This is a genomic window from Pseudomonadota bacterium, from assembly GCA_038533575.1.
Taxonomy (GTDB): domain Bacteria; phylum Pseudomonadota; class Alphaproteobacteria; order Rhodobacterales; family Rhodobacteraceae; genus Shimia_B.
The window spans coordinates 2,220,099-2,330,496 of the sequence record JBCAYL010000001.1 but is presented as its reverse complement, the minus strand read 5'-3'; the positions used below and the strand labels follow the sequence as shown (position 1 = coordinate 2,330,496).

General features: G+C 66.8%; 112 protein-coding genes. 56 read left to right on the top strand and 56 right to left on the bottom strand.

From position 1 onward, the window contains the following. Positions 1–46: 46 nt before the first annotated feature. The 3 genes from AAFM92_11830 to ubiA are packed head-to-tail and all read right to left on the bottom strand — an operon-like array spanning position 47 to position 3,254. The gene (locus AAFM92_11830) at positions 47–370 is read right to left on the bottom strand and encodes a hypothetical protein (protein MEL7301065.1); all 324 of its coding nucleotides are present in this window, start codon (positions 368–370) and stop codon (positions 47–49) included. Continuing rightward, positions 363–2,246 carry an OmpA family protein gene (locus AAFM92_11825; GenBank protein MEL7301064.1) on the bottom strand — a complete coding sequence of 628 codons (1,884 nt, stop codon included), beginning with the start codon at positions 2,244–2,246 and terminating at the stop codon, positions 363–365. Before AAFM92_11825 ends, AAFM92_11830 begins: the two co-directional genes overlap by 8 nt. Before the next feature lie 60 nt (positions 2,247–2,306). Next, the gene (ubiA, locus tag AAFM92_11820) at positions 2,307–3,254 is read right to left on the bottom strand and encodes a 4-hydroxybenzoate octaprenyltransferase (GenBank protein MEL7301063.1); all 948 of its coding nucleotides are present in this window, start codon (positions 3,252–3,254) and stop codon (positions 2,307–2,309) included. Positions 3,255–3,266: 12 nt separating this feature from the next. On the opposite strand from ubiA, the gene AAFM92_11815 reads away from it, so the two are divergent. Together AAFM92_11815 and AAFM92_11810 are read left to right on the top strand one after the other, a co-directional pair. Then, positions 3,267–3,974 carry a 16S rRNA (uracil(1498)-N(3))-methyltransferase gene (locus tag AAFM92_11815; GenBank protein ID MEL7301062.1) on the top strand — a complete coding sequence of 236 codons (708 nt, stop codon included), beginning with the start codon at positions 3,267–3,269 and terminating at the stop codon, positions 3,972–3,974. After that, positions 3,971–4,492: a hypothetical protein gene (locus AAFM92_11810; protein ID MEL7301061.1), complete on the top strand. Its 522-nt coding sequence runs from the start codon at positions 3,971–3,973 to the stop codon at positions 4,490–4,492. The genes AAFM92_11815 and AAFM92_11810 overlap by 4 nt, the downstream gene beginning before the upstream one ends. A gap of 3 nt (positions 4,493–4,495) precedes the next feature. Here the strand turns inward: AAFM92_11810 and AAFM92_11805 are convergent, their stop codons facing one another. Further along, positions 4,496–5,302: a M90 family metallopeptidase gene (locus AAFM92_11805; GenBank protein MEL7301060.1), complete on the bottom strand. Its 807-nt coding sequence runs from the start codon at positions 5,300–5,302 to the stop codon at positions 4,496–4,498. Between the two features lie 94 nt (positions 5,303–5,396). Here AAFM92_11805 and AAFM92_11800 point away from each other — a divergent pair, with 94 nt between their 5' ends. Beyond that, entirely contained in the window at positions 5,397–6,767 is a 1,371-nt protein-coding gene (locus tag AAFM92_11800; protein ID MEL7301059.1) for a glutamate--cysteine ligase, read from the top strand. An 18-nt stretch (positions 6,768–6,785) separates the two neighbouring features. Here the strand turns inward: AAFM92_11800 and plsY are convergent, their stop codons facing one another. The 4 genes from plsY to AAFM92_11780 are packed head-to-tail and all read right to left on the bottom strand — an operon-like array spanning position 6,786 to position 10,144. Then, positions 6,786–7,394, bottom strand: coding sequence for a glycerol-3-phosphate 1-O-acyltransferase PlsY (gene plsY / locus AAFM92_11795; GenBank protein ID MEL7301058.1), 609 nt, complete (start codon positions 7,392–7,394; stop codon positions 6,786–6,788). After that, positions 7,387–8,676, bottom strand: coding sequence for a dihydroorotase (gene pyrC, locus AAFM92_11790; GenBank protein MEL7301057.1), 1,290 nt, complete (start codon positions 8,674–8,676; stop codon positions 7,387–7,389). The genes plsY and pyrC overlap by 8 nt, the downstream gene beginning before the upstream one ends. Before the next feature lie 2 nt (positions 8,677–8,678). Beyond that, a complete protein-coding gene (locus AAFM92_11785) occupies positions 8,679–9,209 on the bottom strand; it encodes a hypothetical protein (protein MEL7301056.1) in 531 nt (176 codons plus the stop codon). Continuing rightward, on the bottom strand, positions 9,206–10,144 hold the full coding sequence (locus AAFM92_11780) for an aspartate carbamoyltransferase catalytic subunit (protein MEL7301055.1): 939 nt from the start codon (positions 10,142–10,144) through the stop codon (positions 9,206–9,208). The genes AAFM92_11785 and AAFM92_11780 overlap by 4 nt, the downstream gene beginning before the upstream one ends. A 97-nt stretch (positions 10,145–10,241) precedes the next feature. Here AAFM92_11780 and AAFM92_11775 point away from each other — a divergent pair, with 97 nt between their 5' ends. From AAFM92_11775 to AAFM92_11760, 4 genes are all read left to right on the top strand, one after another. Beyond that, on the top strand, positions 10,242–10,997 hold the full coding sequence (locus tag AAFM92_11775; GenBank protein MEL7301054.1) for a uracil-DNA glycosylase: 756 nt from the start codon (positions 10,242–10,244) through the stop codon (positions 10,995–10,997). Beyond that, entirely contained in the window at positions 10,994–11,536 is a 543-nt protein-coding gene (moaB, locus tag AAFM92_11770; protein MEL7301053.1) for a molybdenum cofactor biosynthesis protein B, read from the top strand. Before AAFM92_11775 ends, moaB begins: the two co-directional genes overlap by 4 nt. A gap of 99 nt (positions 11,537–11,635) precedes the next feature. Continuing rightward, entirely contained in the window at positions 11,636–13,099 is a 1,464-nt protein-coding gene (locus tag AAFM92_11765; GenBank protein ID MEL7301052.1) for an HlyD family efflux transporter periplasmic adaptor subunit, read from the top strand. Between the two features lie 3 nt (positions 13,100–13,102). Then, positions 13,103–16,477 (top strand): efflux RND transporter permease subunit, encoded by a 3,375-nt coding sequence (locus tag AAFM92_11760; GenBank protein ID MEL7301051.1) that lies wholly within the window; start codon positions 13,103–13,105, stop codon positions 16,475–16,477. On the opposite strand, the gene AAFM92_11755 is transcribed toward AAFM92_11760, so the two are convergent. Then, positions 16,474–17,289: a protein-disulfide reductase DsbD domain-containing protein gene (locus AAFM92_11755; protein MEL7301050.1), complete on the bottom strand. Its 816-nt coding sequence runs from the start codon at positions 17,287–17,289 to the stop codon at positions 16,474–16,476. The two genes, AAFM92_11760 and AAFM92_11755, sit on opposite strands and share 4 nt — an antisense overlap. A 98-nt stretch (positions 17,290–17,387) precedes the next feature. Between AAFM92_11755 and AAFM92_11750 the strand changes: the two genes are divergently transcribed. Continuing rightward, positions 17,388–17,987, top strand: a complete 600-nt coding sequence (locus tag AAFM92_11750) for a YqgE/AlgH family protein (GenBank protein ID MEL7301049.1) — start codon at positions 17,388–17,390, stop codon at positions 17,985–17,987. Here AAFM92_11750 and AAFM92_11745 read toward each other — a convergent pair. After that, positions 17,984–18,913 carry an L-threonylcarbamoyladenylate synthase gene (locus tag AAFM92_11745; GenBank protein ID MEL7301048.1) on the bottom strand — a complete coding sequence of 310 codons (930 nt, stop codon included), beginning with the start codon at positions 18,911–18,913 and terminating at the stop codon, positions 17,984–17,986. The two genes, AAFM92_11750 and AAFM92_11745, sit on opposite strands and share 4 nt — an antisense overlap. 86 nt (positions 18,914–18,999) lie before the next feature. Between AAFM92_11745 and AAFM92_11740 the strand changes: the two genes are divergently transcribed. Further along, complete coding sequence (locus AAFM92_11740) at positions 19,000–20,712, top strand: acyl-CoA dehydrogenase (GenBank protein ID MEL7301047.1); 1,713 nt, start codon at positions 19,000–19,002, stop codon at positions 20,710–20,712. A 40-nt stretch (positions 20,713–20,752) separates the two neighbouring features. Next, on the top strand, positions 20,753–21,799 hold the full coding sequence (locus AAFM92_11735) for an MBL fold metallo-hydrolase (GenBank protein MEL7301046.1): 1,047 nt from the start codon (positions 20,753–20,755) through the stop codon (positions 21,797–21,799). On the opposite strand, the gene AAFM92_11730 is transcribed toward AAFM92_11735, so the two are convergent. Further along, positions 21,784–22,194 (bottom strand): ACT domain-containing protein, encoded by a 411-nt coding sequence (locus tag AAFM92_11730; protein ID MEL7301045.1) that lies wholly within the window; start codon positions 22,192–22,194, stop codon positions 21,784–21,786. The genes AAFM92_11735 and AAFM92_11730 overlap by 16 nt on opposite strands. 115 nt (positions 22,195–22,309) lie before the next feature. Here AAFM92_11730 and AAFM92_11725 point away from each other — a divergent pair, with 115 nt between their 5' ends. Together AAFM92_11725 and AAFM92_11720 are read left to right on the top strand one after the other, a co-directional pair. Next, positions 22,310–22,459 carry an aa3-type cytochrome c oxidase subunit IV gene (locus tag AAFM92_11725; protein MEL7301044.1) on the top strand — a complete coding sequence of 50 codons (150 nt, stop codon included), beginning with the start codon at positions 22,310–22,312 and terminating at the stop codon, positions 22,457–22,459. Positions 22,460–22,465: 6 nt separating this feature from the next. After that, positions 22,466–23,068, top strand: a complete 603-nt coding sequence (locus tag AAFM92_11720) for a hypothetical protein (GenBank protein ID MEL7301043.1) — start codon at positions 22,466–22,468, stop codon at positions 23,066–23,068. On the opposite strand, the gene AAFM92_11715 is transcribed toward AAFM92_11720, so the two are convergent. Together AAFM92_11715 and AAFM92_11710 are read right to left on the bottom strand one after the other, a co-directional pair. Further along, positions 23,065–23,394 carry an AzlD domain-containing protein gene (locus AAFM92_11715; protein MEL7301042.1) on the bottom strand — a complete coding sequence of 110 codons (330 nt, stop codon included), beginning with the start codon at positions 23,392–23,394 and terminating at the stop codon, positions 23,065–23,067. The two genes, AAFM92_11720 and AAFM92_11715, sit on opposite strands and share 4 nt — an antisense overlap. Continuing rightward, complete coding sequence (locus AAFM92_11710; protein ID MEL7301041.1) at positions 23,391–24,098, bottom strand: AzlC family ABC transporter permease; 708 nt, start codon at positions 24,096–24,098, stop codon at positions 23,391–23,393. Before AAFM92_11710 ends, AAFM92_11715 begins: the two co-directional genes overlap by 4 nt. 57 nt (positions 24,099–24,155) lie before the next feature. Between AAFM92_11710 and AAFM92_11705 the strand changes: the two genes are divergently transcribed. Genes AAFM92_11705 through AAFM92_11685 form a run of 5 tightly spaced genes read left to right on the top strand, consistent with a single transcriptional unit; the run spans position 24,156 to position 28,699 of the window. Beyond that, complete coding sequence (locus tag AAFM92_11705; GenBank protein ID MEL7301040.1) at positions 24,156–24,980, top strand: formate dehydrogenase accessory sulfurtransferase FdhD; 825 nt, start codon at positions 24,156–24,158, stop codon at positions 24,978–24,980. Further along, a complete protein-coding gene (gene mobA / locus AAFM92_11700; protein MEL7301039.1) occupies positions 24,977–25,573 on the top strand; it encodes a molybdenum cofactor guanylyltransferase MobA in 597 nt (198 codons plus the stop codon). Before AAFM92_11705 ends, mobA begins: the two co-directional genes overlap by 4 nt. Beyond that, a complete protein-coding gene (gene mobB, locus AAFM92_11695; protein ID MEL7301038.1) occupies positions 25,570–26,061 on the top strand; it encodes a molybdopterin-guanine dinucleotide biosynthesis protein B in 492 nt (163 codons plus the stop codon). The genes mobA and mobB overlap by 4 nt, the downstream gene beginning before the upstream one ends. Before the next feature lie 17 nt (positions 26,062–26,078). Then, the gene (glp, locus tag AAFM92_11690) at positions 26,079–28,118 is read left to right on the top strand and encodes a gephyrin-like molybdotransferase Glp (protein ID MEL7301037.1); all 2,040 of its coding nucleotides are present in this window, start codon (positions 26,079–26,081) and stop codon (positions 28,116–28,118) included. Beyond that, positions 28,115–28,699 carry a GNAT family N-acetyltransferase gene (locus AAFM92_11685; protein ID MEL7301036.1) on the top strand — a complete coding sequence of 195 codons (585 nt, stop codon included), beginning with the start codon at positions 28,115–28,117 and terminating at the stop codon, positions 28,697–28,699. Before glp ends, AAFM92_11685 begins: the two co-directional genes overlap by 4 nt. On the opposite strand, the gene AAFM92_11680 is transcribed toward AAFM92_11685, so the two are convergent. Then, positions 28,692–29,711, bottom strand: a complete 1,020-nt coding sequence (locus AAFM92_11680) for a hypothetical protein (GenBank protein MEL7301035.1) — start codon at positions 29,709–29,711, stop codon at positions 28,692–28,694. The genes AAFM92_11685 and AAFM92_11680 overlap by 8 nt on opposite strands. A 10-nt stretch (positions 29,712–29,721) precedes the next feature. Continuing rightward, positions 29,722–30,192, bottom strand: coding sequence for a transcription elongation factor GreA (gene greA, locus AAFM92_11675; protein MEL7301034.1), 471 nt, complete (start codon positions 30,190–30,192; stop codon positions 29,722–29,724). Positions 30,193–30,512: 320 nt separating this feature from the next. On the opposite strand from greA, the gene AAFM92_11670 reads away from it, so the two are divergent. The 4 genes from AAFM92_11670 to AAFM92_11655 all read left to right on the top strand — a co-directional run bounded on the left by AAFM92_11670 (position 30,513) and on the right by AAFM92_11655 (position 35,454). After that, a complete protein-coding gene (locus AAFM92_11670; protein ID MEL7301033.1) occupies positions 30,513–31,037 on the top strand; it encodes an outer membrane beta-barrel protein in 525 nt (174 codons plus the stop codon). A gap of 195 nt (positions 31,038–31,232) precedes the next feature. Next, a complete protein-coding gene (locus AAFM92_11665) occupies positions 31,233–32,885 on the top strand; it encodes an electron transfer flavoprotein-ubiquinone oxidoreductase (protein MEL7301032.1) in 1,653 nt (550 codons plus the stop codon). A gap of 138 nt (positions 32,886–33,023) precedes the next feature. Next, the gene (locus tag AAFM92_11660) at positions 33,024–34,730 is read left to right on the top strand and encodes a tetratricopeptide repeat protein (protein MEL7301031.1); all 1,707 of its coding nucleotides are present in this window, start codon (positions 33,024–33,026) and stop codon (positions 34,728–34,730) included. After that, positions 34,705–35,454, top strand: a complete 750-nt coding sequence (locus AAFM92_11655) for a hypothetical protein (protein MEL7301030.1) — start codon at positions 34,705–34,707, stop codon at positions 35,452–35,454. Before AAFM92_11660 ends, AAFM92_11655 begins: the two co-directional genes overlap by 26 nt. Here the strand turns inward: AAFM92_11655 and AAFM92_11650 are convergent. Then, positions 35,447–36,448 (bottom strand): polyprenyl synthetase family protein, encoded by a 1,002-nt coding sequence (locus tag AAFM92_11650; protein ID MEL7301029.1) that lies wholly within the window; start codon positions 36,446–36,448, stop codon positions 35,447–35,449. The two genes, AAFM92_11655 and AAFM92_11650, sit on opposite strands and share 8 nt — an antisense overlap. 53 nt (positions 36,449–36,501) lie before the next feature. Between AAFM92_11650 and AAFM92_11645 the strand changes: the two genes are divergently transcribed. From AAFM92_11645 to AAFM92_11635, 3 genes are all read left to right on the top strand, one after another. Next, the gene (locus AAFM92_11645) at positions 36,502–36,717 is read left to right on the top strand and encodes a DUF2007 domain-containing protein (protein ID MEL7301028.1); all 216 of its coding nucleotides are present in this window, start codon (positions 36,502–36,504) and stop codon (positions 36,715–36,717) included. After that, a complete protein-coding gene (locus AAFM92_11640) occupies positions 36,714–37,439 on the top strand; it encodes a methyltransferase (GenBank protein MEL7301027.1) in 726 nt (241 codons plus the stop codon). The genes AAFM92_11645 and AAFM92_11640 overlap by 4 nt, the downstream gene beginning before the upstream one ends. A 115-nt stretch (positions 37,440–37,554) precedes the next feature. After that, positions 37,555–37,719 (top strand): DUF465 domain-containing protein, encoded by a 165-nt coding sequence (locus AAFM92_11635; GenBank protein MEL7301026.1) that lies wholly within the window; start codon positions 37,555–37,557, stop codon positions 37,717–37,719. Here AAFM92_11635 and AAFM92_11630 read toward each other — a convergent pair. From AAFM92_11630 to AAFM92_11610, 5 genes are all read right to left on the bottom strand, one after another. Further along, positions 37,709–38,566: a DMT family transporter gene (locus tag AAFM92_11630; protein MEL7301025.1), complete on the bottom strand. Its 858-nt coding sequence runs from the start codon at positions 38,564–38,566 to the stop codon at positions 37,709–37,711. The genes AAFM92_11635 and AAFM92_11630 overlap by 11 nt on opposite strands. Then, complete coding sequence (locus tag AAFM92_11625) at positions 38,563–39,498, bottom strand: transcriptional regulator GcvA (protein ID MEL7301024.1); 936 nt, start codon at positions 39,496–39,498, stop codon at positions 38,563–38,565. Before AAFM92_11625 ends, AAFM92_11630 begins: the two co-directional genes overlap by 4 nt. A gap of 314 nt (positions 39,499–39,812) precedes the next feature. Continuing rightward, positions 39,813–40,535, bottom strand: a complete 723-nt coding sequence (phbB, locus tag AAFM92_11620; GenBank protein MEL7301023.1) for an acetoacetyl-CoA reductase — start codon at positions 40,533–40,535, stop codon at positions 39,813–39,815. A gap of 81 nt (positions 40,536–40,616) precedes the next feature. After that, positions 40,617–41,792, bottom strand: a complete 1,176-nt coding sequence (locus AAFM92_11615) for an acetyl-CoA C-acetyltransferase (GenBank protein ID MEL7301022.1) — start codon at positions 41,790–41,792, stop codon at positions 40,617–40,619. 188 nt (positions 41,793–41,980) lie between these two features. Continuing rightward, entirely contained in the window at positions 41,981–42,817 is an 837-nt protein-coding gene (locus AAFM92_11610) for an EAL domain-containing protein (protein MEL7301021.1), read from the bottom strand. A gap of 71 nt (positions 42,818–42,888) precedes the next feature. Between AAFM92_11610 and AAFM92_11605 the strand changes: the two genes are divergently transcribed. Further along, positions 42,889–43,464, top strand: coding sequence for a DNA-3-methyladenine glycosylase I (locus AAFM92_11605; protein MEL7301020.1), 576 nt, complete (start codon positions 42,889–42,891; stop codon positions 43,462–43,464). Here AAFM92_11605 and AAFM92_11600 read toward each other — a convergent pair whose 3' ends face one another. Together AAFM92_11600 and AAFM92_11595 are read right to left on the bottom strand one after the other, a co-directional pair. Further along, positions 43,465–43,776, bottom strand: coding sequence for an H-NS histone family protein (locus AAFM92_11600; protein ID MEL7301019.1), 312 nt, complete (start codon positions 43,774–43,776; stop codon positions 43,465–43,467). It lies immediately after the preceding gene. A 122-nt stretch (positions 43,777–43,898) separates the two neighbouring features. Further along, positions 43,899–44,453, bottom strand: a complete 555-nt coding sequence (locus AAFM92_11595) for a TlpA disulfide reductase family protein (protein ID MEL7301018.1) — start codon at positions 44,451–44,453, stop codon at positions 43,899–43,901. 15 nt (positions 44,454–44,468) lie between these two features. Between AAFM92_11595 and argH the strand changes: the two genes are divergently transcribed. Further along, complete coding sequence (argH, locus tag AAFM92_11590; protein MEL7301017.1) at positions 44,469–45,866, top strand: argininosuccinate lyase; 1,398 nt, start codon at positions 44,469–44,471, stop codon at positions 45,864–45,866. A gap of 169 nt (positions 45,867–46,035) precedes the next feature. Further along, positions 46,036–46,341 (top strand): DUF2834 domain-containing protein, encoded by a 306-nt coding sequence (locus tag AAFM92_11585; protein MEL7301016.1) that lies wholly within the window; start codon positions 46,036–46,038, stop codon positions 46,339–46,341. Positions 46,342–46,365: 24 nt separating this feature from the next. Here AAFM92_11585 and AAFM92_11580 read toward each other — a convergent pair whose 3' ends face one another. Further along, entirely contained in the window at positions 46,366–47,202 is an 837-nt protein-coding gene (locus AAFM92_11580; protein MEL7301015.1) for an AraC family transcriptional regulator, read from the bottom strand. 116 nt (positions 47,203–47,318) lie between these two features. On the opposite strand from AAFM92_11580, the gene AAFM92_11575 reads away from it, so the two are divergent. Further along, positions 47,319–48,281, top strand: a complete 963-nt coding sequence (locus AAFM92_11575; protein ID MEL7301014.1) for an acetyl-CoA carboxylase carboxyltransferase subunit alpha — start codon at positions 47,319–47,321, stop codon at positions 48,279–48,281. On the opposite strand, the gene AAFM92_11570 is transcribed toward AAFM92_11575, so the two are convergent. Genes AAFM92_11570 through AAFM92_11555 form a run of 4 tightly spaced genes read right to left on the bottom strand, consistent with a single transcriptional unit; the run spans position 48,278 to position 51,196 of the window. Then, positions 48,278–48,895, bottom strand: a complete 618-nt coding sequence (locus tag AAFM92_11570; protein MEL7301013.1) for a pyridoxamine 5'-phosphate oxidase family protein — start codon at positions 48,893–48,895, stop codon at positions 48,278–48,280. The genes AAFM92_11575 and AAFM92_11570 overlap by 4 nt on opposite strands. Beyond that, positions 48,892–49,623 carry a lysophospholipid acyltransferase family protein gene (locus tag AAFM92_11565; GenBank protein ID MEL7301012.1) on the bottom strand — a complete coding sequence of 244 codons (732 nt, stop codon included), beginning with the start codon at positions 49,621–49,623 and terminating at the stop codon, positions 48,892–48,894. The genes AAFM92_11570 and AAFM92_11565 overlap by 4 nt, the downstream gene beginning before the upstream one ends. Next, positions 49,620–50,510, bottom strand: coding sequence for a cell division protein FtsX (locus AAFM92_11560; GenBank protein ID MEL7301011.1), 891 nt, complete (start codon positions 50,508–50,510; stop codon positions 49,620–49,622). The genes AAFM92_11565 and AAFM92_11560 overlap by 4 nt, the downstream gene beginning before the upstream one ends. A gap of 8 nt (positions 50,511–50,518) precedes the next feature. After that, a complete protein-coding gene (locus tag AAFM92_11555) occupies positions 50,519–51,196 on the bottom strand; it encodes an ATP-binding cassette domain-containing protein (protein MEL7301010.1) in 678 nt (225 codons plus the stop codon). A 178-nt stretch (positions 51,197–51,374) separates the two neighbouring features. Between AAFM92_11555 and AAFM92_11550 the strand changes: the two genes are divergently transcribed. Beyond that, a complete protein-coding gene (locus tag AAFM92_11550) occupies positions 51,375–52,187 on the top strand; it encodes a zinc-ribbon domain-containing protein (protein ID MEL7301009.1) in 813 nt (270 codons plus the stop codon). Between the two features lie 10 nt (positions 52,188–52,197). Here AAFM92_11550 and AAFM92_11545 read toward each other — a convergent pair whose 3' ends face one another. The 3 genes from AAFM92_11545 to AAFM92_11535 all read right to left on the bottom strand — a co-directional run bounded on the left by AAFM92_11545 (position 52,198) and on the right by AAFM92_11535 (position 57,287). Beyond that, entirely contained in the window at positions 52,198–54,897 is a 2,700-nt protein-coding gene (locus AAFM92_11545) for a DUF4175 domain-containing protein (protein ID MEL7301008.1), read from the bottom strand. A gap of 34 nt (positions 54,898–54,931) precedes the next feature. Next, complete coding sequence (gene lysA / locus AAFM92_11540; protein ID MEL7301007.1) at positions 54,932–56,203, bottom strand: diaminopimelate decarboxylase; 1,272 nt, start codon at positions 56,201–56,203, stop codon at positions 54,932–54,934. Positions 56,204–56,330: 127 nt separating this feature from the next. Next, entirely contained in the window at positions 56,331–57,287 is a 957-nt protein-coding gene (locus AAFM92_11535) for an L-malyl-CoA/beta-methylmalyl-CoA lyase (protein ID MEL7301006.1), read from the bottom strand. A 251-nt stretch (positions 57,288–57,538) separates the two neighbouring features. Here AAFM92_11535 and dgcN point away from each other — a divergent pair, with 251 nt between their 5' ends. The 5 genes from dgcN (at position 57,539) to AAFM92_11510 (ending at position 64,384) form a co-directional block, all read left to right on the top strand. Then, the gene (gene dgcN, locus AAFM92_11530; GenBank protein ID MEL7301005.1) at positions 57,539–58,540 is read left to right on the top strand and encodes an N-acetyltransferase DgcN; all 1,002 of its coding nucleotides are present in this window, start codon (positions 57,539–57,541) and stop codon (positions 58,538–58,540) included. Positions 58,541–58,583: 43 nt separating this feature from the next. Next, positions 58,584–59,546, top strand: a complete 963-nt coding sequence (gene dgcA / locus AAFM92_11525; protein ID MEL7301004.1) for an N-acetyl-D-Glu racemase DgcA — start codon at positions 58,584–58,586, stop codon at positions 59,544–59,546. Positions 59,547–59,716: 170 nt separating this feature from the next. Beyond that, on the top strand, positions 59,717–60,574 hold the full coding sequence (locus tag AAFM92_11520; GenBank protein MEL7301003.1) for a D-amino-acid transaminase: 858 nt from the start codon (positions 59,717–59,719) through the stop codon (positions 60,572–60,574). 243 nt (positions 60,575–60,817) lie between these two features. Beyond that, complete coding sequence (locus AAFM92_11515) at positions 60,818–63,853, top strand: hypothetical protein (GenBank protein MEL7301002.1); 3,036 nt, start codon at positions 60,818–60,820, stop codon at positions 63,851–63,853. A 12-nt stretch (positions 63,854–63,865) separates the two neighbouring features. Next, a complete protein-coding gene (locus tag AAFM92_11510) occupies positions 63,866–64,384 on the top strand; it encodes a hypothetical protein (protein ID MEL7301001.1) in 519 nt (172 codons plus the stop codon). A 33-nt stretch (positions 64,385–64,417) separates the two neighbouring features. Here the strand turns inward: AAFM92_11510 and AAFM92_11505 are convergent, their stop codons facing one another. The 4 genes from AAFM92_11505 to AAFM92_11490 form a co-directional block, all read right to left on the bottom strand. After that, the gene (locus AAFM92_11505) at positions 64,418–65,665 is read right to left on the bottom strand and encodes a hypothetical protein (GenBank protein ID MEL7301000.1); all 1,248 of its coding nucleotides are present in this window, start codon (positions 65,663–65,665) and stop codon (positions 64,418–64,420) included. Positions 65,666–65,935: 270 nt separating this feature from the next. Further along, on the bottom strand, positions 65,936–66,457 hold the full coding sequence (locus AAFM92_11500) for a hypothetical protein (protein MEL7300999.1): 522 nt from the start codon (positions 66,455–66,457) through the stop codon (positions 65,936–65,938). An 88-nt stretch (positions 66,458–66,545) separates the two neighbouring features. Beyond that, complete coding sequence (locus AAFM92_11495) at positions 66,546–66,845, bottom strand: DUF1244 domain-containing protein (protein ID MEL7300998.1); 300 nt, start codon at positions 66,843–66,845, stop codon at positions 66,546–66,548. A gap of 46 nt (positions 66,846–66,891) precedes the next feature. Next, complete coding sequence (locus tag AAFM92_11490; GenBank protein ID MEL7300997.1) at positions 66,892–67,641, bottom strand: N-formylglutamate amidohydrolase; 750 nt, start codon at positions 67,639–67,641, stop codon at positions 66,892–66,894. A gap of 137 nt (positions 67,642–67,778) precedes the next feature. Between AAFM92_11490 and pyk the strand changes: the two genes are divergently transcribed. The 4 genes from pyk (at position 67,779) to rplT (ending at position 71,343) form a co-directional block, all read left to right on the top strand. Beyond that, on the top strand, positions 67,779–69,224 hold the full coding sequence (gene pyk / locus AAFM92_11485; protein MEL7300996.1) for a pyruvate kinase: 1,446 nt from the start codon (positions 67,779–67,781) through the stop codon (positions 69,222–69,224). A 229-nt stretch (positions 69,225–69,453) separates the two neighbouring features. After that, positions 69,454–70,638, top strand: coding sequence for an MFS transporter (locus AAFM92_11480; protein MEL7300995.1), 1,185 nt, complete (start codon positions 69,454–69,456; stop codon positions 70,636–70,638). A 122-nt stretch (positions 70,639–70,760) separates the two neighbouring features. Next, positions 70,761–70,961 (top strand): 50S ribosomal protein L35, encoded by a 201-nt coding sequence (rpmI, locus tag AAFM92_11475; GenBank protein MEL7300994.1) that lies wholly within the window; start codon positions 70,761–70,763, stop codon positions 70,959–70,961. A gap of 16 nt (positions 70,962–70,977) precedes the next feature. Next, on the top strand, positions 70,978–71,343 hold the full coding sequence (gene rplT, locus AAFM92_11470) for a 50S ribosomal protein L20 (protein MEL7300993.1): 366 nt from the start codon (positions 70,978–70,980) through the stop codon (positions 71,341–71,343). A 58-nt stretch (positions 71,344–71,401) separates the two neighbouring features. Here the strand turns inward: rplT and AAFM92_11465 are convergent, their stop codons facing one another. Next, positions 71,402–72,061, bottom strand: a complete 660-nt coding sequence (locus AAFM92_11465) for an SGNH/GDSL hydrolase family protein (protein ID MEL7300992.1) — start codon at positions 72,059–72,061, stop codon at positions 71,402–71,404. Positions 72,062–72,213: 152 nt separating this feature from the next. On the opposite strand from AAFM92_11465, the gene pheS reads away from it, so the two are divergent. The 5 genes from pheS to AAFM92_11440 all read left to right on the top strand — a co-directional run bounded on the left by pheS (position 72,214) and on the right by AAFM92_11440 (position 77,511). Further along, positions 72,214–73,287, top strand: coding sequence for a phenylalanine--tRNA ligase subunit alpha (pheS, locus tag AAFM92_11460; GenBank protein ID MEL7300991.1), 1,074 nt, complete (start codon positions 72,214–72,216; stop codon positions 73,285–73,287). Next, positions 73,287–73,502, top strand: coding sequence for a phenylalanyl-tRNA synthetase subunit beta (locus AAFM92_11455; GenBank protein ID MEL7300990.1), 216 nt, complete (start codon positions 73,287–73,289; stop codon positions 73,500–73,502). The genes pheS and AAFM92_11455 overlap by 1 nt, the downstream gene beginning before the upstream one ends. A gap of 54 nt (positions 73,503–73,556) precedes the next feature. Beyond that, on the top strand, positions 73,557–74,363 hold the full coding sequence (locus tag AAFM92_11450) for a methyl-accepting chemotaxis protein (protein MEL7300989.1): 807 nt from the start codon (positions 73,557–73,559) through the stop codon (positions 74,361–74,363). 139 nt (positions 74,364–74,502) lie between these two features. Then, positions 74,503–76,923, top strand: coding sequence for a phenylalanine--tRNA ligase subunit beta (gene pheT / locus AAFM92_11445; GenBank protein MEL7300988.1), 2,421 nt, complete (start codon positions 74,503–74,505; stop codon positions 76,921–76,923). Positions 76,924–77,061: 138 nt separating this feature from the next. Then, positions 77,062–77,511 carry a YtoQ family protein gene (locus AAFM92_11440; GenBank protein ID MEL7300987.1) on the top strand — a complete coding sequence of 150 codons (450 nt, stop codon included), beginning with the start codon at positions 77,062–77,064 and terminating at the stop codon, positions 77,509–77,511. Positions 77,512–77,568: 57 nt separating this feature from the next. Here the strand turns inward: AAFM92_11440 and AAFM92_11435 are convergent, their stop codons facing one another. Then, positions 77,569–78,267 carry a glutathione S-transferase N-terminal domain-containing protein gene (locus tag AAFM92_11435; GenBank protein MEL7300986.1) on the bottom strand — a complete coding sequence of 233 codons (699 nt, stop codon included), beginning with the start codon at positions 78,265–78,267 and terminating at the stop codon, positions 77,569–77,571. A 148-nt stretch (positions 78,268–78,415) separates the two neighbouring features. Here AAFM92_11435 and mscL point away from each other — a divergent pair, with 148 nt between their 5' ends. Continuing rightward, a complete protein-coding gene (mscL, locus tag AAFM92_11430) occupies positions 78,416–78,847 on the top strand; it encodes a large conductance mechanosensitive channel protein MscL (GenBank protein MEL7300985.1) in 432 nt (143 codons plus the stop codon). 111 nt (positions 78,848–78,958) lie between these two features. On the opposite strand, the gene rpsU is transcribed toward mscL, so the two are convergent. After that, the gene (gene rpsU, locus AAFM92_11425) at positions 78,959–79,165 is read right to left on the bottom strand and encodes a 30S ribosomal protein S21 (GenBank protein MEL7300984.1); all 207 of its coding nucleotides are present in this window, start codon (positions 79,163–79,165) and stop codon (positions 78,959–78,961) included. A 102-nt stretch (positions 79,166–79,267) separates the two neighbouring features. On the opposite strand from rpsU, the gene AAFM92_11420 reads away from it, so the two are divergent. Then, positions 79,268–79,930 carry a COQ9 family protein gene (locus AAFM92_11420; GenBank protein MEL7300983.1) on the top strand — a complete coding sequence of 221 codons (663 nt, stop codon included), beginning with the start codon at positions 79,268–79,270 and terminating at the stop codon, positions 79,928–79,930. Here AAFM92_11420 and AAFM92_11415 read toward each other — a convergent pair. Beyond that, the gene (locus tag AAFM92_11415; GenBank protein ID MEL7300982.1) at positions 79,927–80,292 is read right to left on the bottom strand and encodes a hypothetical protein; all 366 of its coding nucleotides are present in this window, start codon (positions 80,290–80,292) and stop codon (positions 79,927–79,929) included. The genes AAFM92_11420 and AAFM92_11415 overlap by 4 nt on opposite strands. A 68-nt stretch (positions 80,293–80,360) precedes the next feature. On the opposite strand from AAFM92_11415, the gene AAFM92_11410 reads away from it, so the two are divergent. Further along, positions 80,361–81,344 carry an NAD(P)H-quinone oxidoreductase gene (locus tag AAFM92_11410; protein MEL7300981.1) on the top strand — a complete coding sequence of 328 codons (984 nt, stop codon included), beginning with the start codon at positions 80,361–80,363 and terminating at the stop codon, positions 81,342–81,344. Between the two features lie 68 nt (positions 81,345–81,412). Here the strand turns inward: AAFM92_11410 and AAFM92_11405 are convergent, their stop codons facing one another. Then, positions 81,413–82,039 (bottom strand): ribonuclease T2, encoded by a 627-nt coding sequence (locus tag AAFM92_11405; GenBank protein MEL7300980.1) that lies wholly within the window; start codon positions 82,037–82,039, stop codon positions 81,413–81,415. A 125-nt stretch (positions 82,040–82,164) separates the two neighbouring features. Between AAFM92_11405 and AAFM92_11400 the strand changes: the two genes are divergently transcribed. After that, entirely contained in the window at positions 82,165–82,923 is a 759-nt protein-coding gene (locus tag AAFM92_11400) for a DUF1013 domain-containing protein (GenBank protein MEL7300979.1), read from the top strand. On the opposite strand, the gene AAFM92_11395 is transcribed toward AAFM92_11400, so the two are convergent. The 5 genes from AAFM92_11395 to AAFM92_11375 all read right to left on the bottom strand — a co-directional run bounded on the left by AAFM92_11395 (position 82,920) and on the right by AAFM92_11375 (position 85,775). Then, positions 82,920–83,144 carry a DUF2798 domain-containing protein gene (locus AAFM92_11395; protein MEL7300978.1) on the bottom strand — a complete coding sequence of 75 codons (225 nt, stop codon included), beginning with the start codon at positions 83,142–83,144 and terminating at the stop codon, positions 82,920–82,922. The two genes, AAFM92_11400 and AAFM92_11395, sit on opposite strands and share 4 nt — an antisense overlap. 69 nt (positions 83,145–83,213) lie before the next feature. Beyond that, on the bottom strand, positions 83,214–83,774 hold the full coding sequence (locus tag AAFM92_11390; protein ID MEL7300977.1) for a class I SAM-dependent methyltransferase: 561 nt from the start codon (positions 83,772–83,774) through the stop codon (positions 83,214–83,216). Then, the gene (locus AAFM92_11385) at positions 83,758–84,507 is read right to left on the bottom strand and encodes a TIM barrel protein (protein MEL7300976.1); all 750 of its coding nucleotides are present in this window, start codon (positions 84,505–84,507) and stop codon (positions 83,758–83,760) included. Before AAFM92_11385 ends, AAFM92_11390 begins: the two co-directional genes overlap by 17 nt. Beyond that, a complete protein-coding gene (locus tag AAFM92_11380) occupies positions 84,508–85,155 on the bottom strand; it encodes an SDR family NAD(P)-dependent oxidoreductase (protein ID MEL7300975.1) in 648 nt (215 codons plus the stop codon). After that, positions 85,152–85,775, bottom strand: a complete 624-nt coding sequence (locus AAFM92_11375; protein MEL7300974.1) for a DUF1285 domain-containing protein — start codon at positions 85,773–85,775, stop codon at positions 85,152–85,154. The genes AAFM92_11380 and AAFM92_11375 overlap by 4 nt, the downstream gene beginning before the upstream one ends. Positions 85,776–85,838: 63 nt before the next feature. Between AAFM92_11375 and AAFM92_11370 the strand changes: the two genes are divergently transcribed. The 4 genes from AAFM92_11370 to AAFM92_11355 are packed head-to-tail and all read left to right on the top strand — an operon-like array spanning position 85,839 to position 92,504. Then, positions 85,839–86,846 carry a MoxR family ATPase gene (locus AAFM92_11370; GenBank protein ID MEL7300973.1) on the top strand — a complete coding sequence of 336 codons (1,008 nt, stop codon included), beginning with the start codon at positions 85,839–85,841 and terminating at the stop codon, positions 86,844–86,846. After that, positions 86,843–87,715: a DUF58 domain-containing protein gene (locus AAFM92_11365; protein ID MEL7300972.1), complete on the top strand. Its 873-nt coding sequence runs from the start codon at positions 86,843–86,845 to the stop codon at positions 87,713–87,715. Before AAFM92_11370 ends, AAFM92_11365 begins: the two co-directional genes overlap by 4 nt. Further along, a complete protein-coding gene (locus tag AAFM92_11360; GenBank protein MEL7300971.1) occupies positions 87,715–90,456 on the top strand; it encodes a DUF4159 domain-containing protein in 2,742 nt (913 codons plus the stop codon). Before AAFM92_11365 ends, AAFM92_11360 begins: the two co-directional genes overlap by 1 nt. Next, the gene (locus tag AAFM92_11355; GenBank protein MEL7300970.1) at positions 90,456–92,504 is read left to right on the top strand and encodes a hypothetical protein; all 2,049 of its coding nucleotides are present in this window, start codon (positions 90,456–90,458) and stop codon (positions 92,502–92,504) included. The genes AAFM92_11360 and AAFM92_11355 overlap by 1 nt, the downstream gene beginning before the upstream one ends. A gap of 72 nt (positions 92,505–92,576) precedes the next feature. On the opposite strand, the gene AAFM92_11350 is transcribed toward AAFM92_11355, so the two are convergent. After that, the gene (locus AAFM92_11350; protein ID MEL7300969.1) at positions 92,577–92,924 is read right to left on the bottom strand and encodes a hypothetical protein; all 348 of its coding nucleotides are present in this window, start codon (positions 92,922–92,924) and stop codon (positions 92,577–92,579) included. A gap of 98 nt (positions 92,925–93,022) precedes the next feature. On the opposite strand from AAFM92_11350, the gene AAFM92_11345 reads away from it, so the two are divergent. Together AAFM92_11345 and AAFM92_11340 are read left to right on the top strand one after the other, a co-directional pair. Beyond that, positions 93,023–93,859, top strand: a complete 837-nt coding sequence (locus tag AAFM92_11345) for a trypsin-like serine protease (GenBank protein MEL7300968.1) — start codon at positions 93,023–93,025, stop codon at positions 93,857–93,859. Positions 93,860–94,028: 169 nt separating this feature from the next. Continuing rightward, positions 94,029–94,484, top strand: coding sequence for an Hsp20 family protein (locus AAFM92_11340; GenBank protein ID MEL7300967.1), 456 nt, complete (start codon positions 94,029–94,031; stop codon positions 94,482–94,484). Between the two features lie 253 nt (positions 94,485–94,737). Here the strand turns inward: AAFM92_11340 and AAFM92_11335 are convergent, their stop codons facing one another. The 3 genes from AAFM92_11335 to rfbD form a co-directional block, all read right to left on the bottom strand. Further along, positions 94,738–96,213, bottom strand: coding sequence for an NAD-dependent succinate-semialdehyde dehydrogenase (locus AAFM92_11335; protein MEL7300966.1), 1,476 nt, complete (start codon positions 96,211–96,213; stop codon positions 94,738–94,740). Between the two features lie 118 nt (positions 96,214–96,331). Beyond that, positions 96,332–97,213 carry a glucose-1-phosphate thymidylyltransferase RfbA gene (gene rfbA, locus AAFM92_11330; protein MEL7300965.1) on the bottom strand — a complete coding sequence of 294 codons (882 nt, stop codon included), beginning with the start codon at positions 97,211–97,213 and terminating at the stop codon, positions 96,332–96,334. 244 nt (positions 97,214–97,457) lie between these two features. Then, positions 97,458–98,342 carry a dTDP-4-dehydrorhamnose reductase gene (gene rfbD, locus AAFM92_11325; protein MEL7300964.1) on the bottom strand — a complete coding sequence of 295 codons (885 nt, stop codon included), beginning with the start codon at positions 98,340–98,342 and terminating at the stop codon, positions 97,458–97,460. 185 nt (positions 98,343–98,527) lie between these two features. Here rfbD and AAFM92_11320 point away from each other — a divergent pair, with 185 nt between their 5' ends. Beyond that, a complete protein-coding gene (locus AAFM92_11320; GenBank protein ID MEL7300963.1) occupies positions 98,528–99,379 on the top strand; it encodes a DUF2793 domain-containing protein in 852 nt (283 codons plus the stop codon). Here the strand turns inward: AAFM92_11320 and rfbB are convergent. The 4 genes from rfbB to galE form a co-directional block, all read right to left on the bottom strand. Further along, positions 99,376–100,425, bottom strand: coding sequence for a dTDP-glucose 4,6-dehydratase (gene rfbB, locus AAFM92_11315; GenBank protein ID MEL7300962.1), 1,050 nt, complete (start codon positions 100,423–100,425; stop codon positions 99,376–99,378). The genes AAFM92_11320 and rfbB overlap by 4 nt on opposite strands. Continuing rightward, complete coding sequence (gene rfbC, locus AAFM92_11310; GenBank protein ID MEL7300961.1) at positions 100,422–100,982, bottom strand: dTDP-4-dehydrorhamnose 3,5-epimerase; 561 nt, start codon at positions 100,980–100,982, stop codon at positions 100,422–100,424. Before rfbC ends, rfbB begins: the two co-directional genes overlap by 4 nt. Positions 100,983–101,086: 104 nt before the next feature. Further along, positions 101,087–102,508, bottom strand: coding sequence for a mannose-1-phosphate guanylyltransferase/mannose-6-phosphate isomerase (locus AAFM92_11305; protein MEL7300960.1), 1,422 nt, complete (start codon positions 102,506–102,508; stop codon positions 101,087–101,089). Positions 102,509–102,641: 133 nt separating this feature from the next. Next, the gene (galE, locus tag AAFM92_11300) at positions 102,642–103,631 is read right to left on the bottom strand and encodes a UDP-glucose 4-epimerase GalE (GenBank protein ID MEL7300959.1); all 990 of its coding nucleotides are present in this window, start codon (positions 103,629–103,631) and stop codon (positions 102,642–102,644) included. A 211-nt stretch (positions 103,632–103,842) separates the two neighbouring features. Between galE and AAFM92_11295 the strand changes: the two genes are divergently transcribed. Both AAFM92_11295 and AAFM92_11290 read left to right on the top strand, forming a co-directional pair. Continuing rightward, positions 103,843–104,733, top strand: a complete 891-nt coding sequence (locus tag AAFM92_11295) for an NAD-dependent epimerase/dehydratase family protein (GenBank protein MEL7300958.1) — start codon at positions 103,843–103,845, stop codon at positions 104,731–104,733. A 195-nt stretch (positions 104,734–104,928) separates the two neighbouring features. After that, entirely contained in the window at positions 104,929–106,836 is a 1,908-nt protein-coding gene (locus AAFM92_11290) for a nucleoside-diphosphate sugar epimerase/dehydratase (GenBank protein MEL7300957.1), read from the top strand. A gap of 19 nt (positions 106,837–106,855) precedes the next feature. Here the strand turns inward: AAFM92_11290 and AAFM92_11285 are convergent, their stop codons facing one another. From AAFM92_11285 to AAFM92_11275, 3 genes are read right to left on the bottom strand one after another with little or no spacing between them, the layout of a single operon-like run. Beyond that, the gene (locus AAFM92_11285; GenBank protein ID MEL7300956.1) at positions 106,856–108,223 is read right to left on the bottom strand and encodes a phosphomannomutase; all 1,368 of its coding nucleotides are present in this window, start codon (positions 108,221–108,223) and stop codon (positions 106,856–106,858) included. A gap of 13 nt (positions 108,224–108,236) precedes the next feature. Next, positions 108,237–108,857: a sugar transferase gene (locus tag AAFM92_11280; protein ID MEL7300955.1), complete on the bottom strand. Its 621-nt coding sequence runs from the start codon at positions 108,855–108,857 to the stop codon at positions 108,237–108,239. 54 nt (positions 108,858–108,911) lie between these two features. Then, complete coding sequence (locus AAFM92_11275; GenBank protein ID MEL7300954.1) at positions 108,912–110,297, bottom strand: UDP-glucose/GDP-mannose dehydrogenase family protein; 1,386 nt, start codon at positions 110,295–110,297, stop codon at positions 108,912–108,914. Between the last annotated feature and the right edge of the window lie 101 nt (positions 110,298–110,398).

Genomic DNA, 110,398 nt, shown 5'->3' with positions numbered 1-110,398 from the left:
GCAGGGTGAGGGGGAGGCGGGCGGGCCCATCCTCAAGGCCCGCGCCTCAGGCGATGTTGCGCTCGAGTTGCGCCCTGAGCTCTTCGGCCTCCTGGCGGGCATCGCGCAGCCCGTCCATGGCGGCGCGGAGCTCGGCCTCGGTCTGCGTGAGCTGGTTCGAGATCTCCGCCTCTCGCTGCTGGAGGTAGGTGATCGCCTGGTCGCGCGCCTCCTCGGCCTCGTGGAGCTGCTGCGCCAGCCGGTCGAGCTCGCCGACATCGGCGCGGCTCACCCGCGTGAAGCGGTTGATGAGCCAGCTCGCGAACCATCCCAATGCGAAAGCCACGAAGAGGATCACCGCCGTGGCAAAGATAAGCTCGCCTCTATTCACCTGCCGCCTCGCCTTCCTGTGTTGTGGTTTCGCCCGCCTCGTCTGCTTGGGTCGCAGGCGCGCTTTCGTCCAGAGAGACCATGCGGAATTCGATCCGCCGGTTCGCCTCGCGCCCGTCCTCGGTGTCGTTGGAGGCGATGGGTTCCGCCTCGCCGAAGCCTTGCGGATAGATGCCGGGCCAGGCCAGGCGCTTGCCGCGGATTGCCGTCACCACGGCCTCGGCCCGCTGCTGGCTGAGCGCGAGGTTCATCTCCTCGCGGCCCTGGCTGTCGGTATGACCTTCCACGACGATTTCGAACTCCGGGCACCCTGAGAGCACCGCGACCACCGCGCCGATGGTCTCGAGGCTCTCTGCGTCGAGATCCGTTGAGCCGGGCTCGAAGGTGAGCTTCTTGGCGGTGGTGATCTCGATGATATCCGCGAGGCATTCCTCCGGGGTGGGGATGCTCGCCATCGGATCTAGCTCCTCGCGATAAACCACCGCGATGGCGAAATCCTCACCCTCTCCCAGCTCCTCCGAGAGGGTCTGCGCCACGCGCGCCCGGGCATCCGGATTGCCGGTATCGCCGCGCACCGACACGCTCTCCGCGGTCACTTCGAGGGATCCGTAGTCGAGCTCGGAGAGCGCCGAGAGCCCGGCAAGCACCCGGAGTGACCATCCCTGGGGCAGGTCCGGATGGGGCTCGGCGGCGAGATAGGACTGGTCGGCGCCAAAGCGGGATTTCCCATAGGTCTGCACCGCCGTCACCGCGAGCGCGTCGCCCACATGTCCGCGCATCTGGACCTGGCCTTCAGGGCTCTTGGTGGCCGCGAAGCCCGGCGGGCCAGCTTCTGTCGTGACGACGGGCTCGGGCAGGACGGCCGTGAGGCTGAAGAGGTCGGGCAGGGCGGCTTCGAGGTCGGCGGCGACCGTGTCGAAGACGGCCTCGTCGGTATCCATGGCGGCCACGAGCGAAACCTGCATGTCGTTGAAGGTCACCGAGCCTGACCCAAGCGCGTCCACCGCCGCGATGCCCGCCGCGGCGGCCTCTCCCCAACGCGTCGTCGGGGTGCCGAGGCCCAGGCGGCAATTCGATTTTTCCTGGAAGCCCGCCTCCACCGCCGCGGTAAGGATGGTGTCGAGGGCGGCGTCGGTATCCGCAGAGCAGCTGTCGAAACGCGCGCCGTCCCCGTCGATCAGGAAGCGGAGCGTGAAGGGCGTGATGACCGGCCTCGGTGCGGAGATGCGGACGGCGGCGGTCACGGCATTGGGCGCGGCACGCGAGAGTTCCGCCTCGAGCCGCGCACGATCGGTCTCGCTGTCAGCCGCAGCCGTGATCTCCACCCGGTCGGCGCTCACGGAGATCTTCGAGCGCGGCAATTCGGCCAGCGCATCGAGCCCGTAATCGAGGGCCTCGGGCCAGCGCGCCGGGGTCGCGTAATCCGCCGTCTCGAGCAGGTCGGTGACGTCCTCGCCATCGGCCACGCGCGCGATCCGGGCCAGCACGGCGTCCCGGTCGGTCTCTGTGGGGATGAGGCCGATGAGCGAGATGCCCGCATCGTTGCGCAGGATCTCCACCGTGAAGCGGGGGGCGACGACTGCATCCGTGTCGGTGACGCTCATGTCGTCGATGATCCGGGCCGCGTCGACGACGCCCCCGGCGACCGAGAGAGCCTTGAAGCGCTCGGCTTCTGACGGGGCCTCGCCGGAAATCACCACTTGCAGCCCGTCAGCCTGGACGTTCGCCCAGTCGTGCCCTTCGACCCGGAGATGGAAGTCGACGCCGCGCGCGCTCGACCTCTCCAGCGCTCCCACCGAGGCCGACGCCGCGATGAGCGCGCCGACGGCCGCGCCACCGAAGGCAACGATCAGGGGGACGATGGTCGACAATCGCATGTGGGCGGAACTCCTCCCCGCGTGCATACGGTGCGGCACATCGGGGTTCAACAGGTGCCGTCAGGCAAGCAGGGCGAGGGCGAAAAACAGCGCGGGGATAAGGCCCGCGTCCCGGTTGGATCGAAAGAGCGCCATGCAGCGCGCGGGGTCGTCGATATCGAGCCGCCGCAGCTGCCAGGTCATGTGCCAGCCCATGGCCCAGGGCGCGCCGAGGGCAATCGCGAGCACCAGGGGGGAGCCATCGATGAGCGCCGCGATGATCGCGAGGGACATGAGCGTCACCGTGGCCACCATGAAGCGTCGCAGCCACGTGGGGGTGTTTTCCCCGAAAAGGCGGGCCGTGGACTTGATGCCCATGAGGGCGTCGTCCTCGGTGTCCTGGTGGGCGTAGATCGTATCGTAAAAGAGCGTCCATGCGATGCCCGCTAGGTAGAGCCCGATGGCCGGCCCGCCGAGGGAGCCCTCATGGGCCGTCCAGGCGAGGAGCGCGCCCCAGTTGAAGGCGAGCCCGAGAAAGACCTGGGGCCACCACGTGAACCGCTTCGCGAAGGGGTAGATCGCCACGAAGACGACGGAGGCGAGGCCCACGATAACCGTCATGTCCGAATAGGTGAGCAGGATGCAAAGCGCGAGGAGCGCCTGCACGCACATCCAGACGATGGCGGCTCTCACGCTCACCGCGCCCGAGGGGATGGGGCGCGATTTCGTGCGCGCCACGCCCGCGTCGAAATCCCTGTCGGCGATATCGTTCCACGTGCAACCCGCGCCGCGCATGAGAAAGGCGCCCAGGGCGCATCCACCGATGATCCAGATATCCCAGAGCCGTGGCCCGCTCGCCAGCATCGCGAGGCCCACGCCCCAGAGACAGGGGATGAAGAGGAGCCAGGTGCCCGCGGGCCGGTCTGCCCGGGAGAGCCGCAGATAGGGCTTTGCAAAGTCGGGCGCGATGCGGTCGACCCAATTGCCGTCCACGGCGTCGGCCACTTGGCCTTGGCTCTGAGCTTTCATAGGGTCCGCTCCATGGGTCACGTTGTCCGCCTCTATGTAGATCAGCCGCTGGGGGCCGGGCAATCGGTGACGCTGGGCCGCGACCATGCGAACCGTCTCTTCAACGTCATGCGCATGGGCCCGGGCGACGAGCTGCGGCTCTTCAACGGCGTGGCGGGGGAATGGCGGGCGCGCGTGCGGGAAGCCGGCAAGCGCGGGGGTGTGCTCGAGGTGCGGGAGGAAGCGGCTCCGCAGCGCATGCCGCCCGATCTCTGGCTCCTCTTCGCGCCGATCAAGAAGGAGCGCACGGATTTCATCGTGGAAAAGGCAACGGAACTGGGCGCGGCGCGGATCCTGCCGGTGCAGACCGACTTCACCAATGCGGAGCGGCTGCGGCAGGACCGGCTCGCGGCCCATGCCGTGGCTGCGGCCGAGCAATGCGGCGGCACCTACGTGCCCGAGGTCGCGCCGCTGCAAAAGCTCTCGAGCCTGCTCGATGCATGGCCCGCCGGGCGACAGCTCATGTTCTGCGATGAAGCGGCGCCTCAGGGCGCGCTGCCCACGGAGGCCGGTCCCTGGGCGATCATTGTAGGCCCCGAGGGCGGATTTTCAGATGCCGAGCGGGGGCGGCTCGCCGCGCTCGGTCACACGGTTTCGCTGGGCCCACGCATCCTGCGCGCGGACACCGCCGCCGTCGCGGCCCTGACCCTTTGGCAGTCCCGCCTGGGAGACTGGTCATGATCCGCCCGGAGGCGCGCCGCGTCCTCATGGACTGGAAGGAGATCCTCGCCGGTGGCCTCCTCATCATCGTGGGCGGCAACTGGCTCACGACCGGGCATACGCTCCAGCCCATCCTCGGCGGTGTCTTCGCGCTCGTCGGGGCCGCGCTCATCGCGGCGGGCTGGCGGCGCGTGCGCTTTCCGGCCGCCGAGGGCGGGCCCGGCCTCGTAGACGTCACCGAGCGGCAGATCACGTACATGACCGGCCAGGGCGGGGCGGCGTTGGCGATCGACTCACTGGCGCGTGTGGAGGTGGAGGCGCGGCCCAATGGCCATGCTTGGATCTTCACGGGCTTGTCCGGCGAGACCTTGCGCATTCCAGGGGACGCACGTGGCGCAGACAAGCTTTTTGACGCGCTCGTGCCGCTGCCCGAGATCAACTACGATCAGGCGGTGCAGGCCGCCCGCGCTCCGGGCAGCCTCACCGGGCGCAGCGACACTTTTCTCATTTGGCAGAGAGACCGCACGGCCCTGCATTGACGTTCACCACGCCGCAGGGTCCTGCCTGAAATACGCGCTGAGCTCCCGGTAGAGCGCCGGTTCCTCGTGCGCCATTTCGCGCGGGGTCTCGAAGAAGGCTTCGACGGCCACGGCGAACATCTCCTCCGGGGCGGTGGCACCGTAGGGGTCGAGGAAGGGCCGTTTGCCGATGTCGAGAAGCCTGTTTGCGCGTTCGAAGGCCTCGTCGAAGGCCTCCGCCCAGGCCGCGGCCCGTGCGCCCACGACCGGAAAGCCATCCACCGCGCCGCTCGCATCATCGAGCTGGTGGGCGAATTCATGGAAGACGACGTTGTGCCCGTCATCGTCGACGAATGCGCCGCGCTCGCTGTCGGCCCAGCTCAGGATGACCGGCCCGCGCGACCAGCTCTCGCCGATGCGCACCGCGTCGCGCTCGGTGACGACATAGCCATCCTGCACTGGCTGGCGGGATTTGAAGGCACCGGGATAGATGATGATCGTGCGCAGCGTCTCGTACCAATCCTGGTTGCCTGCCACGAGAATGCAGGCCTGCGCGGCGATGGTGAGCTGCATCTCGTCGGTGACCTCGAGGCCGCCCGCCCCGTAGAACTTCACCTGATCCATGAGCAGGACCATCTTGCCCTCCAGACGTTCAAGGAGCGCGGAGGGCATGCGCGCCGTGAGGGGAACGCGCTCCTGCACCACGGCGCGCTCCGCGTCAGTCAGGCGCTGCGACAGGAGCGCCGCGCGCCGCGCCCGGCGGCTGCGCACCCGCCATTGCCACAGGCCAAGACCAGCGAGGGCGGCGCCGAGGAAAACGAGCCAAATCATGGAGCTGTCCTTACCCCAAGCACAGCGGCTGCGCATTGACTTCCCGCGCCCCCCGCTCCACCTCTGGGCTCAGCCACGACGAGCGGAGCGCCCCATGTCCATCCCCCAATCCGGCGGCGGCCCGATCGAGAGCTTCGCAGATCTCGCGGGATATCTGGAGGCGGGCTGCAAGCCCAAGGACGCGTGGCGCATCGGCACCGAGCACGAGAAGTTCGGCTATGACGCCGCGACGTTGAAGCCGCTGCCCTATGACGGACCTTGTTCGATCCATGCCATGCTGAGCGGCCTGCGGGACGGCTTCGGCTGGCAGCCGGTTGAAGAGGCCGGGCACCTCATTGGCCTGGTGAAAGGCGGAGCGAACATCTCGCTCGAACCCGGTGGGCAGCTGGAGCTTTCGGGCGCGCCCCTCGTGAGCATCCACGAGACCTGCGACGAGGTGAACACCCATCTGGCGGAAGTGCGCGAAGTGGCGGACCGCATCGGCGCGCGCTTCATCGGCCTTGGGGCCGCGCCGGACTGGACTCATGCGGACATGCCCATCATGCCCAAGGGCCGCTACAAGCTCATGGACAGCTACATGAGCCGCGTGGGCACCACCGGCACTTGGATGATGCGCCGGACCTGCACCGTGCAGGTCAACCTCGATTTCTCCTCCGAGGCGGACATGGTGCAGAAGCTGCGCGTGGCTTTCGCATTGCAGCCGATCGCCACTGCTCTCTTCTCGAATTCGCCCTTCTGGGAGGGAAAGCCCAACGGACACAAGAGCTGGCGCTCGCGCATCTGGCGGGATCTCGACGCTTCCCGCACCGGCATGCTGCCCTTCGTCTTCGAGGACGGCTTCGGCTTCGAGCGTTGGGCCGATTACGCCGCCGACGTGCCGATGTACTTCGTCTACCGCGACGGGAAATACATCGACGCCCTCGGGCAGAGCTTCCGGGATTTCATGAAGGGAGAGCTGCCCGCCTTGCCTGGTGAGATGCCGACGCTCTCCGACTGGGCCGACCACCTCACCACCATCTTCCCTGAAGCGCGCGTGAAGAAATTCATCGAGATGCGCGGCGCCGATGGCGGGCCATGGCGCCGGCTCTGCGCGCTGCCAGCGTTCTGGGTCGGGCTCATCTACGACCAGTCCGCCCTCGACGCGGCCTGGGACATGGCGCGTGGCTGGGATGCGGAGACGCGGGAGGCGCTGCGCGTGGCCGCCTCCGTGGACGGGCTCGCCGCCGAGGTCGGGGGTCTCAAGATGCTCGATCTGGCCAAGGAGGCTGTGGCCATCGCGGAGGCAGGCCTGAAATCCCGCGCCATGCCCGGCGCGGGCGGGCTCCTGCCGGATGAGAGCCACTTCCTGAATGCGCTGCATGAGAGCCTCGAAAGCGGGCAATCCCCGGCGGACGAGCTGCTCGCGGCCTATGACGGCGCCTGGGGCGGCGATCTCAGCCGGATCTACGCGGACCATTCGTACTGAGCGCGGGCGCGGGCGCCTTCAGCCCTTCTGACCGATTTTCGACTCTGTGCCTGCTCGCAGCCGCGCGATGTTTTCCGCGTGCCGCCAGAGGATCAGAAGCGCGAGGGCGATGCCGAGCGCGATGCCGCTGCCGTATCCAGTGCTCGCCATGAGAATCGGCGAGAGCACCGCCGCGACGAGGGCCGAGAGCGAGGAATAGCGGAAGATCGCGGCGACGATGAGCCATGTCGCGCAGACGGCGAGGCCCGCGGGCCAGTGCAGCGCCAGCATGAGCCCGATAAAGGTAGCCACCCCCTTTCCACCCTTGAACTGAAGCCAGATCGGGAAGCAATGCCCGAAGAAGGCCGCGAGCCCGGCGAGCTGCGCGGCGTCCTCTGCCGCGAGCGCGCGGGCGAGAAGGACGGCGAAGCCGGCCTTGCCCGCATCACAGACCAGCGTGAGGGCGGCGGCGAGCTTGTTACCGGTCCGCAGGACGTTGGTCGCGCCGATATTGCCCGAGCCGATCTGCCGGATATCGCCCAGCCCGAAGAGCCGCGCGAAGACTAGGCCGAAGGGGATCGCGCCAAAGAGATAGCCCGCCATCGCGATGGCGGCGAGAAGGGGCAGGGCAGTGGTCAGCTCAGGCATCGGCCAGGCTGCCATGCACGCATTTGCCCCCGACCCAGGTGCTGACGACCTGCCCGGTCATTTCCGCGCCGTCGAAGGGCGTGTTCTTGGATTTCGAGGCGAGGGCCCAGCGGTCGAGCGTCAGCCGCCCCTCCGGATCGAAGAGGATGAGATCGGCGGGCGCCCCGCGCATAAGGTTGCCGCCGCCCAGCCCCAGCCGCTTTGCAGGGTTCAGGCTCCCCGCGCGAAAAAGCTGTGGCAGCGTCAGGCTTCCATCGGCCACGAGGCCCAGCATGGCAGGCAGGAACGTCTCCAGCCCCACCGCGCCGGACGCGGCTTCCTCGAAGGGCAAGCGCTTCGATTCTTCGTCCTGCGGCGTATGCATGGAGCCCACGGTGTCGATCAGGCCGGAGGCGAGGGCCTCGACCACCGCCGCGCGGTCCTCCTCGCTGCGAAGCGGTGGCTTCACCTTGAAGAAGGTCCGGTAGTCGGCAATCTCGGCCTCGGTGAGTGTGAGGTGATGGATCGATGTGCCCGCGGTGATGTCGAGCCCGTTCCTCTTGGCCCGTTCGAGGGCTGGCAGGGCGCGCGCGGTCGTGATCTGGTCCGCGTGGTAGGCCGCGCCGGTCATCTCGAGAAGCGCGACGTCGCGATCGAGGGCCATGCGCTCGGCCATGGCGCTCACGGCCGGCAGCCCCATGCGCGAGGCTCGCGTGCCGGAGGTCGCGGCGGCGCCCTTGCTGAGGCCGGGGTCTTGCACATGGGCCATGACAAGCGCGCCGAGCGAACGGGCATAGGTCAGCGCGCGAGAGAAGACCTTCGTGTCTTCCACCACGCGGTCGCAATCTGTGAAGGCCACGGCACCTGCATCCTGAAGAAACCCGATCTCGGTCATCTCCCGGCCCGCGCGGCCCTTCGTGAGGGCTGCCATCGGCGCCATGCGGACTGGTGCAGCTTCGGCGGCGCGACGCACCTGGAATTCGATCGCTTCAGGCGTGTCGATGGCGGGCGCGGTGTCCGGGCGCGTGACGATGGTCGTCACGCCGCCGCGTGCCGCCGCGTGTCCCGCGGAACCGAAGCTTTCCTTGTGACGCTCCCCCGGTTCACAAATCTTCACGCCGATATCGATGAGCCCCGGCGCGAGGCAGAGCCCGCCGCAATTCAGCACCTGGGCGTTGGCGTCATCGGGTGCCGCGTCATAGGTCAGCTCCGCCACTGTGCCCGCGCGCACGCGCAGCGAGCCGAGGCGATCCGTGCCTGCCTCCGGGTCGATGATCCGCGCGTTCTTGAAGAGCGTGTCCATGGCTATCCGGCCAGAAGAATAAAAATCGTGACGAAGGCTGCGAGAAAAATCAGCACGGCGGTCGCCACCATCCCGGAGATGCGCGCGTCGGACATCGGCTTTTTGGCGGGGGCTTCCGCGGAGGGATCGGCCGCATCGCTGGTCACCGGCACGGGGGTGTAATCGACGCCCTCCTGCCCATAGACCCCGATCAGCGTGAGCCGCGGGTCCGGTTCGAGCTGCATCCCGCCTTCCCCGAAAGCCTTGGACATCGCCACGAGGACATGCCCGCTCAGCGCGCCCAGTTTCTGCTTGTCCCGCTCGACCTCCGCGGCCACGGCGCCGTGGCCTTCGACGAGGTAGCCCACGAGCCCGAGGCCCTCGAGATTCTTGACGGGAAAGACATCCACGTAGTCTGGATCGAGGGTCTCCGCGCCGAGGATCGCGGCGCGCGCTGCGGGCTCCGCGGCGAGGGACCGACCTTCCTTGTCTGTCATCGAGAGCGCGTAGACGCGGATGCGCCCGCGCTCGCCCGCCGGGATGGACAGCGTCATACCATCACCTCCCCGGCCGCGGCGCGCGCGCTCTGCATGAGGAGATCCATGGCCGCCATGCGGACGGCCACGCCCATCTCGACCTGCTCCTGGATCACGGAGCGGTTGATGTCATCTGCGAGTTCGCCGTCGATCTCCACGCCGCGGTTCATGGGGCCGGGATGCATGACGATAGCCTCCGGCTGCGCATGGGAGAGCTTTTCGGCGTTGAGTCCGAAGCGGTGATAATACTCCCGCTCGGAAGGGATAGAGCCACCGTCCATGCGCTCCCGCTGGAGCCGTAGCATCATGACGACATCCACGTCCGCGAGGCCCTCGGCCATGTTGCCATGGACCTCGACACCCCAATCGTTCGCACCCGAGGGCACGAGCGTGGGCGGCCCGATCAGGCGTACCTCGTTGCCCATCTTCGTTAGCAGCTGAACATTGGATCGCGCGACGCGGCTATGGGCGATATCCCCGCAGATCGCGACCTTCAGCCCGTCGATCCGTCCAAGCCTACGCCGGATGGTCAAAGCATCCAGAAGCGCCTGCGTCGGATGCTCGTGCCGCCCGTCCCCGGCGTTGAGGACGGCGCAGTTCACCTTCTGGGCCAGCAGGTCCACCGCGCCCGAATGGGGGTGCCGCACTACGAGGAGATCGGGGTGCATGGCATTGAGCGTGAGCGCCGTGTCGATCAGCGTCTCGCCCTTCTTGATCGACGAGGCCTGCATCGCCATCGACATCACATCCGCGCCGAGCCGCTTGCCCGCAAGCTCGAAGGAGGCCTGCGTGCGCGTGGAGTTCTCGAAGAACATGTTGATCTGTGTCAGGCCCGCGAGCACGTCCGTGTGCTTGTGGCCCGAACGGTTCAGCGCGACGTAGCGGTCGGATAGATCGAGGATCGCCGTGATCTCGGCGGGGCTCAGAGGCTCTATCCCAAGCAAGTGACGCATCGCGCGTGGTTTAGGCGCGGCGCGCTGGCTGGGCAAGGGCCGTGGGACATCCATTGCGCACCTTCCTGCGGTGGCGCTTCGGTGCTAGGTCCGGCCCATGGATGCAGCGGATTGGCACAAGGCAGCGGCGGAGCTCGCGTGGCAGGTGGAGTGCGGCGTGACCGAGGCCATCGGCGACGTGCCGATCAACCGTTATGAGGCGGTCGAAGAGCCCAAGGCCAAACCTGCAGCCGCGGCTGCGCCGGACATGGCGGCACTGCAAGCTGCCGATCCCGTGGCAGAGGCCGAGGCGCTCGCCGCGTCGGCTCCCACGCTCGAAGCGCTCGCCGCGGTGCAGGCGGGTTACACGCATTGTGAGCTAAAGCTCGGCGCACGCAATTTCGTCTTCGCGGATGGGACCGCCGGCGCGCCGGTGATGATCCTGGGCGAGGCGCCCGGCCGCGATGAGGACCGCGAAGGCAAGCCCTTCGTTGGCCGCGCGGGGCAGCTCCTCGACAAGATGCTCGCGGCCGTGGGCATGAGCCGGGCGGAGAACGTCTACATCACGAATGTCCTGCCGTGGCGCCCCCCGCAGAACAGGGATCCGAAGGCAGAGGAAGTGGCCATGATGCTGCCCTTCGTGAAGCGCCACATCGCCCTTGCGCAGCCCCGGCTGCTCATCGCGATGGGCAATCATTCCTGCCAGGCGCTTCTGAAGAAGAAGGGCATCACGCGTCTGCGGGGCCAGTGGCACGAGGCGGAGGGCCTGCCCGTGCTCCCCATGCTGCATCCGGCCTATCTCCTTCGGCAGCCGCACGCGAAACGGCAGGCCTGGGAGGACATGTTGAACCTTCAGGCGCGGATGAACCCATGAGCCGCATCGACGAGGACCGGGCCTTCCTGCCTTGCCGGATAGCGGTGCTCACCGTGAGCGACACGCGCAGCGCGGAAGATGACCGCTCCGGCGACGTGCTGGTGGGCCGGCTCACGGAAGCGGGGCATGCGCTCGCGGCACGCCGGATCGTCGAGGACGATCGCACAGCCATCTCCGAGCGACTGAGGGCGTGGATCGCGGACCCCGAGATTGACATCGTGATATCCACCGGGGGCACTGGGCTGACCGGGCGCGATGTGACGGTCGAGGCCCACCGTGATGTCTATGAGAAGGAGATCGACGCCTTCGGGACGATCTTCACCATCGTCTCGATGCAAAAGATCGGGACATCCGCCGTGCAATCCCGCGCCACCGCGGGGGTCGCGGGAGGCACCTATCTCTTCGCACTGCCGGGCTCGCCCGGGGCCTGCAAGGACGCGTGGGACGAAATCCTCGTCAAACAGCTCGATTTCCGCCACCGGCCCTGCAACTTCGTCGAGATTTTGCCTCGGCTCGACGAACACTTGCGACGGAAATAACCGCCCGACGCGTATCAGGCTTCAGGTGCGGCAGCTTTTGCATCTGCGGCATTGCGACCTACCTATGTCCTGCGCCAAAGCCAGACGGATATTCGAGCCATGCGTTTTCTTTTTCGAAGCCTTTCCGGCCTTTTTCTCCTCGCGCTCACCGCGGGCCTTTTGGCCGTGGGCGTCGGCGAACTCCGAGATGCCGCGCGCGCCATGGCCGAAGACAGCGGGCGCAGCTTCCCAGCCCGAGAGCGCGTCTTTGCCGTCAACGTGGTGACGATCGACCCGCAGACCGTCGAGCCGGTGCTCGAGGCCTTCGGCGAAGTGCGCTCGCGCAGGACGCTCGATTTGCGCCCCGAGGTGTCGGGGGCGGTTGTGATGCTGTCAGACGCGTTCGTGGATGGCGGGCGCGTCTCGGCGGGGGATGTCCTCCTTCAGGTGGACCCTGCCAACGCGGAGAGCGATCTGGCGCTGGCCCGGGCAGAGCTCAACGAGGCGCGCGCCGAGCTCGCGGAAGCCGAGCGGGCGCTGGTCCTGTCGCGAGACGAGCTGGCGGCCGCAGAGGACATGGTCATCCTTCAGGACCGCGCGCTGGCGCGGCAGCGGGACCTCGTGGATCGTGGCGTCGGAACGGACGCCGCTGTGGAGGCGGCGGAGCTGACGGTAAACGCAGCACGGCAATCCGTCCTTTCGCGGCGCGGCGCGGTGCAGGCCGCGGAGCAGCGGGTGACGACGACGACCGCGCGCATCGAACGAGCTAAGATCAACGCCGGCGAGGCGGAGCGCGCGCTCGAAAACGCAACGATCACGGCGGCCTTCTCCGGTGTCCTGTCTGACGTGACGATCGTCGAGGGCGGCGTGGTGGGTCAGAACGAGCGGGTGGCAACACTCGTCGATGACACCGAGCTCGAGGTGGCCGTGCGCGTCTCCACCGAGCAATACACGCGGCTTCTGGACGAGGGCGGGCTGATCCGGCAGGCCGATGTCACCGTGGCGCTCGATGTCTTTGGCGCGGATATCCTGGCTCAGGGCACGGTCTCCCGGGTGAGCGCCTCGGTGGGCGAGGGGCAAACGGGACGTCTTCTATTCGTCTCGCTCGACACGGCGCCGGGGTTCCGTCCGGGCGATTTTGTCAGCGTCTCGATCAGCGAGCCCCCGGTGCCTGGCGTGTCCCGGCTCCCGTCCTCCGCGCTCTCGGCATCGAGCACGGTGCTCGTCCTCGACGAAGAGAATCGCCTCGCCGAAGCACCTGTGGAGCTCGTGCGGCGGCAGGGCGACGACGTGCTGGTGCGCGCATTTCCCATCGCTGGCCGGCAGATCGTGGCGGAGCGCTCACCGCTTCTGGGCGCAGGCATCCGGGTAAACCCGCTGACGCCGGAGGCCATCGAGGAGCAGCTCGCTGCAGGCCCGGCCATGGTGGAGCTCGACGAGGAGCGCCGCGCACGGCTCATCGCCTTTGTCGAAGGCAATCAGCGCATGCCCGCAGGCGCAAAGGAGCGGGTGATCGCGCAACTTCGCGAGCCCTCCGTCCCCGCCGAGATGGTCGAGCGCCTCGAAGGCCGGATGGGAGGCTAGGGCATGCTCAAGGGCGCGGGCGTCTTCAATTATTTCGTGCGGCACGGCACGGCGGCGAACCTTCTTCTGGTCATCATGCTCTTTGCGGGGGTCGTCTCTTTCCCGCAGATGCGCGCGCAGTTTTTTCCCGACGTCGTCATCGACGACGTGACCGTCTCCGTCCGCTGGGATGGTGCGGGCGCGGAGGATGTGGATCGCGGCATCGTCCAGGTGCTCGAGCCCGCGCTCCTGAGCGTCGAGGGTGTGACCGGGACGGAAGGCACCTCCCGCGAGGGGCAGGGCTACGTGGAGCTCGAATTCGAGCCGAATTGGGACATGGCCCGCGCCGCTGACGATGTGCAGCTCGCGGTGGACGCAGTAGCTGGTGATCTGCCCGACGGGGCAGATGACCCGTCGGTCCGACGCGGGCAATGGCGCGACCGGGTGACCGATGTCGTCATCACGGGACCTGTCTCCGTCGACCAGTTAGGCCGGTTTGCCGATGAATTCGTGGTCCGCCTTTATGCCGAGGGTGTCACGCGGACCACCATCCGCGGCGTCGCCGCGCCCTCCACGGTCGTCGAGGTCACCTCGCTTTCGCTCATCCGCAACGACCTTTCCATGCGCGACATCGCCCAGGCGATCGCGGCGGAAGCGACGGCCGATCCCTCCGGTGACATCTCATCGGCGGCCCGCGTGCGCACCGGTCAGGAAGCGCGCAGCGCCGACGAGATCGAGGCGATCGTGCTGCGCTCAAACGCGGATGGCTCGCAATTGCGCGTGGGTGACGTGGCCACCGTCATCGTCGAGGGCGTGGACCGCGATCGCAGCTACTTTGTCGGCGAGAACCCGGCCATTTCGATCCGCGTGGATCGCTCCGAACAGGGTGATGCCATCGAAATGCAGCGCGCGGTGGAGCGCGTGGCTGCCGAGCAGCAGGCCACGCTGCCCGAGGGCACCCGGATCGACCTCATCCGCACCCGTGCCGAAGCGATCACGGGCCGCCTCAACATCCTCGTGGACAACGGCCTCATGGGCCTCGCGCTCGTCGTCGGGCTTCTCTTCCTCTTCCTGAATGCGCGCGTGGCGTTCTGGGTGGCAGCGGGTATCCCGGTGGCGATGTCCGCGGCCATCGCGCTCATGTACGCCTCGGGCCTCACGATCAACATGATCTCGCTCTTCGCGCTCATCATCACGCTGGGCATCGTCGTGGACGATGCGATCGTGGTGGGCGAGCACGCGGACTATCGGCGCCGAAAGCTCGGAGAGGCACCGCAAGAGGCCGCCGCAAATGCCGCGCGGCGCATGTTCCTGCCGGTCTTCTCCGCCACCATTACGACGATCATCGCCTTCTTTGGCCTCGTGGCCATCGGGGGCCGCTTCGGCGATCTCATCGCCGCGATCCCGTTCACGGTCGTCGTCGTGCTGATCGCCTCGCTCATCGAGTGCTTCCTCATCCTGCCCAATCACATGGGCCATGCCCTCAAACACGCCGACAAGCAGCATTGGTACGATTGGCCCTCGCGGCAGGTGAACCGCGGCTTTGAATGGGTACGCGAGAATGGCTTCCGCCCGCTCATGCGCCTCGTGATCTGGGCGCGCTATCCGGTCGTGGCCATGGCCTTCGTCGTGCTCGCCTCGCAGATCTCGCTCTTCATGCGCGGCGACGTGCAGTGGCGCTTCTTCAACGCGCCCGAGCAGGGGAGCGTCACGGGCAACTTCGCCATGGCTCCCGGCGCCACGCGGGAGGACAGCCTCGCCATGATGCGGGAGATGCAGCGCGCGGCCGAGGAGCTCGGCGCGGAATACGAGGAGCGCTACGGCAACAACCCCATCGCCTACGCCCTCGCCGAGATCGGCGGCAATTCCGGCCGCGCCATCGCAGGCTCGGAGACGAAGGACGCAGATCAGCTCGGGTCGCTGGCCATCGAGCTCATCGATGCCGACCTGCGCCCCTATTCATCCTTTGCCTTCGTGGGCGAGTTCCAGGACCGCGTACGCAGGCACCCGCTGGTGGAGACGATCTCCTTCCGGTCCTGGGGGTCAGGGCCCGGCGGTGCGTCGCTCGAAGTGAACTTCCAGGGCGCGGACGCGGAGACGCTGAAAGCTGCGTCACTCATGCTTCAGACGGAGCTGGCGCAATTCCCGGAAGTGTCCGCCGTCGAGGATAACCTCGCCTATGACAAGGAAGAGCTCATCCTCGAGCTCACCGCGCAGGGCAATTTCCTCGGCTTCCAGATCGATGATCTGGGCCGTGTGCTGCGGGACCGGCTAAGCGGGATCGAAGCCGCCAGTTTCCCCGACGGGCCACGTTCTGCCACCATCCGCGTGGAGCTGCCGGAGGGCGAACTCACGGCCGATTTCCTAGAGCGGACGCAGCTGCGCACTGCGATGGGCGACTATGTCCCGCTCGCCGATATCGTGAGTGTGGATCGCCGGATCGGCTTCTCCACTGTGCGGCGTGAGAACGGCATCCAGCGCATTACCGTCTCGGGCGAGCTGAGCGAGGACGATCCCGCGCGCGCCACGGAGATCCAGGGTCTTCTCGCCGATGACATCCTTCCGCGCGTGGCCGAGCGCCACAACGTGACCTTCGAGCTAACCGGCCTCGCCGAACAGGAACGCAACTTCCTGAACGACGCGCGGACGGGCCTCGTGCTCGTGTTGACGGGAATTTTCCTGACGCTCGCGTGGATTTTCTCGAGTTGGACGCGGCCGCTAGTGGTGATGTTCATCATACCCTTCGGCCTCATCGGGACGATTTGGGGCCACTATGTCTGGGACGTGCCGCTTTCGATGTTCTCGGTCGTGGGGCTATTGGGGATGGTCGGGATCATCATCAACGACTCGATCGTGCTGGTGACGACCATCGACGAGTACGCTGAGGACCGAGGGCTTTTCCCAGCCATCGTCGACGGTGCCTGCGACCGGCTGCGGCCCGTGCTTCTCACCACCTTGACCACCGTTCTGGGCCTCACGCCCCTCCTTTACGAGGGCTCGAGCCAGGCGGAATTCCTGAAGCCCACCGTCATCACGCTGGCCTACGGGCTGGGCGTGGGGATGTTCCTCGTGTTGCTTGTGGTGCCCGCCATCCTCGCGATGCAGCAGGATGTGGGTCAGCAGGTCACGGCGCTGCGCCGGGCCTTGCGGTCCGGGCGTCGCGCGCCGGAGGCTGGCTTGACGACAGTTCTCGCGACGGCGGCCATCGCAGGCATTTTTGCGCTGACACTTGGCTGGACGCTCTTTTCCGGTGCCATGCATCCCGTCGTGCCGGCCCTCGTGCCGATGTCGGGTATCGCGGGCGCGCTGGGCGCCTTCGTGCTGGGTAGTCTCGTTGTGGTGATCGCCGCCTACACGCTGGCGGGGCTTGCCGTGCTCGCGCGCCGCGCGCGCTCCTAGCCGCCGGTACAGCCGCGGATATCCACCGCGGCGCCCGCAGCGAAGACGGTCATCCGCAGCCCAGAGCGATCGAAGGCGAAGGGCTCTGCATTGTAGCGCACAAGGTCCGTCTGGGCGGTGAGCACATCGTCCGCACGGGTCACGCTGGGCTCAGCGACCCAGACGGTCGGGTCCGCCGTCTCGATGGCCACCTCTTCCGCGGCTCCGATGGCGGGCAGCTCCGCGCGCACCGTGAGCGAAAGACCGTTCTCTGTCGGCGTGACGGCGCAGGTGACGGCGCCCACGCGCGCCTCGGCCTCCGTCATGGGGCGGTCGGCGAGGGCGGCAGAGATCTCCGCATCCGCGGCACCCTGTGCAGGCAGGACCACATCGATGGGAAGCTGCGCGGGAACGCAGACTTCCTCGCAAACGCCCACATGGAGCGTGCCGCTCACGCGGATGGGCGCATCGGCGTCCCGCCGCGTCAGGTAGAGGGGGATGATGACCTCACGCTCGTAGCCGATGGAGCGCATGCCTCCCTGATCGAAGATCTCCGGCACCGGCCAGTGCGGGCGCAGGGAGGCAAGATTCTCGGAACTGCCGAATTCGAAGATGGGCGGGATCCCGGCATCACCGGGCGCGCGCCAATATGTTTTCCAGCCTTGTTCCAAGGTCAGCCGAATCGCGGCCATGTGGCCCATGCCCTCTTCGCGCCAGCCCGGTAGCACCTCGGCCGTGATGATATCACCGTCGAACAGGCCTTGAGCGGGAAGGGGGCTCGCGAGGAGCGCGCAGATCGACGCGGTGCAAAAGAGGGTGCGGGCAGCAGACATGCAGCCGAAATAGGCAGCATTCACCGCTGACACGAGTCACAAAAGCGGGACCACGCGCATTCCCGCCGTCCTGTGATCGTGTCGCCCTTGCAGCACCGATGTTGAGCGCGCATGTATTACGGGTGACCGAGCAGAGCGCCCCGACCGACCTCACAGGCCAGCTTCTCATCGCCATGCCGGGCATGAGTGATCCGCGCTTTGACCGCGCCGTCATCTTCATGTGCGCGCATTCCGACGAGGGCGCGATGGGCCTCATCGTGAACAAACCCGCCGAGGATGTGCGCTTCGCGGACCTCCTCGAGCAGCTCGAGATCACCGGTACCGACAAAAGCCGCGACATCCGCGTCCTCTTCGGGGGACCTGTGGAACACGGTCGCGGCTTCGTGCTTCATTCTCCCGACTACGTCGCCAACGAGAGTACCCTGCAGGTCGACGGGACGGTGGGCATGACCGCCACGCTCGACATCCTCGAGGATATCGCGCGGGGCGAGGGGCCCGAAGCCTCGGTGCTTGCGCTGGGCTATGCGGGGTGGGGGCCCGGTCAGATCGAGGGTGAGATCGCGGCCAACGGATGGCTCACCTGCCCGGCCACGGCGGATTTCGTCTTCGGCGAGGATCACGGCGGCAAATGGGTGGGGGCTCTGAAGAGCCTCGGGATCGATCCGCTTCTGCTTTCGGCCGAGGGCGGGCGGGCCTAGCGCGGGGCCGCCGCGCGCCGCAGCCTGTCATTGATCGCGACGCCAAGCCCGGTTTCCGGGATCGGTGCCACGGCGATGGGCGCGCCCGTGTCGAGCTCCCGAAGCAGCGCGAAGAGCCGTGCCGCCGCTTCACGCAGATCGCCCGTCTCGCTCAAGGACACATCCCCCGAAACCGGACCGAAGCCGAGATGCACTTCGCCCGCGAGCGCAGTGAGTGCGTCGAGCCGCACGGCCCCGGACGGGGCGTAGTGCGAGGCAAGCTGTCCCGGTGCGGTGGGGGCGTTCGCGGCAGGCGCATGGGCCAGAAGCGGCACGCCGAGCGCGGCCTCGATGGCCTCTGCGGGGATGCCGCCCGGGCGCAGAAGCGTGGGCTCCGGCCCTCCGATGATCGTGCTTTCCAGGCCCACCTCCGTGGGGCCACCGTCGAGGACGGCGGCGATGCGCCCGTCGAGCCCGGAGAGGACATGGTCCGCCGTTGTCGGGCTCACTCGGCCCGATGGATTGGCCGATGGCGCGGCAAGAGGGCCCGTGACTTCCAGAAGCGCAAGGGCAAGGGGATGGGCAGGCACGCGCAGCCCGACGGTGGCCATGCCCGCGGTGACGAGATCGGGCACGGAGCCGCGATGCGGCACCACGAGTGTGAGTGCCCCGGGCCAGAACGCAGCGGCCAGTGCCTCTGCCCAATCGGGCAGCTCCGCGAGCGAACGCGCAGCCGCGAGCGATGGGACATGGACGATGAGCGGGTTGAAGCGCGGGCGGCCCTTCGCCTCGAAGATACGAGCCACAGCGGCCGGATTGAGCGCGTCGGCACCGAGGCCATAGACTGTCTCCGTGGGGAAGGCGACGAGCTCTCCGGCGCGAAGCAACGCCGCTGCGGGTGCCACGTCGTGGAGGCGCCGGGTCCCACTCTCTGGCTCTTGGGTCATGACGCCGCGTTTCCATTGCCTCGCTCGCCGCCGCATATAACGTGCGGGTCAACCAATGTGAAATCCGCACAAGCCGCGAGGAAGAGATGCCCTACCGCTCTCCTGTTTCCGATTATCAGTTCATTTTCGATGCCGTGGTCCCCATGGCGCCGGTGGCCGCGACGGAGCGCTTCTCCGAAGCGCAGCCCGACCTGCTCGACGCCGTGCTGACCGAAGCCGGCAAGATGTGCGATGAGATCATCGCGCCGCTCCAGCGGCACGGCGACGTGCACCCGGCCAAGCTCGAGAATGGCGTAGTTCGGACGCCCCCGGGCTTTGCCGCGGGCTATGATGCAATCAAAGACGGCGGCTGGGTCGGCATGGCTGCGCAGCCCGAGCATGGTGGCATGGGGCTCCCGATGGGTGTTGCGTCAGCCTGGAACGACATGATGTCCGGCGCCTGCATTTCGCTGCATCTCCTGCCGCTCCTCTCCCAGGGTCAGATCGAGGCGCTCGAGCATCACGCCTCCGATCAGCTCAAGGACATCTACCTCGAGAAGCTGGTGAGCGGGCAGTGGTCCGGCACCATGAACCTGACCGAGCCGCAGGCGGGCTCCGACGTGGGCGCCCTGCGCACGAAGGCCGAGCCGCAGGGAGATGGCTCCTACAAGATCACCGGGCAGAAGATCTACATCACCTGGGGTGACAGCGATTTCGTCGAGAACACCTGCCATCTCGTGCTCGCGCGGCTGCCGGACGGTGTGCCAGGGCCCAAGGGCATCACGCTCTTCATGGTGCCTAAGTTCATCCCCAACGAGGATGGCACGCCTGGTGAGCGTAACTCGCTGCGCGTCGTGAGCCTCGAGCACAAGCTCGGCATCCATGGCTCGCCGACCTGCGTCATGGAGTTCGACGGCGCGCGCGGCTGGCTCGTGGGCGAGGAGCACAACGGCATGGCCTGCATGTTCACCATGATGAACAATGCCCGCCTCGGTGTCGGGATGCAGGGCATTGGCGTGGCCGAGGGCGCCTACCAGCACGCGCTGGCCTACGCCATGGACCGCACGCAGGGCAAAAGCATGCTCCAAGGTGGACGCGGCACCATCGTCGATCACGCCGACGTGCGCCGCATGCTGACATCCATGAAGGCCGATATCTTCGCCGCACGATGCATTGGCGTGGCCTGCGCGCAAGCCATCGACATGGCCACCGCGACGGGCGACAAGGCCTGGAAGGCACGCGCCGCGCTGCTCACGCCCATCGCGAAGTCCTTCGGCTCCGAGGTGGGCATCGATGTGGCCGAGCAGGGCGTGCAGATCCATGGTGGCATGGGCTTCGTCGAAGAGACAGGCGCCGCGCAGTACAGCCGCGACGTGCGCATCACGACGATCTACGAGGGCACCAACGGCATCCAGGCCATGGACCTCGTGGCCCGCAAGATGATGGATGGCGGCGAGGCCGCGAGCGCGCTCTTCGAGGAGATCGAGAGCCACGCGGAAGAGGCCAAGGCCCGCTTCCCGGAGCTTGCCAAGGCCGTGTGGCACGCCTGCGAGACGTTGTCGGAGACGACGGACTGGCTCGTGGCGCAAGGCGATCTGAACGATCGCTTTGCGGGCGCCGTGCCGTACATGCTGGGCTTTGCCCGCGTGCTCGGCGCGCATTTCCACTTGAAGGCCGCGATGGCCGGAGACGAGACCCGCGTGAAGATGGCGCGCTTTTATATCGAGCGTCTCCTGCCGCAGCATCTGGGCCATTTCGTCCATGCCAAAGCCGGTGCCGAGGGGATCTATGCGCTGACCGCAGACGAGCTCGCCGCGTGACGCTTGCCGGGCGCGAGCCCGGCCCGCGGAAGGGCGCGCGATGAGCGATCGGCAGGCGGAGGCCGCTCTCCTAAGCTATCCCGTTGCGGAGCCGCCTCCCCCGGGCAAGGGTGTGGAGGTGGCCGAGGGTGTCCTCTGGCTTCGGTTTCCGCTGCCGATGGCGCTCGATCACGTCAACCTCTACGCCTTTGACGAGGGCGACAGCTGGACCCTGATCGACGCGGGCATGCGCTGGCCGAAGGGCGAGGCGGCGCTGGAGACCTTGCGCTCCGGTGCGCTGGGCGGGAAGCCCATATCAAGGGTGATTTGCACGCATCACCATCCTGACCATGTCGGATATGCCGGGCGCTTCCAGGCGGAGGGCGCCGAGCTCTTCATGACCCGTACGGCGTGGCTCACGGCACGCATGCTCACGCTCGACGTGCAGGAGAAGTATCCGCCGGAAACAGTCCGTTTCTACAAACGGGCGGGCATGGATGCGGCCGTGCTGGCGGCGCGGCTGGACGAGCGTCCCTTCAACTTCGCGGATGTCGTCGAGCACATGCCTCTGGGCTATACCCGGCTCAGTGAGGGCGATGTGATCCGCTTCGGCGGCAGGACCTGGGTCGTGCGCCTCGGGTCGGGACACGCGCCTGATCATGCCACCTTCTGGTCTCGTGATGACGGGCTCGTACTTACCGGGGATCAGATCATTCCCGGCATCAGCCCTAATATCGGCCTCTACCCAACCGAGCCCGAGGCGGACCCGGTCGCCGACTGGATCGCCTCCTGCGAGCGCCTGAGCGCATTCGCGGAGCCGCAGCAGCTGGCGCTGCCGGGGCATAAGAGACCCTTCCAGGGGCTTCCGCTGCGCCTAGGTCAGCTGATGGACAATCACCACGGCGTCCTGCGGCGGCTCCTGGCGCATCTCGAGACGCCCAGCACCGCAGGCGAGACGTTCCTTCCGATCTTCAAGCGCGAGATCGGCAAGGGAGAATACGGCCTCGCTCTGGTGGAGGCCTTCGCCCATTGCCAGCACCTCTTTCATCGGGGAGCGGTGACGCGGGAGCTCAACGAGGCGGGTGCCTTCGTTTATCGGGCGGTCTGAGCCTCGACCACGATCCGCGCGAGTTCCTGCATGGCGTCTTCCGCCCGGTCGGCGGGCAGGAAGAGGTGATCGTGGTAGAAGCCCGCCACGGGATTGATCCCCATACCCAGCCCCGCGAGCCGCGTGGAAATGGCCGCCAGAAAGCCCACCGCATCGAGCGCGGAGTGTATATTGAGGGTGATCCAGCAACAGTGGAATTCCGGCGTGAGCCCCGCCTCTTCTGCGGCACTCCAGCGTAGGATGACCGTGATCGCCTCTGCCTCATGCATGATCATGACGGGCGTGAGCGCGGTTGCTTCTTCGATCGTTGTGACGGTGGCGAAGCCGTAGGTGCCCGGGTTCAACACCGGGGACATTCCCGCGAAAAGAGCCTGGAGATCCTGCTGGCCGCCCATGCCGGGCTTCTAGCAGATCGGCCCCCAATCGGAAGCACGCGCTGCGCGCCTTTGGCACCGTGACAGGGCCTGCGTGCCACGGTATGCCATGCGCAAGTCAAACGGAGAGAGACCCATGGCCGACGACCACGCCGAAACGCACGAGCATGGCACGATGAATATCGAGACGCAGGAGAAGACCTTCGCGCAGTTCTTGTCCATTGTCGGCCGTGGCATGGTGATCTGCATCGTGGCCCTCATTCTGCTTTATCTCGTCAACGGCTAAGTGCCCGTGGATCGTCGCGCGTTCCTTCTGGGCGCGCCGGCCCTTCTGGCCGGGTGCTCGACCAAAAGGCGTGTCTTCGCCGATCCCGCGGCGGTGGCGAATGCCTTCGTGGCAACGCGTGGCCCGACGCGGGTCGAGGTTTTCACGTCCTTCAATGTCGGCTCCGACTACGGCGCGCATACGGCGCTCTTCATCCACGCGGATCAGCGGGTGGTCTTCGACCCCGCTGGCACGTTCGAGCATCCCGCCCTGCCCGAACAGCATGACGTGATCTTCGGCATCACAGAGCCCGCGCGGCGGGCCTTCGTCGATTACCACACGCGGTCCACGTTCTGGACGACGCTGCAGATTTCCGAGGTGCCACCAGCCACGGCCCGATACATCCTCGCCGAGGTGCGCAAGGAAGGGCCTGTGCCCGACGCGCTCTGCACCCGCTCGGTCTCGTCTGTCCTCGCGCGCGCGCCGGGGCTGCCGTTTCAGGTGGAAACCACGTGGTTCCCGGACCGGCTCCACGACCAGCTTCTCGATCAGCCGGGCATCACGAGGCTCGAATTTCGGCAGGACGATGATGCCGACAAAGAGAAGTTCTGGGAGACGGCGACGCTCTAGAGCAGCCAGAGCAGCGTGTAGAGCGTGGTAGCGCCCGCTCCCACGGCTGCGACGACGTTTCGGCTGAGGTAACCCACCACGCAGGTGACGATGGCGGCTGAGAGCCGGGCAGGATCGAGCGCGCCACCCGTGGCCTCGGGCCAGATGACGGCGGGTGCCACGAGCCCGGGCAAAACGGCGACCGCGGTATACCGCAAGTGCCTGAGCACCCAGCCGGGCATGGCGCGGGCGCCGATGAGGCCCAGGAAGGACAGCCGGAAGGCATAGCTCCCGATTCCGAGCGCGATGATGACCGTCCAGACCTGCCAGGTGGAGGCGTCGATCATCGCCCTGTCTCCTGCCAAAGCTCCACGCGCGCGCCGACGATCATCGCGCTGATGGCAGCCACGAGCAGGCCGAGTGAGAACGGAAGCCACGCCAGAAGGAGCGCGACCACGATGGATGTCCCCGCCGCCGCGACATGGGCGGCCGTCCGGAGCGCGGGCGCGATCAGGGCGAGAAACACGATGGGCAGCGCGAAATCGAGTGCCAGCGCCTCGGGGACGGCTTCGCCGACAAGGGCACCGCCCAGCGTGGCAAGATACCAGCACGGCGCCACCGGAACGATCACGCCGAAATAGTAGGCCACCTTTTCCTGGAGCGACCAGTCGGTCCGTTCCTCGTAGGTGACAGAGGCGAGGGCAAAGGCCTGATCCACCATGAAATACGCGATGAACGCGCGCTGCCAGAAGGGCGCATGGCCGAGGTGCGGGGTCAGCGCTGCCGAATACATCGCCATGCGCAGGTTTACCGCCAGCGCGGTGAGGATGACGATGAGCGTGGGCACCGCGTCCTGCATCATGGCCACGGCCGTGAATTGCGCGGCACCGGCGACGACCACGATTGAAAAGCTCATGACCTCCACGAGCGAGAGGCCGGCTTCGGTGCCGACGACGCCGAAAAGCGCGCCGAAGGGGACGAGCAGCACGATGAAGGGCAGACCGTGCCGAACGCCCAGCGTGAATGCCGCTTTCCGGGTGGCCTCGCCCACGATCCTCTCCTAACCTGCCGCGACCGCACCGCTATCTCGCAGCATGAGTGGATGCAAATGGGCACGCTCGATATCGCCTCGGATTACATCATCGCGCCGGACCCGGACTGCCCGGGGCTGACACGGACGGTGCGCGCCGTCGATGCAGCGGGCGCGCCGCACGAGCTGCGTGTGGTGGAGGAACGCCCGCTCACGATCTTTCTCAACGCGCGGGAGATCGTTACGGCAATGACGATCGGAGACTATCCCGAATACCTGGCCCTGGGCTTTCTGGCGAACCAGGGCATGCTCGCCCCTGACGAGGACGTCACCCGCGTCGATTACGACGAAGAGGTCGCGACCGTCGTCGTGCGGACGGCCCGCGAGACCGACCACGAGGCAAAGCTCGCCAAGAAAACGCGGACGTCGGGCTGTGCCGTGGGGACTGTCTTCGGCGACATGATGGCGGGGCTCGAGGGGCTGACGCTGGCGCCCGGGGAGCTTCGGGAAAGCTGGCTCTTCACACTTTCCGAGAAGATCAACCGCACGCCATCGCTCTATCTTTCCGCTGGCGCGATCCATGGCACGGTGCTCTGCGTGCGAGATCGCCCGCTCGTCTACATGGAGGATGTCGGCCGCCATAACGCGGTGGACAAGGTGGCAGGCTGGATGCGCTCGGAAGGCGTGAGCGGGGCGGACAAGGTCCTCTACACGACAGGCCGTCTCACCTCCGAGATGGTCATCAAATGCGCGCTCATGGGTATCCCGGTGCTCGCATCCCGCTCTGGCTTCACGGCCTGGGGCGTGGAAATCGCGCAGCAGGTGGGGCTCACGCTCATCGGGCGGCTCAAGGGGCGGCGATATGCATGCCTGAGCGGAGCGGGGAGGCTCGTCCGGTCATGAAGCTGCCCGTTGGCGTGATCCTCGCGGGCGGGAAGGGCGCGCGCATGGGCGGGGTCGACAAGGGCCTTCTCGAGCTTGGCGGGCGCACGCTCATGGATCGCGTCATCGAACGGCTCGAAGGGCAGGTGGCGGGCCTTGCCATCAATGCAAACGGGGATGCGCGACGCTACTACCCCTTCGGCCTGCCTATCATCGCCGACAGCATCGCCGATCAACCGGGCCCCCTCGCAGGCGTGCTCGCCGGGCTCGATTGGGCGCAGTCTGTGGGGGCGACGCATATCGTAACGGCCGCGGCTGATACCCCGTTTTTCCCGATGGACCTCGCCGAGCGTCTCGAGCGCGCGGCAGCGAAAGCCTCCACGCCGCTAGCGCTCTCCGCCACCTGGGAAGGCGGACGCACGAACCGGCATCCGACCTTCGGGTACTGGCCGGTCTCCCTGCGCGAGGATCTCCGCTCTGCCCTCGGCCAGGGCCTGCGCAAGGTCGTCCTCTGGACCGACAGCCACGGGGCGGCCACGGCCGCCTTCGACGACGGCGCGTTCTTCAATATCAACACGCCAGAGGACCTCGCGCAGGCTGAGGAGATGCTGTGAAGGTCTTCGGTGTCGTGGGCTGGAAGAATGCCGGCAAGACAGGGCTGATGGAGCGACTCGTCGCCGAGATGGCCGCGCGGGAGCTCACGGTGAGCACGCTCAAGCACGCGCATCACGCATTCGATGTCGACCAGCCCGGCAAGGACAGCCATCGCCACCGCGTGGCAGGCGCGCAAGAAGTGCTCGTGGCGGGGAGCGACAGGTGGGCGCTCATGGCCGAGCTCCGCGGCGCCGAACCGCCACCCCTTTCCGAGCTCCTGGCCAAGCTCTCCCCCGTGGACATCGTGCTCGTGGAAGGGTGGAAGCGCGACCCGCACCCAAAGATCGAAGCGTGGCGTGCGGAGACGGGCCATCCGCTCATGGCGCCCGATGATCCAAAGATCCGCGCCGTGGCCAGCGACGCGCCCGTGGATGTGCGGTGCCCGCGCTTCAGCCTCGATGCGACGGGGGAGATCGCCGATTTCATCCTCGCGGAACTGGCCCGGTGACCTGGGACGCCTTCGTCATGGTGGATTGGTCCGGCGGAGGAGACCGCGGTCCGCGGCCAAAGAAGGATGCAATCTGGATCGGCGAGGCGGGGCAGGAGCCGATCTACGCGCGCAATCGCGTGGTCGCGGAGGCGTGGCTCACGGATCGGATCGACGCGGCGCTCGCGGGCGGGGAAAGGCTCTTTATCGGCTTCGACTTTCCGTTTGGCTATCCAGCCGGGTTTGCCCGTGCTGTCACGGGCCAGGACGATCCCTTTGCGCTCTGGTCCCATCTGGCCGAGGTCCTGCCGACGACGGCGGACGGTCGCGATCGCATGGACGTGGCCGCCGCCATGAACGCGTGCTTCTCTGGAGACGGTCCTTTCTGGTTCGACCCTTTCGGCGCGGGCACCGTGCCCATGAAGAAGCCTGCACGCTTTCCCATCAACGAATGGCGGGACGCGGAGCGGCAGACCACGGGAGCGTTTTCCTGCTGGCAACTCGGCGGCGCCGGGAGCGTCGGAAGCCAGGCGCTCACCGGCATAGCCTCGCTCGCGCGCCTGAGGGCGCGCTACGCGGGCAAGATCGCAGTCTGGCCATTCGAGCGGCTCACGGCTCCCGTGGCCTTTGTCGAAATTTGGCCTTCGCTCGTCGCGGCAGACATCGCCGAGGGGCAACGCCCCGGAGAGATCAAGGACGCGGCACAGGTGCGCATTCTCGCAGACGCCGTCGCCCGGCTCGCGCCCGAGGAGCTTGAGGCCATGCTCGACGTAGCCGCGCCGGAGGAGGGATGGATCTTGGGGCTCGGACACGAGGCGACACTGTCAGCGGCCGCGCGCCACGGGCGTCTGGCGAATGACTGTTTCGCTCTCCCGCCCGGCACCCATTGGACACCCGTGGACGAGGCGCTCGCGCTCCTCGATGACCGGCTTGCCCCCGTGACATCCATGGAGACCTGCGCGCTCGACGGCGCCTCCGGGCGCATCCTCGCTGCGGACGTGACAGCGCTGCGATCTCATCCGCCGGCTGCGAATTCGGCCGTGGACGGGTACGGGCTGGCCGAGGGGCTGGGAAAGGGCCTGCATCACATCCCTCTGGCGAAGGGACGGGCCGCAGCCGGTGCGCCATTCGAAGGGAGGCTGCCGGAGGGCCAAGCGCTGCGCATTCTCACCGGGGCAGCGCTGCCCGAGGGCGTGACGACCGTGGTGCTCGAAGAGGATTGCCGTATCGGCCCGGAGCGGATCTCCGCGGAGGGGCCGCTCAAAACGGGTGCCAATACGAGGCCGGCGGGCGAGGATGTGGAGGCCGGCGCGGCCGTGCTCGAAGCGGGGCGCAAGCTCACACCTGCCGATCTCGCGCTTCTGGCAGCGACAGGGCACGGCGCGGTGCCTGTCAGAAAGACGCTTCGCGTCGCCGTCCTGTCGACGGGGGACGAGCTGCGCGAGGCGGGGGAACCGCTGGCCCCTGGGCAGATCGCCGATGCCAATCGGCCGATGCTGAAGGCCCTGCTTCGGGCATCGGGCTACGACGTCGTCGATCTCGGCATTTGTCCCGATGATCGCGACGCTCTGCGGGCGCGCCTCGATGGCGCTTGCGCCGATGCTATTCTCACCTCCGGCGGTGCCTCCGCCGGGGAGGAGGACCATGTCTCCGCGCTCCTCAATGAAACAGGGACGATGGCCCTTTGGCGCATCGCGGTGAAGCCGGGGCGACCGCTGGCGCTTGGCCTCTGGCAGGGCGTTCCCGTCTTCGGTCTTCCGGGCAATCCGGTGGCCGCGCTCGTGTGCACGCTTATCTTCGCGAGGCCCGCTCTCGCCAAGCTTGGCGGGGGACGTTTCGAGGCTCCCTTCTCCGTCGAGGTCCCCGCGGCCTTCTCCAAGAAAAAAAAGGCGGGGCGCAGGGAATATCTGCGCGCGCGGATCAGGGACGGCGCAGCGGAAGTCTATCCGTCGGAAGGGTCGGGCAGGATCGCGGGACTGAGCTGGGCCGAGGGGCTCGTCGAGCTTCCGGATCACGCGCAAGAGATCGCGCCGGGCACGCCCGTCCGCTACATCCCGTTCACGGGGCTCATGGCATGACCGTCACCATCGCGCCGGGATTCAAGGAGGGACACAGGGCCGACGTGGCACGGCTCTTTCTCGAAGCTTTCGGCGCCAAGCTCGCCCCGGCCCTCGGCACGGATACGCGCGCTGTCACTTTCATCGCGCGTGGGCTGCGGCCCGATTTTGCCTTCTCGGCGACCCTTGATGGAAGGCTTGTGGGCGTGGCCGGGATCAAGACCGCGAAAGGCGGGCTCATGACGGCAAGCTACGCCGATCTGCGTGCGAGCTACGGGGCCTTCGGCGCTGTCTGGCGCGGGGCGGTCCTCGATCTTTTCGAGAGGAAGCTCGATGAGGGCGTCTTGCAAATGGATGGGATCTTCGTCGCGGAGGCGGCGCGGGGGCAAGGCGTGGGCTCAAAGCTCCTCGACGCGGTGGTCTGGACGGCCCGCATGAACCGTTGCGACACCGTGCGGCTCGACGTCGTGGACACGAATACGCGCGCCCGAGCGCTCTACGAGCGGTACGGCTTTCAGGAAGTGGGGCGAATGAAATCTGGGCTTCTCGCGCCGCTCATGGGCTTTCGCGAGGCCACCACCATGGCGCTGCCGCTCAGCTGAACATGCCCGTCACACGGCCCAGAAGCATGAAGGCCCGCGCGGTGCGCGTGTCGGCCAGTGCCGCGATCTCCGCGTCGGAGGCCTCTTCACAGAACTCAACGAGAAGCTGGTCGAACCGGCGCAGGAAGTGGTGCGCGGCATCTCGAAAGATCGTGTCTGACCGCATGCGGCCCGCGGTCAGCGCGAGCGAGCTGCGGTCCCGGATCCCGCCAAGCGCTGCCACCTGCCGCCCTCGCTCTCCGGCGGCAAAGCGGCGCCAGATCTCGGGCTTTGCGCGGTCCGGGCGCATATCGTCCATGTAGATGCCGTCATGGCTGATGAGCGTGAGGACGTCCTGGCTCGCCTGCACGACGCTGGCGGCCTTGCGGTCCTTCAGGGCCCGGCGCAGCGCGCTGAAGCCGTCCTGGTCTTCGGCGGTCTCCGGGAAGTTTAGCGCGCGAATGAGGTCTTCTGTTGCCAGCGGAGGCGCGAGATCCTCGGCCCGCGTCCCGAAGGCCAGCGTGGGCTGATCGTCCGAGCCTTGCAGCTCCGAGGATCGCCGCACGGCCGGCGTGCGGCTCGAGGTGAAGGTGGCGACTGCCGTCTCTGTCTGCTTTGCAGCGGCGACGAGTTCATCGATCTTCTTTTCCACGGCGGGCGAGGGTGTGAGGCCGTGGGTCTGGCGCTCGGCCACGTAGGTTTGGCGCATGGCGTCGATGGCGGCCTGAAGGCGCTGGCTTTCCTCACGGACGATGCGTGCGGACCGTGCCGCGGAGGCAGCCACCCAGATGATCGCCACCGGCACGAAGACCGCGAGGAGCGTCATCAGGAAGGTCAGTTGGCCCTGATTGCCCGGCTCGAACATCTGACCACCGCCCATGCCAAGAAAGAAGATGGCCGCGCCGAGAAGCCACGCCACGGAGAGCCCGATGGCGATGACCTCGGAGCCGGAAATAGCCGTGTCCCGGGTGGACTCGTAAATCCCCAGCGGAGGCTGCTGCGGCGGTGTCTGCTTGGTCTCTTCTGCGGCCATGGCGGCGTGCTCAGACGTAGGTGATGCTCAGGATCTCGTAGCTTTTCGCGCCCCCGGGCGTCCGGACATCGACGCTGTCTCCCTCGTCTTTGCCGATGAGCGCGCGGGCCAGCGGGGACTTGATGTTGAGCTTGCCGTTTTCGATGTCGGCCTCGGGCTCGCCCACGATCTGGTAGGTTTTTTCCTCGTCGGTGTCCTCGTCCACGAGTTCCACCGTGGCGCCGAACTTGACCGCGCCGGAGAATTTCGCGGGATCCATGACATCCGCGCGGGAGATAACCGCCTCGATCTCCTTGATGCGACCCTCGATGAAGCCCTGCTTTTCGCGCGCGGAATGGTATTCCGCGTTTTCTTTGAGATCACCGAGTTCGCGCGCTTCGGCGATGGCCGCGATGATGGCGGGCCGCTCCACGCTCTTCAGGGTCTTGAGTTCTGCGTCGAGCTTCTCATAGCCCGCGCGGGTCAGCGGTATCTTGTCCATGGAACGCTCCTTTGGGGCGATTTGCGGATGTGACCCATGTGGGGATGTGAATGCAAGCGGGAAGGCCCGGCGCACTCTTTGACCATGAAAGTGCCCTGGAAAAACAGAGGATGCTTGGATTTGAGGCACCGGCGGAGAATCGCCACACCACTCGCAGGTTTGTTTCACCGGCGTGATCGCGGAGGCCGAGTCGTCGGCGAAAACGTGCAACCGAGGCGCGAGCTTTCGCCGAAGTCATTCACGGACCCGCGAGGGGCTTTGAGGCACCGTCGCCCCGCATCACCTTCTGAAACATCCCAACCCCAGAAGGATTTCAATCAATGCGTATCCTTATCACGGCAGCACTCACTGCACTTATTCCGAGCCTCGTAGCGGCACAAAGCTTTGAAGGGCCGTCCGTCGGCGTCCAGCTTTCCTATGGCGACGTCGACACGTCGGACGCGGCGGAGCTCGAGGGCGACAATGCCCTCATTGGCGCGCGCGCCTATTTCGACACCGATGTCGGCGGCTTCCTCCTCGGCGGGGGTGTGCAGTACGACATCACGGAGATCGACCTCGAGGGTGTGACCGACATCGACGCGGTCTTCCGGATCGGTGCCCGGGGTGGCGTGCAAAATGGCGGCAACTACTTCTATGGTACCGGCGGCTTCGCGCAGGCCTATCTGTCGGAAGAGGCTGTGGGCGACAGCGGCGGCTTCTTCGTCGGCGCGGGTTACGAGAGCTTCGTGACCGACACGATCACCGCGGGTGTGGAGGTCCTCTACCACCGGTTCCAGAACTTCGAGCTCGACGAACTGACCGCCAACGTCGTGACCGTCGGCGCGCATCTGAACTATCGTTTCTAAATCTTGTCTTTAGAGCGGTGACGGAAGGGGCCCTTTGCGGCCCCTTCTTTGTTTCCAACATCTTAAATGGCGTCCCAACGTCGCGACGGGCGCAAATAACGTCCCGTTCCAATTGACGTGTGCGGCAGGTGGCCATTTATACGGGGGAGCAGGTGAACGGCTACATACGCAACACGGATGACGCAGGTGAGTGAAATGACCGACGCAACGCGGGAAGCCATGGAATATGACGTCGTGATCGTGGGCGCCGGGCCCGCGGGCCTCTCGGCGGCGATCCGTCTCAAGCAACTCGATGCCTCGCTCGAGGTCGTGGTGCTCGAGAAGGGGTCCGAGGTCGGCGCGCATATCCTGTCAGGTGCGGTCCTCGATCCCTCGGGCCTCGATGCGCTCCTGCCTGATTGGCGCGAGATGCAGGCGCCGATCTCCGTGGAGGTCACCGAAGACAATTTCTACATGCTGGGCGAAGCGGGGTCGATGAAGATCCCGAACGCCATCATGCCGCCGCTCATGAACAATCACGGCAACTACATCGTCTCGATGGGCAATGTCTGCCGCTGGATGGCCGAGATTGCCGAGGGCATGGGCGTGGAGATCTTCCCGGGCATGGCTTGCTCTGAGCTCGTTTTCGGCGAGAACGGCGAAGTGAAGGGTGTCGTCGCAGGTGAATTCGGATTGAATTCCGATGGCACCAAGGGGCCGGGCTACGAGCCGGGCATGGAGCTTCACGGCAAGTACGTCTTCCTGTCGGAAGGAGTGCGCGGATCGCTCTCGAAAGAGGTGATCGCGAAATACGATCTCGACGCCAATTCCGACGTGCAGAAATACGGGCTCGGCATGAAGGAAATCTGGGAGATCGACCCAGCCAAGCACAAGCCCGGCACGGTCACGCACACGATGGGCTGGCCGCTCGGCTCCAACGCGGGCGGCGGCAGCTTCGTGTACCACCTCGACAACAACCAGGTGTATGTGGGCTTCGTGGTTCATCTGAACTACGCGAACCCGCACGTCTTCCCCTACATGGAGTTCCAGCGCTTCAAGCATCACCCTATGATGCAGGAGCTCCTCGCCGGGGGTAAGCGTGTGGCCTACGGTGCGCGCGCGATCTCGGAGGGCGGCTGGCAGTCGATCCCGCAGACGGCGTTCCCGGGTGGTGCGCTGCTGGGATGTTCGGCGGGGCTCGTGAACGTCCCGCGCATCAAGGGCAATCACAACGCCATGTTCTCCGGCATTCACGCCGCCGAAGCCGCGCACGAGGCGATCACTGCCGGGCGGGCGGGGGATACGCTCGAGGCCTATGACACGGCCGTCAAGACGGGGCCCATCGCCAAGGATCTCAAGCCCGTGCGCAACGTGAAGCCGGTGTGGTCCAAGTACGGCCTCATGGCATCGCTGACCTTGGGCGGCGCGGATATGTGGTGCAATTCGCTGACCGGCCTCTCGTTCCTCGGCACGCTGAAGCACGGGAAATCGGACGCCGACAGCACGGAGACGGTGCACTACCACAAGCCCATCGACTACCCGAAGCCTGACGGAAAGCTCAGTTTCGATCGCCTCACCAACGTGTCCTTCGCGATGACGAATCACGAGGAAAGCCAGCCAGCCCACCTCAAAGTGCGCGATTGGGACACTCCCGTGCTCGATCACCTGGCCAAGTACAACGAAACGGCTCAGCGGTACTGTCCGGCCGGTGTCTACGAGGTTGTCCAAGAGCCTGAAAAGTCGGCGCGTTTCGTCGTGAACTTCCAGAACTGCGTTCACTGCAAGACCTGCGATATCAAGGATCCGAGCCAGAATATCGTCTGGAAGACGCCGCAGGGCGGCGACGGTCCGAACTATCCGAACATGTAAAAACGCGCCAAACAGGCAAATTGTGATCGATCAGGGCGGCTTTCGGGCCGCCCTTTGCGTATCGCCGCATTGCTTTCGTAAATTTGCCTGCGTAGCCTCCCCGCCCAAGGGCACGTAGGGGTTGCTCAGGGGACAGGTATGAGGCTTGCAGTCAAGGGTGCCGCGCTGGCACTGAGCATGGTTTGTGCATCAAGCGCCGCGGGAGAGCGGCTCGAAATGGGGGTCGCCGGGGCCTATCTCGCCGCCCGCCAGGCCGCCGCAGACAACGACTACGCCGCCGCGGCGAAGTACTACCACCAGGCCCTCGCCCGAGACGCCTCCAACCACGCGCACATGGAAAACGCCCTCTCGGCGCATCTTGCGATGGCGGAGTTCGCGCCCGCAGCGGCGCTGGGCGCAAAGATGCTCGAGACCGGCTCGCCGAGCCAGGTGGCGCACATGACGGTGGTCGTGGACGAAGCGCTGCGCGGTGACTTCGACGCAATGATTGCGAGCTTCGAGGGCGGCACCCGCGTCGGTCCGCTTGTCGACAGCCTCCTTCATGGCTGGGCGCTGATCGGGGCAGAGCGCATGGAAGACGGGCTCGCGGCCTTCGACGCCGTGGCCGAGCGCGATGGGCTGCGTCCTTTCGCGCTGCATCACAAGGCGCTGGCCCTCGCTTACATGGGAGACTTCGCCGCCGCCGAGGAAATCCTCTCGGGCCGTGCTGCCGGGGCGATCCCAGACAACCGCCGGGGCCTCATCACCCGTGCGATGGTCTTGAGCCAATTGGGCCAGAACGATCTCGCCCGGGCCGAAATCGCCCGCGTCGTCGGGCCCGCCCTTGACGCGACGCTCTCGGATCTCGACCGGCGCCTCGCCGCGGGCGAGGCTTTGCCATTCACGGAAGTGTCCCAGCCCGCCCACGGCATGGCCGAGGTCTTCTATACCGTGGCCGCCGCGCTCGATGGGGAGGCCGCCGATAGCTACGCGCTCCTCTATTCCCGGCTCGCCGAGGCGCTCAACCCGGCGCATATCGATGCGCTCATGCTTTCGGCTGACTATTTGGAGCGGCTCGACCGCCCGGGGCTCGCGACAGCCACCTATGATCGTGTGCCCCAGAGCGCGCCCGAGTTCATCACGGCGGAGATCGGTCGGGCGAACGCCCTTTACACCGCGGAGCGTGGGGAGGCCGCCGTGGAAGCCCTCCGGCAGCTTTCGAAATCCCATCCCGATATCTCCACGATCCGTATCAAGCTTGGCGATACGCTGCGTCGTCTTGAGCGCTACGGCGAGGCCGCCAAGGCCTACACCAACGGGCTTTCACTGATCGACCGTGTCGATGACCGCCACTGGTTCACCTTTTTCGCGCGGGGGATTTCCCATGAGCGCGAGGGAAACTGGGACGCGGCCGAGAGCGATTTTCGACAGGCGCTCGTGATGCGCCCGAACCAGCCGCAGGTCCTCAATTATCTCGGCTACTCGCTCGTCGAGAAGAACATGAAGCTCGGTGAAGCGCTGGAGATGATCGAGACCGCGGCGGAACTGCGTCCGGACAATGGCCACATCCTCGATAGCCTCGGCTGGGTGCTCTACCGGCTCGGTCGCTATGACGAGGCCGTCGCCCCCATGGAGGCGGCGGTGGAGCTCATGGCCACCGATCCGATCATCAACGATCACCTGGGCGATGTTTACTGGTCCGTGGGTCGTCGCACGGAGGCGCATTTCCAATGGCAGCGGGCCTTGAGCTTTGGCCCAGACGACGAAGAGGCCGAGCGGATCCGACGCAAGCTTGAGGTCGGTCTCGACGTGGTGCTCGAGGAAGAAGGCCTCACGCGCATTGAACTCGCCAACGACGAAGGTTGAGCGCCGCGCGCGCGCACTCATCCCGCTCGCCGCGAGCCGTGACGGGCGGACGCTTTTGACCCTCGCAAGTCTCGGCGACACCCTGACCTCATCGCCGGCGAGCCGAGACGGGATCACCTGGCAGGGGCCCTTTGGCGACATCGAGCCCGGCACGGAAGCCGAGCGGCAGGCAGCGGCCTTTGCTCTCGTGGTGGCGCAGTCAACGACCGGTGAGCTTACGGTCAAGAAGGATTTGCCCTTCGACCCGGCACTCGGGATCGCCGCCATGGTCGCGGCACTGGACGTGGAATCGCCGAGCGAGCGCGCGCTCGAGGCGCTGACTGTCCGCCGCGGCGCCGCGGCGCTGATCGAACCCGCCGCCAATCAGCTGACCGCCGTGGACCTTCCAAGGCTTCCGGTTGTTCTGCTCCACGCGGATCATGAGCTTGGAGCCGGCCGCGGCCCTCAGGTCGCGACGATCCCGGAGCCGCCAGATGATCTCTCGACGCCCGAGGAGGTGGCGGATTGGCTGCGTGGTCACGTTGAAACGGATGCAGACGAGCCGGCGATCCAAGAGATGCTTGATGAGCTTGCGCTCACGCCCGGCGTGAGCCTTGCCGCGGTGATCCCGGGAGGGGCGATCTGCTATGGGATCTACCCGGACGCTGCAACGGCCCAGGGTGCGGCCGCGCATCTCGAGGCGCTTCATCCCGAATGGTGGGTGGCGGAGACAACGCTCAGTTGACGCGCGCGACGACGTAGTCGGCGAGATCGTGGAGCATGTCGCGCAGCGGATGCTCCGGCGTCGCCGCCAGCGCGCTCTTGGCTTTCGCGATATAGGCCCGCGCGGTTTCTCGCGTGCTCTCCAGCGTGCCGTGTTTGCCCATGAGCGCTAAAGCCTGGGCAAGATCGCCCTCGCGCTGCTCGCCCTTGCCGATGACACGCTCCCAGAAGGCGCGCTCATCCGCGTCAGCGGCGGCGATGGCGCGGATGACCGGGAGCGTGAGCTTCCGCTCGCGGAAATCGTCGCCCACGTTCTTGCCGATCACGCCCGACGTGCCGCCGTAATCGAGCAGATCATCCACCATTTGGAAGGCAATGCCGAGTGCGTCTCCATATTCGAAAAGAGCCGTCTGCACGCGCTCGGGCTGCCCTGCTATCACAGCGCCCACCTCCGTGGCCGCGGAGAAGAGCGCGGCGGTCTTGCCGCGGACGACCTGGATGTAAGTGTCTTCCGTGGTGGCGATCTGCTGGGCCACCGATAGCTGCAGCACCTCCCCTTCCGCGATCGTCGCCGCGGCGTTCGAGAGGATGTCGAGCACCTTCAGCGAGCCTGTTTCGACCATCAACTGGAAGGACCGCGCGAAGAGATAGTCTCCAACCAGGACGCTCGACTGATTGTCCCAGAGAAGATTGGCCGTGGGCCGGCCGCGGCGCTGGCGGCTTTCGTCCACCACGTCATCGTGGAGAAGGGTGGCCGTGTGAATGAACTCCACCGTTGCCGCCAGATGGACATGGTACGGGCCGTCGTAGCCGCAGAGCTTGGCCGAGGCGAGCGTGAGCATCGGGCGCAGCCGCTTGCCCCCCGCTTCCACGAGGTGAGCCGTCACTTCCGGGATGCGCGGCGCGTGTTTCGATGCCATCCGCTCCCTGATCAGGGCGTTCACGGCGTCGAGTTCGTCGGCCAAGGCCTCCGCCATGCGCTCATGCGGTTTCGTGGCAGCGTGATCGAGGCCCATGCCCGCGGCTCCAATTCTCGACACCGCGTGAGGCGGCGCTTAATGGGGTGGATATGAAAGAACTTCTGCGCAGCAACGACCCAACCGTGATCGCGTTTGCCGAGGCTCTCTTGTCGGGAGAGGACATAGCGGTTTTCGTGATGGACGCAAATATGAGCGTGCTTGAGGGCTCCATCGGTGTTCTGCCGCGCCGGATGATGGTTGCGGACCGCGATTTCTTCATGGCCGAGGCCATCCTGCGCGACAACGATGTCGATCTGGGCAGGTGACGACAGACGCCATTACTCATGACGCCTTTCTCGGTGGCCGTGTGCGCGCTTGGCAGCCCGCGAAGGGGTATCGTTCAGGCGTGGATGCGGTGCTCCTAGCGGCGGCCTGTCCGGCGCAAGCGGGCGACACGGTGCTGGAGCTGGGCTGCGGCGTGGGCGTGGCATCGCTTTGCCTTTCAGAGCGCACTGGCGCGGGTGTGACGGGCGTCGAAGTACAGTCGTCCTATGCCGCTCTGGCCCAGAAGAACGGTGTCGACGTCGTCGAAGCGGACCTTGCGCAGCTTCCGCCGGATCTCCGGCAGCGCCAGTTTCACCATGTCATCATGAATCCGCCCTACTTCACGCAGGGCCTCGCGGCCTCGGATGCCGGGCGGCAGGCGGCGCGGGCGGAGGAGACACCGCTTCGGACCTGGCTCGATGTCGCTGCGAAGCGGCTCAGGGCACGGGGCATGCTCACGGTAATCCACCGGGCCGAGCGGCTGCCGGATCTGCTCGGTGCAATGCCGCTCGGGTCCGTCGAAGTCCTCCCGCTGCAAGCGCGTATCGGGCGCGCCGCGCATCTCGTCCTGGTGCGCGCGCGCAAGGACGGGCGCGCGCCGTTTCGGCTCCACGCGCCGCTCACGCTTCACGCTGCCCCAATCCACGAAGGCGACCACCCGGATTATGCGCCCGCGATCCACGCCGTCCTTCACGATGGCGCGCCGCTGCCCTTCCCGGATTAATGAATTGGCAATGTCTGGCCGGTCATGCTCGCGCTCGCACAGGCCTCGCGGCTGCGGCGTGACAGAATCTCGATTCTGTGGTGTCATATGACAGTTCAAACAAAGGAGATGCACGATGAGCTTGAATTCCCACCTGGCGGAACTGAAGCGGAAACACGCAACTCTTGCAGAGGCTGTCGAGACAGCCCAGCGTGCGCCCGGTATCGACACGTTGGAGGTCAAGAAGCTCAAAAAGCAAAAGCTTCGACTCAAACAAGAGATTGAACGACTTACGAGTTAGCGCGCCGCCCCGCGCGGGCGGCGATTGCAGCACCTCCCGTGATGAGGATGGCCGCTGAGAGAAGGGCGGGCGTGGGCTCTGCCACCCCCGCCACCACGAGAATGAGGGTCGAGAGCAACGGCGCGCCATAGCTGAGCACGCCGAGAAGTTGGATATCTCCCCTCTTCATCCCGACATCCCACAGAAAGAACGCCAGCCCGACGGGGCCGAGGCCGAGGGCGATGATGGCGCGCCATGTGCCCGGCTCCGGCCATGCGGGGGTCTCGAAGAGTGCGGAGCCCATGGCGGAGAGCGCGGCGGCGGCCGCGCAGAAGATCGTGACCGCCGCGGTGGGCACGGCCCCAAAGCGGCGCGACAGCACGGAATAGCCCGCCCATGTGAAGGCGCAGGCCAGCGAGAGGAGGTATCCGGGAAGTGCGCTTGCATCGTTAAAGCCACGCACGCCGACAAGGAGGGCCACGCCTGCAAAGCCTGCGGCTGCGCCCAGGATTTGGCCGCTGCGCAGGCGCTCTCCAGGCAAAAGACCGGACAGAAGTACGATCAGGAGAGGCCACAGATAGGCAATGAGGCCAGCCTCCGCCGCAGGTGCATTCCGCAGCGCGAGAAAATAGAGGAGGTGGTAGCCCGCAAGCCCGGTGACGCCCACGGCATAGGCCGCCGGAGGTATCCCGCGAAGCTGTCCCCAGCTGTCCGTGGCCGTGATCCAGGCGGTGCCAATGACCGTTGCGATCGAAAAGCACAGCGCATTGAGCATCAGTGGCGGCACATCCGACGCGCCCACGGTGAAGAGCGCCAGGAGCGACCAAAGGAGGATCGCGCCGGATCCCAGCGCCGTGGCCCGGCTCACGCGATCTCGCGCACGTCGAAGCTTTCGGCCACGTCGCGGGTTTTTTCAATCTCGGCAAGCATCCAGTCGCGGAATGCCTTGATCTGCGGTCTGTTCTCGAGGCCTTCGGGGCAGAGGAAGCGGAACCGCGCGCCGGTGGAGAGCGCGATCTTGTAGGGCGCAACAAGACGGCCCTCGGCAATGTCCTTGATGCAGAGGGCGCGGCGCCCGAGGACGACCCCAACGCCGGCGAGGGCCGCGTCAACGGCATGGTCCGCCTGGCTGAACTTGGGCCCGTGTATCTCGTCCGGCGCGACGACGCCGGCCGCGCGGAACCAGGCCGCCCAGTCCGGATTGGGATCGAGGAAATCGATGGAAAGGTCCGTGATCAGCGGCGCATCCCGCAGGCTCTCTGGTGTGGGATAGCGCTGCGCCAGTTCCGGCAGCATGACGGGCGTCACCCATTCCGAGGCCATGGGCATCGAGAAGAGCCCCTCATCCGGGCCGAGGCCAAAACGGATCGCCACGTCCACGCCGTCACGGTTGAAGTCCATCATGCGCAAGGATGCGGAAAAGCGCAGCTCGATCTCCGGATGGGCCTGAGCAAAGTCGAAAAGCCGCGGGGCGAGCCATTTCGCGGTAAAGGCTGGGCCGGCGGTGACAGTTAGATTTGTCTGATCCGAGAGGCGGCGGACTGCGCGCCAGGCCCCTTGCAACGCTGCGAACCCGTCAGAGCAACCCGGAGCGAGGGCGCGGCCTGCCTCCGTGAGCTCCACTGCGCGGTTCAGGCGGCGAAATACAGGCTCGCCCAAGTGCTCTTCCAAGCTCTTGATCTGGAAGGACAGGGCCGCGGGGGTCACGCTGAGCTCTTCTGCTGCCTTCGCAAAAGACATGTGCCGAGCGGCGGCCTCGAAGGCACGCAAGGCGGTGAGCGGTGGAAGGCGATCCGACATATCAATTAAGTATAGCTTAAGTGAATGCCCCACAAGTCTCGTTTGTTCGAGGGCGCTGGCGCTTCCATATTCAACTCAAGACGACAGACACCGACCCGAAAGGACCCCGCCATGTTCGAAGTTGCCACAACAGAAGCCCACCGTGACGCAATCGCACGCGCCCATGCGGAGCGCGCCGCCGCCTTCGCGGCGGGGGTGGAATGGATCAAGTCATTCTTTTCCGGAAGACCTGCTCCGGTCGCCTCAGCTGCCTAGCAGCCGCGTGACCGAACAGTAGCGAGGGCCGCCCCGGCAAAAGGCGGCCCTTTTTTCGATCAGACGAAGAATTGCGCGCCGTTGGCGGAAATCGTCGAACCGTTGATGAAGCCGCTGTCCTCGGAGGCGAGGAAGGCCACGCACTTCGCGATTTCCTCGGGCTCCCCAAGTCGGCCTGCAGGGATACCGGCGATGATCTTGTCACGGATCGCCTCGTCGATTGCCATCACCATCTCCGTGGCGATGTAGCCGGGGCAGATCGCGTTCGCCGTGATACCGGCCCGCGCACCTTCCTGCGCCAGGCTTTTGACGATTCCGAGATCGCCGGCCTTCGTCGCCGCGTAGTTCACCTGACCGAATTGCCCTTTCTGGCCGTTGATCGAGGAGATGACGATCACGCGGCCGAACTTGCGCTCGCGCATGCCGGGCCAAACGGGATGGATCGTGTTGAAGACCCCGGTGAGGTTCGTGTCGATGACCTCGTGCCACTTCTCGGGCGTCATCTTGTGGAAGGGGGCGTCGCGGGTGATGCCCGCATTGGCCACGACAGTGTCGACGGGGCCGAGATCGGCCTCCACCTGCTCAATCCCCGCCTTGGAGCTGTCATAGTCCGCGACGTTCCACTTGTAGGTCTTGATGCCCGTCTCCTCAGAGAACTGGGCGGCAGCCTGGTCGTTGCCGGCATAGGTCGCCGCGACGGCATAGCCCTGCGCCTTCAGTTCCTTGGAGATGGCTGCGCCGATGCCGCGGCTGCCGCCGGTGACGAGTGCGATGCGGGACATGTGTGTCCTCCCGATAGTGATTTGAAGTTTGTTAGCCTTGAGGAGCTGTGCGCGCAACAATATTGCGCGCACAATATGCGATCAATCGCGCTCCAGGCACATGGCCACGCCCATGCCGCCGCCGATGCAGAGGGTTGCGAGGCCTTTCTTGGCGTCCCGACGCTTCATCTCGAAAAGGAGCGTATTCAGGATGCGCGCGCCGGACGCGCCGATCGGATGGCCGATGGCGATGGCGCCGCCATTCACGTTTACGATCGCCGGGTCCCAGCCCATGTCTTTGTTCACGGCGCAGGCCTGCGCTGCAAAGGCCTCGTTGGCCTCCACGAGGTCCAGATCCTCCGGCTTCCAGCCCGCTTTCTCGAGCGCCTTCCGGGACGCATGGATCGGGCCGACGCCCATGATGGAGGGATCGAGACCCGCCGTTGCGTAGGATGCGATCCGCGCGAGGGGCTCGATGCCCCGCTTCTCCGCCTCTTCGGCGGTCATCAACAGGGCACCCGCGGCGCCGTCATTGAGGCCAGAGGCGTTTGCAGCCGTCACCGAACCATCGCGGGCGAAGGCGGGGCGCAGCTTTTGCATCCCTTCGATCGTGGCGCCGTGGCGGATGTACTCATCCTTGTCGACGACGATGTCGCCCTTGCGGGTCTTCACGGTGAACGCCACGACCTCGTCATCGAATTTGCCGGCCTTCTGGGCGGCCTCGGCCTTGTTCTGAGAGGCCAGCGCGAATTCGTCCTGCGTTTCGCGGCTGATCTGCCATTGCTCGGCCACGTTCTCGGCGGTCTGGCCCATGTGGTAGCCGTTGAAGGCGTCCCAGAGGCCGTCGCGGATCATCGTGTCGATGTAGCTGACATCGCCCATCTTGTGCCCGGCGCGAAGGTGCGCGGCGTGGGGAGATAGCGTCATGTTCTCCTGGCCGCCTGCCGCGACGATATCTGCATCGCCGAGCTGGATGTGTTGAGCCGCGAGTGCCACGGCGCGGAGACCTGACCCGCATACCTGATTGATCGACCATGCGGCGCTTTCCTTGGGCAGGCCCGCGTTGATGTGGGCCTGGCGCGCCGGGTTCTGGCCCTGGGCCGCGGTGAGGACCTGGCCGAGGATCGTCTCGGACACCTCGCCTTTCTCGATCCCGGCACGGGCCACGAGCTCTTCGAGCACGGCGGCGCCGAGATCGTGGGCCGGGGTGTTGGCGAAGCTGCCTCCGAAAGAGCCCACGGCAGTGCGGGCGGCTGAGGCGATGACGACGTTGGTCATGGTTGAGGGACTCCTCTCTTTGCGTCTCGTCAGACAGCGCGGGAGCCCGTTCGCACGAGGGGCACCGCCCCGTCAGTTGGCTCGGTGGTAAGTTACCTACGGGCACAACGCAACGCGACGTGGGCGCTAACATGGGGAGAGGAGATCATTTCCGGGTTGCGTGCAGAGCATGGCGCGCTGGTGCGGGGCTATATCCGGCGCCGCTCCGGAGGCTCGCGCCACGGTGGGGCAAGAGAGGGCGCGCCGAAATGGAAGCCCTGAAGGCAATCGATGCCCATTGCGGTGAGGGTCTCTGCGTCAGCCTTTGATTCGACCGAACCTGCCACGGTGAACATGTCGAAATGGCGCGCGACCGCCTGCATCGCGCCGACGGTGACCTGATTGTCCACGTTGCGCGCGATGTCTTTCGTGAATTTCCCATCCAGCTTTATGAGATCGAACATGAAGCTGCGCAGGTGGCGAAAGCTCGTATAGCCCGCGCCGAAATCATCGAGTGCGAAGGAGATACCCAGGCCCTGAAGATCGCGCATGAAAGAGGTGACGAGCTCTGGCATCGTCATCGCGCTCTTTTCCTCGATCTCCAGAATGAGCCGTTCGGCGCTCGTGGGGTTGAGCGCGAGCCCAGCATCGAGTGTCTTCATCCAGCGGCCATATCCGATGGAGCGGGCAGACATATTGATGGAAAGCCGGATCTCCTCCTCTTCCGCGAGCGTTTTCAACCCGAGCTCCAGCGCCAGACAATCAATATCCCGGCCGGTTTCGCTGTCTTTGACCTCGTGAATGAAATCGCGCGCGGGGATCGGGCGGCCGGTCGTATCGAGAATGCGCACCAGACCTTCGTAGAAGGCAGGCGACGACGGTGCCATGGCCTGCATCACCGGCTGAAACGCCAGCACTCCACGCTTTGAATTGAGCGCGTCTTTCACCATCTCCAGAACGCCACCGTCGCGCGCGTCCAAGGCTGCGGTGAGGGGATCGCTCGCCTCATGCTCCAATAGGTCTTCGGGCGTTTTTTCGCGGTCCATGCGTCGCCTCCCGGGGCTGAGCGGGGTATGACGAGTGAAAGCTAATTGCCGGTAAACGGGAAAGGGCGGAGATGGAGTTCGAACGCTGCGGCTGGGTCGGACAGGACGACATTTACATCCGGTACCACGACCAGGAATGGGGCGTGCCGGAATACGATAGTCGGGCGCTGTGGGAAAAGCTCGTGCTCGACGGCTTTCAGGCTGGGTTGAGTTGGATCACCATCCTCAAGAAGCGCGAGGCTTTCCGAGAGGCGTTCGAAGGGTTCGACCCGGAGCGCGTGGCGCGTATGGGAGACGCCGATGTGGAGCGGCTCCTTGGAAACCCGGGAATTGTCCGGCATCGCGGCAAGATCGAGGGCGCGATCAAGGGCGCGCGCGTCTTTCTCGACACAGAAGACTTCGCCGCGCTCATGTGGGCCCATGTCGGCGGTGCGCCAGTGCAGGGAAATTACCGAACGCTCGATGAGGTGCCGACGCAGTCAGAATTGACGCGCCAGATATCCAAGGATCTCAAGAAGCGCGGGTTTACCTTCTGCGGACCAACGATCGTCTACGCCTGGATGGAGGCGTGCGGGCTCTTCAATAACCACTTGGTCTCCTGTCACCGCCACTTGCCCGTGGCGGCGATGGCGCCCAAGAAGTCCTGACTAGATCGCGAACTTCTCGATATTCTTGCCAGCTGCCTTCGCGGCTTTAATCCATTCCGGCTGACGCCCGCGGCCCGTCCATGTCTGGGTGGCATCCGCCGGATTGCGATATTTCGGCGGATTCTTCGTTTTCGCTTTCCTTTGCGTGCCCGTAAGCTCGGCCAGGGTGAAGCCCATTTCCTTGGCCTTGCGCTCGAGCTCAGCCATAGCTTCTTGCCGCAAGCGGTCGTCGAATTGCGCGATTGCCTTGTCAACATCTTTGCGGAGCTTTACCAATTCAGCCTTGGACATTTTGCTGAGATCGACAGCCATTTACTATTCCTTTCGTAAAATGAGCATGCAGCCCAATTCGACAAATCGAATAGGCGGCTGCTGGCAGAAAAGAAAGGAAAAAATTGTCGAAGGGCTCGTCAGCACCGCTCCGTCGGCTTATTTCAGCCTGTAGGTTGTAGGAGGGCGTCAATAATCGCTTTCGCATTGTTTGACGCCCAGTCGGCATCGCCTCGCAAGCGCCCGATTTCCTCGCCCTGCGGATTAATGATCACGGTAATGGGAAGCCCTAGAACAGCCATGTCACGCGCAACGGCCTGACGCGGGTCGCGATACATCGGGAGATTATCGACCTCGATTTCATCAAAGAACTGTCGCATGCCTTCCACCGGATTTCGGCCCGTGGCGATCGTCACGACGTCGAATGCATCACCACCGAATTCAGCCTGCAATTCCGACAGCATCGGCATTTCCTTGCGGCACGGCGCACACCACGTGGCCCAGAAGTTCACGAGCACGTATTTGCCCTCGTAGGCGCTCAGGAAATGCTCCGTCTCGTCTGGCAAATAAAAGGCTGACGTGGACGTTGCCTGCGGCTCTTCGTGGAAGACGAGCTTGCGCATATCGCCCTCGCGCATGTCGGCTATCGCGTTCAAATCGCCGGCGTTTGCGCTGAGCGCAGCGGCGAGATAGAGCAGGGCGGCAGTGATCAGACGCATGAAAGCCTCTCCAAAATGACCGACACCGCGAACAAGATGTGGGGCGGGCGTTTCGCCGACGGACCCGATGCGATCATGGAGGCGATTAATGCCTCGATCGGGTTCGACCAGCGGCTCGCCGCGCAGGACATCGCAGGATCGCGGGCCCACGCTGCCATGCTGGCGGCGACGGGCATCGTGGAACCTAAAGACGCAGAGGCGATCGGGACAGGGCTTCTCACAGTCTTGTCAGAGATTGAAACGGGCGAATTCGAGTTCTCCGCGGCTCTAGAAGACATTCATATGAATGTGGAGGCACGCCTGACAGAGCTCATCGGGGCGCCAGCCGGGCGGCTGCACACGGCACGCTCTCGCAATGATCAGGTCGCGCTCGATTTCAGGATGTGGGTGCGCGACCAATGCGATGCACTCGATGCAGGGCTTCTGGCGCTGATACGCGCACTCGTGGCACAGGCCGAGGCGGGCGCGGATTGGGTGATGCCCGGCTTCACGCATCTCCAGACAGCTCAGCCCGTCACCTGGGGCCATCACATGCTGGCCTATGTGGAGATGCTCTCACGCGATCTCTCGCGGTGCCGGGACGCGCGGGCGCGTATGAACGAATGCCCGCTGGGCGCGGCGGCGCTTGCGGGGACGTCTTTCCCCATCGATCGGGAAATGACAGCGCGGGCCCTCGCGTTTGACCGGCCCACGGCGAACTCCCTCGATTCCGTGGCGGACAGGGACTTCGCGCTGGAATTCCTGTCGACTGCCAGCATTTGCGCCATGCATCTGTCACGCCTTGCTGAGGAGCTTGTCATTTGGTCCTCCGCGCAGTTTCGCTTCGTGCAGTTGTCGGATCGTTTTTCCACTGGCTCCTCGATCATGCCGCAAAAGAAGAACCCGGACGCAGCCGAACTCATCCGCGCCAAGATCGGACGCATCTTCGGGGCCAACGTGGCCCTCATGACCGTGATGAAGGGCCTCGCGCTGACCTATTCAAAGGACATGCAAGAGGACAAGGAACAGGTTTTTGACGCGGCCGACAACCTCATGCTCGCTCTGGCGGCGATGGAGGGGATGGTGCGCGACATGGCTCCCCAGCGCGAAGCGCTGCGGGCAGCGGCTGCAAGCGGGTTTTCGACGGCCACCGACCTCGCCGATTGGCTCGTGCGCGTCCTTGGCATGCCCTTCCGGGAGGCGCACCACGTCACCGGGTCGCTCGTGGCGAAAGCGGAGGCGGCCGGCATCGACCTGCCCGAGCTCAGCCTCGCACAAATGCAGGAGGTCCATGGCGCGATCACGGAGGACGTCTATAGTGTTCTCACGGTCGAGGCGTCCGTGGCCTCGCGGATGTCCTACGGCGGGACAGCGCCCGAGCAGGTGCGCGCCCAGATCGATCTTTGGAAGAAACGCTTGGAGCAGGAAACATGATGCGCATCATTGCAGTGCTGGCTCTGGTCGCGGTCGCCTCGTGCGGCGCAGATGGTGAGCCTGTATCGCCCTTCGGAAATGCAGGTGTCAGCGTTGGGTCTGGCGGGGTCTCTGCGCATGGGGCCGTTGGCGCGACCGCCGGGCCCGTAACCATCGCCGTCGGCTTCTGATGCGCTGGGTTTTCCTCGCCCTTGCGGTCTGGGGCACGATCCATCCCATGAGCTATTTCATTTCCTGGTTTCAGGCGAACGGCTGGTCTCTCATGGCGATGGTGGATGCGTGGCATGTGAACGATGCCACCTCGGGTCTTGTCTGGGATCTCACCGTCGCCGCCGTCGCGCTGACCGTCTGGGTGATCTTCGAGGCCGTGACGCGGCGGGACTGGCTCTCACTCGTCGCCATCCCCGCCACGTTCGGCATCGGCGTCAGCTGCGGGCTGCCGCTCTACATCTTCCTGCGCATGCGCCGGGACTGACCACGCGGCGCCCGCATCAACGCGCTATTTCAGCGGCACGCAGATGTCGGTCAGCAGCTCGTCCGGTGCGGTGTCCATGGGGCTGTTCAGGTAGCGCTCGAACGAGACGACGTCGTTGTTGGGCTCCTTTCCGTTCTCCGGGAGCCATTTTCCATAGAGGAAATCATAGGCCTGAGGCAGCCCGCCATAGGGGCCCTTGAAATGCAGCGTCGCGATGGGCCCCGCGGGGATACGGATCTCCGTCAGCCCGTTTGGGACCTCCATCGCATCGTCCACCACGGCACCGGCCAGGCTGCGTAGCTCTTCTGTCGGGGTCTCCATCGGGTCATCGTAGTACGCGCCGAGCATTCCGCGGGTATGCGGCCAAAGCCCCCGTGCGGTCATGACCGCGCCGAACTGCTCGAAAGCCCGCGCAATGTTTGTGTAGTCACCCTTGTGCGGCTGGGCCACGATGCGGAGGGCGGGGGTGTTTTCCAAGGTCACGTTGAACATGCTGAACTCCTTTGACTGTCGCATGACGAGGAGAGCGCGCTCCGCGCTCTGGCCTCTGAACTGACCGGGAGGGATGCCGTAGGCCTCCGTGAAGGCGCGGGTGAAGGCCGCCCGCCCACCGAGGCCACAGCTTCGCGCGACCTCGTCGATGGGCATGCCCTGCGTGAGGAGAAAGCCTGCCCGCTGCAGCCGCACGCGGCGCACGGCCTGTGCGCAGGTTTCGCCGGTCATGGCGCGAAAGACGCGGTGCCAGTGAAACCGGCTCATCGCGGCCACGTCGGCGAGGGTGTCGAGCGACAGGTCCTCTCCGGCATGGTCGTAGATGTAGTCGATCACCCTTCGCAGGCGGTCTTCGTAGCTGGCAGGCATGCTTGGCCCTCCATCGGTCCAGAGCTTGTGTCGCATGGGCCAGTTTTGCAAATCTTGCGGAGTTGCATCGCGCCGCGCGCAGCGCCATACGAGGCGGCGCAAGGACGGGAGCCTCCATGACGAACTACCTCGATTTCGAAAAGCCCCTCGCAGAGATCGAAGGCAAGGCCAACGAACTGCGCGCGCTCGGGCGCGACAATGCCGAGATGGATGTCGAGAAGGAGGCCGCCGCGCTGGACGCAAAGGCGCGGCAGATGCTTCAGGATCTCTACAAGAGCCTGACACCCTGGCGGAAATGCCAGGTCGCGCGCCATGCCGAGCGTCCCCATTGCAAGGATTACATCGACGCGCTCTTCACCGAGTACACGCCGCTCGCCGGCGACCGGAACTTCGCGGACGATCACGCCGTCATGGGCGGGCTCGCGCGGTTCGAGGACCGTCCCGTGATGGTCATCGGCCATGAGAAGGGCAACGACACGAAGAGCCGTATCGCGCGGAATTTCGGGATGGCGCGGCCGGAAGGCTACCGCAAGGCAATCCGCTTGATGGAGATGGCGAACCGGTTCGGTCTGCCGGTGATCACGCTGGTGGACACGCCAGGGGCCTATCCCGGGAAGGGTGCCGAGGAGCGTGGACAATCAGAGGCCATCGCGCGGGCGACGGAGAAGTGCCTCCAGCTCCGCGTGCCGCTCGTGTCCGTGATCATTGGCGAAGGTGGCTCTGGCGGTGCCGTGGCTTTTGCCACGGCCAATCGCGTCGCCATGCTGGAGCACTCGATCTACTCGGTGATCTCTCCCGAAGGCTGCGCGTCGATCCTCTGGAAAGATGCCGAGAAGATGCGGGAAGCCGCCGAGGCACTCCGACTGACGGCGCAGGACCTGCGTGAGCTCGGGGTGTGCGATCAAATCATCCCGGAGCCCCTCGGGGGCGCGCACAGGGACCGGCCCACGGCGATCAAGGATGTCGGTGCGGCCGTCTCCAAGCTGCTCGGCGAGCTCGAACCTCAGAGCCCTGACGATCTCGTCACGAACCGCCGGAAGAAATACCTCGCCATCGGCTCCACCGGTCTCGCCGCCTAGCCTCCGCTCGTCCACATCGTCTTGGCGGCGCGGGCCTCCCAGTCCGCGTCGTAGGCTTTACCATCGACACGGCCTGAGGTTTGCGCGCGCAGGATGTCGCCCATGGAAGGGAGCGGAAGCGCCGCATCGTCTCGCGTCCAGAGATCGGAGCGGAGGAGGGCGCGGGCGCATTGGCTGTAGACCTCGCCGACCGCGATGCGGATGACCAGCCGCGGCGTGCGGTTCTTCACCTGAAAGCGTGCCATCAGCTCCGGATCCTGGCTCAGCACGGCCGTTCCGTTGACCCGGATGACGTTCGTCTTGCCCGGCACCATGAACATGAGCGACACGCGGCCGTCTTCCACGATGTTGCGCAGGCTGTCGGCGCGGTTGTTGCCGTGCCAGTCGGGCATGAGAAGCGTCTTGGGGTCCGCGATCGCGACGACCGGCCCGTCATCGCCGCGCGGGCTGCCATCGGTGCCCTCGGGCCCCACGGTCGACAGGACGGCAAAGCGCGAGGCTTCGATCCAGGCGGCGTATTCCGGGGTGACCTCCTGCGCCACCTTGGCCAGTGAATTGGGATTGGGCGCGCCGTAGATCGCCTCGAGCTGCGCGATGGTGGTGATGTCTGTCATGGCTTGAACCCAGCCTCCTCCATGAGCGCGTTCGAGGCCGCTTCGATGCGGGTCTCCATATCCGCCATGAACACTTCCTGCGGCACGTGGGGCGGTATCGGATCGAGGAACTCCACCACGGCATGGCCCGGCGACTTCGCCATACCGGAGCGCGGCCAGAAGAGCCCTGCATTGGTAGCGGCGAGAACGCAGGGCTGTTCCAGCTCGCGGTAGAGCGCGTAGGTGCCGATCTTGTAGGGGGCCACGACCCCCGGACGGATGCGCGTGCCCTGGGGGTAGATACACAATTGCCCCGGAGTGGAGCGGCCCGCCTTCACGTCCTGCACCATCTGCTTGATCGCTTCCGCCCGTCGCCCGCGACGCACGGGCACGCAGCCCAGGCGATAGGCGTATTGCCCGATGACAGGCGTGTAGAGCAGCTCGCGCTTCATGATGAACTTCGGCTGCGGGACGGCATTGAAGATCATGATGATGTCGAGAAAGCTCTGGTGCTTAGAGGCGATCAGGACTTCCTCGGTGGGCGGGGTGCCGCGGATCTCGGTGGTGATGCCCAGCATCCAGCGCGCGGAGAACATCACGTAGCGGGCATAGGTCCGGCAGGCCAACACCGCGCCCTTGGGCGTGAGGAGCGCGTAGGGGAGGAAGACGATCCCCATCACCAGCATCATCGGATAGATGTTGAGCGTGAATATAAAGCCTCGAAGCCAGTGGATCATTCCGCCGGTCATGCCATCGTCCTGAGTGTTCTGAGCGCTGCAAAGCGCGTGGCCGCGAAGGCCACAGCCGCCGCGAGAAAGGGAATGGTGGCTGGCAGGAGCCAACCGAAGCCACGGAAGCCGAGATCAGTGAGCAGCCCGCCCTGATCGCCGGTATCCGGCAAAAGCGCGATCCCGATCATGCCGATGGTTGCGCCCGCAGCCGCCCCTGTGAGCGCGCGAAGGGTGAATCGCCGCACGAAGGCCTTCGCGATGTAGCTGTCCCGCGCCCCCACCTGCCGGAGCACCTCGATGACGGGGCGGTTGGCGGCAAGTGCCGCGTTGGCAGCGAGGGTCACCATGGCCGCCATGGTGCCGGCGATCAGGATGAGCGAGAGCCATCCCAGGGCCCGGATCCGGTTTGCCGCGTCCACAAGCGGGCGGCGGAAGCGGGCATGGTCATCCACCACGGCGCCCGGTGCCTCGGCCTGAAGCCTGAGGCGCAGCCCGCTGACATCGAGCTCCGCGCCAGCCGCTTCCCGGACATCTATGAGCTGCGGCACGGGAAGCTCCTCGATGGGAAGCTCCGACCCGAACCAGGGCGACAGGAGCGTGCGCTGCTCCTCTGCGCTCAGCGCCCGCGCCTCTGCGATGCCCGGGGTTGTGGCGAGCACGTTGAGGGCCGCGTCCGTCTGCACATCGAGCTGGGCTGCGGGGGCTGAAATGCGCACCGTGAGAGACTGCGCCAGTTCGCTCGACCAGCGATCCGCCAGGCGCCCTGTGGACACCGACAGACCCAAGGCAAAACACGCAAGAAAGGCCATCGCCGCGGCAGAAAACGATGTGAGCTGTGCCGTGAAGCCCGAAGGCGGCACGACGCGGTCAGCCTCGGGATCTCCCACGAGCAGCGCAAAAACCATGGAAAGCTTCACAGGTCGGCCCCCGCCAACTGGAGCCGGCGATCCACGATGCGGAGCACGCGTGACTGCACCTGGCTCTTGGCGGCCCGGATGAGGGCCATGTCATGGGTCGCGATCATGACCGTCTTTCCCATGCGGTTGAGCTCGACGAGGAGGCGCAGGATCTTCTGGCTCATGTCCCAGTCGACATTGCCCGTGGGCTCGTCTGCGAGGATCACGTCGGGCGATGTGATGACCGCGCGCGCCAGCGCCACACGTTGCCTTTCGCCTCCGGAAAGCTCCGGCGGCCGCGCTTCACGATGCGAAGAGAGCCCGACCCAGTTCAGGAGTTCGGTCAGATCGGTCTCGGCTTCGCTGGCGTCACGCCCCGACACCACGAGGGGCAGCGCCACGTTCTCGGCCACGCGCAGATGATCGAGGAAGACCGCATTCTGGGGGACCACGCCGATCCGCCGCCGCACCAGCGCGATCTCGTCGCGGGACATGGTCCGCGTGTCCTTGCCCGCGATGCGCACCTGCCCTGACGTGGCAAGAAGATCGCCGAATATAAGGCGCAGGAAGGTCGTCTTGCCTGCGCCCGATGGCCCGGTGAGAAAATGGAAAGAGCCTGGTTTCAACGCCAAAGAGATGTCGGACAGGAGCTCCCCGCCGCCATAGGAATAGGCCACCTTGTCTAGTTCGATCACGCGCCCTGTACCCGCCTTGCTCGGCGCGACACTGCCGCATGGGAGCCACGGTTGCAATCGCAGCACGGGCTCCGGTGAGGGAAAGCTTGTTTTTCAGCATCTTCCGTAGGACAACGTGCCAAAAGGGCCGAGAGAACGGCTTCAGGCAGATATTTGAGCAAGGCAAAGGTGGGAGCGCATGCGGCTGATATGCCCGAATTGCGACGCGACCTACGAGGTACCCGATAGCGTAATTCCGGCCGAAGGCCGCGAAGTGCAGTGCTCGAATTGCGGCAACGCATGGTTTTTCCATCCCAACTCCGCGTCTCACGAACCAGAGGCCGAGCCCGCACCGGAGCCTCCCAAGGTGCCCGTGCCGTCGCCGGAGCCGAGCCCGGCCACGATGGCCGAGCCGGAGCAGGCGGAGGCCTCCGCCGACCTTTCGGATCGCACGGATGTGGCAGAGGATGAAGATGCCGAAGAGGCAGCAACCGATGCGCCCGTGACCGCCCCGCGCCGGCGCCCGCTTGAAAGCACCGTCGCCGATGTGCTCCGCGAGGAGGCCGAGTTCGAGGCCAAGGCCCGCGCGGAAGAAGAGGCGCTCGAATACCAAGACGACCTGCCGCTCGCCACGCCGCCATCCACGCCGCCCGCTTCGATCGACAAGGAAGCGGTCGCCGCCGCCGTGGCGGGATCCCGCAGGGATCTTCTCCCGGATATCGACGAGATCAATTCTACGCTCCGCGCAACGTCCGAGCGCAAGGAAACGGGCGCGCCTCCGGTCGACGAGGCCGTGCAAGCGCAGCGGCATCGCCGCGGTTTCCGGGTGGGCTTCGGGTTGGCTTGCATTCTCTTGGCCCTGATGGCCGGTCTCTACTCCTATGCCGACATGGTCGCCGCGCAGGTGCCTGCGCTTGAGGGCGTGCTGGCGGGCTACGTGGACGTGCTCACGGGCTGGAGGCTTTGGCTGCAGGATTCCGTGGCGCGCCTCGCCGCGCGGATCGAGACCTAGAGCTTCACTGCTAGAAACGGTCGAGAAGCCGGCGGAGGTAGTCCAGCTCCGCTTCCGGGCGTTCGGCTTCTGACGACCGGCGCCGCAGTTCATCGAGAAGCTCCTCGGCGCGGCGGTTCTCGTTCAATTCACCAAGCAATTGCTCGTCAGAGCCAAGCTCTCCGCGCTGGCCCGGTTCCCGGCCGAGCGGATCGCGCTGCTGGGGGTTGGCATTGCCGGCTTGCTGGTTTTGCTGGCCTTGCCCCGGCTGTTGTTCGCCCTGTTGCTGCTGCATCTGTTCGGCAAGGTTTTGCATCCCGTCGCGGAGGGCATCCATGGCCTCGGCCTGGTCGTCGATGGCCTCGGCCAGGTCATCGCGGCGCAGCGCATCTTCGGCGTCATCCATTGCCCGGCCCGCCCGGTCGAGGGCTTCACGCGTCGCGTCGCCTTCCGGCGTGCCCGCGCCGGGCAGGCTACCCCGTTGGCGGTCGAGCTCTTGGCGGAGCGCTTGCTGGCGATCCGCGAGCCCCTGGCGCAGGTCACCGGGGTCCTGGCCCTGTCCGCCCTGGCCTTGCTGGTTCTGCGCCTGACCCTGACCCTGGCCCTGCTGCTGCTGGCCTTGCTGACCACCGGGCTGTTGGCCCTGCTGCTGCCCGGGTTGCTGACCTTGTTGCTGGCCCTGCTGTTGGCCCTGCTGCTGACCGGGCTGTTGGCCCTGTTGCTGCTGCTGACCCTGTTGTTGCCCCTGCTGCTGGCCTTGCTGACCGTCCTGGTTGAACTGTTCCTGGAGGTCGCGGAAGGCTTCATCGGAGAGCCCCTGCTGCTCGCGCAGCATGTCAGCCATGCCTTCCATGGCCTGTTGGCCCTCGGATTGCTGGCCGTCGCCCTGCTGGCCCTGGGTGACCTGCATGTTCTCCATCATCTGTTGCAGTTGCTGGAGCAGCTCCTCGGCCTCGGCCATGCGGCCTTCTTCCATCAGGCGCTGGATCTCGTCGAGCATGTCCTGCAGGTCCTGCTGGGTCATCTCCTGCATGTTCTCAGGGTTTTGCGGCTGGCTTTGCTGCCCCTCGGGCTGGCTCTCTGCGAGCTGCTGCATGAAATCCTGCATGGCCTCGCGCAGCTCTTGCATGAGTTCTGCGATTTCCTCGTCGCTCGCGCCGTTCTCGATGGCCTCCTGCAGCCGCTCCTGCGCGCGTTCAAGCCGCTCGCGCGCGTCGTTGAGGTCTCCCTCCTCGAGCTGGATGGCGAGATCCCAGAGCACCTGGGCGATCTCGGCCTGCTGTTCGTCGGTGATGTCGTACTCGGAGAGCGTTTCGATCCGGCGCATGACCGCCTCGAGGCGCAGCCGCGTCGTCTCCTGCCGGAAGAGATCGTCCGCGTCATAGGTCAGCGTTCGGAGGATCTGCGCAATGCGGGCGGCGTTGTCGCGGTTCCATAGGAGATCGCGACGCTGTTCGATGACGGCCTTGGCCATGGGATCGAAGAACCGGCGGCCGGGCAGGATCATGTTGCGATCGTCCGAGCGGCCCACCTGCTCGAGCTCGTCGATGACCTCGAGGTTCAAGGAGACCGGCAGGTTCGCCCATGGGTGAAGCGAAAGGTCCTCGGTCAAGACCTCGGAGAAGGCAGAGCGGTCGCCTGCGATCGTCATGGGCAGCTGAAGAACGAGCGTGTCCCGGGGCTCCGGCGCGATGCTGAGGCCGTGTCGCCGGTCCACGGCATCGAGGCGCAGCTCGAAGAAGGCCGAGCCCGCGACGACGGCGTAGTCATCCCGCGCTTGGAAGCCCTGTTCGAGGACCGCCCGGCGTTCGGACGGGTCCCGGTCGGACAGCCCTTCTGCGAAATCCACCGTCGGGGCGCGATCGGCGCGGATGGCAACGGCCCAGGTGCGACCTCCATCGCCGGTGACGCTGAGCGTGCCTTCCTGATCGATGTCGAAGCTCTGCACGGGATCAGTGCCGAGGCCCGTCGCGCCGGTGTCAGTTTCGGGGTCGACGGTGCGGGCGGAGACGGTCTCTTCGATGCCGAGCGCGCCGACCTCGCCGTAAAGGCGCAGCGTGACATTGGCGCCCTCGGGGACTTCGAGGGCCGGGTCTGTCACGTCCGGGAGATAGATCGTCGGGAGCCCGGTATAGCGTGGCGGCTCCACCCAGCCCTCCCAGGAGGGGCCGAGAGATGCCTGGGCCGCGCCCGGTGCGAGGTCTCCCACGTCACCCAGCCGCAGGATCGACCCGAAAAGAAGACCGACGACGAGGATGAGGACCGCCACGTAGCGCAAGGCGTAGGGATCCCTGTTCGACACTTCCAGACCGGGCTTCACGGCCGTCGCTTGCGCGGCGCGGTCTGTCATCCGTTGACGGTGGGCAGCCCAGACGCCTTCGGCGGCATCGTCGCCGCCCCCGATGGCCAGTACATCCTTGAGAGTGCTGATGGGCCTGCCCGGGAGGGAAGCGTCAAGTCGCCCTTCCGCCTCCAGGCGGCCGGGCCAGCGAAACCGCCGGAGACCCAAGACGACCGATGCGAGGATCGCGAGACCCGCCACGGCGATAACGGCCCATGCCACCTCGACCGCCCAATCCCACGGGAAGCCCAGCATGAGCGCGCCCAGGGAGATGAAGACTATGGACCAGAGCGGCCAGAAGCACTGGGTCACACGCTCCGCCACCATGCCGACGCGGGTCCAGCCGATGGCTCGGCGTGCGCGGTGTGGCAGATCGGTGGGCTCGTTCATCGCGGGCTCTCCGCTCCGGTGCGGAGCAACGGCATCATAGCCAAGAGGGAATGGTATCGCGATTGATGATGTCGTCAAAGGTGGGACGCGGGCGAATAACCGCGAATTGATCCCCGCGCACGAGGACTTCCGGAATAAGCGGGCGGGTGTTGTACTCACTGGACATGACCGCCCCGTAGGCGCCGGCGGACCGGAAGGCCACGAGCGCGCCGGGCGCCACGCGCGGCATGGCGCGAGCCTTTGCAAAGGTATCCCCGGATTCGCAGACCGGCCCGACGATGTCATAGGTCGCGGGCTCGATCCCGGGGGCGGGCTCCGTGACAGGCACGATGTCGTGGTAGGCGCCGTACATGGCTGGCCGGATGAGATCGTTCATGGCCGCGTCGAGGATGAGAAACTGCCGGTCCTCGCCCTCTTTGACGTAGATCACTCCGGCCACCAGAATGCCTGCATTGCCGGAAATGAGCCGACCGGGCTCGATCTCGATCTCGCAGCCGAGATGGCCCACTTCCTCTTGGATCAGTTTTCCGTATTCGAGCGGCACGGGCGGCGCAGAGTTGTCCCGGGCGTAGGGAATGCCGAGACCACCCCCAAGATCGAGGCGCGTGATCTCGTGACCATCGGCGCGCAGGGTCTCGGTGAGGTCGGCCACCTTCCGGTAAGCAGTGCGAAACGGCGCGAGCTCGGTGAGCTGGGAGCCAATGTGCACGTCGATCCCGATCACCTTGATGCCGGGGAGCTTGGCGGCCGCCGCATAGACCTCGCGGGCCCGCGCGATGGGGATACCGAACTTGTCCCCCTTGCGGCCGGTGGCGATCTTGTCGTTGGTCTTGGCGTCCACGTCCGGATTCACCCGAATGGTGATCGGCGCGGTCTGCCCAAGGCTTTCAGCCACCTCTGAGAGCGCGGTGAGTTCGGGCTCGCTTTCCACGTTGAATTGCCGGACCCCGCCCTCCAGCGCCAGGCGCATCTCGTCCCGTGTCTTGCCCACGCCGGAAAACACGATCCGGTCCCCGGGGATGCCTGCGGCGCGGGCGCGCGCGTATTCGCCGCCCGAGACGACATCCATGCCGGCCCCGGCGTCGCCGAGAAGCTTGAGGATCGCCTGGTTTGACGCGCTCTTCATGGCAAAGCAGACAAGGTGCCCGGGCGTCGACCAGCTCAGCGCGTCATTGAAGAGGTGGTAGTGCCTCAGGAGCGTGGCGCTTGAATAGACATAAAACGGCGTCCCGACCTCGGCGGCGATGTCGGCTATGGGCACGTCCTCGGCGAAGAGGGCGCCATCTCTATAGAGAAAATGGTCCATCAGGGGCGCTTATGGCAGAGCCGTGCCGCGGGCAAGATTTGGGCCGCCCTTTTTGACAGCGGCCCACCCGCCCACCCCCGCCGCCAAAAAGGGCGGGTCCCCCCCAGCGCGCTTTGCTCTCCCGCCTCTAACTGCTGATGAGCTCAGCCTGTTTCACGATGACCTCGGCCTGTTTGATCGAGGCGATATCGACGAGACGCCCCTTGTAGACCGTCGCGCCCGCGCCGGAGGCCTTGGCGTCCTCCATTGCGGCGAGGATTTCCTTGGCTTCCGTAATGGCGGCCTCTGAGGGGGTGAAGACCTCGTTGGCGAGCGCCACCTGCTTGGGGTGAATGGCCCACTTGCCCACCATCCCGAGCGTCGCCGATCGCAGCGCTTGCGCGCGGAAGCCGTCTTCGTCGGAAAAATCTCCGAAGGGCCCATCGACGGGGAGCACCCCATGGGTCCGACAAGCGGCGACGATGGAGGCCTGCGCCCAATGCCATGGGTCGGACCAGTGCTTTTGGCCGTCGTGGAGCATGTAGTAGTTTTCCTGCGTGCCGCCGATGCCCGTCGTGGCCATGCCCATGGAGGCCGCGAAATCGGCCGCGCCGAGGCTCATGGCCTCGAGCCGAGGGCTGGCTGCGGCGATCTCTTCCACATGCGCGATGCCCGCGGCGCTCTCGATGATGACCTCGAAGGCGAGCCGTTTTCCGCGCCCCTTGGCAGCCTCCACCGCGCTCACGAGCGCATCGACAGCGTAGAGATCGGCGCCGTTGCCCACCTTTGGGATCATGATGCGGTCCAGCCGCTCGGAGGCCTGTTCGAGCAGGTCCACCACGTCGCGATACCAGAAGGGCGAGTCGAGGCTGTTGATGCGCACGCTGAGCGTCTTTTTTCCCCAGTCGATGTCGCCGATGGCGGCGATGACGTTCTTGCGGGCCGTTTCCTTGTCATCGGGGGCGACGCTGTCTTCCAGGTCCAGGTTGATGACGTCCGCCGCGCTCCCTGCCATCTTCTCGAAAAGGGCGGGCCTCGAGCCGGGGCCGAAGAGCTGGCAGCGGTTTGGTCGCGCCGGGGGAGCGGGTTGCAGGCGGAAAGACATGGGTGGCCTCGCAATATCGTGTCGTAGATCCTGCTCTGCGCGATATGATCTTGCGGGCGCTCTTGCAAGGCACTTTCTGCATTGCAGCGTCCGCGATCGAGGCCAGCCGTCGGCACGGGAATTGCCCGCCATATCCTCGTTCGCGAAATTGATCACGCTCGGCATGGTCCGGATCAGGGCTGTGAAGTGTCGGAAAAGGCGCGCGTTTCTCGGAGGCCCGTCATAAGCTCAGCGCAAGACTGGAGCCCGCGATGATTCCCACGCCATATCTACTCTTCCTCGGTGATGCGCCCGATCAGCTCGCGGCAAAGGTCGCCCAGGGCATCAAGGATTGGCGTCCAGAACACTGCGTGGGGCAGCTTCGCATGGCAGGGTGCGAAGCCGATGTCGGGCTCCGCGATGTGACCCTCGAGGAGGCGTATGAGGCCGGCGCGCGGACTCTCGTGATCGGAGTGGCCAACAGGGGCGGCGTCATCTCCGAAGCATGGAAGGGCGTCATCCAACGGGCCATCTCGCTGGGCTATGACGTGGCATCTGGCCTCCACAGTCTTCTGCGCGACGAGGGCGATCTCGTGACCGCGGCGGCCAAGGCGGGGCGACAGCTTCATGACGTGCGGATCCCATCCGTCGCCTATCCCATTGCCAACGGGGTGAAGCGCCGGGGCAAACGTATGCTCGCAGTGGGCACCGATTGCTCGGTGGGCAAAATGTATACCGGCCTCGCCGTGGACCGGGAGATGCGCGCGCGCGGGCTCAAGAGCACCTTCGCGCCCACGGGCCAGACCGGCATCCTGATCACCGGGCGCGGCGTGCCGCTTGATGCGGTGATCGCGGATTTCATGGCAGGCGCCATCGAATGGCTGACCCCCGACAGCGCGCCAGACCACTGGGACCTCATCGAAGGCCAGGGGTCGCTTTTCCACGTCTCCTATTCCGGGGTGACGATGGCGCTGATCCATGGCGGGCAGCCCGATGCGCTCGTGCTGTGTCACGAGCCCACGCGGGCCCATATGCGCGGCCTGCCGGGATACGGATTGCCGAGCCTCGAGGCCTTGCGGGACACGGCGCTCCCCCTCGCACGGGTGGCAAATCCGGGCTGCGAGGTCATCGGGGTCTCCATCAACACGCAGCATATGGGCGACGACGAGGCTTCGGACTACTGCCGGGACGTCGAGGCGCGGATGGGATTGCCCACCGTGGACCCGTTCCGTCACGGGAGCGGGCGTCTCGTCGATGCACTGGAAGCGATTTGACCGCAGCGCGCCGCTCGGAACTGTCCCACAAGGGATCGCTCGCATGATTGAGGTCTCGAAGGAGAGTTTCCCGCTCGCAGAGGTTTTCACGATCTCCCGTGGCTCGAAGTCGGCGGCGGACGTGATCACTGTGAGGGTCACGCGCGATGGCAAGACGGGCCAGGGTGAAAGCGTGCCCTATGCGCGGTATGGCGAAACGATGGACAGCGTGGCCGCGCAGATCGCCGCTTTGCCAAGAGACATCACGCGGACAGCGCTCCAGGAGGAAATGGCCTCCGGGGCCGCGCGCAACGCCGTTGATTGCGCGCTTTGGGACCTAGAGGCGAAACTAGCTGGAGCGCGCGCATGGGATGTCGCGGGGCTCGCGCCGCCTCTCCCGGTCCAAACCGCTTTCACGCTGTCGCTCGGCGACGCGGAAGAGATGGAGGCTGCTGCGCGGAAGGCGGCGCACCGCCCCTTGCTCAAGATCAAGCTCGGCACCGAGGACGACATGCCGCGCCTCGAAGCGGTGCGACGCGGCGCACCGGAGGCGGCCATCATCGTCGATGCCAACGAAGGGTGGAGTGCGGCGCTCTACGCCGAGCTCGCGCCGCACATGGTCCGGCTCGGGGTGAGGCTCGTGGAGCAGCCCCTCCCCGCCGGCGAGGATGAAGCCCTGGCCGGCATGGCGCGACCGCTCCCGATCTGCGCGGATGAGAGCTGCCATGATCGTGCGTCCCTCGCGGCGCTCGGGGGGCGCTATGACATGGTCAACATCAAGCTCGACAAGACTGGTGGCCTGACGGAAGCGCTGGCATTGCGATCGGCGGCGCGGCGCGCTGGCTTCGAGGTGATGGTTGGCTGCATGGTCGGGTCGTCGCTGTCGATGGCGCCAGCGGTGCTCTTGGCACAGGAGGCTGCCACAGTGGATCTCGATGGTCCGCTGCTCCTCGCGTCGGATCGTGACGCGGCGCTCCTCTACGATCATGAGGGCGTGCATCCGCCTGCTCCTGCGCTGTGGGGGTAGCTTCCTCGCGCCATGGTCGGCCCCGAGACAGCAAGGGTTTTTCGAAAACCCTTGAGAAAATCCTTCGAAAGGATTTTGTCGCCTTGAGCCGCCGCCGCGACGCCATGGAGGCTTGAGGCGCGCCGGGAAATACCGCACCACGCGCCTCGGAGTGAATGAGGGGGATGCCCATGTCTCGCACGGTCTTTGTCAACGGAGCCTTCTTGCCGGAGGAGGAGGCGACGGTATCGGTCTTCGATCGCGGGTTCCTCTTTGCGGACGGCGTCTACGAAGTGACCTCCGTGCTCGGCGGAAAGCTCATCGATTTCGAGGGGCACGCCCTGCGTCTCGAGCGGTCCCTCGCCGAACTCGGCATGGACATGCCCATGGATGCGGAGACACTGCTCGACGTGCATCGCGAGCTCGTCCGTCGGAACGAGATCGATGAAGGCCTCGTCTACCTGCAGGTCACCCGGGGCGCCGCGGATCGCGACTTTGCCTATCCCCCGGCGGACACGCCCCAAACCGTGGTTCTCTTCACGCAGGCTAAGCCCGGGCTGGCCAAGGCACCGGCCGCCGAGACGGGCATCCGCGTCATCTCCATCGAGGATCAGCGCTGGGGCCGTCGCGACATCAAGACGGTACAGCTCCTCTATCCCTCCATGGGCAAGATGATGGCCAAGGCCGCGGGCGCCGATGACGCCTGGATGGTGCAGGAGGGCGCTGTCACGGAAGGCACGTCCAACAACGCCTACATCGTCAAAGGCAACAAGATCATCACGCGCCACCTGTCCAACGACATTCTCCACGGGATCACCCGTGCGGCGGTGCTCAGGTTTGCGCGGGAGGCCCAGATGACCGTGGAAGAACGCGCCTTCACCATCGAAGAGGCGCAGGGCGCGGACGAGGCCTTCGTCACCTCGGCCTCCACCTTCGTCATGCCCGTCGTCGAGATCGACGGTGCACCCGTGGGTGAAGGGAAGCCGGGCCGGATCGCGCGCCGGTTGCGCGAGATCTATCTCGACGAGAGCCTCAAAGCGGCCGTCTGACAAAACCCAAAGGTGCGCGAAAGCCACAGTCGCCGGGCCGCCGTGGCCCGAGACTTGCTACAATGATGTCAGTGCAGCGAAGATGTCTGTGCTGCTTTATTGATGTTGAGGGTTACACGCGTGCGCAAGGCCTTGGGGGGCGTAGTGCTTCTGGCCGGCATTGCCGGATTGGGCTGGTGGGCCAGCAATAGTGCTGGTCCGCGCCTCGAGGCAGCGGTTGATGCCTCGGCGAAGGCCGTCCTCATGCCGTCCATACACGGTGCCAGCGTGCACGCATCGGGCCGGGATGTGATCCTTTCCGGACTTGTGGATAGCCAGGCCGAACGCGAGGCGCTTCTGGAGAGCCTCGAGGCAACACAGGGATACCGCGCGATCCAAGATGACACGACACTCCTGCCGGTGGCTTCGCCATTCGAATTCAGGTCGGTCCATGCGGGCGGCAGGGTTGTGAGCGTGTCTGGTCATGTACCGACGGAGCAGGCGCGGCGGCGGCTGGAGCCCGTGCTCGGCGACGCGGCGGACGCGCTGCTGCTCGCGTCCGGCGCACCGGATGGATGGCTCGCGGCCGTCAATGCGAGCCTGAAGGCCTCCCAATCGCTGAAAGAGACGCGGACTCATCTTTCTGACAACGAGCTCGCGCTCCAGGGATTGGCGGCCCGCCCCGGCAACCATCGCGCCGCGATGGCCGCGCTTGGAAAGGTGCCGGAAAACTACACGCAGGATGTGGCGATAGACCTCGAAGACGATGGCACGCCCTTCACCCTGACGGTGACCTACGAGCGCGGCGTGACCGCACGCGCGGCAGGCAAGCTGCCGGCCTCGATGTCGCGGCGTGCCCTTGCGCCCCTAGGCCCCGATCTCTTGGCAGATGCGCTCTTCACGGCGCGCATCAATAGCGAAAGCGGCCTCTGGCGGGACGCGGCGCAGGCGGCCATCGCAGCGCTTGCAGCGCTGGAGACCGGGGAACTCCGCATCATCGCACGCGCGGGGACGATCGTCGGCGCGGGGACACGGGCAGATCTCGTGGCCGCGGAGAGTGCACTTGCCGATCTTCCGAGTGGCTTTGCTATCTCCATGGAACTGAGCCTCGTCGACGACGGCCGCCCGATCGCGCTTTCGGGCTCCAAGGATGGCGATGGCCTGAGGCTGTCCGGGAAGCTGCCTTTCGGCGCGACGGCATTCGGGCTCGGCCTTCCTGTTCTGCCCTCGGGCATCGATGTCGCCGAGATCGACGCCACTGACGGCGCGTTTCTCGCGCTTGCCGCGACCGGGATCTCGGCGCTCGCGGAGCTTGAGACGGGCTCACTGATCGTGAAGGACGGCGTCTCCGCACGTCTGGCCCTCGAGGGAGAGGTGCGCGTGCCGGGGGAGGCTGAGGCCATCGCCGAGCGTCTCGCAGGCGCCGCCGGCGAGGTGTCCCTTAATCTCAGGCCGCGCGATGACGGGCGTCCGCTTTCACTCGAGGCCACGCGTACGGCTGACGGCACGGAGCTGCGCGGCAAGTTGCCCGCCGACACGGTGCTTGATCTTGGGCCCGGGGTGTCGATCGCGGGCATCGAGCTCGGCCCCCGGAATTTCGATGCGGCGGCCGAGGCCGGCCTTGCCGCGCTTGCGCTTCTCGATGACGGGAGCCTGAGCCTCGATGGCACGCGTCTCACGCTGCGCGGCCAAGCCACGCGCAGCCGCATCCGGGCCGCGCTGGCGGCTCTGGAGGCCCTGCCAGAGGAGTTCGAAGCATCCACTGAGCTTTCGCCGCGGGATGACGGTCTGCCCTTGGGCTTCACCGCTGAAAAGGCGGGAGACACCGTCACGCTGATTGGGAAGATGCCTTTTGGAACGGAGCCGTCCGCGCTTGGCCTCGACGCGTTCGAGGAGGCCATGATCGTTTCCGAGGTCGATGCGAATGCACCGTCCTTCCTCGGTGTATCGCAAGCGGGCCTGCGAGCGCTCGCGGCCCTGCGCAACGGGCGGCTGTTCGTGGCCGACGCGGACGAGGAGGGGGCCCCGGCGCGGCTTCGCATCGAAGGCGCGGTGACACGGTCCGAGCTTGATGCCGTCAACGCGGCGCTGGGCGAGCTTCCCGCCGGCGTGGCGCCGGTCATCGACGTGGTCTTCGCAGATGACGGGACGCCGCTCAGGGTCATTGCCGCGTTCGATGGAGCAGAGCTCTCCGTCGCGGGCAAGCTGCCCTTCGGGACGGCGCCGGAGGATCTCGGTCTCGAGACCTTCGGGGCAGAGGTCGAGGTGGCCGAGATACCCGCGCGCGCCTCCGATTTCCGGTCCACGGTGGTGCGCGGGCTCGCGGCGCTTGCGCTTCTGGAGCGTGGGGAGCTCGAAGTGATGGACGCCGCCGAGGTAGAAGGTCGGGCGTCCCTAGTGCTCCGGGGGGTGGCTTTGACACCGGACAGGTTGGACGCCGCGCTGGACGCCGCCGAGCTCGAAGCGGCCGACATCACCGTTCTCGATGATGGAACGCCCCCGTCTTTCACGCTCAGCTACACCGCCGCGGAGGGCGCGACGCTGGCGGGTAAGCTGCCGATGGGGCTCTCTACACGCGGCGTGGCCGAGGCGCTCGGGCTGCCGATGCTTGCCAGCCAAGCGGTCGAAGGGCTTGTCGGCGATGCGAGTGTCTTCGATGTGAGTAGCGTGCGACCCTGGCTTCCGGCCTTGGCGGCGCTTGAGCTTCGCGTGGGGGCCGACGGTCTCGACAGCATCGAAATCACGCCCGAACCGGGCGTGGACGCCGAGCTCCTCCTGCAGGGCATGGGCGACGCGTTCGCCGTGCCCATTCGCCTTGCGGCTTCCGAGATGCCGATGCCCAACTCCGAGCGGACACACGCGCTCACCGGGCGCATCGAGCGCTTTAGCGGCGGAGCGTGGCTCCCGCTCCAGGCCTTCGAGCCCTCGTTCGAACGTTGCGATGCAGAGAGCGCGGAGCGGCTTGCAGAGGCGGAGCTCGAATTCCTCGAGGATTCCGCGCGGCTTTCGTTGCGTGCCGCGCGCGAGCTGAATGCCCTCGCCGGGATCATCGCCCATTGCCACGCGGCGCTCCCGGAGCTGCGCATTGCCGTGTCGGCGCCCTATGCCGGGCGCGAAGTGTCTGCGGAGACCGCCGATCTTTCGCAAGCACGCGCAGAGGCGCTGATCGCCGCGCTCATACTCAGAGGGGTCGACGAGGACGCGCTCAGCGCGCAACCGGCGAGCAAGCTCGCCAAGAACGCCATATCCGACGAAGCGCAGCCCCGGGATCGCGTCACCCTCACCTGGTCGCAGCCATAGAAAGGAAAGAGCATGTTTCAGAACTGGGGATTTCTCTTGGCCGAGATGTGGTTCCTCCTCGCGCTGGCCTCCCTCCTGGGTGTCACGGCGGGCTGGCTGATCTTTGGCCCGGGTGAACGCTCCGGCGCGACACGCTCGGAGGAGGTCAATGCGCTCATCGCGGACCTGGACAGGTCCCGCGCGATGCACAGTGACAAGGATGACCGGATCCGCGCCCTCGGCGCGGAGATCGACGCGCTGAGGGCCTCCGCGGCGCCGGCCGAGTTGCAACCTGAGATCAACTCGAAGCCCGAACTCCTGACCGCTCCGCGCGCCGAAGGGCCCGATGATCTCACCCGGATCCGCGGAGTGGGCCCCAAGCTCGCGGAGGCCTGCCACGAGCTCGGTGTGTATCACCTCGATCAGATTGCATCCTGGACGGAGGAGGAAATGGCCTGGATCGAAGACCGGCTGGATAGGGTCAATGGGCGCGTCATTCGAGACGCATGGGTCGCGCAGGCGCGTGATCTCCTGAAAGCAAAAGCGGCCTGATCGCGGCGTTCGGGACGCAAGGCCCCGCGAGCGCTAGACCCGTACTGACGCAGCGGACAACTGCGCCGGCGTCACCCCCGCGACCCGCGCGATGGTGATCGGCGTGTCCTCCGCATTGGTGAGCTGCACGAGCGTAGCGTCGCCTTCGGCCACGAAGCTCAGCGTCCCGGGCGAGGTTGGCGCGACGAGGTCTTCAACCACGAGCGAGTCGTCCACGGGATCGAAATCCGAGATGAAGACGACCGCGGCTGGATTAGTGAGGGTGTCGACGCGGATATACACCTCGTCCTCGCCCGTGCCCGTGGTGACCTGGTCACCGAAATCGACCGTGATGAAGTCGTCGCCAGCGCCGCCGAAGATCGTATCCGGTTCGCGGTCGGTCTCCGGGTCGATATCGGAGAATGCGAAGGGATCGCCCGCGGCATAGATCTCGTCGTTGCCAAACCCGCCATCGATGAAGTCCGAGCCGATGCCATCTACGATCGTGTCAGCACCCTGCCGTCCAAAGACCCGATCATCCCCGCCGTCGAATTCTGGATCGCCGGAAATGTAGAAGTCGTTGCCGCCCCCGAGGTCGACGCGATCGTTGAAGAGACCACCGACCACGCTGTCGCTTCCCTCGCCGGTGGAGATCGAGTTTCCGAGCCCTTCATTGTCGACGAAATCGTCGCCGTCGCCCGTGATGATCGGGCCGAAGAGGAATTCCTCGATGTCGAAGTCATCGTCGACTTCCTCGACGAGGACCGCGCCGAGATCGATACTCGTGCTGCCCTCGATCCGGGCCACTTCAGCGTCGCCGACAAAGATCGAGAGCGTGTCAGCATCGCTGTCATAGGATTGGTCGAGGGGGCCGTTGAGCGACTCGGTGACAGTGATTAAAAGCTCTTCGACAGGCTCGGTGATCAGGACGGGCTCAGCCCCTTCCTGCGAGTAGAGGATGCCGAAGAGGTCATCTCCTTCGCCGCCATCCAGGGTATCGCCGTCATCTCCAAGGATGGAATCGTTGCCAAAACCACCCGCGAGGCGATCAGGCTCACCGAGCACCGCGTCCGTGCCGACGATGAAGTCGTTTCCGGTGTCACCCGCAAGAAAGTTCGAGCCACTGAAATCCACGAGTAGGTCGTCGCCGGCCTGGCCGCGAATGGTATCGTCCCCGGCATCGTCAACGGGGCTGAAGCCGCGAGTTACATCGTCGCCATCACCGAGGGCGCGGAACGAGCCGCTCTCCTCTTCCGTCTCGTCGTCGTCATCGTCACCGCCGCCGAAAGCAAGGGCAGACAAGCCGCCGAGCAAAAGCAAAGAAATCAGAAAGGTTTCCGGACCCATAACGCCCCCCTACACATACACCCCACGCCAGCTATGCAGGGCGAGGTCGACGTGTCAAATGCCATGAAATTGTCACATTCCATCAGGAAACGATGATCGAATGCGCGCGAGATTGTTGCGTGTATTGCGGATGTTTCGCGCGCGTTGGCCGCGAACACCTCGGATGATGCCACCCGCGCCGCGTCCACCCCGCCCTGATAGCAAGAATCTCGGTCAAGACCCGCACTAGAGGCTTTCGCCGCGCCGGGTGTTGTCGCTGCCACCGATGGGCAAAAGCAATGCCGCCGCACCCACGAACACGATCAGGAGACCGATGCCCACATGCTTGGCGGCATAGAGCAGCGTGCCGCTCGGGATCGCATCGGCAAAGCTCGGAGCCGCATCCGAGACGGAAACCTCAAGCCGAGCGCCCGTCGGCGTGTCGTGAAACATGTCGTAGCCGACCGGCGCCAGCGCCGTGCGCAGCTCCCCGTCGCGCATGTAGCTGACGTTCAGATGGTAGGAATTGAAGTAGGTCCGGACCGACCGCACGCGCGTGCCGTTCACGCTCATGCTTTCGGTGCGCGCGCCCGTGCGGCGTGTCGGCCGCTCGATCTCTTTGCCGGTGACCTCCGCAAGGACCTGCGTGTCGCTCGAGCGGATGGCCAGCCCGTCGGAGGCGGGCCCGATCTGCTCGGCGATATGGATGCCACCGACGAATGCCAGGAGCAGGCAGAAACCCATGGAAAGGATGTTGTGATCGCGCATGGAGCCCCCCGTTTCGAGGATTACCTATGCGACGAACATGGCCGAATTCTTGCCGCCCCGTGGCCGTTTCTGGCCGGGAGAGACGTGCCTACCCGGCCTTGTGGCCCTCGTCAAAAGCGGCTTTCGCCTCCGCGCTCGCGTCGGTCTGGAAGCGGGCCTTCCATTCGGAGAAGGGCATCCCGTAAAAGGCCTCGCGCCCCTCGTCCTTCGACATCTCGATCCCGCGCTCGTTCGCGGCCTCTTGATACCAGCGCGAGAGGCAGTTCCGGCAGAAGCCGGTGAGGTTCATCATGTCGATGTTCTGCACGTCCCGGCGCTCCTCCATGAGGTGCTGGCGGAGGCGGCGGAAAGCGGCGGCTTCGAGCTCGATACGGGTCTGATCATCCATGGCTGAGATGTTGGGGATCGCGGGCGCCGGGTCAAGGCATGGCGCGCTAGGCGGGCAGCGTGCCGAGCGCGGTCCGCAGCGCGTGGGCGAGCTTATCTGCCCAGGTTCGCTGTCCCTGCGGCGTGGGGATGACATCGTTTCTCAGCTCGATGAGCGCGTTGAGCCGCCCATGCCGGAGCGCGTGCGTGTCGACGGTGTCTCCCGGCAGATCCCCGCCATAGGGCTCGTTGATGCCCACGGGCGCCTCCGTCTGCCCCTCGAGCGCGGCGATGAGCGGGTCGCTCAGGCGACGGTCATGGGCGAAGAGGACCCCCACTTCCCAAGGGCGCATAGGCCTGCCGCGCAGCTGGGGCGTGAAGGAATGGATGGAGACGAGAATGGCGTCGGAGCGGGCGCCGAGGACGTCCGCAAGGGCGCCGTGATAGGGCCGGTGGAACGCGCTCAGACGGTCCTCGCGATCTGCCTGGGAGAGACGCCGATTTCCCGGAATGATCGAGCCATCGTAGAGCTGCATGACGAGCGTCGGGTCGTCTGCGCCCCTGTTTGGATCGATGACGAGGCGCGAGAAGTTCGAGCTCACGACGGGGGCATCGAGGGCCGCCCCGAGCGCCAGGGACGTGCCGAGGGCGCCGGGGTCGTAGGCGATGTGGCGCGCCATGTCCTCGTCGGGGAGCCCGAGCGGCCCCACCTCCGGCGGAACACGGTTCGTGGCGTGGTCGCACGCGATCACCCAGCGCCCCTTGCGCTCGGCTCCGGCGATGAAAAACGGGGCATCGTCTGGGCTGGGGCTACTCATCGCCCCGCTCTTAGGGCACAGTCGCGACAAAGGGAAACCGTCTCCGAGCAGACCCTTGCATGGGGACTTGCGTTAGCGGTAACGCACCCCAGACACATCCGGCTTGGCCGGCACGCACGTACCTGAAGGACCAAAGCATGAGACGCCTGCGCAACGTCAAGATCGTGGCCACACTGGGCCCGGCCTCCAGCGATTACGAGACCATCCGCGCGCTCCATGAAATCGGCGCCGATGTCTTCCGTCTCAATATGAGCCATGGCAGCCATGACGAGATCGCCGAGCGCCACAGCATCATCCGCAAGATCGAGAAGGACGTGGGCAAACCCATCGCCATCCTCGCCGATCTGCAGGGGCCGAAGCTGCGCGTGGGCGTGTTCAAGAAGGGCGAGGAGGAGCTCGTTGAGGGCAACACCTTCCGCATGGATCTCGACCCCGCGGAGGGCGACGTGAACCGTGTGGAGCTGCCCCATCCCGAGATCTTCCAGGCGCTTGAGGCGGGCAAGACCCTGCTCGTCAATGACGGCAAGATCCGCCTCAAGGTGGATGCCTGCGGCTCGGATTTCGCCGATTGCACGGTGGTCACGGGGGGCACGATCTCCAATCGCAAAGGGGTGAACGTGCCCGACGTGGTGCTGCCGCTGAAGGCCCTGAGCGAGAAAGACCGTTCCGATCTGGAGTTCGTCTGCCAGCTTGGCGTCGACTGGCTCGCGCTCAGTTTCGTGCAGCGCCCGGAGGACGTCTACGAGGCCAAGGCGCTTGCCAATGGGCGCGCCAAGGTCCTGTCAAAGATCGAAAAACCCTCCGCCGTCGACTCCTTCGACGACATCCTGAAAGTGTCCGACGGGATCATGGTGGCGCGCGGGGATCTGGGGGTGGAACTGCCCGTGCAGGCCGTCCCGCCAATCCAGAAAAGGCTGACGCGGAAGTGCCGCGCTGTGGCCAAACCGGTCATCGTGGCCACGCAGATGCTCGAATCGATGATCGAGAGCCCGATGCCCACCCGCGCGGAGGTCTCCGACGTGGCCGCGGCGATCTACGAGGGCGCAGACGCTGTGATGCTTTCGGCCGAGAGCGCGGCGGGCGCCTACCCGCGCGAGGCGGTGCGCACGATGAACAACGTCGCCGAAGAGGTCGAGCGCGATCCAACCTACGCCGAGATCATGGCCGCGTCCCGCACGGTCAGCCGCGACTCCATCGCCGACGGGATCACGGTGGCCGCCCGCGAGATCGCGGAGGCGACCGAAATCAAGGCGATCTGCTGCTTCACGCAATCGGGCACGACCGCCTCGCTGGCGGCGCGGGAGCGGCCCATGGTGCCGATCATCGCGCTCACGAGCGTGCTCGAAACCGCGCGCATGCTCTCTCTCACATGGGGGACGTATTGCGTCGTCGTGGACGAGGTGGAGCGCTTCAAGGGGGCCGTCGTGGCCGCCGTCCGCGCCGCGCGCTCGGGCGGGTTCGCGGAGGCTTCCGACCAGATCGTCGTTACCGCGGGCGTCCCCTTCAACCAGGCGGGCACCACCAACATCCTGCGCGTGGCGCCTTGCGAGGAGCGTCTCATCTTCCGCTCGGAGCCCGAATAGCCGGGCAGGCTCTCTTCTGGTGCACTGGCGCTTGCCTCTCCGAAGACCCTGCTGACCCGACGCGCCTCGGGCCTGCCGCAACCCGAGCATTAGGCGCGCCGGTCTTTCACTCGCGGTTTGCGCAGACTTACGTGCCTCAGGACGGTAATCTGTGCGCGCGGCGCGCCAGCCGTGCGCCGCGCGCTATGTCTCGAGCGATGCACCAAGACGCATTGGAGGGCCGTCTCCCATGTCGGTAGCCACAATCCTCGGCAATCGCAATTTTGCGGGGCTCATCGCCGCCAACACGGTGCTGGGCGCAGCCTTCCCGATCCAGCTCGTGCTCGGCGGCCTCGCCGGGCTTCTCCTTGCGCCCGATCCCCTGCTCGCCACGTTGCCTGCTTCGCTGCAGACGCTGGCCGGCCTTCTCGCAGCCGCGCCCATCTCGCTGCTCATGGGGCGGCTGGGGCGGCGGGCCGGGTTCGCGCTGGGCGCGGGACTCACGCTCATCGGGGCGGTGGTGGCGCTGCAGGCCCTCTATGCAGGGAGCTTCGTCCTCCTTTGCGCCGCGCATCTCTCTTTCGGCGCGGGCTGGGCTGCGTTCCAGTTCTTCCGCTTCGCGGCCGCCGAGGTCGTGGCGCAGGAATGGCGGCCGGTGGCGATCTCCCTCATGTTAAGCTCGCTTCTCGTGGCCGCGCTCGTGGGGCCACAGGTCTTCATCGGGGCGCGCGATCTCCTGGCCCCGATCCCCTTTGCCGGGGCCTACGCGGCAGTGGGGGTCATCGCCATCCTGGGCGTGCTGCCGCTCGCGATCGTCCGCATGCCGCGCCCGCCGCGCCCGGCCCGCACGGGCGGCCGCTTTGCCGCCCTCACCGCGCTGCGCCGGCCCCCGGTCCGGCGCGCGGTCTCCGTCGCGGCGCTCTCGCAGGGGGTCATGGTCTTTCTCATGGTGCCCACCCCCATCGCCATCCTCGCTTGCGGCTTCAGCGAGGACATGGCGAGCGACGTCATCCGCTGGCACATCGTGGCGATGTTCGCGCCGAGCTTCTTCACCGGCTTTCTCATCAAGCGCTACGGCGCAGAGCGGATCGCGGCGGCAGGGCTCGTGCTGCTCATCGCCGCGGCGGGCGGCGCGGCGCACGGGATCACCGCGCTCCATTTCTACGGCGCGCTCATCGTCCTCGGCGTGGGCTGGAATTTCGGGTTCATCTCCGCGACCTCCCTGCTCGAGGCCGCCATCACCGAGGAGGAGAAGGCCGCCGTTCAGGGGGCCAATGACACCGTGATCGCGCTCGTGGCCACGCTCGCGGCCTTTGCCTCGGGCCTCGTGCTCTCGAGCTTCGGCTGGGCCGTGCTGGCGCTCCTGTCCGGCGGGATCGTGCTTCTCGTTCTGGGTGTCCTCGTGACCCGGCGCACTGGGGCCGCGCGGGCCTGAGGGAGCGCCGGGCGCAAAGGCCTTGCACCGCCTCGCGCGCCCGCCTATACGCCCACCTCGTCAGCGCGGATGGCCCGATGGCATTGCCTTCCCGCGTGGTTCTCGAACGATAGGAGATGAAAATGCCTAAGATGAAGACGAAGTCTTCTGCCAAGAAGCGATTCAAGGTCACGGGCACAGGCAAGGTTGTCGCCGCCCAGGCTGGTAAGCGCCACGGCATGATCAAGCGCACCAACAAGTTTATCCGGACAGCCCGCGGCACCACCGTGCTCAGCGAACCGGATCAGAAGATCGTCAAGGGCTACATGCCCTACGACCGCTAAGAGAGGAGCTTGAGACATGTCCCGCGTTAAAGGTGGTACGACCACGCACGCCCGTCACAAGAAGGTCGTCAAGGCGGCCAAAGGCTATTACTCGCGCCGCAAGAACGTCTTCAAGACGGCCAAGCAGGCGGTCGACAAGGCCAATCAGTACGCGACCCGCGACCGCAAGAACCGCAAGCGTCAGTTCCGCGCGCTCTGGATCCAGCGGATCAACGCCGCTGTCCGCTCCCATGACGAGAGCCTGACCTATTCTCGCTTCATCAACGGCCTCTCGAAGGCCGGGATCGAGGTGGACCGGAAAGTGCTCGCCGATCTCGCAGTGCACGAGCCCGAGGCGTTCGGCGCCATCGTGGATCAGGCGAAAGGCGCGCTCGCCGCTTAAGGCCTGGGCCCCATGGCAATTGATCGAAGCCGCGTCTCCGGGCGCGGCTTTTTTCGTGTCAGGGGGTGAGGTCGGCGATGATTTCTGCGAGATGCATCCCGATCAGACGCGACCCTTCCGGCGAGGGGTGCACCCGGTCTGGATCGTAGTGGGCCGGATCGCCCGCATCGATCACATCGCCCATATCCGCAAGGATAAGATCGTCCTCCCGCGCGGCCAGCATATCGAGGCGCGCGTCGAGGACGGCGAATTCGTCAGCACAGGCCGCGAAGGGCCCGCCGCCCACCGGCACGTCGTAGTAGCGCGCCCAGAGGAGCCAGGCCCCGCGGCCGCGCACCTCCTCGAGGAAGTCCGGGATCGCGCCGAGCCGCGCTTCGGGTCCGATGAGGGCGTCGAGCGTCTCTTCGCAAGCGGCGCAGTCGCACCGCGCGGCGAGGTCGTTGGCACCACCTGTAACCACGACCCAGTCGTGACGGCCCCCGGGCAGCTGCGCGCGGATATCCATGGGCCCCACAAGAAGCCGGAGCTGGTGCGCGAACTGCGCGCCGCTCACGGAGACGTCGGCCACGGGCTGGCCCAGCGCCTCCTCCATGACCCGGGCCACCGAGCGTGCCCCGTTCCAGGCCATGACGCTGTCACCGAGCACGGTGATCCGCGCCTCTTCGGCGGCCGTGCCAGACCCCAAGAGCGCCAATAGAGTGAGCGGTATCCATCGCATGGTGCGAAAGTGCTGCATGGCCCCCGCGTGAGCAAGTCCCCTTGCTTCTTTGTGCATCGTACCTCGGGGGGAGCGCAGCGGGGGGCTGGCCCCCTCCCTTGTCAGCCCAGCCGCGCCGCGCTATCGCAGCGCGCGATCCCAAGGAGTGTCCCATGGAAGACCTGCGCGCCAAGTACATCGATCTCATCAAGGACGTGGCCGACGAGGCCGCGCTCGAGGAGGTGCGCGTCCGGGCCGTGGGCAAGAAAGGCGAGATCAGCCTGAAGATGCGCGAGCTGGGCAAGATGACGCCCGAGGAGCGGCAGGTGGCAGGCCCCGCGCTCAATGCCCTGAAGGACGAGATCAACAGCGCGCTTGCCGCGCGCAAGGCCGCGCTGGCCGATGCCGCGCTCGAAGAACGGCTCGCGGGCGAGTGGCTCGACGTGACACTGCCCGGCCGCCGTCGCCCGGCGGGGACGATCCACCCGGTCAGCCAGGTCTGGGAGGAGCTCACGGCGATCTTCGCGTCGCTCGGTTTCTCGGTGGCCGAGGGCCCGCAGATCGAGAGCGACTGGTACAATTTCGACGCGCTCAACATCCCGGGCCACCACCCGGCGCGCGCGGAGATGGACACTTTCTACATGGCGCGCGAGCCGGGCGACAATCGCCCGCCCCACGTGCTGCGCACCCATACTTCGCCCGTCCAGATCCGCTCCATGGAGGCGCAGGGCGCGCCGATCCGGATCATCGCGCCGGGGCGGGTCTACCGCTCGGATTACGACCAGACGCACACGCCCATGTTTCACCAGGTGGAGGGGCTCGCGATCGACCGCGACATTTCCATGGCGCATCTCAAGTGGACGCTCGAGGAGTTCTGCCGGACGTTCTTCGAGGTCGATGACGTGGAGCTCCGCTTCCGCGCCTCGCACTTCCCGTTCACGGAGCCTTCGGCAGAGGTCGATATTCGCTGCTCGTGGCAGGATGGGACGCTCAAGATCGGCGAGGGCGATGATTGGCTGGAAATCCTGGGCTCTGGCATGGTGCACCCGAAGGTGCTGGAGAACGGCGGGATCGACCCGGCCGAGTGGCAGGGCTTTGCCTTCGGCATGGGGATCGACCGGATCGCGATGCTGAAATACGGCATCCCTGACCTGCGCGCCTTCTTCGACAGCGATCTGCGCTGGCTCCGGCACTACGGCTTTGCCGCGCTTGACCAGCCCAATCTCGCCGCGGGGCTCAGCCGCTAGTGCCGCTCTGGCGGCGGGTTCTGCCCTTTCTCGCGGTGGCGGTGGCGGTCTTCGTCATCGGCGGGCACATTCTGCTCTGGCTCTCGGAGGCTCCTCGGGAGGTGAAGCTGCGCCTCACGCTGCTCAATGCGGCGGGCTGGGCGGTGGTCATCCTGCCCGCCTTCGGCGTGTCACTCTGGCTCAAGGCGAAGACGCGCGAGAGCGAGCGCGATTAACCGCGGCTTAATGCGGCGCGGGCTATGGCTCCCGCAGATCGCAAGGGGCCCCGAGTGTACATCGAAGACGAGCGCGAAACCGCCATCAAGCAGCTGCGCCGCGGCCGCGGGCTCGCCGTGAATGCCGGGGCCATTGGCATCACGCTGGCGACCGCCACCGACCCCGCCGAGCGCAGGGAAATGGCGGCTTATCTCACGGATTTCACGGCCCGCTTCACGGAGGTGATCGCCGCCATCAAGGATATGCCGCTCGTGCGCGAGGCGGCGAAGGCAGACCCGGCCAAGGAGGCCGCGCTCGAAGAGATCGAGGGCTTCGCGCGGGAGATCGCGTCCGTCGATCCCGCGGAAACCTACGGCGCGCTGTCGCGCGATGCCGCGAGCCTCCTGACGACGCGGGCGCGCACGGCCACGCTTCCGGCTTTCTATTTGTTCATCCGGGCCTTCGAGGCCGCGCGGGAGGAGGCGGGCCGGGAGCGCGCTCGGCATCTCGAGGCGCAGACCGCGCAATTGGAAAAGATGTTCGCGGAGGTGGAGGATATCGGGCGCATGATCCACCTCATCTCACTCAATGCGAGCGTGGAGGCGGCGCGTGCGGGCGGCGAAAGCGGGCGGAGCTTCAAGGTCATCGCCGACGAGATCCGGAGCCTCGCGGCCAAGAGCGCGGGGCTCATCGACACGACCCGCGCAGCGCTGAGCGATCCGGCCGGGGCCGTCCGCGTGGGCGCAGTGCGCGCGGGCGGACATGGCGCAGGCCGTATTGGCGCAGGCGGCTTCGGGGCGGGCCGCTACGGCGCGGGGCATGTGGGGGCAGGTGCCGGGACGGAGAGGCGCACGGGAAATAGCGGCGCGCGCCAGGGTTGACGCCGCGGGTCCCGAGCGAAGGGCAGGCCTCCTCCCATGCGTCGAGCGGCGCAGGGGCGGTCCAGCCGCTCTGCGCGCCCTTTCCCCCCGCGCCCAAATGCGCTAGCCCGCGCCCGGCAACACCCAGAGGCAGCGACCCATGAAATTCACCCTCTCCTGGCTGAAGGACCACCTGGAGACCGAGGCAAGCGTGGCGGAAATCGCGTATGCGCTCACCGATCTCGGGCTCGAGGTGGAAGGCATCGAAAACCCCGCGGAGCGGCTTTCGGCCTTTACCATCGGCAAGGTGGTGAGTGCGGAGCCGCACCCCGATGCCGACCGGCTGCGCGTGTGCCAGGTGGAGACGGGGCTCGAGGAGGAGACCGGTGCCACGACGCAGATCATTTGCGGCGCGCCCAATGCGCGTGCGGGGATCACGGTCGTCATTGCCACGCCGGGGACTTACGTGCCGGGCATCGACACGACGATCGGCGTGGGCAAGATCCGCGGCGTCGAAAGCTACGGCATGATGTGCTCGGAGCGGGAGATGGAGCTCTCCGACGAGCATGACGGCATCATCGAGCTGCCGTCCGGCGAGGTGGGCCAGCGCTTCGTGGATTGGCTGGCGGAGCACGATCCCTCCAAGGTCGACCCCGTGATCGAGATCGCCATCACCCCGAACCGCCCCGATGCGCTGGGCGTCCGCGGCATCGCGCGCGATCTCGCGGCGCGCGGGCTCGGGACGATGAGGGCGCGGGAGCTTTCCGCGCCCGTCGAGGGCAGCTTCCCGTGCCCGGTGAGCGTGACCATCGCGGAGGATACGCTTGCGCAGGCGCCGGTTTTCTACGGGCGTCTCGTGCGCGGCGTGAAGAATGGGCCGTCGCCCGACTGGCTCCAGCAGGCGCTACGGGCCATCGGGCTCCGGCCCATCAGCTTCCTCGTGGATGTGACGAACTTCTTCACCTACGATCGGAACCGCCCCCTCCACGTCTTCGATGCGGACAAGATCGCGGGCAGCGCGCTCCGGCTCTATCGCGCCAAAGGCGGGGAGGAGATCACCGGCCTCGACGAGAAGGATTACACCTTCCCCGAGGGTGCGACGATCATCGCCGATGACGAAGGCCCCGAGAGCATCGCGGGTGTCATGGGCGGGCTGCGCTCCGGCGTGACGGAGGAGACGGTGAACGTCTTCATCGAGGCGGCGTATTTCGACCCGGTGCGCACCGCCTATACGGGCCGCGCGATGAAGATCAATTCGGACGCGCGCTACCGCTTCGAGCGGGGGATCGATCCGGCATGGACGCCCGAGGGCCTCGATCACGCCACGCGCATGATCATGGATCACGCGGGCGGCGAGGCCTCCGAGGTCGTGGTGGCGGGGTCCATCCCTGACACGGGCCGCTCCTATAAGCTCGATACCGCGCGGGTCGAAAGCCTCGTGGGCATGGAGATCCCCGCCGAAACGCAGCGCGCGACGCTCAAGGCGCTGGGCTTCACGCTCGAGGGCGACATGGCCCATGTCCCCTCCTGGCGGCCCGATGTGCTGGGCGAGGCGGACCTCGTGGAGGAGGTGGCGCGCGTGGCCTCGCTGACGAAGCTCGAGGGCAAGCCGCTCCCGCCCGTGGGCGGGCGCATGGGCGCGGGCCGCCCGATCCTGACAGCGGGCCAGCGGCGCGAGCAGACGGCGCGGCGCACGGCGGCGGGCCTCGGCTACAACGAATGCGTGACCTACAGCTTCATCGACCAGCCCTCCGCGGAGGCCTTCGGCGGCGGCACCGCGGCCACGGCGCTGGAGAATCCGATCTCGAGCGACATGAGCCACATGCGGCCCTCGCTTTTGCCGGGCCTTCTGCAGGCGGCGGCGCGCAACCAGGCGCGCGGGATGGCCGATCTCGCGCTCTTCGAAGTGGGGGCGACCTGGGCAGGTGGCGAGCCCGAGGACCAGGGCGCCTCGCTCAGCGCGGTGCTCGTGGGCCAGACCGGGCCGAAGGACGTGCACAAGGCGCGTCGCGCAGTCGACTTATATGACGCGAAGGCCGACGTGGAGGCGCTCCTCGCGGCCCTTGGCGCGCCCGCGCGCGCGCAGATCCGCCGCGAGGCAAGCCCGTGGTTTCACCCAGGGCGCTCGGGCGTGATCGCGCTGGGCAAGACCGTGCTGGCCGAGTTTGGCGAGCTTCACCCCAAGGCCCTTGCGGCCCTCGACGTGAAGGGGCCGGCCGTGGCCTTCACCCTCTGGCCCGGCGCGATCCCGACAAAGCGAGCGACCGGCGCGGCGCGGTCGGCGCTGGGTGTGAGCGACCTGCAGGCCGTGGAGCGAGATTTCGCTTTCGTCGTGGGCGCGGACGTCGAGGCGCTGACGCTGGTGAATGCCGCCATGGGCGTGGACAAGACCCTCATCGAGGAGGTGCGGGTCTTCGACGAATTCATCGGCGGGAGCCTCGGCGAAGGGCAGAAGTCGCTTGCCGTCGCCGTGCGGCTCCAGCCCCGGGAGGCGACGCTGAAAGAGGCCGAGATCGAGGCAGTGAGCGCCAAGATCGTGGAAAAGGTCGTGAAGGCCACGGGCGGCGCGCTGCGCGGGTGAAGACTTGCCCGTCCCGGACGTGATCCGGGACCTCGCGCCTTGTGACGTGGAAGCCCCGGGTCAGGCCCGGGGCGTGAAGTGCAGCAAGCCCTGCGCAGCACCTAAAGCGGCCCCGGGGCAGCTTTTTTGGAGGATGGAATGCAACTCAATGTCTACCTGAGCGGCGAGATTCACACCGACTGGCGCGAGGAGATCGTCGCGGCCTGCAAGGGGCTCGCCGTGAGCTTCTCCGCCCCGGTCACCGACCATGCTGCGAGTGACGATTGCGGCGTGGCGATCATGGGGGCGGAGGACCAGAAATTCTGGCACGACCACAAGGGCGCCAAGCTCAACGCCATACGCACGCGCACGGCGATCGAGGCGGCGGACGTCGTCGTTGTCCGCTTCGGCGAGAAGTACAAGCAATGGAACGCGGCCTTCGACGCGGGCTACGCGGCCGCCCTCGGCAAGAGCCTCATCGTCGTCCACGGCGCCGATCATCAGCACGCGCTCAAGGAGGTGGACGCCGCCGCGCTCGCCGTGACCGACGACCCGAAGAAGGTCGCCGATATGCTGCGCTACGTCCTCGAGGGTACGCTCCCCGCCTGAGGCACACGAATTTTTGCAAAAATTTGTAGCGCGCGCGGGGAGGCCGGTGGAGGGCGTCTAGTCCCTTGCGGGGATGTGGAGGCCCTTCTGGACGGCGGGGCGCTCCATGAACCGGTCGAAGTAGCGGGTGACATTCTTGAAGTCGTCCCAGCCGAGCGTGTCTTTCGTCCCGTAGAAATTGAGCGCGTTGAGCCAGGGCACGATGGCGATATCGGCGATGGAATAGTCCCCTGCGACCCAGTCGCGGCCCGCCATGTGGCCGTCGAGCACAGCAAGCAGGCGCTTGCCTTCGGCGATGAAACGCTCGCGCGGACGCGGGTCTTCGATGTCCGCTCCGGCGAACTTGGTGAAAAAGCCGAGCTGGCCGAACATGGGCCCGAGCCCGCCCATCTGCCACATGAGCCATTGCGTGACAAGGGCGCGTTCCGCTGCGCCCTTGCCGCCGAGCTGGCCCGTCTTGTCGGCGAGGTAAAGCAGGATCGCGCCGCTTTCCCAAAGCCCGATGGGCGCGCCGCCCGGCCCGTTCGGGTCGATGATGGCGGGGATCTTGTTGTTGGGGTTGAGCGACAGGAATTCCGGCGATTTCACATCCGCGTCCGAGAGCGTCACCTTGTGCGCCTCGTAATCGAGCCCGAGCTCCTCGAGCGCGATGGCCGCCTTCACGCCGTTCGGCGTCGGAAATGAGAAGAGTTGGAGGATGGAAGGATCCTGCGGGACCCACTTAGACGTGATCGGAAATGCGGAGAGGTCGGCCATGGGGCGCTCCTTGGTTGTGCAAAAACGAGCCTAGGCGGAAATATCCGACGAAAAAGCCATGAAACTGTGCGCCAAGGCAGGTATGCCTCTGCCCATGCGGCCAGAAAGAGCCGCGTGACCCATGCCAGCAGATCAAAGGGGCTTTTCAATGATCAATGAATTCAAGGATTTCATCGCCAAGGGCAATGTCATGGACATGGCCGTGGGCATCATTATAGGCGCGGCCTTCACGGCCATCGTGACCTCCCTCGTGGGCGATCTCATCAATCCGATCATCGCGCTTTTCACGGGCGGCATCGACTTTTCGGGCTGGTTCTACGTGCTGGGCGAGGGGTCTTGCGCCTCCGTGGCGGCCTGCGAGGAGGCCGGGATCGCCGTCTTCGCCATCGGCAATTTCCTGATGGCGATCATCAATTTCCTGATCATCGCCTTCGTCGTCTTCCTGCTCGTGAAGATGGTGAACCGCATCAAGGACGCCGCCGAGAAGGAGGAAGCCCCCGCCGAGGAGGCGCCCAAGGGTCCGACGCAGGAAGAGCTCCTGATCGAGATCCGCGACGCCCTGCGCCAGCAAAGCGCCTGAGGTCGCGCGGGCACCCGCGCACAAAAATACACTGCGCGGCATCCGCGCAAAGAAAAACCCCGCGGCCGGATCGGCTGCGGGGCGTCTTTTTCCAGTGCTGGAGAGGGGGGCTTAGAGCATCCCCTCGCGCTGGGCCTTCTTCCGTGCGAGCTTGCGCGCGCGGCGGATCGCTTCGGCCTTTTCCCGGGCTTTCTTCTCCGACGGCTTCTCGAAGTGCTGCTTGAGCTTCATCTCGCGGAAGACGCCCTCACGCTGCAGCTTCTTCTTCAGGGCACGGAGCGCCTGGTCGACGTTGTTGTCGCGAACACTGACCTGCATGTGGTTTTCACCACCTTTCTAATCTGGTTGCAGTTAAGCAGGAGGTGGCGGGGTAACAGGGAACGCCCTAGTTGTCCAGCGTGCCATGGTAAGGAGTGTGACATGAGCGATCCGAAGGCGGAGCTGGTGGAAGCGGCCCTGGGCCACGTCGTGTTCGACGGCTGGTCGGAGGTGACCTTCAAGGCCGCCGTGGCCGACAGCGGCGTGGAGCCGGAGTTGGCCCGCGCGATCTGCCCGCGGGGAGCGCTCGATCTGGCCGTGGCGTTTCACAAGTCGGGCGACGCGGAGATGACCGCGCGCATCGCTGCCGAGGATATGAGCGCCCTGCGCTACTCGGAGAAGGTGGCGCGCTGCGTGCAGATCCGGTTCGAGGTCATCCCTGACAAGGAGGCCGTACGCCGGGGCGCCACGCTCTTTGCGCTGCCGCAGCACGCCGCAGAGGGCACGCGCCTCATCTGGGGCACGGCGGACGCGATCTGGGAGGCGCTCGGGGACACGTCGGAGGATTACAACTGGTACACCAAGCGCGCGACGCTCGCGGGCGTCTATTCTTCCACGCTGCTCTACTGGCTTGGCGATGACAGCCTGGAAAGTGCGGCGACGTGGGATTTCCTCGACCGCCGCATCGGGGACGTGATGACCTTCGAGAAAGTGAAGGGGCAGGTCAACGAGAACCCGCTCCTGCGCACCGTCTTCGCGGGGCCGCTCTGGCTCGCCTCCATGGTGCGCGCGCCGGGCAAGGCCGACCTCCCCGGCGGAGGCTAGGCGGCGCGCAGGAGCACCCACCAGAGCGTGACGAGGTGAAGCGCGGTGATGGCCGTGTTCGCCACAACCACCGGGTTGCCGAGGCCCACGATCGGGACCGTCAGAAGTTTGTAGACGCATTGCAGCGCGAGCAGCGTGACGAGCGCCGTCGACCACCATGGAGGGGCGGACAAAAGCGCAGCTAGGAGCCCGAGGCTCGCCACCAGGATCGCGAGGTAGACGGCTGTGAGGATACCGCGGGCAGGGCTCGGCGGTCCGTAAGCCGCGTCCATCCCGGCGCTCCCGGAGAGGAGCGCGGCGCAGAGCGGGGCGAGCACAGCGACGTTCATCGCCAGCGAGAGGATCGGCAGGGCGTTCGACATCGGTCCGGCTCCGGTTGCATCGACGGTCCTGCTTGGTACGCATGACGGGTCAAAGAGGATGACCGCCCATGCCCGACACGATGCGCGCAATCGAAATCTCGGCCCCCGGCGGGCCCGATGTCTTGAGGGAGACGACGCGGCCCCGGCCCGTGGCAGGACACGGCCAGGTGGTGATCCGCGTGGCCTATGCGGGCGTGAACCGGCCCGACGCGCTGCAACGGGCGGGCGCCTACAACCCGCCGCCCGGTGCATCGGACCTCCCGGGCCTCGAGGCTGCCGGCGAGGTGGTGGAGGTGGGCCCGGGGGCCGAGGGCGTCTCCCCGGGGGACCACGTCTGCGCGCTCCTGCCGGGGGGAGGCTATGCCGAGTACGTGGCCACGCCCGCGGCCCATTGCCTGCCCGTGCCCGAGGGAATGGCGCTCTCCGACGCGGCCTGCCTGCCGGAGACGTTCTTTACCGTCTGGTCCAACGTCTTCATGCGCGGCGGGCTCCGCGCGGGAGAGCGTTTCCTCGTCCACGGCGGCTCCTCAGGCATCGGGACGACCGCGATCCAGCTCGCCGCGCATTTCGGCGCGCGGGTCTTCGCCACAGCAGGCTCGCCTGAGAAATGCGCGGCCTGCGTGACGCTCGGGGCGGAAAAGGCGATCAACTACCGCGAGGAGGATTTTGTCGAGGTGCTGCGCGCCGAGGGCGGTGCGGACCTGACCTTATGCATGGTCGGCGGGCCCTACATCGCGCGGAACCTCAAGGCGCTGGCCGACGACGGCCGCCTCGTTCAGATCGCGTTCCTGCAAGGCCCGAAGGCGGAGGTGAATTTCACACAGCTCATGACCCGCCGCCTCACCATGACCGGCTCAACCCTCCGCCCACAATCGGACCTCGCCAAAGCCCGCATCGCCGCAGAACTCCGCGAGCACGTCTGGCCCCTGCTGGATGCAGCCCGCATCGCCCCCGTCATGGACAGCGAGTTTCCCCTAAGTGCGGCCAGCGAGGCCCACGCGAAGATGGAAGCCGGCACCCACATCGGTAAGATCGTGCTGAAGGTGAGCTAGGCGCCAAAGCGGTTTGCCTATCACTTCATAGATGTCCAAGCGCATTTTGCACGGCAGCGGGGCGCGCGTTATCTCACCGGGTCGAAAAGCGCATCGGAAGCGGTGCAATCGCGGATGACGTCGCTGCCGCAGGGGCGGGGGACGAGGCCGCGGGTCAAGCAGATGCGGGCTTCCTGAATGTAGCCGTCCCGGCAGGTGATGGTGATCATGTCTTCGGTGAGGTCGGGGTTCGACTGGAGGAAGGCGTCTTCGATGACCTTAGCACTGATCTCGAACTGACGGTCGAGGCGGCGGAGAACCTCCGGCCTGACCACTTGCTCATAGGCGAAGCGGCTTTGGGAGTAGTATTCGGAAGCCGACACGCCTGCGCAGGTGCCGTGCTTTCTCCATTGGTGCCAGGCCAGCCCGCTCGAGCCCATGATATCGGCCATCGCTCCCGTCATGCGGCGCGAGGGTGGGCGTTCCGCCGTGGGGCAATAGGAGGGCCAGCCGCGCTCGTATTGCGGCCAGAGGCCGTGGAGAGACCAGCCGAGATCGCGCGTGCATTGTTCCGCGCCGCGGGCATCGCCCTCGCGGGCGCACCAGTTGGGCGACCAGCTCAACGCCAGCACGTAGTAGTCGAAATCTCCCGGGCGCTCGCCCTCGGCCCGGAGCGGGGCGGCGGCGAGCAGGAGGAGCGCAAGGATCAGTCGCATATCAGGGCTTTCCCTTTCAGGCCCTCCCGCTAATATCGCTGCCAAGTTTCCCCACAAGGTAACCTGTCCCGGCCCCCGGGACCGCCGCGAGGCAGCGGGGAAAGTGCATTTGAATGGAGGCAAGAATGGCCGACGGAAAACCGATCATGGCAAAGGCCACCGCCGTTTGGCTGGTGGACAACACGACGATCAGCTTCAAGCAGATCGCGGATTTCGTGGGCCTGCACGAGCTCGAGGTGCAGGGCATCGCCGACGGAGACGTCGCCGCAGGCGTGAAAGGCTTCGATCCGGTCGCCAACAACCAGCTCGACCAGGACCAGATCGACGAGGCCGAGAGAAACCCGGCGCACAAGCTCAAGCTCAAGTACTACGCCGCTGCCCAGGGCGAGGAAAAGCGCCGCGGCCCGCGCTACACGCCGCTCTCCAAGCGCCAAGACCGACCCGCCTCGATCCTCTGGCTTGTGAAGTTCCACCCGGAGCTTTCGGACGGCCAGATCGGCAAGCTCGTGGGGACGACGAAGCCCACGATCCAATCGATCCGCGACCGCACGCACTGGAACATCTCAAATATCGAGCCGATCGATCCTGTGGCGCTCGGGCTCTGCAAGCAGTCCGAGCTCGACGCCGCCGTGCAGAAGGCCAATGCCAAGAAGGCCGCCGAGGGCACCGCGATGTCCGATGACGAGCGTCGTAAGCTCGTCTCCACAGAGCAGAGCCTCGAGATGGACGCCGCGGAGCCGAAGATCCCCACCGCCATCAGCGGGCTCGAGACGTTCTCGCTCAGCGGTGGGAGCGACGAGGACGAAAAGGAAGAGGCCCTGCCGGACGCCGACAGCTTCTTCAACCTGCCCGACGACAAGAAGGGCGACGACGACGAGGATTAATCGGCCGTGATCCGCGCCACGAGGCCCCGGGCGACCGGGGCCACCACGAGCACCACCGGGAAGGCGATGGCCCAGGACACGCTCCAATTGCCCATCCAGATGCCGAAGACGCCCTCGATGAACCCCACGGCGCGCACGGTCGAAAGCCCCGAGACGATGAACGACATGAGTCCGCTTAGGATGAAGCCGAAGGCGATGGGGGCGAAGCGGGCTGGGATCATGGCGGGAGCTTATCGCGCCCGCCGGTCCCTGGGCAGGGCTATTTCTGTGCGCTGACGCAGTGCCCCCGGTCAGCGCGCCCGGTTTTCGAAGATCACCCACGTGAAGCGCACGCCGCGGGCGGCAGATGCGGGCTGCAGCGCACCCCGGCGATGAAGGCGCCTGCGGTGAAAGCCCGTCGCGCGGAGATGCGCGGCGCGGACGGGCCAGGTGCGTGTGCCCGCGCGCCCGTGGCGGAGGGCGAGGATGAGCCGCCCGCCTGGCGCGGTGAGGGCCGCGAGCCGCTGAAAGGCCCGCACCTGGTCCCGCGGGGTCAGGTGATGAAAGACACTGAGACAGAGGACGAGATCGAAGCGGCCCCGCACCCGGGCGAGACGCGGCAGCCTGTCGTCCAGGCGGGGCAGGGCGCTGTCCCAGAGCGCGGCCGTTGGCTCCACGGCCGTGACGAAGGCGCGCTCTGCGAGGTGGCTGGCGAGTTCGCCCGTGCCTGCGCCCACGTCGAGGATGCGTTTCCCGTTGAGCCAGGCTGCCATGGGCGCGCGCCAGCGCTCTATGTTCACGTCGCGCCACTGCGTCCGGAGCGTGGGGGCCGCGTCGCGATAGGCGCGGGCGATTTCAGCGTATCCAGTCAAGGCCTTCCACGGTTGTCCGTGCGGGCTTGTACTCCCCGCTGACCCAGCCCCTGTAGCCCACGGCATCGAGCATTTCGAAGAAGGCTTGGTGATCGAAGGGGGCGGCGCCCGGCTCGTGGCGGTCATCCACATTGCCCACCTGGACGTGGCCCGCGCGGGCGCCATGCGCCTCCCAGGCTGCCGTCACGTCCCCGGTGATCTGGTAGGCATGGAATGTGTCGAATTGCAGTTCCACGTTGGGCGCGGCCACCGCGTCGAGGATGCGGGCGGCCTGGTCGTAATCGTGCAGAAAATAGCCGGGCATCGTGCGCCGGTTGATGACCTCGAGGGTGAGCTTCTGCTTCGGGGCCTCTGCGGCGGCCCAGCGGATATTGTCGATTAAGCAGGCCTCGGCCTCCGGGCCGTCGGCCACGCCCGACATGATGTGCACGAATTCGGGCTTGAGCACGCCCGCGTAGCGCATCGTCCGTGCGAAATCCCGGCGAAAGCGCGGGGCGAGCTCCGGCACGGCGGCCCAGCCCTGCTGGCCCCCGGTGTAGTTGGGCGGTGGGCAGTTGATGAGGACGACCTTCACGTTCGACATCACGCAGGCATCGCGCAGCTCTTGCGCGTTGACGTCGTAGGGCGAAAGGATCTCCACGCCGCCGAAGCCCGCCTCGGAGGCAGCGCGGACCCGCTCGATGAGCGGCAGTTCGGTGAAAAGCCATGTCAGGTTGGCGCAGTACCGGGGCATTCAGAAGCGTTCCACGGCAGGGCGCAAGGTCAGCTCGTTGGACCAGGCGGAGGGCGGCTGATCGATGAGATGGAGGTAGCTGTCGGCGATGGCGTCCGGGCTCAGCTGCGCTTCGTTTCCCGGCTCCGTGGCGATGGCGCCGTCGATGTTGATCCAGGCGATGTGGATGCCCTTGGGGTGCAGCTCGCGCGCCATGCTCTGGGCGAGCCCGCGCTGGGCGAATTTGCCCATCGCGAAGGGTGCCGAGTTGGGAAAGCCCTTCACGCCCGCGGAGGCCCCGGTGAAGAGGATGGTGCCTTTGCCCCGGCGGGACATTTTTTGCGACGCGGCCTGGCCCATGAGAAACGCGCCGAAGGCCGTGACCTCGATGGCACGGCGGACCTCCGCCGGGTCGAGCTCCGCCACCGGGCCGCGCACCCGGGCTGACGGGTTGTAGATGGCCACGTCGAGCTCTTCGAGGCCTGCAACGATGCCCTGAATGGCGGCGGCATCGGTGGCGTCGGCGCGGTGCGTGACAGCGCCCGTCTCCTCGGCGACGGCCTCCATGCGATCGCCGCGTGCCACGAGATGGACCGGCCCCCGCGGTGCGAGCTTGCGCGCCAGCGCAGCCGACAGGCCCGCACCTGCGCCGATGATGAGGCTCGTCATGTCCTGTTCTCCGCTGATGCCTCGGGCTCGTCGGCCGTGGCCTCGCGCAGATCTTCCGCGGGAATGATCGGAAAGAACGTGCCGGAGGACCACACGCCGAACCATCCGTCATGCTCGGCACCGAGATCCACGAGGCGGTAGAAGCTCTTGCGATCGATGAGGGCTTCGAGATTGGCGCGCATGAGCACGTAGGGTGCGGGCTCGCCCGTGTCCGGGTCCCGCTCCACGCGGATGGGATGCGCGCGCCCGGCCACGGCCTCGTCCTCCACGTGGGTGACGAAAGTCAGAACCTGCGCCTCGCCTTCACCCTCCACGCTGAAATCCTGCGCGACGAAGGGGGCGTCTTCCACGCGGATGCCGACCTTTTCCACCGGGGTGACGAGAAAGTAGTCCTCCCCGTCCTTGCGCAGGATCGAGGAGAAGAGCTTCACGAGGCCCGGCCGCCCGATCGGCGTGCCCATGTAGAACCACGTGCCGTCGCGGCGGATTTCCATGTCGAGGTCGCCACAGAAGGGCGGGTTCCAGTCATGGACCGGCGGATGCCCCTTTTTCTTGCGGGCTGCCTGCGCAGAGGCGGCGATGCTTTCAGCCGAGGGTTTCACGATATTTTCAGCAGACATGGTTTTTGCCATTCCCTCTTCTGACGTTAGGTTCTGACATAGACCGGCGCGAGGAGAGAGACCATGACCGACGAGACCGACCTTGTTGCCGAAATCGAGGAGCTTGGAGAGAAACTCCAGCGCGCGCGGGAGAGTATCGGGGCGCGCTTCATCGGTCAGGACCGGGTGGTGGAGCTGGTGCTCGCGGCACTCGTCTCCGGCGGTCATGCGCTTCTTATCGGCCTGCCGGGGCTGGGCAAGACCCGCCTCGTGGACACGCTGGGCACGGTCATGGGCCTCGACGACCAGCGCGTGCAGTTCACGCCGGACTTGATGCCGGCCGATATCCTGGGCTCCGAGGTGTTGGAAACCGCCGCCGATGGCACGCGCAACTTCCGGTTCCTCGAGGGCCCTGTCTTCTGCCAGCTTCTCATGGCCGACGAGATCAACCGCGCCAGCCCGCGGACGCAATCGGCGCTCCTTCAGGCCATGCAGGAAAAGGCAGTCACCGTGGGCGGCGTCTCGCGCCCTCTGGGCAAGCCCTTCCACGTGCTCGCGACGCAGAACCCGATCGAGCAGGAGGGCACCTATCCCTTGCCCGAGGCGCAGCTCGACCGCTTTCTCGTGGAGGTGAATGTGCCCTATCCCGACCGGCAGACGGAGAAAGACATCCTCATCGCCACCACCGGCGTGTCGGATGCGCAATCCACCAACGTCTTCACCACCGAGGAGCTCATGGGCGCCCAGACGCTGGTGCGCAGGATGCCGGTGGGCGATGCGATCGTGGAGACGATCCTTGATCTCGTGCGCGCTTGCCGCCCGGCGGAGCCCACCGCCCCGCAGATCGTGCGAGACAACGTCTCCTGGGGCCCGGGGCCGCGCGCTGCCCAGGCGCTCATGCTCACAGTGCGGGCCGACGCGCTTCTCGGCGGGCGGCTCGCGCCCTCCATCGAGGATGTCATCTCCATGGCGCGCCCGGTGCTGCGGCACCGCATGGCGCTGAGCTTCTCGGCGCGCGCGCGGGGGGAGAGCATCGATAACGTCATCGACACGGTCGTCGCGCAAGTCACACGGACGGAGGCCGCTGCGTGACCGAGCCGCTGGTCCTGCGCGCGGCGGCTGAAGAGCTGGCCGCGCCGTTTCCCGCGCTTTTGGCGGGGGCCGAGCATCTTGCCGCGACCGTCCTCCTCGGGGCACATGGCCGCCGGCGGGCAGGCACGGGGGATGATTTCTGGCAGTACCGGCCTGTGCAGCATGGCGACGCGGCGCGCATGATCGACTGGCGCCGCTCGGCCATGGCCGACACCGAATTCGTGCGCGAGCGGGAATGGCAGATCGCGCAATCCGTTATCCTCTGGGTGGATTACGCGGCCTCGATGAACTTCGCCTCCGCCACCCACCAATCCAAGGCCGCCCGCGCGCGGCTCCTGGCGCTGGCGGTCTCTATCCTGCTCCTGCGCGGCGGGGAGCGCGTTGGCTTTACCGGCTTCGAGCTCCCGCCCCGGGCTGGCGAGCACCAGATCGAGCGCCTCGCCACGGCGCTCAGCATTTCAGGCGACGGCGCGGATTTCGGCGTGCCGGAGGCGCGGGGCATGCTGCCCCATTCCCGCGCGCTTTTCATTTCCGATTTCCTCGGGGATCCGCGCCCCGTGGAAGACGCGCTCCGGAAAGCCGCCGATCGCGGCGTGGGCGGCGCTCTCCTCATGGTGCTCGATCCCGAGGAGGAGGCCTTCCCCTACGATGGTCGCACGATCTTCCAGTCCATGGGCGGCGGCGTGCTGCACGAGACGCTGAAGGCGGGCGAGCTGAAGGACCGCTACCTCGATCGCCTCGCGGAGCGGAAGGACCTTCTCGCCGGATGGGCGCGCGCGGCGGGCTGGCAATTCAGCGTGCATCACACCGACAGCTCGGCGCAGCCCGCGCTCCTCTGGCTCTACGGCGCGCTGGAACGGCATCACTGATGTGGACGCTGGGGCCCATAGGCTTTGCCGCGCCGCTCCTTCTGACCGCGCTCGTGGCGCTCCCGGTGCTCTGGCTCATCCTGCGCGCCGTGCCGCCCGCGCCGATCCGCCGGCGCTTTCCCGGCGTCGCGCTCCTGCTCGGGCTCGATGACGACGACGCGACCACCGACAAGACCCCGCTTTGGCTTCTCCTCCTGAGGATGCTTGCCGTGGCCGCGGCGATCCTCGGCTTCGCGGGCCCGGTGCTCAACCCCGAGACCGATGAGGCGGGGGACGGACCCATTCTCGTCCTTCTCGATGGGGGCTGGGCCGAGGCGCCGACCTGGACCGCGCGAATGGAGCGGGTGGAGGCCCTCCTTGCCGATGCCGCGCGGGATGCCCGCCCGGTGGCCATCGCCCAGCTCACCGATCAGGACGACGTGATCTTCCAAGGTGCGGAGAACTGGCCCTCGCGCCTGGCGGGCTTCGAGCCCGCGCCGTGGCTGCCTGATGAGGCGGCGCATGGGGAATTCGCCGCCCGCATCGCCGATCTCGACGGTTTCGAAACGTTCTGGATGTCCGATGGCCTCGCTCGCCCGGGGCGGGAAGACCTCCTCTCCGCGCTCGAGGCGAAGGGCCCTGTGCGCGCCTTCGAGAGCCCAAGGCCGGTCTTCGCGCTCGAACCCGTGCGGTTTGAGGACGGCGAGATCCGTGTCACCGGGCACCGCCTCCGCGGCGCGGGCGAACTCACGGCCACGATCCAGGCCTTCGGGCGGGACCCGTCCGGCGTCGAACGCATCCTCTCCACCGCCACGCTCGACTTTCCCGAAGGCGCGTCGCAGGCGGGCACCGCGCTCGTCCTGCCGCCCGAGCTGAGGAACCGCATCACGCGCTTTGCCGTAGCCGGCAGCCGCGCCACCGGGGCCGTGGCACTCACAGACGATGGCCTCCGCCGCCGGGAAGTCGCGCTCATGGCGGGCCGCGAAGATCGCGAGGGGCTCCAGCTCCTGTCGCCGCTGCACTATCTGGAGCAGGCGCTGGTGCCCACGGCGGACCTCATCGACGGGGCCATGTCGGACATCCTGCTCGCGAACCCGGACGTGATCGTGCTCGCCGACGTGGCGCAGGTCTCGGACGCGCCGGACGTGCTCGACTGGGTCGAGCGGGGCGGCGTGCTCCTGCGCTTCGCGGGCCCGCGCCTCGCCGCAGCCGACCTCGGACGCGACAGCGAGGACCCGCTTTTGCCCGTGCGGCTCCGCGCCGGGGGCCGCTCCGTGGGCGGCGCCATGAGCTGGGGCGAGCCGAAGACGCTGCGCGAATTCGCGCCGGCCTCGCCCTTTTTCGGCCTTGCCGTGCCCGAGGATGTGAACGTTACCGCGCAGGTCCTCGCGCAGCCAGATCCCGAGCTCGCCGAGCGCACCATCGCCACGCTCACCGACGGCACGCCGCTGGTGACGCGGAAGCGCGTGGGCGACGGGCAGGTGATCCTCGTCCATGTAACGGCCAATGCGGAATGGTCCTCCCTGCCGCTCTCGGGCCTTTTCGTGGAGATGCTCGAGCGTCTCGCGATCTCCTCGCGCCCGCCGGTGCCCGCCGCCGAGGACCTCGCCGGCACGATCTGGCAGCCCGAGAGCCGCCTGACCGGCTTCGGCGAGATTGAGCCTGCCGGCGTGACGGCTGGCATCGAGGGCGAACTTCTGGCCACCGCCACTCCCGGGCCGGACCTGCTACCGGGCCTCTACAGCGGCGAGGACCGGACCATCGCCGTGAACGCCGTGCCGCGGGAGGCGTCTTTCTCGAGCTTCGCGTGGCCAGCGCGCATCGGCGTCGAAGGGCTCGACGTGGTTCGCGAGACGCCGCTCAAGGGCTTCGTCCTCATGGCCGGGCTCGCGTTGCTGCTCATTGATCTCCTGGCCTCGCTCTGGCTCTCGGGCCGTCTCACCGGGCCCCGCGCCGCGGCGGCCTCGCTCTTTATCGCGGTCTTCGCGATGCCTGCCGATGCGCAGGACGGCTTCGCGCTCGACGCCACCTCCGAGGTGGTGCTGGGCTACATCATCACGGGGGACCCCGCGCTCGATCAGACGTCGCTCGAGGGGCTGCGCGGCATCTCTCGCACCCTCTTCCAACGGACCTCTGTGGAGCCGGAGGACCCCATCGGCGTCAATATCGAGGTCGATGAGCTGGCGTTCTTTCCGTTTCTCTACTGGCCGGTCACGCCCGCCCAGCCCACGCCGAGCGCCGAGGCCTATGCGCGGCTCAATCGCTATTTGCGGGGCGGGGGGATGATCCTCTTTGATACGCGGGACGGCGATGCGGCGCGCTTCGGCGCGACTTCTCCGGCCGCGCGGAAGCTTCAGGAGCTCGCCCGCCCGCTCGATATCCCGCCCCTCGAGCCCATCCCGGAGGACCACGTCCTGACTCGGGCCTTTTACCTGCTGCAGGACTTCCCGGGCCGTTCCATGGGGGCGCCGGTCTGGGTGGAGGCCGCGCCTGCAGATGCCGAGCGCGTGGAAGGCATGCCCTTCCGAAACCTCAACGACGGCGTGACGCCCGTCGTCGTCGGCGGCAACGACTGGGCCTCGGCCTGGGCCATCGATCGCGCGGGCAACTGGCGTTTTCGTGTGGGATCGGGCTTTGCCGGGGAGCGGCAGCGGGAGATCTCGCTGCGCTTCGGGGTGAACCTGATCATGCATGTGCTCAGCGGCAATTACAAAAGCGATCAGGTCCACGTGCCCGCGCTCCTCGACAGGCTGGGCCAGTGATGAACGGGCAGGTGATCTTCGACCCGCTCCTGCCGATGGTGGCGGTCTATGTCGCGCTCGGCTTGGCCCTCGCGCTCGTGGCCTTCGGGGCCTGGCGCGGGCTCGCGGGCTGGTGGCTCCGTGGGCTCGCCGTGCTCGCGATCTGCGGGGCGGTAGCGAACCCGTCGCTCCAGCAGGAGGAGCGCAACCCGCTCTCCGACCTCGTGCTCGCCATCGTGGATGACACGGCCTCCCAGGGCCTATCGGATCGCACGGCCCAGACGGCGGCAGCGCTCGCCGATCTCGAGCGCGAGGTGGCCGCGCGCGGCAATACCGAGCTCCGCGTGACGCGAGTCCCCGACGGGCCGGGCGATACCGGCACGGCGCTCATGGCGGCGGTCTCCGAAGCGCTGGCCGAAGCGCCGCAGGCGCGGATCTCGGGCATTCTCGTCATTTCCGACGGGCGCACGCACGACATCGAAGCCGCCCCCGACCTGCCCGCGCCGCTGCATCTCCTGCGCACGGGCCGCAGCGAGGATTGGGATCGCCGGCTCGTCGTTACCGGCGCGCCGGCCTTCGCGATCCTGGGCGAGCCGGTAACGCTGACGCTCCGCATCGACGATCTGGGCACGGCGCCCGAGGGCGGCCTCGTCCCCGTGCGCGTGAGCGTGGACGGTGACACGCCCCAGGAATTCCAGGTGCCCGCGGGCCAGGACCTCGACGTGCCGCTCACGCTGCCCCATGGCGGCATGAACGTGGTGCAGTTCAGCACGCCTGAGGCCGAAGGCGAGCTCACCGACCGCAACAATTCGGCCATCGTGCAGATCAACGGCGTGCGCGACCGGCTGCGCGTGCTCCTTGTTTCGGGCGAGCCCCATCCGGGCCAGCGCACCTGGCGCAACCTCCTGAAATCGGACGCCAGCGTCGATCTCGTGCATTTCACCATTCTGCGCCCCCCGGAGAAGCAGGACGGCGTGCCGGTGACCGAGCTCAGCCTCATCGCTTTTCCCACGCGGGAGCTCTTCCAGGAAAAGATCGACGAATTCGATCTCATCATCTTCGACCGCTACAAGCGGCGCGGCATCCTGCCTGCGATCTATCTCGACAATATCCGCCGCTACATCGAGGGAGGTGGCGCGGTCCTGCTGGCAGCCGGGCCCGATTTCGCCTCCGCCGAGTCGCTCTACCGCTCGCCCCTGGGTGACGCGCTGCCGGCCACGCCCACGGCGCGGGTGGTGGAGGAGGGCTTTGCCCCCGCGCTCACCGATGTGGGTCGCAAGCACCCAGTGACCGAGGGCCTCGATGCCCTTGCGCCCGAGGGCGGCTGGGGGCGCTGGTTCCGGCTGGTGGAGCTCACGCCGAAGCGCGGCAATGTCGTCATGAGCGGGGAGGGGGAGCGCCCGCTCCTCGTGCTCGACCGCGTGGGGGAGGGGCGCGTCGCGCTTCTCGCCTCCGACCAGGCCTGGCTCTGGGATCGCGGCTATGGGGGCGGCGGCCCGCAGCTCGAACTGCTGCGCCGGCTGGCGCACTGGATGATGAAGGAGCCCGAGCTCGAGGAAGAGCAGCTCACCGCCACCGCCGAGGGTCAGGTGATGACGATCCTGCGCCGTACGCTGGGCGATGCAGTGGGCCCGGTGACCGTCACGCGGCCCGACGGCGAGACGGTGACGCTCGATCTCGAGGAGGTCTCGCCGGGCCGCTTCGAGGCGACCTATGAGGGGCCGCTCCTCGGCCTCTACCGCCTGAGCGAGGGCGAGGAGACGACGGTGATCGCGCTCGGGCCCGCCGCGCCGCGCGAATTCATCGACACGCTTGCCACGGGCGATGTCATGGAGCCTGTGATCGCGCCCTTGCGCGGCGGCGTGGTGGCACTGGAAGACGGATCTCCGGACCTGCGCAACGTGCGCGCGGGGCGGCCCGCAGCGGGGCGCGGCTGGATCGGGCTCACCCCGCGGGAGGCCTTCGTGACCTCGGACATCCGTGTGACGACGCTCATTCCGGCCTGGGCATTCCTGCTCCTCGCCGCGGGTCTGATCCTCGCGGCCTGGCTTAGGGAAGGGCGGCGGTAGACTCCGTTAGGACGGACTTTCTCACGCGCCTTTGGAAGGCGATTCACCTAGCCGCTTCGACGCGGGTTTGGTTCAGCTTGACGGCAGGGAAAACGGATAGGCCCGCGCGCCCCAGCCGCCCACGCTCTCGCTCACGAATAGCTCCACGTCCGTCACCCCCGCAGGGATGTCGATGGTATGCGAGCGGGTGAAGGGCTGCTCATTCACGTGGGGATGGGCCAGAACGCGGGTGCCGAGCACTTTCCCGTCGGGCAGGCGGACCTCCCAGCCGTCGGCGTAGTCGTCCCATCCGGTATCGCCATGGGCCACGGTCACGGAAAAACGCCAGGCGTCGCCCGAGGGTGAGGCCTCGATACGGGTGATCTCGGCCGGGTCGGCGAGGGCGGGGCCCGCGATCAAGGGCAGGGCGAAGCAGAGCATGCGCATGGAGAAAGCGTACCACGATCCCCGCGCCAAAGCCCCATCACCGCTCCGCGAGGTGCCCCAATTTCGCCATCCTTGCGCACTACCCCGCTGGCATGGCGAAAAGCTTCGGATATCGGCTGGTGCGCGCGGGGATCGCGGCGCTCGCGCTCCTCATCGGCGCGGGCCACGGGGCCCAGGCCAGCGACACGCCGCTTGAGACGCTCGAGACAGGCGACGCCGTTCGCCAATGGGAGGCCGTCGGCCGTCTTGATATCGGCGGGCGGGGCTTCTGCACCGGCGCGCTCATCTCCGACACCCTGGTGCTCACCGCCGCGCACTGCCTCTTCAACCGCGCCACCGGTGAGCGGATCGACCCGGCGACGATCGAATTCCGCGCCGGCTGGCGCAATGGCCGCGCGGAGGCCTACCGCATGGTGCGCCGCGGGGTCATCCATCCCGATTATGCCTATGACAGCCAGGTCACCACTGCGCGCGTCAAGAACGACGTGGCCCTGCTGGAGCTCGCCCGGCCCATCCGCCAGGGTCGTATCGAGCCCTTCGCCATCGCCTCCCGCCCGCGCAAGGGCGAACGGGTGGGTGTCGTGAGCTACGCCGCCGACCGGGCCGAGGCACCGTCCCTGCAGGAGGCCTGCCGCGTAATGGCGCGCCAGTTCGGGATGCTGGTGCTGAGCTGCGACGTGGATTTCGGAAGCTCTGGCGCACCGGTCTTCACCTTCTCCGGCGAGCGCCCCGAGATCGCCTCGGTCATCTCGGCCAAGGCCGAGGTCAATGGCGAGCGCGTCGCGCTGGGCACGGGGCTCACGCGCCAGATCGCCACGCTCCATGACGCGCTGGCGGCGGGTCAGGGCGTCTTTCAGGACGCGCCGCCGCAGATCCGCCGAATCGGGCAGTCGAACCCCGGCATGAGCGCGAAAACCATCAGGCCCTGAGGGCAATACATTGTTATCAAACGATTAAATCTTGCGCATTGGCCCTTGAAGCCCGGCGCAGCGTTTCCCATTTATCGGGTATCGGAGGCCGAAAAGGCTCCGACCATAATCGCCCTGGGCCCGAGATGGGGCAGGGCATCGCACCCATCGCTTTGAAAAGGATGACACCATGCGTACCCTTGATTTTGCACCGCTTTACCGCGCCACCGTGGGCTTCGACCAGATGGCCGACCTGATGGACCGGGTCCTCACCAACGACGCCGGCGCGCAGAGCTACCCCCCTTACAACATCGAGAAGACGGCCGACGATGCCTATCGCATCTCCATTGCTGTCGCCGGCTTCACCGCCGATGAACTCGACGTCGAGGTGAAAGAGCACGCGCTCCACGTCTCCGCCAAGAAGGCCGAGGACACCGAAGCGCGCAAGTTCCTGCACCGTGGCATCGCCACCCGCGCCTTCTCGCGCCGCTTCCATCTCGCTGACCACGTGAAGGTGACCGGCGCAGCCCACGAGAACGGCATGCTCCACATCGACCTCGTGCGCGAAGTGCCCGAGGCGCTGAAGCCGCGGAAGATCGAGATCGGCCAGTCCCGCGCGATCGAGGCGGATGTCGTCGAGGCCTAGTCGGCCGAGATGAACTCTGACGAGATCTGATTGGGGGCCGTCCCACGGGGCGGCCCTTTTCTTTTGCGCCTGATGGGATCCTGCTGTGAGCCCCTCTTGATGCGGACGTGGGGGCCAGCCCCCACACCCCCGAGGTACGTGGCACAAAGAAACCGGGGCTAGGCGCCTCGTTGCTCCCTACCGTCCTCCGGCTGGATCGGAGAGAGCCAGATGGCCTGGAGACGGGACAGGGCCGCCTGAAGCAAGCCCGCCCTCAGACGCTCATGCAGAGATACTTCATCTCGAGGAACTCATCGATCCCATGGTGCGAGCCTTCGCGACCGAGCCCAGACTGCTTCACGCCGCCGAAGGGCGCGACCTCGGTGGAGATGATGCCCGTGTTGATACCGACGATGCCGTATTCCAGCGCCTCGGCGACCTTGTAGACCCGGCCGAGATCGCGCGCGTAGAAGTAGGCGGCGAGGCCGTAGATCGTGTCATTGGCCATCTCGATGACGTCGTCTTCGCTCTCGAAGCGGAAGAGCGGGGCCATTGGGCCGAAGGTCTCTTCCCGGCTCACCTTCATGTCCTGCGTGACGCCGGTGAGGATCGTAGGCTCAAAGAACTGCCCGCCTAGCGCGTGCGGCGCGCCACCGAGGATCACCTCCGCCCCCTTGGATGTGGCGTCGGCGATGTGGTCTTTCACCTTGTCGACCGCGGGGCCGGAGATGAGTGGGCCGAAATCGGCGCCGTCAAAGCCGTCGCCGACGGACAAATTCTCGACGGCGGCCACGAACTTTCGCGAAAATTCGTCGTACACCCCCGCCTGCACATAGATCCGGTTGGCACAGACGCAGGTCTGCCCGTTGTTGCGGAACTTGCAGGCGATGGCGCCGGTGACAGCGGCGTCGAGGTCGGCATCGTCAAAGACGATGAAGGGCGCATTGCCCCCGAGCTCCATGGAGACCCGCTTCACCTGCGGTGCGGCCTGTTCGAGAAGAATGCGGCCCACGCGGGTGGAGCCCGTGAAGGTGATCTTGCGCACCGTCTCGTTCTCGCAGAATTCCTTTCCGATGGCGGAGGCGTCGTTCGAGGGCACGATCTGGAGGAGGCCCGCCGGCAGCCCCGCGCGATTTGCCAGCACGCCGAGCGCCAGAGCCGAGAGCGGGGTGAGCTCTGAGGGACGCGCCACGAAGGCGCAGCCTGCCGCGAGAGCCGGGCCTGCCTTCCGCGTGATCATGGCATTGGGGAAATTCCACGGTGTGATCGAGGCGGCCACGCCGATGGGCTGCTTGATGACGGTGATACGCTTGTCGGACGCGTGGCCGGGCACTGTCTCGCCGTAGATGCGCTTGGCCTCCTCGGCGAAGAACTCGATGAAGGAGGCGCCATAGGCGATCTCGCCCTTTGCTTCCGCGAGGGGCTTTCCCATCTCCGCGGTGAGGATCGTGGCGAGGTCGTCCTGGGCGGCCATAATGAGCTCGTACCAGCGGCGCAGGATATTCGCGCGGTCCTTGGCCGGCCGCGCGGCCCAGGCCTTTTGCGCCACGCGCGCGCCCTCGATGGCGCAGGCCACGTCGCGGCGGTCGAGGTCGGCGACCTCGGCGATCACATCCCCCCGGGCGGGGTTCGTGACGGTGAAGGTCGCGCCTGAGGTCGCGTCGTGCCAGCCTCCGTCCATATAGGCCTGGGTGGCGAGAAGCTCGGGATCGTCGAGCATGGCGGCGAGGTTCGTGGCTGTGTCGAGCATGGGGGCCTCCGTCAGTATAGGGCACAGATAGCGCGCGCGGGCGCGCCGCCACCTCCCTCCGCGCGGCGCGTGTCTTTGGATGCTGTGGCGGGGGATAGTGTGGCGGGGTCAGAACGGCTCAGCTGGGCTCTTGGCCCACGCGCTTGAGATAGGCGCCGTAGCTGTTCTTGTTAAGCGCCTCCGCCTGCGCAAGGAGCGCCTCGCGGCTGATCCAGCCATGCTGAAAGGCGATCTCTTCCAGGCAGCCCACTTGCTGCCCCTGCCGCTCGGAGAGCGTGCGCACGAAGTTGCCCGCGTCGAGGAGCGAGGCGTGGGTGCCGGTATCGAGCCAGGCATAGCCGCGCCCCATGCGCTGCACGTCGAGGGTCCCGTCGGCGAGGTAGTTTTCGAGAAGCGAGGTGATCTCGAGCTCGCCGCGCGCGGAGGGCTTCACCCGCGCGGCGCGGGCGGGGGCCGTCCCGTCGAGGAAGTAGAGCCCCGTCACCGCGTAGTTCGAGGGCGGCTGCGCGGGTTTCTCGATGATCCGGTCCACGTGGCCGCCGGGCGTGAACCCCACGACGCCGTATCTCTCCGGATCCGAGACGTGGTAGCCGAAGACGGTAGCGCCCTCGGTCCTCGCGTCGGCGGCGTCGAGGAGCTGGGGCAGGCCATGTCCGAAGAAGACGTTGTCGCCGAGGACCATGGCCGACGGCGCGCCATCGAGAAAATCCTCGGCCAGGAGGTAAGCCTGTGCCAGCCCGTCGGGTGACGGCTGCACGATCCATGTGAAGCGCACGCCCCATTGGCTGCCATCGCCGAGGGCGCGTTGAAACTGCTCCTGGTCATGGGGGGTGGTGATGACGGCGATTTCGCGGATACCCGCCAGCATCAGGACGCTGAGCGGGTAGTAGATCATGGGCTTGTCGTAGATCGGCAGGAGCTGCTTGGAGAGGCCGAGCGTGATGGGGTGCAGCCGCGTCCCGGATCCGCCCGCGAGAATGATGCCTTTGCGCGATGCCAAGCCGATGTTCCTTCTTAAATCTTTGGCCTGGAACGGCCGGTATTGGTTTGGTCTGCTGGACCGTGTGCTACCCTCTGACGCGAGCGCGCGGCGTGGCGAACGCAAGGTATGGCGCGCAACTGGACCGGAATCATGCCCCGCAAGGGGCCGGGGTGTGAAGAACGCCCCTTTGGGCGATCGGCGGCGCGGAGATCGCCCCCCTCGTCGGCGAGCCCTCGCGCGAGGTGGTTTGTCGAAGCGGGCCTCACCGGGAAGATCCTATGGCCTGGTCTGCGCCAAGCTCGCTTAGGATATCCGCGAGGCTCCGCCGCCAGTCCGGGCGCTTGATGCCGAACGCGGCGTCCGTCGCGCTGCAGTCGAGGCGGGAGTTGAGCGGGCGGGGCGCAGGAGTGGGGTAGTCGCGGCTCGGGATCTCCTTCACGTCACATGGCAGGCCCGACTGCGCGAAGATCTCTCGGGCGAAGGCGGCCCAGCTCACGTCCGGAGCGCCGGCGAAGTGATAGGTGCCCGATCGCGATGGCTCGCGGGAGAGCGCCTCGGCGATCTTGATGCAGGCCCCGGAGATTTCGGCCGCGCCGGTGGGTCCACCGACCTGGTCGGCGACCACGTTGAGCTCAGTGCGCTCCGCCCCGAGCCGCAGCATCGTCTTCACGAAATTCGCGCCGTGGGCGGAGACCACCCAGGACGTGCGCAGGATGGCATGGGAGCCGCCGGCGGCGCGCACGGCCTCCTCGCCCGCGTGCTTCGTGCGCCCGTAGGCGCCGAGCGGCGCGGCCTCGTCCCCGGGGCGCCAGGCGCGGGTGCCGGTGCCGGAAAACACGTAATCTGTGGAGATGTGTACGAACGGCACGCCGTGCCGGGCTGCCACGCGCGCCAGCACGCCCGGAGCGACGCTGTTCACCTGCGCGGCGAGGCTCTCTTCGGTTTCCGCGCGGTCCACGGCGGTGTAGGCGGCGGCGTTGATGATCGCGGTCGCGGCTCCGGCGGAGAGGCGCGCCTCGAGGGCCGCGCCTGCGACCTCGGGCTCGGACAGCTCGGCCTCCTCGCGGCCAAGGCAGATCGCCGTCGGCGCGTGTCGCGCGAGCTCCGTGGCGACCTGCCCGGTTTTACCGATTACGATCAACGTCATCTCAAAGCCTTTGCGGGGCATGTCTCCGGTCCGTCACGATGCTTACGCAGAAATTCCGTCCATGCCCAGCGCGCTCGACCGTGCGGCGCGGGAAGGGGCCGTTAACGCTTGCTCACCATAACCTCCGGCCAAGTATTCACGCGCTGCGCCACCGATGACGGGCGCGGCCCCCTGCGGAGCCCGCGATGTCTGACCTCTCCACGCCGATCCTGTCGCTGCCTTTCATCGCCGCTGCCCAGGCGCAAAAGCACGTCACCCACAATGAGGCGCTGGAGCGGCTCGATGTGCTGGTGCAGCTCGCCGTCGAGAGCTTCGGGGCCGAGACGCCGCCCGCGAGCCCCGGGGAGGGCGAGGTCTACGCGCTCGGCGCCAGCGCCACGGGCGTGTGGGCAGGGCAGGCCGCGGGGACGATCGCGGCCTTCAGCGGTGGTGCGTGGAGTTTCCACCTCCCGCGCGACGGTTGGATCGCGGGCGATGCAGGAACCGGCGAGATCCGGGTCTGGAGTGGCGGCGCCTGGGGCCTCCTCTCAACTCCGGAGAGCGTTCCGTTCCTCGGCATCAACGCCAGCGCGGACACGACGAACCGGCTTAGCGTCAACGCGCCCGCTACGCTGTTCAACAATGCCGGCGCCGGACACCAGCTCAAGCTCAACAAGGCCGCAAGCGGCGACACCGCTAGCCTCCTTTTCCAGAGCGGGTTCACGGGCCATGCAGAGATGGGCCTCGCGGGAACGACCGATTTCTCCGTGAAGGTCAGCGCCGATGGCGGCACGTGGTTCACCGCGCTCTCGGCGCAAGGCAGCAATGGCAGCGTCAGCGTCTCGCGACTGGGCGTGGGCACTTCGAGCCCCACGGCGGACCTGCATGTCACCGGGCCCGCCCGCGTGGGCAGCTACGCCGTCGCCGGGCTTCCAAGCGCCTCGGCCACCGGCGCAGGCGCAATGGTTTTTGTCTCCGACGAGGCGGGCGGGGCGGTGATGGCCTTTTCCGATGGCAGTGACTGGCGGCGCATGACCGACCGGGCCATCGTCTCCTAGGAGGCCCGCCCGAGCCGCTCGCCCACGCCCCGCCGGGCCTGGAGCGGGCGCCACCAGCCTTCATTGTCGAGATACCAGCGGACCGTGCGCCGGAGCCCTTCCTCCAAGGTCACCGATGGTCGCCAGCCGAGCTCCTCCCGGATGCGGGCAGGATCGATGGCGTAGCGCGCGTCGTGTCCGGGGCGGTCAGCGACGAAGGTGATCTGCTCCGCGTAGGATCCTTTGGCCTTGGGGGCCATCTCGTCGAGGAGGGTGCAAATCGTCTCCACGAGCGCGAGATTGCTGCGTTCGTTCTCGCCGCCGATATTGTAGCTCCGCCCCACCGCGCCTTCTTTCAGCACGAGGAGAAGTGCCTCCGCATGGTCTTCGACGTAGAGCCAGTCGCGCACGTTGGAGCCATCGCCGTAGATCGGCAGAGGTTTTCCAGCGAGCGCGTTCAGTATCACGACTGGAATAAGCTTCTCGGGGAAGTGGAAGGGGCCGTAGTTGTTGGAGCAGTTCGTCATCACCACGGGCAACCCGTAGGTCTCGTGCCAGGCGCGCACGAGATGGTCGCTCGCAGCCTTCGACGCGGCGTAGGGCGAGCGCGGGTCGTAGGGGGTGGTCTCGGTGAACTTGACCGCGGGATCGTTGGGGAGCGAGCCGAAGACCTCGTCGGTGGAAATATGATGGAAGCGGAAGCCTGCGGGCTTGCCTTGCGCGATCCAGTGCTTTCGAGCCGCCTCAAGCATGTTGAAGGTGCCGGTGATGTTGGTGTCGATGAAATCGGCCGGCCCGTCGATGGAGCGGTCCACGTGGGATTCGGCGGCGAGGTGCATCACGGCGTCGGGCGTATGGGCGGCGAAGGTCGCGTCGAGAGCGGCGCGGTCCCGGATGTCGGCCTTCACGAAGTTATAGCCCGGCGTGTCCGCCACGACGGCCACGTTCTCGAGGCAGGCCGCGTAGGTGAGCGCGTCGAGATTGACGATCTCGTGGCCCGCTGCGATGGCCCGCCGCACGACGGCAGACCCGATGAAACCGGCCCCGCCTGTCACGAGGATCTTCATGGCGCATCTCCGTAGATGAACGGGCTCTCGAAGGCGTCAAAGGGCGGCGCGGCGGCGTCCTTTTCGCTCAGCACCGGCGCGGCGGCCTCGCCCCATTTAATGCCGCAGCTCGCCCAGTGCACGGCGCCGTCGGCCTTGGGCGCGTAGTAGTCCGAACACTTGTAGATGATCTCGGTGTCCGGCGCTCGCGTGATGAACCCGTGGAGAAATCCGTCGGGAATGAGCAGTTGCCGCCCGTTTTCCGCGCTGAGCTCGACGCCCACCCAATGACCGTACCGGGGCGAGCCACGGCGGGCATCGACGGCCACGTCGAAGAGCACGCCGCGCCCGCAGCGCACGAGCTTGGCCTGCGCATGGGGCGGGGACTGGAAATGCAGGCCCCTGACCGTGCCAGCGTCGCGGGACAGCGAATGGTTGTCCTGTACGAAATCGATCGTGATGCCCTGCTCCGCCAGCGTCCGCCTGTTCCAGCTTTCCGAGAAGTATCCCCGGGCATCCCCGAAGCGCCGCGGCTCGAGAAGCAACACTCCGGGCAGCGCCGTTTCCGTGATCTGCATGGCGGGGTCTCTCCCAAGGGCCTGCGCGAGGCATAGCAAAGCACCAAATCGAACGCCACCGGAGGCCGTGCGGCAGTGCGGCCGTCGCCAAGACAAGGAGCGGTCTAGGAGCGGGCGTAGACATCCTCGTAGCGGGTGATGTCGTCCTCGCCGAGATAGGCACCGGTCTGCACCTCGATAAGCACCATTGGGACCTTGCCGGGGTTTTCCATGCGGTGGACGGCCCCGAGCGGCACGTAAACGGATTGGTTCTCGCTCACGAGCGTGACCTGCCCGTCGACGGTGACTTTCGCGGTCCCCTCCACCACGATCCAATGCTCGGAGCGGTGGTGATGGCTCTGCAGCGACAGCGCGCCGCCGGGATGAACGTGGATGCGTTTGACCTGAAAGCGTTTGCCGATCACGAGGCTTTCGAACCAGCCCCAGGGTCGGTGATCCTTCGGGAAGGTGTCGGCCTGGCGCACGCCTTTTTGCCGGAGGCGCGATACGACATCCTTCACCTCCTGTCCACGGGCCTTGTCGGCGACGAGGACCGCGTCGCCCATGGCGACGGCCACGATCCCCTCGAGCCCCAGCCCCACGAGCTCGAGATCCGCGCTCTCTGAGCGCAGGAGCGTGTCCTTGCAGCCCAGCGCCGTGGCCGCGCCCGAGGTGACGACCCCGTCCGCGTCGGGATGTCCTTCGCGCCAGACCGCGTCCCACCCGCCGAGATCGGACCAGCCGCCGTCGAAGGGCACGACCGATAGGTTTCTCGCAGCCTCCATGACGGCGTAGTCGAGCGAAATCTTGTCCACCCGCGCCCAGGGGTCGGGTGCGAGCCGTAGGAAGCCGAGATCCGTCTCGGCCTGCTCGAGGGCGGCGGTGACCGGGCCCACGAGCGCAGGGGCACTGGCTTCGAAGCCGGCGAGGATGTCGCGCGCGCGAAAGAGAAAGATGCCGCTGTTCCACAGGTGGACGCCCCCGTCGATCATCTCCTGCGCGGTCGCAGGGTCGGGCTTTTCCACGAAGGCCTTGAGCGGCACGGCATCGCGCCCCGTGAGCGGCGCGTCGAGCTCGAGATAGCCGTAGCCCGTCTCCGGACGGGTCGGCGAGATGCCGAAGGTGACGAGCTGGCCCCCATGGGCCGCTTTCAGGCCCTCCTGAACAGCCGCGTGGAAAGCTACCGCATCGGGGATGGCGTGGTCCGACGGAGCCACGAGCAGGACAGCGTCGGGGTCGTGGCGCGAGGCGTGGAGCGCGGCGGCCAGAACAGCAGGCGCTGTGTCCCGCCCCTCGGGTTCGATCAGCACCGCGCCAGGATCGATGCCCGCCGCCTGAAGCTGCTCGGTGACAATGAAGCGGAAATCCGAGGCGGTGACGACGACGGGCGCTGCGAAGTCCGGCCCGCTCAGCCGCAAGGCCGATTGCTGAAAGAGCGTCTGATCGCCGGCAAGGGCCGCGAATTGCTTGGGATAGCTCTTGCGCGACAGGGGCCAGAGCCGCGTGCCGGATCCGCCGCAAAGAAGAATCGGGACGATTTTTGTCATGGGCCTTCTCCTGCAAGATCCGCCGCGATCTGCACCATGGGCCGAGTTAATGCACAAGGCCACCGGGTGGGTGAAAGCTGCGCGTCGATACCGGCGCGGGGTGTGCCAAGGAAGGGCATGGGTTGCGCGCCGCTCAGAAACCGCCTCCCGCGTGCCAGCGATGCGCATCCCGGAGCATGGTGGCCATGTCCGAGCGTTTGGGCTCCCAGCCGAGCTCGGTTTTCGCGCGGGTGGAGCCGCAGACGAGGCGCACGGCGTCCCCGGCCCGCCTGGGGCCTTCCTCGATGGGGACATCCCGGTTCGTGACCGCGCGGGCGGCAGCCACGACCTCGCGCACGGAAAAGCCCGTGCCCGTGCCGAGGCAGTAGACCCGGCTCTCCCCGCCATCGAGGAGCCGCCGGAGCCCGGCCACGTGGGCGTCGGCCAGATCGCTGACATGGACATAGTCGCGGATCGGGGTGCCGTCGGGGGTGTCGTAATCCGTGCCGTGAAGCGTCAGCGCCGCCCGCTTGCCCTCGATCGCCTCGAGCATGAGCGGCACGAGATGGGTCTCGTGCTCGTGGGCCTCGCCGACTTCGGCCTCCGGGTCCGCGCCCGCCACGTTGAAGTACCTGAAGATCGTGTGACGCAGGTCCGAGATCTCGGCGAAATCCGCGAGCATCTGTTCGATGGCGAGCTTTGAGCCGCCATAAGCATTGATCGGGCGCTGGGGCGTGTCCTCGTCCAGCACGATCCCGTCATGGTCGCCATAGGTCGCGCAGGTGGATGAGAAGACAAAGCTCCGGACGCCGGCGGCCACCGTGGCCTCTATGAGGTTAAGCGCGCCCAGCACGTTCTCGCGCCAGTATCGCGCTGGGTCGGAGATCGCTTCCCCCACGAGCGAGAGCGCCGCGAAATGTAGCACCGCCACCGGGCGGTGGGCCGCGAAGGCCGCGTCGATCGAGGCGCGGTCGCGCAGGTCACCCTCCACCAGCGGGCCGAATTTCACGGCCGCCGCATGGCCGGTGGAAAGATTGTCGAAGACCACCGGCAAGAACCCCGCCCCGCGCAGGGCCTTGCAGGCATGGGCCCCGATATAGCCCGCCCCGCCTGTCACCAGCACGCTCGGGATGTCTGACGGCATGGCATGTCCTCCCTTTGTCCCCGGCGGGGTGGCATCCGCGCGGGCACAGCACAAGCCTTTTGCGCCCTTCTTTGAGCGGTCCGGCGCGGAGCGTGATCCCCCGGCCAGGCCCAAGGGGCCATTCCCAGCGGCGCGTGCGCGGGCTATCGAAGAGCCAATGACCCTGCGCAGGAAAGCACCGCATGCCCCAGGACGACAGGCTCCCGACCAGATGACGGACCCGCTCGCGCTGCTTGACCGGTTCGACCTGCCGCCCGTCGCCGTGCTGGGCGCCTCCGGTCGGCTCGGCTCCATGCTCCGCGCGTGCTGGCCGCCGGGGCCGGTGCTATGGCTGACGCGCCGCCCGCTGCGGGCGCGGGAGGGGCAGCTGATCGCTAAGTACGATCCCCTCGGCGACCCTGATCACCTGAGCAACGTCCTGTACAACTCGGGGGCGCAGGCCGTGCTTTCGCTGGCGGGAGCGGTCTCGAGCGAGGCCGAAGACCTCGCCGCCCACGCCGCCCTTGCGGAGGTGCTGCTTGATGCGACCGACCTGCCCGTGTTGCTCGCCTCCTCCGCCGCCGTCTACGGCGCGCCGTCGGATGACACGCCGCTGCGGGACGACGCGCCGCTGCCCACAGGACAGGCGGTGAGCGCCTATGGCGAGGCGAAGCGCGCCATGGAGGCCTGTGCCGCGGGCCATTCGCACGCCACCGTGCTCAGGATCGGCAATGTCGCGGGCTTTGACGCCGCGCTGGGCGGCTGGCGGGAGGGCTTCCAGCTCGACCGCTTCGCGGATGGGAGCGGGCCGCGGCGGAGCTATGTCGGCCCCGGGCAGCTCGCACTCATCCTCGCGGCGCTCCTCAGCCGGGCCGTGGAGGGCCCGGATTCGCTGCCGCAAGCCCTCAACGTGGCCGCGCCCGGGACGGTGGATATGGGCGCGCTCCTCGATGCCGCCGGGCGCCCTTATACGCATGTCGCGGCGCCCCCGACGGCCATCCCCAAGGTGGAGCTCGACGTCAGCACGCTGCAGGGTCTCTTGCCGCGCGACGTGGCCGATGCGCTCACGCCCGCGACCGCCGCTGGGCTCGTCGCCGAATGGCGCGCGGTGACGCAAATCTAGGCGCTTTGCACGCCGCACCACGGGAGCCTTTGCTGAAATCTCGGCGGGCGCAGACGCGTTAACCAATTGCAAACCATCTGCTGTCACCCCGGTCAGGATCACGGCGGCGGGTCGTGGTGAAGCCTCGAGATGGGGCCGCCCTGCGGCAGGTCTCGCGCCATCGGCCCGCCAAATAATGAAGGTGGCCGGAGCCTGATGCTGACACTCGTCCAATCTCTCTCGCGACGTCAGAAGCGCTGGGTGCTGCTTCTCGCGGATTGCGTCGTCATGCTCTGCGCGCTGGGCCTCGCCACGGCGCTCGCTGGGCCGGTGCACGGCGCGGCATTTCTCGGCGTTGCAGCGGTCATGGCGGTGATGTCCGTGGGGGCTTCCCAAGCTTTGGGCCTCGCCCCCATCCGCCTCAAGGACTTCGCTGGCGCGGCGGTGCTGCGCTACATCCTTCACTCCGCGCTTTTGAGCGCCGCGCTCGTGCCGCTGGCCTTGGGCGCGGGGCTCGAGCTCGGGGCATCGGGGCTCGCCGTCTTTGGCTTCGGGCTCCTGTCCGGGGGTCTCACGCTCAGGTTTGGGATGCGGGAGCTCCTCGAGGAGCTCTACCGCCGTGCCTTGCTCGCGCGGCGGGTCGTCATCTACGGCGCCGGTGCCACGGGAGCGGAGCTCGCCGCGGCGCTCCGCGGCCATGCCGCGCTGCGCCCCGTTGCCTTCGTCGATGACAATGTCTCGATCCATGGGCTGAGCATCGCAGGGCTCGATGTGATCCCGCCCACGCAGCTGTCGGCCTTCGCGCGGGAGCGGGCGGTGGACGGTGTCCTGCTCGCGCTCCCTTCGCTTGCGATGCCGAAGCAGATGCAGATCGCGCGGCGTATGCAGGATTTGGGGCTCGAAGTGAGCCTGCTCCCGGCCTTCAGTCAGCTCCTCGGAGGGGGGCCGCTGCTTGAGCGCCTCGCGCCGGTGCTGCGCGTCGATCTCTTTGGACGCGATTCGGGCGACGGCGCACTCGGGGCTGGCTCGCAATGCTACCGGGGGCGCACCATCCTGATCTCGGGCGCGGGCGGGTCCATCGGGTCCGAACTCTGCCGGCAGGTGCTCGCGTGCGCGCCCGCCCGCATCATCCTCTTCGAACTCAGCGAAGGCGCGCTCTATGCGATCGACATGGAGCTGCGGCAGCTTCGAGGCAGCGCGGCGGTGGAGATCGTGCCGGTCCTCGGGTCCGTGGCCGATCCGGCCCTCGTGCGTGAGGTCCTCGCCGCCCACACGGTGGATGTCGTGCTCCACGCAGCGGCCTACAAGCACGTGCCGCTGGTGGAGGCGAACCCGGTCGCCGGGATTGCCAACAACGTGCTGGGCACACAGGTGCTCGCGCGCGAGGCGCTGCAGGCCGGGATCTCGCGTTTCATCCTCATCTCGACCGACAAGGCCGTGCGGCCGGTCAATGTCATGGGCGCCTCCAAGCGCTTCGGCGAGATGCTGGTGCAGGACCTGGCGGGCCGCGTGCCGCGCGGCTCCGGCCCGCGCTTTTCCATCGTGCGGCTGGGCAACGTGCTTGGCTCGTCAGGCTCGGTCATCCCGCTCTTCCAGGATCAGGTCCGCCGCGGCGGGCCCGTCACGGTCACGCACCCGGAGGTCACGCGCTATTTCATGACCGTCAGGGAGGCCGTGCAGCTCGTGCTTCATGCCGGGGCGGTGGCCGAGGGCGGGGAGGTCCATGTCCTCGACATGGGACGCCCCATGCGCATCCTCGACCTGGCCCGGCAGACGATCGAGGCCAGCGGCCATACCATCCGCGACGCGGCGCGGCCCGACGGGGACATCGCCATCGAGATCGTGGGGCTGCGACCGGGCGACAAGCTCCATGAAGAGCTCACCTCGGCGGCCGCGCTCACGCCCACGGGCCATGGCAAGATCCTGCGCGCGCACGAGGCCTTTCCCTCCGAGGTCGAGATCGCGCGCGCCTTGCGCGCCATTCGGGAGGCCGTGGCTCAGCGCGCCGCGTCAGCGGCCAGCGATGCCCTCGCGCGAGTCGTCAGCGTGCCCTCCGGGGCGGGCCAGGATGCAGCCGCGAGCCCGGAACCCGCAATAGAACAACTGGGCGAGCGCACCGCATGATGCAGGCCGCTCGCGGGCGCTAACCCGCCTCTATCCGGGCGCGGAGGTCGGCGACCCTCTCCGCAAGGAGTGCGGCGTCGCCACGGGTTTCGACGTTGAGCCGCAGGAGCGGCTCGGTGTTCGATCTGCGCAGGTTGAAGCGCCAGTCGGCATAGGACACTGAGAGGCCGTCGAGCTTGTCGATCTCGGCCTCTAGCGTCTGCTCGGCCTCGATGGCGTCCATGAGCGCCCCGGCATCGGGCACGCGGAAATTCAACTCGCCCGACGACGGGAATGCGGCGCGCATCTCGTCCACCAGCGACTTCAGCGGCTGCCCGGTCCGCGACATCCACGCGACCACGAGCAGCCACGGGATCATCCCGCTGTCGCAATACATGAAGTCGCGGAAGTAGTGGTGCGCCGACATCTCCCCGCCATAGGCCCCGTCCACCTCCCGCATCTTTGCCTTGATGAGCGCATGGCCCGTGCGGGAGACGACCGCCTCGCCCCCGGCCTTGGTCACGCGCGCCTGTGTGTTCCACTGGACGCGGGGATCGTGGACGATCCGCGCGCCGGGCGTGACGGCAAGCGTGGCGAGCGCGAGCAGACCCACGACGTACTCGCCGGCCACGAAGCTGCCGGTGGCGTCGAAGAAAAAGCAGCGGTCGAAATCACCGTCCCACGCGATGCCCAGATCCGCGCCCTCGGCGCGCACGATATCGGCGGTGGCGGCGTGGTTCTGGGGCAGGAGCGGGTTCGGGATGCCATGGGGAAAGGTCGCATCGGGCGGATGATGCACGCGCGTGACCTTCAGCTTTGCGCCGGTGGCCTCGAGCGCGGTCATGATGGCGTCGAAGGTAGGCCCCGCCGCGCCGTTTCCGGCGTTCGCGACGATGTGGAGCGGCTTGAGCTGCGCGGTATCGACGAAGCCGAGGACCCGCGCGACATAGGCCGCGCGGGGATCGGCGGCGCTAATCGCGCCCGGCTGCGCGGCGTCCGTGAACCCGCCCCCGGTGACGCGCCGCCCGATGGCAGCGAAGACCGCGTCACTGAGCGGCGCAGCGCCGGGGCCCACGAGCTTCATGCCGTTGTAGTCGATGGGATTGTGGGAGGCCGTGACCATGATCCCGAGATCGGCGCCGAGATGATCGGTGGCGAAGTAGACCTCTTCCGTGCCGCAGAGGCCGATATCCGAGACCGCCGCACCGGCGGCAGAGAGCCCGCGCGCGAGCGCGGCCTTGAGCGCGGGGGAGGTCTCCCGCGCGTCGCCGCCCACCGCCACGTGCCGCGCGCCCGTCTCGGCGACCGCGGCGCGACCCAGGGCCTCGGCAAAATCCGTGTCGATCTCGATCCCGATGCGGCCGCGGATGTCGTAGGCCTTGAAGGCAGGGGGCAGGTCTGTGGTCACGAGAATGGCCCCTTCAATCGCGTTTGCCGAACCAGGCCGGCGTGAAGCGCCGCGCCGTTTGCCAGATGAGCGCCAGGTCATAGCAGAAGGACGCGTGGCGCTGGTAGATGAGGTCGAGCCGCGCCTTGGCCGGCACGCAGGTCCGGCGGTAGATCGCGTCGGTCTCCTCGCGGGTCCGGGCGCGGGCGAGGAGGCGCTCCTCGTGGGCCGCGTAGGTGAGCGAGGCGAGCCCCGTGATTCCCGGCTTCGAGCGTAGCACGCGGGCATAAAGCGTGGGGAAGGCCTCCACGTATTGCCGAAGCGGCGGGCGGGGGCCCACGAAGGAAATGTCGCCCCTGAGCACGTTCCAGAGCTGTGGGATCTCATCGGCCCTGTAGCGGCGCATCGTGGCGCCTTGCGCCGTGATCCGCGCGGCCTTGTCGCCGCCGGAGACGCCGCTGTCGCCTGCCGCTTCGATCATCGTGCGGAATTTCCAGAGCGTGAAGCCCTCCCCCGGGGCCTTCATCCGCTCCGCGCCATAGAGGAACGGCCGACCCTGGCCCAAGGCGAGCCACACGAGCATCCCGAGCACGGGCAGTGCAAGGATCGCTCCGAGAACGAGCGCGAGCACCACATCGAAACTACGCTTTGCCATAGGGCAGGTGTGGCGCGTCCGGCGCGCCTTGTCAGGCCAAAAGTGACGGCGGCACTAAGCCTCTGCCGCGGCCTTTTTGTCCGTGCTCTCGGCCTCGGCCTCCTCCGGCTTTTGCACCATGCCGAGCCGCCCCACGGCCTCGTAGGCCGTGAAGCCCGCGCGGCGAGCATCCTTTGCCGAGTAGATGTTGCGTAGGTCTGCCATGCGGGGCGTGGCCATCTTCCGCGCCAGCCGCTTGAGATCGAGGGCGCGGAACTCGTTCCACTCGGTGAGGATGACGAGGAGGTCGGATTTCGCGGCGGCCTTGTAGGGATCATCGTCCCAGCGGACGCCTGGCAGCATCGCGTGGCCTTCCCGGTAGCCCTGCGGATCCACGACGCGGACCTTCGCGCCGCCGCCCACGAGGGCGGGTACGATGGTCAGCGCGGGCGCCTCGCGCATGTCGTCGGTGTTGGGCTTGAACGTCACGCCGAGCACGGTGATGGTCTTGCCGTTGAAGGAGCCGTCGCAGAGATCGCGCAGCTTCTCGACCATGCGCTGCTTCACCGCGTCATTGACGGCCATGACTGTCTCGGTGATCCGCATGGGCGTGGCGAAGTCCTGCCCGATCCGTGCGAGGGCGGCGGTGTCCTTGGGGAAGCAGGAGCCGCCATAGCCCGGCCCGGCATGGAGGAACTTGTTCCCGATGCGGCCGTCGAGGCCCATGCCCTTGGCCACTTCCTTGATGTCGCCGCCCGCGCGCTCGCACAGCGCCGCGATCTCGTTGATGAAAGTGATCTTGGTGGCGAGGAAGGCGTTGGCGGCGTACTTGATCATCTCCGCACTCTCGAGATCGGTGGTGATGATCGGGAAATCGCGGAGAAAGAGCGGGCGGTAGATCTCTTCCATGACCTTGGCGGCCTCCTCGGACTGCACGCCGACAACGACCCGGTCCGGCCGCATGAAATCGTCGATCGCCGCGCCCTCGCGCAGGAATTCCGGGTTCGAGGCGACGTCGAAGGGCACGTCGGAGCCCGCCGCGGCGAGGGCCTTGGCCACCACCTGCTTCACCTGCCGGTTGGTGCCCACGGGCACGGTCGATTTCGTCACGATCACGGCGTAGCCGGTGAGCGCGCGGGCCACCTCCTCGGCTGCCGACATCACGTAGGTGAGGTCTGCGTGGCCGTCACCGCGCCGCGTGGGCGTGCCCACGGCGATGAAGACGGCATCGGCGCCCGCCACAGCGGCGGCGAGATCGGTCGTGAAGGAGAGCCGCCCCGCCTCCACGTTCTTTTCCATCAGCTGATCGAGGCCCGGCTCGTAGATCGGCACTTCGCCGCGCGTGAGCATGGCGATCTTGGCCTCGGCCTTGTCCACGCAGACGACGTCGTGCCCGAAATCCGAGAAACAGACCCCGGATACGAGACCCACATAGCCCGTGCCGATCATGGCGATCTTCATCGCGCGCTTCCTTTCACTGCCATTTGGCGTCCGCTTTTAGGGGCAAATCGAAGGCCGCGAAAGGAAAGATGCGCTGCAATTGCATGCACTGGCGGGCCATG

Bases quoted from the DNA above. Each gene is read 5' to 3' on its own strand.
- AAFM92_11355 (MEL7300970.1), top strand. From the start codon at position 90,456: ATGAACGGGCAGGTGATCTTCGACCCGCTCCTGCCGATGGTGGCGGTC.
- AAFM92_11615 (MEL7301022.1), bottom strand. From the start codon at position 41,792: ATGACCAACGTCGTCATCGCCTCAGCCGCCCGCACTGCCGTGGGCTCT.
- rfbD (MEL7300964.1), bottom strand. From the start codon at position 98,342: ATGACGTTGATCGTAATCGGTAAAACCGGGCAGGTCGCCACGGAGCTC.
- AAFM92_11295 (MEL7300958.1), top strand. From the start codon at position 103,843: ATGACGGACCCGCTCGCGCTGCTTGACCGGTTCGACCTGCCGCCCGTC.
- AAFM92_11290 (MEL7300957.1), top strand. From the start codon at position 104,929: ATGCTGACACTCGTCCAATCTCTCTCGCGACGTCAGAAGCGCTGGGTG.
- AAFM92_11635 (MEL7301026.1), top strand. From the start codon at position 37,555: ATGAGCTTGAATTCCCACCTGGCGGAACTGAAGCGGAAACACGCAACT.
- AAFM92_11570 (MEL7301013.1), bottom strand. From the start codon at position 48,895: ATGACAGACATCACCACCATCGCGCAGCTCGAGGCGATCTACGGCGCG.
- AAFM92_11725 (MEL7301044.1), top strand. From the start codon at position 22,310: ATGGCCGACGACCACGCCGAAACGCACGAGCATGGCACGATGAATATC.
- AAFM92_11660 (MEL7301031.1), top strand. From the start codon at position 33,024: ATGAGGCTTGCAGTCAAGGGTGCCGCGCTGGCACTGAGCATGGTTTGT.
- AAFM92_11495 (MEL7300998.1), bottom strand. From the start codon at position 66,845: ATGGATGATCAGACCCGTATCGAGCTCGAAGCCGCCGCTTTCCGCCGC.
- AAFM92_11785 (MEL7301056.1), bottom strand. From the start codon at position 9,209: ATGACGCTGTCCATCCCGGCGGGCGAGCGCGGGCGCATCCGCGTCTAC.
- greA (MEL7301034.1), bottom strand. From the start codon at position 30,192: ATGGACAAGATACCGCTGACCCGCGCGGGCTATGAGAAGCTCGACGCA.
- rpmI (MEL7300994.1), top strand. From the start codon at position 70,761: ATGCCTAAGATGAAGACGAAGTCTTCTGCCAAGAAGCGATTCAAGGTC.
- AAFM92_11415 (MEL7300982.1), bottom strand. From the start codon at position 80,292: ATGTCGAACGCCCTGCCGATCCTCTCGCTGGCGATGAACGTCGCTGTG.
- AAFM92_11750 (MEL7301049.1), top strand. From the start codon at position 17,388: ATGTTGAGCGCGCATGTATTACGGGTGACCGAGCAGAGCGCCCCGACC.
- AAFM92_11560 (MEL7301011.1), bottom strand. From the start codon at position 50,510: ATGGTTTTTGCGCTGCTCGTGGGAGATCCCGAGGCTGACCGCGTCGTG.
- AAFM92_11545 (MEL7301008.1), bottom strand. From the start codon at position 54,897: ATGAACGAGCCCACCGATCTGCCACACCGCGCACGCCGAGCCATCGGC.
- pheT (MEL7300988.1), top strand. From the start codon at position 74,503: ATGAAATTCACCCTCTCCTGGCTGAAGGACCACCTGGAGACCGAGGCA.
- AAFM92_11580 (MEL7301015.1), bottom strand. From the start codon at position 47,202: ATGCCTGCCAGCTACGAAGACCGCCTGCGAAGGGTGATCGACTACATC.
- AAFM92_11320 (MEL7300963.1), top strand. From the start codon at position 98,528: ATGTCTGACCTCTCCACGCCGATCCTGTCGCTGCCTTTCATCGCCGCT.
- AAFM92_11465 (MEL7300992.1), bottom strand. From the start codon at position 72,061: ATGCGATGGATACCGCTCACTCTATTGGCGCTCTTGGGGTCTGGCACG.
- pyk (MEL7300996.1), top strand. From the start codon at position 67,779: ATGAGACGCCTGCGCAACGTCAAGATCGTGGCCACACTGGGCCCGGCC.
- AAFM92_11745 (MEL7301048.1), bottom strand. From the start codon at position 18,913: ATGACCCAAGAGCCAGAGAGTGGGACCCGGCGCCTCCACGACGTGGCA.
- AAFM92_11800 (MEL7301059.1), top strand. From the start codon at position 5,397: ATGTCCATCCCCCAATCCGGCGGCGGCCCGATCGAGAGCTTCGCAGAT.
- AAFM92_11420 (MEL7300983.1), top strand. From the start codon at position 79,268: ATGAGCGATCCGAAGGCGGAGCTGGTGGAAGCGGCCCTGGGCCACGTC.
- AAFM92_11825 (MEL7301064.1), bottom strand. From the start codon at position 2,246: ATGCGATTGTCGACCATCGTCCCCCTGATCGTTGCCTTCGGTGGCGCG.
- AAFM92_11380 (MEL7300975.1), bottom strand. From the start codon at position 85,155: ATGACGAGCCTCATCATCGGCGCAGGTGCGGGCCTGTCGGCTGCGCTG.
- AAFM92_11510 (MEL7301001.1), top strand. From the start codon at position 63,866: ATGTTTCAGAACTGGGGATTTCTCTTGGCCGAGATGTGGTTCCTCCTC.
- AAFM92_11715 (MEL7301042.1), bottom strand. From the start codon at position 23,394: ATGATCGACGCCTCCACCTGGCAGGTCTGGACGGTCATCATCGCGCTC.
- galE (MEL7300959.1), bottom strand. From the start codon at position 103,631: ATGCCGTCAGACATCCCGAGCGTGCTGGTGACAGGCGGGGCGGGCTAT.
- AAFM92_11360 (MEL7300971.1), top strand. From the start codon at position 87,715: ATGTGGACGCTGGGGCCCATAGGCTTTGCCGCGCCGCTCCTTCTGACC.
- mobA (MEL7301039.1), top strand. From the start codon at position 24,977: ATGAAGCTGCCCGTTGGCGTGATCCTCGCGGGCGGGAAGGGCGCGCGC.
- AAFM92_11275 (MEL7300954.1), bottom strand. From the start codon at position 110,297: ATGAAGATCGCCATGATCGGCACGGGCTATGTGGGTCTCGTATCCGGG.
- AAFM92_11780 (MEL7301055.1), bottom strand. From the start codon at position 10,144: ATGCGTCACTTGCTTGGGATAGAGCCTCTGAGCCCCGCCGAGATCACG.
- AAFM92_11565 (MEL7301012.1), bottom strand. From the start codon at position 49,623: ATGACCGGCGGAATGATCCACTGGCTTCGAGGCTTTATATTCACGCTC.
- AAFM92_11650 (MEL7301029.1), bottom strand. From the start codon at position 36,448: ATGGGCCTCGATCACGCTGCCACGAAACCGCATGAGCGCATGGCGGAG.
- AAFM92_11810 (MEL7301061.1), top strand. From the start codon at position 3,971: ATGATCCGCCCGGAGGCGCGCCGCGTCCTCATGGACTGGAAGGAGATC.
- AAFM92_11370 (MEL7300973.1), top strand. From the start codon at position 85,839: ATGACCGACGAGACCGACCTTGTTGCCGAAATCGAGGAGCTTGGAGAG.
- AAFM92_11480 (MEL7300995.1), top strand. From the start codon at position 69,454: ATGTCGGTAGCCACAATCCTCGGCAATCGCAATTTTGCGGGGCTCATC.
- AAFM92_11610 (MEL7301021.1), bottom strand. From the start codon at position 42,817: ATGGACCGCGAAAAAACGCCCGAAGACCTATTGGAGCATGAGGCGAGC.
- AAFM92_11395 (MEL7300978.1), bottom strand. From the start codon at position 83,144: ATGATCCCAGCCCGCTTCGCCCCCATCGCCTTCGGCTTCATCCTAAGC.
- AAFM92_11760 (MEL7301051.1), top strand. From the start codon at position 13,103: ATGCTCAAGGGCGCGGGCGTCTTCAATTATTTCGTGCGGCACGGCACG.
- AAFM92_11775 (MEL7301054.1), top strand. From the start codon at position 10,242: ATGGATGCAGCGGATTGGCACAAGGCAGCGGCGGAGCTCGCGTGGCAG.
- AAFM92_11755 (MEL7301050.1), bottom strand. From the start codon at position 17,289: ATGTCTGCTGCCCGCACCCTCTTTTGCACCGCGTCGATCTGCGCGCTC.
- rpsU (MEL7300984.1), bottom strand. From the start codon at position 79,165: ATGCAGGTCAGTGTTCGCGACAACAACGTCGACCAGGCGCTCCGTGCC.
- phbB (MEL7301023.1), bottom strand. From the start codon at position 40,535: ATGTCCCGCATCGCACTCGTCACCGGCGGCAGCCGCGGCATCGGCGCA.
- AAFM92_11335 (MEL7300966.1), bottom strand. From the start codon at position 96,213: ATGCTCGACACAGCCACGAACCTCGCCGCCATGCTCGACGATCCCGAG.
- pyrC (MEL7301057.1), bottom strand. From the start codon at position 8,676: ATGGACACGCTCTTCAAGAACGCGCGGATCATCGACCCGGAGGCAGGC.
- AAFM92_11765 (MEL7301052.1), top strand. From the start codon at position 11,636: ATGCGTTTTCTTTTTCGAAGCCTTTCCGGCCTTTTTCTCCTCGCGCTC.
- AAFM92_11550 (MEL7301009.1), top strand. From the start codon at position 51,375: ATGCGGCTGATATGCCCGAATTGCGACGCGACCTACGAGGTACCCGAT.
- AAFM92_11730 (MEL7301045.1), bottom strand. From the start codon at position 22,194: ATGGGCGGCCAGCAGGATCTCCAGGCTCTTTTCGCGGGAATGTCCCCG.
- AAFM92_11665 (MEL7301032.1), top strand. From the start codon at position 31,233: ATGACCGACGCAACGCGGGAAGCCATGGAATATGACGTCGTGATCGTG.
- dgcN (MEL7301005.1), top strand. From the start codon at position 57,539: ATGATTCCCACGCCATATCTACTCTTCCTCGGTGATGCGCCCGATCAG.
- AAFM92_11600 (MEL7301019.1), bottom strand. From the start codon at position 43,776: ATGGCTGTCGATCTCAGCAAAATGTCCAAGGCTGAATTGGTAAAGCTC.
- AAFM92_11585 (MEL7301016.1), top strand. From the start codon at position 46,036: ATGCGCTGGGTTTTCCTCGCCCTTGCGGTCTGGGGCACGATCCATCCC.
- AAFM92_11735 (MEL7301046.1), top strand. From the start codon at position 20,753: ATGAGCGATCGGCAGGCGGAGGCCGCTCTCCTAAGCTATCCCGTTGCG.
- AAFM92_11435 (MEL7300986.1), bottom strand. From the start codon at position 78,267: ATGGCCGACCTCTCCGCATTTCCGATCACGTCTAAGTGGGTCCCGCAG.
- AAFM92_11345 (MEL7300968.1), top strand. From the start codon at position 93,023: ATGGCGAAAAGCTTCGGATATCGGCTGGTGCGCGCGGGGATCGCGGCG.
- plsY (MEL7301058.1), bottom strand. From the start codon at position 7,394: ATGCCTGAGCTGACCACTGCCCTGCCCCTTCTCGCCGCCATCGCGATG.
- moaB (MEL7301053.1), top strand. From the start codon at position 10,994: ATGAGCCGCATCGACGAGGACCGGGCCTTCCTGCCTTGCCGGATAGCG.
- AAFM92_11670 (MEL7301033.1), top strand. From the start codon at position 30,513: ATGCGTATCCTTATCACGGCAGCACTCACTGCACTTATTCCGAGCCTC.
- AAFM92_11685 (MEL7301036.1), top strand. From the start codon at position 28,115: ATGACCGTCACCATCGCGCCGGGATTCAAGGAGGGACACAGGGCCGAC.
- AAFM92_11440 (MEL7300987.1), top strand. From the start codon at position 77,062: ATGCAACTCAATGTCTACCTGAGCGGCGAGATTCACACCGACTGGCGC.
- AAFM92_11340 (MEL7300967.1), top strand. From the start codon at position 94,029: ATGCGTACCCTTGATTTTGCACCGCTTTACCGCGCCACCGTGGGCTTC.
- AAFM92_11815 (MEL7301062.1), top strand. From the start codon at position 3,267: ATGGGTCACGTTGTCCGCCTCTATGTAGATCAGCCGCTGGGGGCCGGG.
- AAFM92_11410 (MEL7300981.1), top strand. From the start codon at position 80,361: ATGCCCGACACGATGCGCGCAATCGAAATCTCGGCCCCCGGCGGGCCC.
- AAFM92_11305 (MEL7300960.1), bottom strand. From the start codon at position 102,508: ATGACAAAAATCGTCCCGATTCTTCTTTGCGGCGGATCCGGCACGCGG.
- ubiA (MEL7301063.1), bottom strand. From the start codon at position 3,254: ATGAAAGCTCAGAGCCAAGGCCAAGTGGCCGACGCCGTGGACGGCAAT.
- AAFM92_11500 (MEL7300999.1), bottom strand. From the start codon at position 66,457: ATGCGCGATCACAACATCCTTTCCATGGGTTTCTGCCTGCTCCTGGCA.
- AAFM92_11705 (MEL7301040.1), top strand. From the start codon at position 24,156: ATGGGCACGCTCGATATCGCCTCGGATTACATCATCGCGCCGGACCCG.
- AAFM92_11535 (MEL7301006.1), bottom strand. From the start codon at position 57,287: ATGTCTTTCCGCCTGCAACCCGCTCCCCCGGCGCGACCAAACCGCTGC.
- AAFM92_11280 (MEL7300955.1), bottom strand. From the start codon at position 108,857: ATGGCAAAGCGTAGTTTCGATGTGGTGCTCGCGCTCGTTCTCGGAGCG.
- dgcA (MEL7301004.1), top strand. From the start codon at position 58,584: ATGATTGAGGTCTCGAAGGAGAGTTTCCCGCTCGCAGAGGTTTTCACG.
- AAFM92_11490 (MEL7300997.1), bottom strand. From the start codon at position 67,641: ATGAGTAGCCCCAGCCCAGACGATGCCCCGTTTTTCATCGCCGGAGCC.
- lysA (MEL7301007.1), bottom strand. From the start codon at position 56,203: ATGGACCATTTTCTCTATAGAGATGGCGCCCTCTTCGCCGAGGACGTG.
- AAFM92_11680 (MEL7301035.1), bottom strand. From the start codon at position 29,711: ATGGCCGCAGAAGAGACCAAGCAGACACCGCCGCAGCAGCCTCCGCTG.
- rplT (MEL7300993.1), top strand. From the start codon at position 70,978: ATGTCCCGCGTTAAAGGTGGTACGACCACGCACGCCCGTCACAAGAAG.
- AAFM92_11575 (MEL7301014.1), top strand. From the start codon at position 47,319: ATGACGAACTACCTCGATTTCGAAAAGCCCCTCGCAGAGATCGAAGGC.
- AAFM92_11520 (MEL7301003.1), top strand. From the start codon at position 59,717: ATGTCTCGCACGGTCTTTGTCAACGGAGCCTTCTTGCCGGAGGAGGAG.
- AAFM92_11645 (MEL7301028.1), top strand. From the start codon at position 36,502: ATGAAAGAACTTCTGCGCAGCAACGACCCAACCGTGATCGCGTTTGCC.
- AAFM92_11350 (MEL7300969.1), bottom strand. From the start codon at position 92,924: ATGCTCTGCTTCGCCCTGCCCTTGATCGCGGGCCCCGCCCTCGCCGAC.
- AAFM92_11515 (MEL7301002.1), top strand. From the start codon at position 60,818: ATGCCGTCCATACACGGTGCCAGCGTGCACGCATCGGGCCGGGATGTG.
- AAFM92_11385 (MEL7300976.1), bottom strand. From the start codon at position 84,507: ATGCCCCGGTACTGCGCCAACCTGACATGGCTTTTCACCGAACTGCCG.
- AAFM92_11605 (MEL7301020.1), top strand. From the start codon at position 42,889: ATGGAGTTCGAACGCTGCGGCTGGGTCGGACAGGACGACATTTACATC.
- AAFM92_11375 (MEL7300974.1), bottom strand. From the start codon at position 85,775: ATGTCTGCTGAAAATATCGTGAAACCCTCGGCTGAAAGCATCGCCGCC.
- AAFM92_11405 (MEL7300980.1), bottom strand. From the start codon at position 82,039: ATGCGACTGATCCTTGCGCTCCTCCTGCTCGCCGCCGCCCCGCTCCGG.
- AAFM92_11805 (MEL7301060.1), bottom strand. From the start codon at position 5,302: ATGATTTGGCTCGTTTTCCTCGGCGCCGCCCTCGCTGGTCTTGGCCTG.
- pheS (MEL7300991.1), top strand. From the start codon at position 72,214: ATGGAAGACCTGCGCGCCAAGTACATCGATCTCATCAAGGACGTGGCC.
- AAFM92_11595 (MEL7301018.1), bottom strand. From the start codon at position 44,453: ATGCGTCTGATCACTGCCGCCCTGCTCTATCTCGCCGCTGCGCTCAGC.
- argH (MEL7301017.1), top strand. From the start codon at position 44,469: ATGACCGACACCGCGAACAAGATGTGGGGCGGGCGTTTCGCCGACGGA.
- glp (MEL7301037.1), top strand. From the start codon at position 26,079: ATGGTGGATTGGTCCGGCGGAGGAGACCGCGGTCCGCGGCCAAAGAAG.
- AAFM92_11400 (MEL7300979.1), top strand. From the start codon at position 82,165: ATGGCCGACGGAAAACCGATCATGGCAAAGGCCACCGCCGTTTGGCTG.
- mscL (MEL7300985.1), top strand. From the start codon at position 78,416: ATGATCAATGAATTCAAGGATTTCATCGCCAAGGGCAATGTCATGGAC.
- AAFM92_11625 (MEL7301024.1), bottom strand. From the start codon at position 39,498: ATGTCGGATCGCCTTCCACCGCTCACCGCCTTGCGTGCCTTCGAGGCC.
- rfbC (MEL7300961.1), bottom strand. From the start codon at position 100,982: ATGCAGATCACGGAAACGGCGCTGCCCGGAGTGTTGCTTCTCGAGCCG.
- AAFM92_11740 (MEL7301047.1), top strand. From the start codon at position 19,000: ATGCCCTACCGCTCTCCTGTTTCCGATTATCAGTTCATTTTCGATGCC.
- rfbB (MEL7300962.1), bottom strand. From the start codon at position 100,425: ATGAAGATCCTCGTGACAGGCGGGGCCGGTTTCATCGGGTCTGCCGTC.